This window comes from Corynebacterium sp. HMSC062A03 (genome assembly GCF_001811145.1).
GTDB classification, from domain to species: domain Bacteria; phylum Actinomycetota; class Actinomycetes; order Mycobacteriales; family Mycobacteriaceae; genus Corynebacterium; species Corynebacterium aurimucosum.
Genome location: NZ_KV803707.1, coordinates 56,394 through 146,493 on the forward strand (window position 1 = coordinate 56,394; position 90,100 = coordinate 146,493).

At 60.1% G+C, this 90,100-nt stretch carries 80 protein-coding genes and 1 CRISPR repeat array (1 of these 81 running past the window's edge); of the genes, 43 read left to right on the forward strand and 37 right to left on the reverse strand.

Annotated elements, in window-relative coordinates; translation table 11 throughout:
* Positions 1-71, reverse strand: the beginning of a protein-coding gene (locus tag HMPREF2781_RS11425) for an SAF domain-containing protein (protein WP_070646122.1). Its footprint begins 574 nt before the window's first position; the window shows 71 of its 645 coding nt (coding positions 1-71); it begins with the start codon at positions 69-71; its stop codon lies off the left edge, out of view.
* A 91-nt stretch (positions 72-162) separates the two neighbouring features.
* Positions 163-729: a 5-formyltetrahydrofolate cyclo-ligase gene (locus HMPREF2781_RS11430; RefSeq protein ID WP_070447226.1), complete on the reverse strand. Its 567-nt coding sequence runs from the start codon at positions 727-729 to the stop codon at positions 163-165.
* A 70-nt stretch (positions 730-799) separates the two neighbouring features.
* On the opposite strand from HMPREF2781_RS11430, the gene HMPREF2781_RS11435 reads away from it, so the two are divergent.
* The 4 genes from HMPREF2781_RS11435 to glpR all read left to right on the forward strand — a co-directional run bounded on the left by HMPREF2781_RS11435 (position 800) and on the right by glpR (position 5,249).
* The gene (locus HMPREF2781_RS11435) at positions 800-1,729 is read left to right on the forward strand and encodes a UTP--glucose-1-phosphate uridylyltransferase (protein ID WP_070447224.1); all 930 of its coding nucleotides are present in this window, start codon (positions 800-802) and stop codon (positions 1,727-1,729) included.
* Positions 1,730-1,817: 88 nt separating this feature from the next.
* Positions 1,818-3,110 (forward strand): molybdotransferase-like divisome protein Glp, encoded by a 1,293-nt coding sequence (gene glp / locus HMPREF2781_RS11440; protein WP_070646125.1) that lies wholly within the window; start codon positions 1,818-1,820, stop codon positions 3,108-3,110.
* A gap of 18 nt (positions 3,111-3,128) precedes the next feature.
* Entirely contained in the window at positions 3,129-3,845 is a 717-nt protein-coding gene (locus HMPREF2781_RS11445) for a GNAT family N-acetyltransferase (RefSeq protein WP_070447220.1), read from the forward strand.
* 171 nt (positions 3,846-4,016) lie between these two features.
* On the forward strand, positions 4,017-5,249 hold the full coding sequence (gene glpR / locus HMPREF2781_RS11450) for a divisome protein SepX/GlpR (RefSeq protein ID WP_371441047.1): 1,233 nt from the start codon (positions 4,017-4,019) through the stop codon (positions 5,247-5,249).
* 40 nt (positions 5,250-5,289) lie between these two features.
* On the opposite strand, the gene HMPREF2781_RS11455 is transcribed toward glpR, so the two are convergent.
* Both HMPREF2781_RS11455 and HMPREF2781_RS11460 read right to left on the reverse strand, forming a co-directional pair.
* Positions 5,290-5,907, reverse strand: coding sequence for a DNA-3-methyladenine glycosylase I (locus tag HMPREF2781_RS11455; protein WP_083276489.1), 618 nt, complete (start codon positions 5,905-5,907; stop codon positions 5,290-5,292).
* A gap of 24 nt (positions 5,908-5,931) precedes the next feature.
* Positions 5,932-6,435 (reverse strand): methylated-DNA--[protein]-cysteine S-methyltransferase, encoded by a 504-nt coding sequence (locus tag HMPREF2781_RS11460; RefSeq protein ID WP_070646131.1) that lies wholly within the window; start codon positions 6,433-6,435, stop codon positions 5,932-5,934.
* Positions 6,436-6,489: 54 nt separating this feature from the next.
* On the opposite strand from HMPREF2781_RS11460, the gene HMPREF2781_RS11465 reads away from it, so the two are divergent.
* On the forward strand, positions 6,490-6,903 hold the full coding sequence (locus tag HMPREF2781_RS11465) for a DoxX family protein (RefSeq protein WP_070646135.1): 414 nt from the start codon (positions 6,490-6,492) through the stop codon (positions 6,901-6,903).
* Positions 6,890-7,579 (forward strand): zf-HC2 domain-containing protein, encoded by a 690-nt coding sequence (locus tag HMPREF2781_RS11470; protein WP_070646138.1) that lies wholly within the window; start codon positions 6,890-6,892, stop codon positions 7,577-7,579. Before HMPREF2781_RS11465 ends, HMPREF2781_RS11470 begins: the two co-directional genes overlap by 14 nt.
* Here the strand turns inward: HMPREF2781_RS11470 and HMPREF2781_RS11475 are convergent.
* Complete coding sequence (locus tag HMPREF2781_RS11475; protein ID WP_070447210.1) at positions 7,576-9,189, reverse strand: dolichyl-phosphate-mannose--protein mannosyltransferase; 1,614 nt, start codon at positions 9,187-9,189, stop codon at positions 7,576-7,578. The genes HMPREF2781_RS11470 and HMPREF2781_RS11475 overlap by 4 nt on opposite strands.
* Before the next feature lie 38 nt (positions 9,190-9,227).
* Here HMPREF2781_RS11475 and rsmI point away from each other — a divergent pair, with 38 nt between their 5' ends.
* From rsmI to HMPREF2781_RS11505, 6 genes are all read left to right on the forward strand, one after another.
* A complete protein-coding gene (gene rsmI / locus HMPREF2781_RS11480; protein ID WP_070447208.1) occupies positions 9,228-10,076 on the forward strand; it encodes a 16S rRNA (cytidine(1402)-2'-O)-methyltransferase in 849 nt (282 codons plus the stop codon).
* Positions 10,077-10,381: 305 nt separating this feature from the next.
* The gene (locus HMPREF2781_RS11485) at positions 10,382-12,226 is read left to right on the forward strand and encodes a BCCT family transporter (RefSeq protein ID WP_070646141.1); all 1,845 of its coding nucleotides are present in this window, start codon (positions 10,382-10,384) and stop codon (positions 12,224-12,226) included.
* A gap of 75 nt (positions 12,227-12,301) precedes the next feature.
* The gene (gene metG, locus HMPREF2781_RS11490; protein WP_070646144.1) at positions 12,302-14,134 is read left to right on the forward strand and encodes a methionine--tRNA ligase; all 1,833 of its coding nucleotides are present in this window, start codon (positions 12,302-12,304) and stop codon (positions 14,132-14,134) included.
* Between the two features lie 4 nt (positions 14,135-14,138).
* Positions 14,139-15,332 (forward strand): MFS transporter, encoded by a 1,194-nt coding sequence (locus tag HMPREF2781_RS11495; protein WP_070646147.1) that lies wholly within the window; start codon positions 14,139-14,141, stop codon positions 15,330-15,332.
* 101 nt (positions 15,333-15,433) lie between these two features.
* Positions 15,434-15,715, forward strand: a complete 282-nt coding sequence (locus HMPREF2781_RS11500; RefSeq protein ID WP_070565735.1) for a type II toxin-antitoxin system RelE/ParE family toxin — start codon at positions 15,434-15,436, stop codon at positions 15,713-15,715.
* Between the two features lie 34 nt (positions 15,716-15,749).
* The gene (locus tag HMPREF2781_RS11505) at positions 15,750-16,010 is read left to right on the forward strand and encodes a HigA family addiction module antitoxin (protein WP_070447199.1); all 261 of its coding nucleotides are present in this window, start codon (positions 15,750-15,752) and stop codon (positions 16,008-16,010) included.
* A gap of 177 nt (positions 16,011-16,187) precedes the next feature.
* Here HMPREF2781_RS11505 and HMPREF2781_RS11510 read toward each other — a convergent pair whose 3' ends face one another.
* A complete protein-coding gene (locus tag HMPREF2781_RS11510; RefSeq protein WP_070646150.1) occupies positions 16,188-16,691 on the reverse strand; it encodes a GNAT family N-acetyltransferase in 504 nt (167 codons plus the stop codon).
* 163 nt (positions 16,692-16,854) lie between these two features.
* Here HMPREF2781_RS11510 and HMPREF2781_RS11515 point away from each other — a divergent pair, with 163 nt between their 5' ends.
* The 5 genes from HMPREF2781_RS11515 to HMPREF2781_RS11535 all read left to right on the forward strand — a co-directional run bounded on the left by HMPREF2781_RS11515 (position 16,855) and on the right by HMPREF2781_RS11535 (position 22,776).
* A complete protein-coding gene (locus tag HMPREF2781_RS11515; RefSeq protein ID WP_070447195.1) occupies positions 16,855-17,679 on the forward strand; it encodes a TatD family hydrolase in 825 nt (274 codons plus the stop codon).
* A 244-nt stretch (positions 17,680-17,923) separates the two neighbouring features.
* Positions 17,924-19,072, forward strand: a complete 1,149-nt coding sequence (locus tag HMPREF2781_RS11520) for a resuscitation-promoting factor (RefSeq protein ID WP_070646153.1) — start codon at positions 17,924-17,926, stop codon at positions 19,070-19,072.
* Positions 19,073-19,105: 33 nt separating this feature from the next.
* Positions 19,106-19,948 (forward strand): 16S rRNA (adenine(1518)-N(6)/adenine(1519)-N(6))-dimethyltransferase RsmA, encoded by an 843-nt coding sequence (rsmA, locus tag HMPREF2781_RS11525; protein ID WP_070646156.1) that lies wholly within the window; start codon positions 19,106-19,108, stop codon positions 19,946-19,948.
* Positions 19,945-20,883, forward strand: a complete 939-nt coding sequence (locus tag HMPREF2781_RS11530; protein ID WP_070447189.1) for a 4-(cytidine 5'-diphospho)-2-C-methyl-D-erythritol kinase — start codon at positions 19,945-19,947, stop codon at positions 20,881-20,883. Before rsmA ends, HMPREF2781_RS11530 begins: the two co-directional genes overlap by 4 nt.
* 57 nt (positions 20,884-20,940) lie before the next feature.
* Positions 20,941-22,776 (forward strand): ABC-F family ATP-binding cassette domain-containing protein, encoded by a 1,836-nt coding sequence (locus tag HMPREF2781_RS11535; RefSeq protein WP_070447187.1) that lies wholly within the window; start codon positions 20,941-20,943, stop codon positions 22,774-22,776.
* A 22-nt stretch (positions 22,777-22,798) separates the two neighbouring features.
* Here the strand turns inward: HMPREF2781_RS11535 and HMPREF2781_RS11540 are convergent, their stop codons facing one another.
* Positions 22,799-23,713 (reverse strand): AEC family transporter, encoded by a 915-nt coding sequence (locus HMPREF2781_RS11540; RefSeq protein ID WP_070447185.1) that lies wholly within the window; start codon positions 23,711-23,713, stop codon positions 22,799-22,801.
* A 158-nt stretch (positions 23,714-23,871) separates the two neighbouring features.
* On the opposite strand from HMPREF2781_RS11540, the gene HMPREF2781_RS11545 reads away from it, so the two are divergent.
* On the forward strand, positions 23,872-24,459 hold the full coding sequence (locus tag HMPREF2781_RS11545; RefSeq protein WP_236659297.1) for a hypothetical protein: 588 nt from the start codon (positions 23,872-23,874) through the stop codon (positions 24,457-24,459).
* 98 nt (positions 24,460-24,557) lie between these two features.
* Positions 24,558-24,878 carry a putative quinol monooxygenase gene (locus HMPREF2781_RS11550; RefSeq protein WP_070447180.1) on the forward strand — a complete coding sequence of 107 codons (321 nt, stop codon included), beginning with the start codon at positions 24,558-24,560 and terminating at the stop codon, positions 24,876-24,878.
* A gap of 72 nt (positions 24,879-24,950) precedes the next feature.
* Here the strand turns inward: HMPREF2781_RS11550 and HMPREF2781_RS12670 are convergent, their stop codons facing one another.
* Entirely contained in the window at positions 24,951-27,533 is a 2,583-nt protein-coding gene (locus HMPREF2781_RS12670; RefSeq protein WP_246821863.1) for an acyltransferase family protein, read from the reverse strand.
* Between the two features lie 148 nt (positions 27,534-27,681).
* On the opposite strand from HMPREF2781_RS12670, the gene HMPREF2781_RS12675 reads away from it, so the two are divergent.
* The gene (locus tag HMPREF2781_RS12675; protein ID WP_210386037.1) at positions 27,682-27,963 is read left to right on the forward strand and encodes a hypothetical protein; all 282 of its coding nucleotides are present in this window, start codon (positions 27,682-27,684) and stop codon (positions 27,961-27,963) included.
* A 60-nt stretch (positions 27,964-28,023) separates the two neighbouring features.
* Here HMPREF2781_RS12675 and HMPREF2781_RS11560 read toward each other — a convergent pair whose 3' ends face one another.
* Positions 28,024-28,821 (reverse strand): HAD family hydrolase, encoded by a 798-nt coding sequence (locus HMPREF2781_RS11560; RefSeq protein WP_256375099.1) that lies wholly within the window; start codon positions 28,819-28,821, stop codon positions 28,024-28,026.
* Positions 28,822-28,918: 97 nt separating this feature from the next.
* Here HMPREF2781_RS11560 and HMPREF2781_RS11565 point away from each other — a divergent pair, with 97 nt between their 5' ends.
* The gene (locus tag HMPREF2781_RS11565; RefSeq protein WP_070646166.1) at positions 28,919-29,953 is read left to right on the forward strand and encodes an enoyl-CoA hydratase/isomerase family protein; all 1,035 of its coding nucleotides are present in this window, start codon (positions 28,919-28,921) and stop codon (positions 29,951-29,953) included.
* Positions 29,954-29,960: 7 nt separating this feature from the next.
* On the opposite strand, the gene HMPREF2781_RS11570 is transcribed toward HMPREF2781_RS11565, so the two are convergent.
* The 3 genes from HMPREF2781_RS11570 to HMPREF2781_RS11580 are packed head-to-tail and all read right to left on the reverse strand — an operon-like array spanning position 29,961 to position 33,489.
* The gene (locus HMPREF2781_RS11570) at positions 29,961-31,121 is read right to left on the reverse strand and encodes a DUF6882 domain-containing protein (protein ID WP_070447173.1); all 1,161 of its coding nucleotides are present in this window, start codon (positions 31,119-31,121) and stop codon (positions 29,961-29,963) included.
* Positions 31,121-32,284, reverse strand: a complete 1,164-nt coding sequence (locus HMPREF2781_RS11575) for a glycosyltransferase family 4 protein (protein ID WP_070646169.1) — start codon at positions 32,282-32,284, stop codon at positions 31,121-31,123. Before HMPREF2781_RS11575 ends, HMPREF2781_RS11570 begins: the two co-directional genes overlap by 1 nt.
* A gap of 8 nt (positions 32,285-32,292) precedes the next feature.
* Positions 32,293-33,489: an NAD-dependent epimerase/dehydratase family protein gene (locus HMPREF2781_RS11580; RefSeq protein ID WP_070646172.1), complete on the reverse strand. Its 1,197-nt coding sequence runs from the start codon at positions 33,487-33,489 to the stop codon at positions 32,293-32,295.
* Positions 33,490-33,735: 246 nt separating this feature from the next.
* Here HMPREF2781_RS11580 and HMPREF2781_RS11585 point away from each other — a divergent pair, with 246 nt between their 5' ends.
* Complete coding sequence (locus HMPREF2781_RS11585) at positions 33,736-34,392, forward strand: sulfite exporter TauE/SafE family protein (protein WP_070646174.1); 657 nt, start codon at positions 33,736-33,738, stop codon at positions 34,390-34,392.
* Positions 34,393-34,540: 148 nt separating this feature from the next.
* Here the strand turns inward: HMPREF2781_RS11585 and HMPREF2781_RS11590 are convergent, their stop codons facing one another.
* Both HMPREF2781_RS11590 and HMPREF2781_RS11595 read right to left on the reverse strand, forming a co-directional pair.
* Positions 34,541-35,086 carry a gamma carbonic anhydrase family protein gene (locus HMPREF2781_RS11590; RefSeq protein ID WP_070646178.1) on the reverse strand — a complete coding sequence of 182 codons (546 nt, stop codon included), beginning with the start codon at positions 35,084-35,086 and terminating at the stop codon, positions 34,541-34,543.
* Positions 35,087-35,092: 6 nt separating this feature from the next.
* On the reverse strand, positions 35,093-35,500 hold the full coding sequence (locus HMPREF2781_RS11595) for a hypothetical protein (RefSeq protein WP_070646181.1): 408 nt from the start codon (positions 35,498-35,500) through the stop codon (positions 35,093-35,095).
* A gap of 35 nt (positions 35,501-35,535) precedes the next feature.
* On the opposite strand from HMPREF2781_RS11595, the gene HMPREF2781_RS11600 reads away from it, so the two are divergent.
* From HMPREF2781_RS11600 to HMPREF2781_RS11620, 5 genes are all read left to right on the forward strand, one after another.
* A complete protein-coding gene (locus HMPREF2781_RS11600) occupies positions 35,536-36,405 on the forward strand; it encodes a patatin-like phospholipase family protein (protein ID WP_070646186.1) in 870 nt (289 codons plus the stop codon).
* A 125-nt stretch (positions 36,406-36,530) separates the two neighbouring features.
* A complete protein-coding gene (locus HMPREF2781_RS11605) occupies positions 36,531-38,096 on the forward strand; it encodes an aspartate-alanine antiporter-like transporter (protein ID WP_070646189.1) in 1,566 nt (521 codons plus the stop codon).
* Positions 38,097-38,294: 198 nt separating this feature from the next.
* A complete protein-coding gene (locus tag HMPREF2781_RS11610) occupies positions 38,295-39,473 on the forward strand; it encodes an acetyl-CoA C-acyltransferase (RefSeq protein WP_070646192.1) in 1,179 nt (392 codons plus the stop codon).
* Positions 39,474-39,513: 40 nt separating this feature from the next.
* On the forward strand, positions 39,514-40,575 hold the full coding sequence (locus HMPREF2781_RS11615) for an enoyl-CoA hydratase/isomerase family protein (RefSeq protein ID WP_070646195.1): 1,062 nt from the start codon (positions 39,514-39,516) through the stop codon (positions 40,573-40,575).
* Positions 40,576-40,641: 66 nt separating this feature from the next.
* Positions 40,642-41,406, forward strand: coding sequence for an enoyl-CoA hydratase (locus tag HMPREF2781_RS11620; RefSeq protein ID WP_070646198.1), 765 nt, complete (start codon positions 40,642-40,644; stop codon positions 41,404-41,406).
* Between the two features lie 11 nt (positions 41,407-41,417).
* Here the strand turns inward: HMPREF2781_RS11620 and HMPREF2781_RS11625 are convergent, their stop codons facing one another.
* The 3 genes from HMPREF2781_RS11625 to HMPREF2781_RS11635 all read right to left on the reverse strand — a co-directional run bounded on the left by HMPREF2781_RS11625 (position 41,418) and on the right by HMPREF2781_RS11635 (position 44,509).
* Entirely contained in the window at positions 41,418-41,918 is a 501-nt protein-coding gene (locus tag HMPREF2781_RS11625; protein WP_070646202.1) for a MarR family winged helix-turn-helix transcriptional regulator, read from the reverse strand.
* A 142-nt stretch (positions 41,919-42,060) separates the two neighbouring features.
* Positions 42,061-43,791, reverse strand: coding sequence for an AMP-binding protein (locus HMPREF2781_RS11630; RefSeq protein WP_070646205.1), 1,731 nt, complete (start codon positions 43,789-43,791; stop codon positions 42,061-42,063).
* 157 nt (positions 43,792-43,948) lie between these two features.
* The gene (locus HMPREF2781_RS11635) at positions 43,949-44,509 is read right to left on the reverse strand and encodes a TetR/AcrR family transcriptional regulator (protein ID WP_070646208.1); all 561 of its coding nucleotides are present in this window, start codon (positions 44,507-44,509) and stop codon (positions 43,949-43,951) included.
* Positions 44,510-44,741: 232 nt separating this feature from the next.
* On the opposite strand from HMPREF2781_RS11635, the gene HMPREF2781_RS11640 reads away from it, so the two are divergent.
* Positions 44,742-45,950, forward strand: coding sequence for an acyl-CoA dehydrogenase family protein (locus HMPREF2781_RS11640; RefSeq protein ID WP_070646211.1), 1,209 nt, complete (start codon positions 44,742-44,744; stop codon positions 45,948-45,950).
* Between the two features lie 82 nt (positions 45,951-46,032).
* Positions 46,033-46,782, forward strand: a complete 750-nt coding sequence (locus tag HMPREF2781_RS11645) for an SDR family NAD(P)-dependent oxidoreductase (RefSeq protein ID WP_070646214.1) — start codon at positions 46,033-46,035, stop codon at positions 46,780-46,782.
* A 41-nt stretch (positions 46,783-46,823) separates the two neighbouring features.
* Here the strand turns inward: HMPREF2781_RS11645 and HMPREF2781_RS11650 are convergent, their stop codons facing one another.
* Both HMPREF2781_RS11650 and HMPREF2781_RS11655 read right to left on the reverse strand, forming a co-directional pair.
* Positions 46,824-47,957 carry an acetoin utilization protein AcuC gene (locus HMPREF2781_RS11650; protein ID WP_070646217.1) on the reverse strand — a complete coding sequence of 378 codons (1,134 nt, stop codon included), beginning with the start codon at positions 47,955-47,957 and terminating at the stop codon, positions 46,824-46,826.
* Complete coding sequence (locus HMPREF2781_RS11655; RefSeq protein WP_070646220.1) at positions 47,954-50,593, reverse strand: GNAT family N-acetyltransferase; 2,640 nt, start codon at positions 50,591-50,593, stop codon at positions 47,954-47,956. Before HMPREF2781_RS11655 ends, HMPREF2781_RS11650 begins: the two co-directional genes overlap by 4 nt.
* 232 nt (positions 50,594-50,825) lie before the next feature.
* Here HMPREF2781_RS11655 and HMPREF2781_RS11660 point away from each other — a divergent pair, with 232 nt between their 5' ends.
* A complete protein-coding gene (locus HMPREF2781_RS11660; protein ID WP_070646223.1) occupies positions 50,826-52,340 on the forward strand; it encodes a CoA-acylating methylmalonate-semialdehyde dehydrogenase in 1,515 nt (504 codons plus the stop codon).
* 12 nt (positions 52,341-52,352) lie between these two features.
* Entirely contained in the window at positions 52,353-53,240 is an 888-nt protein-coding gene (gene mmsB / locus HMPREF2781_RS11665) for a 3-hydroxyisobutyrate dehydrogenase (protein ID WP_070646226.1), read from the forward strand.
* 52 nt (positions 53,241-53,292) lie between these two features.
* Here mmsB and HMPREF2781_RS11670 read toward each other — a convergent pair whose 3' ends face one another.
* Entirely contained in the window at positions 53,293-53,874 is a 582-nt protein-coding gene (locus tag HMPREF2781_RS11670) for a TetR/AcrR family transcriptional regulator (protein WP_070447129.1), read from the reverse strand.
* A 75-nt stretch (positions 53,875-53,949) separates the two neighbouring features.
* Here HMPREF2781_RS11670 and HMPREF2781_RS11675 point away from each other — a divergent pair, with 75 nt between their 5' ends.
* Positions 53,950-55,449, forward strand: a complete 1,500-nt coding sequence (locus HMPREF2781_RS11675; RefSeq protein ID WP_070646229.1) for a GntP family permease — start codon at positions 53,950-53,952, stop codon at positions 55,447-55,449.
* A gap of 9 nt (positions 55,450-55,458) precedes the next feature.
* Here HMPREF2781_RS11675 and HMPREF2781_RS11680 read toward each other — a convergent pair whose 3' ends face one another.
* From HMPREF2781_RS11680 to pth (HMPREF2781_RS11695), 4 genes are all read right to left on the reverse strand, one after another.
* On the reverse strand, positions 55,459-56,469 hold the full coding sequence (locus HMPREF2781_RS11680; protein WP_070646232.1) for a CaiB/BaiF CoA transferase family protein: 1,011 nt from the start codon (positions 56,467-56,469) through the stop codon (positions 55,459-55,461).
* Positions 56,470-56,544: 75 nt separating this feature from the next.
* Entirely contained in the window at positions 56,545-58,176 is a 1,632-nt protein-coding gene (locus tag HMPREF2781_RS11685; RefSeq protein WP_070646236.1) for a peptide chain release factor 3, read from the reverse strand.
* Positions 58,177-58,200: 24 nt separating this feature from the next.
* Complete coding sequence (locus HMPREF2781_RS11690) at positions 58,201-59,058, reverse strand: SDR family NAD(P)-dependent oxidoreductase (RefSeq protein WP_070646239.1); 858 nt, start codon at positions 59,056-59,058, stop codon at positions 58,201-58,203.
* A gap of 41 nt (positions 59,059-59,099) precedes the next feature.
* A complete protein-coding gene (gene pth / locus HMPREF2781_RS11695; RefSeq protein ID WP_070447120.1) occupies positions 59,100-59,780 on the reverse strand; it encodes an aminoacyl-tRNA hydrolase in 681 nt (226 codons plus the stop codon).
* A gap of 38 nt (positions 59,781-59,818) precedes the next feature.
* On the opposite strand from pth (HMPREF2781_RS11695), the gene HMPREF2781_RS11700 reads away from it, so the two are divergent.
* Both HMPREF2781_RS11700 and HMPREF2781_RS11705 read left to right on the forward strand, forming a co-directional pair.
* Entirely contained in the window at positions 59,819-60,802 is a 984-nt protein-coding gene (locus HMPREF2781_RS11700; protein ID WP_070646242.1) for a nitronate monooxygenase, read from the forward strand.
* 64 nt (positions 60,803-60,866) lie between these two features.
* A complete protein-coding gene (locus HMPREF2781_RS11705) occupies positions 60,867-62,321 on the forward strand; it encodes a glyceraldehyde-3-phosphate dehydrogenase (RefSeq protein WP_070646245.1) in 1,455 nt (484 codons plus the stop codon).
* Positions 62,322-62,493: 172 nt separating this feature from the next.
* Here the strand turns inward: HMPREF2781_RS11705 and HMPREF2781_RS12365 are convergent, their stop codons facing one another.
* From HMPREF2781_RS12365 to HMPREF2781_RS11770, 12 genes are all read right to left on the reverse strand, one after another.
* On the reverse strand, positions 62,494-63,831 hold the full coding sequence (locus tag HMPREF2781_RS12365; protein ID WP_246817253.1) for an ABC-2 family transporter permease: 1,338 nt from the start codon (positions 63,829-63,831) through the stop codon (positions 62,494-62,496).
* 187 nt (positions 63,832-64,018) lie between these two features.
* Complete coding sequence (locus HMPREF2781_RS11720) at positions 64,019-64,762, reverse strand: ATP-binding cassette domain-containing protein (protein WP_070646251.1); 744 nt, start codon at positions 64,760-64,762, stop codon at positions 64,019-64,021.
* Between the two features lie 86 nt (positions 64,763-64,848).
* Positions 64,849-65,520, reverse strand: a complete 672-nt coding sequence (locus HMPREF2781_RS11725) for a response regulator (RefSeq protein ID WP_070520856.1) — start codon at positions 65,518-65,520, stop codon at positions 64,849-64,851.
* Complete coding sequence (locus tag HMPREF2781_RS11730) at positions 65,501-66,706, reverse strand: sensor histidine kinase (protein WP_070646254.1); 1,206 nt, start codon at positions 66,704-66,706, stop codon at positions 65,501-65,503. Before HMPREF2781_RS11730 ends, HMPREF2781_RS11725 begins: the two co-directional genes overlap by 20 nt.
* 30 nt (positions 66,707-66,736) lie before the next feature.
* Complete coding sequence (gene ppk2, locus HMPREF2781_RS11735; RefSeq protein WP_070646257.1) at positions 66,737-67,636, reverse strand: polyphosphate kinase 2; 900 nt, start codon at positions 67,634-67,636, stop codon at positions 66,737-66,739.
* A 76-nt stretch (positions 67,637-67,712) separates the two neighbouring features.
* A complete protein-coding gene (locus HMPREF2781_RS11740) occupies positions 67,713-68,156 on the reverse strand; it encodes a PepSY domain-containing protein (RefSeq protein ID WP_246817254.1) in 444 nt (147 codons plus the stop codon).
* 96 nt (positions 68,157-68,252) lie between these two features.
* Positions 68,253-69,131 carry a fumarylacetoacetate hydrolase family protein gene (locus tag HMPREF2781_RS11745; RefSeq protein ID WP_070646260.1) on the reverse strand — a complete coding sequence of 293 codons (879 nt, stop codon included), beginning with the start codon at positions 69,129-69,131 and terminating at the stop codon, positions 68,253-68,255.
* Positions 69,132-69,136: 5 nt separating this feature from the next.
* The gene (gene pth, locus HMPREF2781_RS11750; RefSeq protein WP_070646261.1) at positions 69,137-69,685 is read right to left on the reverse strand and encodes an aminoacyl-tRNA hydrolase; all 549 of its coding nucleotides are present in this window, start codon (positions 69,683-69,685) and stop codon (positions 69,137-69,139) included.
* Positions 69,686-69,778: 93 nt separating this feature from the next.
* Positions 69,779-70,435 carry a 50S ribosomal protein L25/general stress protein Ctc gene (locus HMPREF2781_RS11755; protein WP_070646264.1) on the reverse strand — a complete coding sequence of 219 codons (657 nt, stop codon included), beginning with the start codon at positions 70,433-70,435 and terminating at the stop codon, positions 69,779-69,781.
* Positions 70,436-70,646: 211 nt separating this feature from the next.
* Positions 70,647-71,621 (reverse strand): ribose-phosphate diphosphokinase, encoded by a 975-nt coding sequence (locus tag HMPREF2781_RS11760; RefSeq protein WP_070529220.1) that lies wholly within the window; start codon positions 71,619-71,621, stop codon positions 70,647-70,649.
* Positions 71,622-71,645: 24 nt separating this feature from the next.
* Positions 71,646-73,109 carry a bifunctional UDP-N-acetylglucosamine diphosphorylase/glucosamine-1-phosphate N-acetyltransferase GlmU gene (glmU, locus tag HMPREF2781_RS11765; RefSeq protein WP_070646267.1) on the reverse strand — a complete coding sequence of 488 codons (1,464 nt, stop codon included), beginning with the start codon at positions 73,107-73,109 and terminating at the stop codon, positions 71,646-71,648.
* 65 nt (positions 73,110-73,174) lie between these two features.
* Complete coding sequence (locus tag HMPREF2781_RS11770; RefSeq protein ID WP_049154283.1) at positions 73,175-74,434, reverse strand: MFS transporter; 1,260 nt, start codon at positions 74,432-74,434, stop codon at positions 73,175-73,177.
* Between the two features lie 70 nt (positions 74,435-74,504).
* Here HMPREF2781_RS11770 and HMPREF2781_RS11775 point away from each other — a divergent pair, with 70 nt between their 5' ends.
* Positions 74,505-76,139, forward strand: a complete 1,635-nt coding sequence (locus HMPREF2781_RS11775) for a multicopper oxidase family protein (protein WP_049154285.1) — start codon at positions 74,505-74,507, stop codon at positions 76,137-76,139.
* Here HMPREF2781_RS11775 and HMPREF2781_RS12750 read toward each other — a convergent pair.
* On the reverse strand, positions 76,136-77,299 hold the full coding sequence (locus HMPREF2781_RS12750; protein ID WP_239663574.1) for a GIY-YIG nuclease family protein: 1,164 nt from the start codon (positions 77,297-77,299) through the stop codon (positions 76,136-76,138). The two genes, HMPREF2781_RS11775 and HMPREF2781_RS12750, sit on opposite strands and share 4 nt — an antisense overlap.
* Positions 77,300-77,404: 105 nt before the next feature.
* Between HMPREF2781_RS12750 and HMPREF2781_RS11790 the strand changes: the two genes are divergently transcribed.
* From HMPREF2781_RS11790 to cas2e, 8 genes are all read left to right on the forward strand, one after another.
* Positions 77,405-80,215 carry a CRISPR-associated helicase/endonuclease Cas3 gene (locus HMPREF2781_RS11790; protein ID WP_049154286.1) on the forward strand — a complete coding sequence of 937 codons (2,811 nt, stop codon included), beginning with the start codon at positions 77,405-77,407 and terminating at the stop codon, positions 80,213-80,215.
* 100 nt (positions 80,216-80,315) lie between these two features.
* Entirely contained in the window at positions 80,316-82,061 is a 1,746-nt protein-coding gene (gene casA / locus HMPREF2781_RS11795; protein WP_070646270.1) for a type I-E CRISPR-associated protein Cse1/CasA, read from the forward strand.
* Positions 82,054-82,722, forward strand: a complete 669-nt coding sequence (gene casB / locus HMPREF2781_RS12370) for a type I-E CRISPR-associated protein Cse2/CasB (RefSeq protein WP_080975047.1) — start codon at positions 82,054-82,056, stop codon at positions 82,720-82,722. The genes casA and casB overlap by 8 nt, the downstream gene beginning before the upstream one ends.
* A gap of 32 nt (positions 82,723-82,754) precedes the next feature.
* Positions 82,755-83,909 carry a type I-E CRISPR-associated protein Cas7/Cse4/CasC gene (gene cas7e, locus HMPREF2781_RS11800; RefSeq protein WP_049154290.1) on the forward strand — a complete coding sequence of 385 codons (1,155 nt, stop codon included), beginning with the start codon at positions 82,755-82,757 and terminating at the stop codon, positions 83,907-83,909.
* A gap of 16 nt (positions 83,910-83,925) precedes the next feature.
* The gene (cas5e, locus tag HMPREF2781_RS11805) at positions 83,926-84,642 is read left to right on the forward strand and encodes a type I-E CRISPR-associated protein Cas5/CasD (protein WP_049154291.1); all 717 of its coding nucleotides are present in this window, start codon (positions 83,926-83,928) and stop codon (positions 84,640-84,642) included.
* Positions 84,639-85,331: a type I-E CRISPR-associated protein Cas6/Cse3/CasE gene (gene cas6e / locus HMPREF2781_RS11810; RefSeq protein ID WP_070646273.1), complete on the forward strand. Its 693-nt coding sequence runs from the start codon at positions 84,639-84,641 to the stop codon at positions 85,329-85,331. Before cas5e ends, cas6e begins: the two co-directional genes overlap by 4 nt.
* Positions 85,331-86,269, forward strand: a complete 939-nt coding sequence (gene cas1e / locus HMPREF2781_RS11815) for a type I-E CRISPR-associated endonuclease Cas1e (RefSeq protein ID WP_049154295.1) — start codon at positions 85,331-85,333, stop codon at positions 86,267-86,269. The genes cas6e and cas1e overlap by 1 nt, the downstream gene beginning before the upstream one ends.
* Positions 86,266-86,622, forward strand: coding sequence for a type I-E CRISPR-associated endoribonuclease Cas2e (gene cas2e / locus HMPREF2781_RS12375; RefSeq protein ID WP_080975048.1), 357 nt, complete (start codon positions 86,266-86,268; stop codon positions 86,620-86,622). The genes cas1e and cas2e overlap by 4 nt, the downstream gene beginning before the upstream one ends.
* Before the next feature lie 87 nt (positions 86,623-86,709).
* A CRISPR array of direct repeats spans positions 86,710-90,094; the repeat unit is 28 nt; unit sequence GTGCTCCCCGCGTAAGCGGGGATGAGCC.
* Positions 90,095-90,100: the final 6 nt, after the last annotated feature.

The following is a 90,100-nucleotide window of genomic DNA, read 5'->3' on the forward strand; positions in this document are numbered from 1 at the left end:
GTGGCTGCTATGCGGCGAAGGATAACGCTACGTTGATGCCCCGGAGTGCGCAGAACGTGAAGAAAACCCATGCCTTTTTAGACTGCACGCGGCGCCGTATGGTTCCCGAAAAATCGATGGAAAGCGCACAAGCCAACGAAGCGTGCGAGACAAGGGTGCTGGCTACAGCCAGCGCATTCCGCGCTCGGTGAGGATGCCATCGACTGGCCGGTCGTGCTCCTCGAAAGGAACCTCGCGGACCTCGGTGGAGTGAACTAGCGCGACGACGGGCGGGTGCCCAGTGGGTAGCGGGGTGAGCGCGCGGTCGTAGTAGCCGGCGCCTTTTCCGAGGCGCATGCCTGACTCGCTCACCGCCATCGCGGGCGCCAAGATGAGGTCGAGGTGCGCCAAGATATCGCTACTGTGGCGCTGCCCGACGGGCTCTGCAATCCCTAATGCCCCCGGGCACATGGCCTCCGGCCCGCCATACAGCGTCCATAAAAGCTCACCGTCTTTGCCGGAAATGGGCAGGTAAACCTCCTTGCAGAGTGTTGCCACAGTCTCTACGAAGTTGGGCCCGCCGGGCTCTGTGCCCAGTGGGTGGTAGGCGGCAACTCGCATCGCGGGAGTGAGCAACTCACCCACGCCGGTGCACCACGCGGCATTGTCATCAGCGCGCTGCTCGGCGCTGCGCTCGCGCCGGGCGTTAAGGAGTAAGGATCTTAAGGCGTCCTTGTGGGAGGTCGTCATGGGCTTTAATCATAGCGGGATGGCGTAGCGCAGCACGGGGGCGCGGGGGCTGCATTGTAAAGTGGAAATTATGGCTATTGCACACGAGGATTCCCATACCGGGATCACTACGGTCGTTGTCCCCGCTGCTGGCATGGGCACTCGCTTTTTGCCCGCCACCAAGACCGTGCCGAAGGAGCTGCTCCCCGTCGTTGATACGCCGGGCATTGAACTCATCGCGGAAGAGGCCGCGTCCGTGGGCGCCCAGCGCCTTGCGGTGATTACCGCGCCGAACAAACAGGAAGTGATGCGGCACTTCGAGGAGTTCCCCGATCTCGTCGAGACTCTCGACGCCCGCGGCAAAGATGAGCAGGTAGCCAAGGTCAAGCGCGCTGCTCAGTTGATCCACCCGATTTCCGTGGAACAGGAAAAGCCGCTGGGCCTGGGCCATGCGGTGGGCTTGGCGGAATCTGTGCTGGAGGATGACGAAGAATTCTTCGCCGTCATGCTCCCGGATGACATTGTCCTGCCGGCCACCGTCATGGGGGAGATGGCCCGCGTTCGTGCAGCGCTGGGCGGCAGCGTGCTGTGCGCCTTCGAGGTGTCGCGCGAAGAGACCTATAACTACGGCGTCTTCGACGTCGAGGACACGAACGCGCCGGGAGTGAAGAAGGTCGTGGGCATGGTGGAAAAACCGGACCCGGCTGATGCGCCCTCGAATCTCGTGGCTACTGGGCGCTACCTGCTCGATAGGAAGATTTTTGATGCCCTTCGCCGTATCGAGCCAGGTAAGGGTGGGGAGCTGCAGCTGACTGACGCCATCGAGCTCCTTATTAAGGAGGGGCACCCCGTTCACGTCGTAGTCCACCAGGGTAAGCGCCACGACTTGGGCAACCCGGGCGGCTACATCCCGGCCAACGTTGACTTTGGTCTGCGTGATGAGAAGTACGGTCCTGCGCTCTACAAGGCAATCAAGAAGATTGTGGAGGACTACGAAGAAGAAAAGGGGTTGAAGGGCTAAGCCTTCATACGTCCAGCGCGCTAAGCTCTACTCCAGTAACTTCCATCCCTTTAGGCCCCACATACCCCAGAGTAAAGGCAGGCGGTACATGCGTTCGGTCGATGACCAGATGGCGTTCATTCTTGATGCAGCGATGACACCTGAACCGGTACGCATCGCCATCGCGAATGCCCTAGGTCTCAAGTGTGCGGAGGAGGTGCAGGCAAACCAGCCGCTTCCGGGCTTTCCGCAAGCAGCCATTGATGGCTACGCCGTGCGTGCCGTAGACGTCGGGGGAGAAAAAGCCCTCAAAGCGCGCTCGCGCCACGACTCCGAGGACGCGGATGCTCCCGTCACGGAGACGGAGGTTGAACGTTCTCTGCCTGTAGTGGGGGAGGTTCCCGCAGGTTCGCGCCAGCCTCTGCGTTTGCAGCCCAAGCAAGCGGTGCGCGTCTACACGGGTGCGCCGTTGCCGACGCTTGCCGACGCCGTCCTTCCCCTCGAATGGACGGACCGCGGCCGTAAGCGCGTGACCTCCCACCGCCCGGTACGCTCGGGTGACTTCGTGCGCCGCGTGGGCGATGACATTCAGCCCGGGGATGTTGCCGTGTCTTCCGGAACCATCCTGGGCCCAGCGCAGATTGGCTTGCTCGCGGCTGTGGGGCGCTCAAAGGTCTTGGCGTATCCGCGTCCACGCGTGACCATCGTGTCCTATGGCAAGGAGCTTGTCGACGTCGACCGCGAACCCGGCCTGGGTCAAGTCTTCGACGTGAACTCTTATTCGCTTGCAGCGGCCGCGAAGGAAGCCGGAGCGGATGTGCATCGCGTCGGCATTGCGGCCGGTGAGCCGCGCCGCGTGCGCGAGGCCTTGGAAACCTACCTGGCGCGCAGCGAGGTACTGGTGATCTCCGGCGCCGTGGGCGGTGCGGGTTCGGAAGAAATCCGCGAGGTCCTCGATGAGTTGGGAGACGTGGATACCTCACGCGTAGCCATGCACCCAGGCTCGGTCCAGGGCTTCGGGTTGTTGGGTGAGGAGCGCATCCCGACCTTCCTGTTGCCCTCGAACCCGGTATCCGCGCTGGTGATCTTCGAGGTCTTTGTGCGCCCGCTGATCCGGCTCTCCCTGGGCAAGCGCAGCGGCCAACGCCGCATGGTGCGCGCACGCGTGCTTAATCACATGGAATCCCGCCCGGGGCGCCGCGGCTATATTCGTGCCCGGCTCATGCGAGATGCAGACACCTCCGACTACCTGGTGGAAGGGCTGGGCGGCGCGGCTGGCGCGCCGGCGCATTTGCTGGCTGGACTATCGGAGGCCAACGCGATGATCCGCATCCCGGAGGAAGTTACAGAGATTCGCCCCGGGGACGTGGTGGACGTCCTGTTCCTGACCCAACGCAGCTAGCTGGTCACCGCCGACATCATGCTTGATCCTTTCGGTACCGCCGCGGGGCGCTTTTCCACCCCAGCCAGCGGTGAGGCAAACCCCGACCATCCGGGGTGGCCAGAAGCTACGCCTGCGGTCCGATTGCGAGAATCTCGTGTCTTCCCGCGCGGCGCGACAGTGCGCCTGCGCCCCCTGCTGCGCCGGGACGGTGAGTCTTGGCGGTGGCAGCGCATCGAGGATAGGGATTTTCTTAAACCGGTGGAGCCGACTCTGCCGACGTCATGGGATGCGGCACATTCGCAGTCGGCATGGTGGAATCACTTGATGTTTCTGCGTGATTCGGCTCGCGCCGGAACGGTGGTGCCGCTCGTCATTGATGTCGACGGGCAGTTCCGGGGTCAGTTGACCTTAGGCAATATCCAGCACGGAGGGGTCAGCGAGTGCTGGATTGGCTATTGGGTTCATTCCGCGGTACACGGCGCGGGGGTGGCTACTGCCGCCTGCGCTCTCGGAGTGGACCATGCCTTTTACCGTGTGGGGCTGCATCGTGTGACGGCCACCTATCTGCCGGAGAATCCTGCTTCCGGCAAGGTACTGCACAGCAACGGGTTTCGGGATGAGGGCTTCCTGCGCCGGAACCTGCATATCGACGGTGCGTGGAGGGATCACCACTTCTTGGCACTGAACCGTGAGGATTTTGCGTCCGGGGCGGTCGAGCGCTTGCGCGCGACGGGCCGCCTCAGCGGTGCTTAGCCAATGCTGAACCGGTCGATATTTTGGTCAACTACCTCTGCTTTCACTTAAGTAACAACCTTGTAATTTATGGGCTCGTTGATGCCCACAGGCCAGGGCTGGGCGGCTAGAGTAGGGGCCTAGTTATATTCCCTTTTTCGTCGACCCCTGAAAGTGGGACACAGCCGCATGATGACTGCCGTGCCGATCATTCTCGTAATCGTGTTGTGGCTCTTCATCCTCGCCCCGTTGCTTTTGCGTTCGCAACGCCCGATGAGCCATACAGGTGAGGCCTTTGAAGAGACCCGCGTGCTCTTCGAAGGCGATTCCGGCTCCGTGCCGGGCCGCCGTAAGCCGCGCTTGGGTAAGAAAGATATCCGCATGAGTTCCCAGGCAGAGGCGCAGGCTGGTGCTGAGGAGGCAGACTACGAGCTGGTCGAGGCCGAAGGAGTCAGCGAGGATTCTCAATCCGGCCGTGTTGAGACCGCTGCGACTGATGCTGCCGCGCAGCCAGATGTCGCCGACACGATTGACGGCGAAGTTGTTGAGGCTGAAGATGCGGAAGAGGATTTCGAGCTAGCAGCGGAACCTGAGCATGATGCCGAAAAAGAGCACGACCTCGATAATGACATCGAGAGCGTTGAATCGAACGCTGCCGAGGTTTTCACGGTTCCAGCCAACGCTAGTGTCGCAGAGGATGCCTACGGCTTGGATGACTCCTATACCTCTCCGGTCGATTTGATGTACCCGGGAGCTATTGACTCTCTGGGCCAGACGCCGGAGGACTCTAACGCCGAGGAAACAGACGGCGCTGATGATGCTCCGGAGCCGGAAGAGACCACAGCGGTTGACGGCGAGCGCATTGATGTCGCAGAAACGAACTCTGCGGACGCTGAAACCAATGGCAGCGATACCGAGCTCTCCGCGGAAGAGCTTGCCTTTGCGCAGCGCCGTCTTGGCCGCGGCGGCTGGGATCCTGTGAAGGAGAAGGAGGCTTCGGCCACGCGGTACCAGCGCCGCCAGCGCACGCTCATTGGCCTAGCCGTGGCAGTGGTCGCAACGGTTTGCCTGGGCATCGTCGTGGGCGGTTGGACGTGGTGGTTGGCGGGCATCGCTGGTGTTGCGACCGCGGTCTACCTGGTGGCGCTGCGCGCCCAAGTACGCCGCGAGCAGGAGCTACTTCGTCGTCGCGTCTACCACCTGCGCCGTGCGCGCCTGGGTGTGCGCAACGCGGAGAATCCTGCTGAGTCGCTGCCACCGAACCTGCGCCGCCCGGGCGCCCTCATCTTGGAAATCGATGATGAAAGCCCGGACTTTGATTACCTTCCGGTGTACTCGGAGGATGATTCCGACGGTGGTTTCGACGGCCCCCATCCTTCCCCGCGCCAGCGGCGTGATGATCTCGCGGCACGGCGAGTCGGTTAAGTGGCACGCGAGTGTGTCTTGTGCCTAAGCGCGCTGAGCGCTAGGCCGACCACACTCCCGAGCTCCCGCGGCGATGTGAGCCCAGAAGGTGGGCATCCACCATCCCGATGGCCGTCATGAGGGAAAAGCAGGTCACTGGGCCGACGAACTTGAACCCGGCCTTCTTCAAAGCCTTGGACATGTCCAAGGCTTCTTTTGTGTATTTCGGGATATCTTCTTCGCTTTCCGGCGCGATGGTTTCTTCAGGCAAGAAGCTCCATATGAATTCGTCCAACCCGCCCTGCTCGCGCAAGGCCACCGTGGCTCGCGCGTTAGCGAGCACCGCGTTGATTTTGAGACGGTTGCGAATAATTCCTGGATTGTTCATCAAACGCTCGACTTCCTCCTCACCAAAGCTGGCCAGAAGGTCCGCATCAAACCCCACGAAAGCAGCGCGGAAAGCATCACGCTTGCGCAGTACTAGCTCCCAGCTCAGCCCTGCCTGGAAGCCTTCCAGACAGAGGCGTTCCAGCAGCGCGGATTCTTCGTGGACAGGCATGCCCCATTCAGTGTCGTAATACTCCTTGAGCAGTGGGGAAGTCATTGCCCACGCGGGGCGGCCAAGCCCTGCCGCGTCATAAACAAGTCTCGTATCATTTGCCATTTGTGTACTAGTCATGCCTTTTTAGACTGTAATACTTACTCATTGGTTCCCCGCTTCGTGCTCCAGCAGTAGCCGCTTTGCGGCAACGCCCCCGCGGTAAGACCCCAAGCCGCCGCTTGCTGGTACGACGCGGTGGCAGGGCACCACGATAGGCAGAGGGTTGCTGGCGCAGGCGCTGCCTGCGGCGCGGGCAGCTTGGGCGCTCCCAGCCGCGGAGGCAAGGCGTGAATAGGTCCAGCGCTCACCGAAGGGAATATCACGAAGCGCGCGTTGTGCTCGGGCGCGGAAGGTGTCAGGAGATGCAGGGACGTCGAGTAGCAGCTCGAAGTCTCGCCGCGTGCCGGCGAAGTATTCGGTGATCTGTTGGGTGGCCGCGACGAGAACCTTAACGCTCGACCAGGCGCTATCTGAGCGATCGGTGAGGCGCCGCTGGCCGTTGAGATTTGGGGCCTCGTCAGGGAAATACACCTGCGATAAGCCTCGCGCGGACCCTACGAGGGTGAGGCGGCCGAGGGGAGTGTCCAGTGAAGTCCACAAGTGCATGCTGGGAGGGAGTCCTTTCGGAGAGAGGTGGCCATCCAGGGTAGTCTATGAACCATGAATAGACCCGCCGTACGCGATGCCGCGCTCCTGATCTTCCGCGCGGTACTGGGAGTCATCTTCGTGGCGCACGGTGTAGACAAGATGTTTTTTAGCGGAATGGATGAAATAACCGGGCAGTTTTCCGCACTTGGTGTCCCGCAGCCGCATACTTCCGCGTACTTGGCTGCCTTCGCAGAAATGCTGGGAGGCGTGGCGCTGGTCGTAGGCCTGCTCACCACCTTTGTGGCGGGGGCTTTGGCTCTCCTCATGGCCTGTGCTTTGTATTTTGTGCACATGGGCAATGGCCTTTTTGCAGCCCATGGTGGCGTCGAGTATCCGCTGGTTCTCATCGTGTCGCTGCTCATGATTGTCGTTTTTGGCTCTGGCCGGGCCAGCGTGGATGGGGTGCTGAGCCGTGCTGACGCATGAGCAGGTGCAGGCGGCCATTTCCGCACAGCTGGACGGGGAAGCCCCGCAGCTCTCACCGGATGTTATTGAAGCGCACGTATCGGGATGCCCCGAGTGCGCGGCTTTCCGGGATAAGGCGGCAGCCCTAACACATTCCTTGAGCCTCGTGGAACCGGCAGGCGTTCCGCCGCACGATTTGTCTGAGGTGATCCTCGCCGGCGTGGAGCCGGAATGGCAGCGCGCTTCCAGCACGCGGCAGGCGTCGCTGACGTTGGCGCGAGTATCCCTCGGAGTGTTGTCCCTGGCGTTTTTGGTGTGGGCGGTCGTGGTCGTTGTTAGTGCCTCAGGTTTGACCACCTTATCGAGCGAAGGAACCCTCGCGGAAGGGGCTGACCCAGGGCGCGCGCACCTGCTGATGGAGGCTGCGGCGCTGCGTTTCGGCCTTGCAAGTGGCTTGGCTTTTGCGGCATGGCGCCCCGCTTCGGCACCTGGATTGTTGCCGGTAGCGTGCACGATGTTCGCATTCCTGTGCGGTTTTACCATGCGCGATTTTGCCCTGGGCAGCGTCGCCGCGGGGCAGGTTTATATCCTCATCGGCACGGGCTTGGCCACCGCCAGCTTGGGCTGGGCCTGGGCGGCGGACCGGGGATTCCTGCTGCGGGATATTTACCGGACGTTGTCCGCTAGCCCGCGTTAGGACCAGGATGGCAGCCACATCATGGAGCTGTACCACGAATCCGGTATGAGGTATCCATAAAGAATCGGGGAGAAGTAGGCGAACATCGCCACCACGAGCGCGGCGTAACACACCGTGAGGAAGGTACCCAAGGGCATCGCGGTACCAAAGAGTCCTGTGAGCCAGCGCCACTGCACAACACGGCCGCGCCCAATCATTTGTCCCAAGGCCAGAGATATCAGCACGATGACAAATGGGATGAACGCCGTGGCGTAAAAGAAATACATTTGACGGTCGAAAACGGCCAGCCAGGGCAGGAATCCCGCCGCGGCACCCACGAGCGGGATGAGGAAGGCGCGGTTGCGGCGAACGAGCAGGGACCACAGGCCCCACAGCACAGCTGGGATGACCAGCCACCAGATGGCGGGAGTGCCAAAGAGATACAGCATCTTGCGGCAGGAGTTGCCGTCCCCGCAGGAGATGTCCGTGGCGGAGTAGTAGAGGATAGGGCGTGCAGCCACCAACCAAGCCCACGGCTTGGAATCCCAGGGGTGGCTGTGCCCACCGGAGGTTGTCAAAGAGGCATGAAACTCCAACACGGAAGAGTGGTAGTAAAACCAGCCGGCGAGTGGCTCGGGGAGATGGAGCAACCAAGAGCCCTCTTCAATAGTGCCGTCTACTTTGGCGTGGCGGTAAACAGCGGTTTCATCAGCGAACCACGCACGCCAAGACCAGGTGTACAGTGCCACAGGAACCGCGACGATCGAGGCGAGGGCCGCTGGCGTATCGCGTACCAGCGTGCCCACGATGTAGCGGCGCACGCCGTAGAGGCGGCGCAGCGCGAGGTCCGAGAAAACGCTCATCAGACCGAAGAACATGATGTAGTACAGGCCGGACCACTTGACCGACAACGTCAGCCCCAGGAAAACGCCGGCCGTAAAACGCCACCACCGGAACCCAAAACGGGGCCCGAAGTCGGAGTCACCCATGGTCCCCGACACGAAGGCGGCGTGGAGGCGCTCACGCATCTGCTGGTGATCCCGCGCCAAAGCCCACGCGGCGGCAACCACAAAGAAGACTTGGAAGATGTCGAGCATTCCGAATTTGGAGGCTACGAGCAGTACGCCATCGCACACGGCGAGCAGGCCAGCCAGGAATCCCACCTGCCACGAACCAGACAAGCGGCGAGCCAGCGCCATGGTGAGCATTACTGTGCCCACTCCGAAAAGCGCGGCCATGGCCCGCCATCCCAGTGGGGTATAGCCGAAAAGCGCTTCTGATATCGCGATGATCTGCTTGGCCAGCGGCGGATGCACAACCAAGCCGTAGCCCGGGTTAGATTCAATACCGCCGAGGAAGAGGTTGTGCCAGCTGGTGACCATGTCCCAGGCCTGCGGAACGTAGTGCTTTTCGTCGAAGACGGGTGTGCCTTCAGAAACCGGAGCAGCCAGACCAATGAATCGTGTGAGAAAAGCCAAGACACCAATGATCGCAGTGCTGATCGAGTCGGCCCGGGTCCAGGTGTAGGGCCGAGGGGCAGGCGGTGCCGGCCGGGTATGGGCGCCACGCGTGGCGGAGGGGCGCGTGCGCTTGCGGCGGCCAGATCGATCTGTAGGGGTTGCGGTACTCACCCGGAAGAGTCTAGCTTGCATGTGCAATGCTGGGGAGTATGAGTCTTCAGCTTGAACCCCTGCCCCGCGGTGTCATCCTCGCCGCCACCCCGCTGGGAAATCCCGGTGATGCTTCCGCCCGTCTCATGCACGCTTTGGGCCACGCAGATGTGATTGCCGCGGAGGATACTCGCCGTGTCCGCAACTTGGCCCAGGCGTTAGGAGTAGAAATCCGCGGCAAGGTGGTCTCCAACTTCGACCACAACGAGGAGGAGCGCTCACGCACGTTGGTCGCCGCTGCCCAGACGGGAACCGTACTTGTCGTGTCGGATGCCGGCATGCCGGTAGTTTCTGATCCGGGGCACTCCATCGTGACCGCCGCCGTGGAGGCGGGCGTGCCCGTGACGTGTTTCCCCGGGCCCTCTGCGGTGCCGACTGCCCTCGCCCTGTCGGGCTTAGGGGTAGGCCACTTTCTCTTCGATGCTTTCCCGCCGCGCAAGCCCGGCCCGCGTAAGGCGTGGCTCGAGTCCTTGGTGGGGGAGCAGCGCGCTATTGCTTTCTTCGAGTCCCCACACCGTTTGGCGCAGACGCTTGGCGACGCCTCAGAGATCCTCGGCGCCGACCGTCGCGCTGCAGTGTGCCGCGAGCTGACGAAGACATATGAGGAGATTAAGCGTGGTTGCTTGGGCGAGCTTGCCGAATGGGCGCAAGAGAATGCGCGGGGTGAGATCACCGTAGTGATCGAGGGCGGTGATGCCGCACCCGTGTCGTTGGAGACCCTCGTGGAGCAGGTTCGCGCAGAGGTTGAACGCGGCGTGCGGGCCAAGGATGCCTGCAAGCAAGCCGCCGCGGGAACGGCGTGGTCCAATCGTGAGCTTTATGATGCCTACCTTGCGGCCCGTGGCTGAGCTGCACGAATAAGAACAAGTGATGGCCGTCTCTTTCGCGGGAATCGTTATGGCATCGTTATGTCGCCCGGCGTGGCCGCGGCATGCGTGGTAGGGGTGTCATATCTCCGAAATGCCTTCGAACAAGCTGGCAAGCTGCACAGTTGCGGTACAGAACCGGCAGTTGCAGTGGAATAACGGTCGCGTAAAGAAGCTCGTGACAGATGCTTGAGGAACGCTATATGCCCGAAATGCATGTGGCGAATAGTCTTTTTGTTTCTGATTTAGTTTGACTAGTTGATGAGACAGCACCAAGGTCGGTAGTTATGACAGACTCGACCAATTCAGACAATGTGAAGGACACGGGGGTGTCTTCGGCTGCCTCCCAAGAACAGAGCTCGCCGGCGGCGGTGGAGGAATACCGCACTGTCGACGAGCGCCTCGAGGCATCCTCAGCCACGAGCCAGCTCCAGGATATGCTCACCAACAAGGCGTTCGATCCTGCGGCTGCAGCTACCCCAGTAGAAGAACAAGAAGAAACCGACGAGTTTGGGCCCGGCGGTATCGATTCACCGATTGACTGGACCATTGTGGGGTTCGCCGGTCTGCTCATCGCTGCCATCGTGGCATGGGGCTTGGCAGCGCCGGAGAGCTTTGCTTCCTTCTCTGGTAACGCGCTGAGCTTTGTTGTGAATAACTTTGGATGGGCCTATGTGCTCTTCGGGACCATCTTCGTTATTTTTGTTATTTGCATTGCTGCTTCTAAGTTCGGCACCATTCGCTTGGGCAAGATCAACGAAGAGCCGGAATTCTCCACGGTCTCTTGGATTGCGATGATGTTCGCGGCCGGCATGGGCATCGGCTTGATGTTCTACGGCGCATCCGAGCCACTTAATTACTTTAAGAACGGTGTCCCAGGCCATAGCGAGCACGAGGTAGGAACTTCGATGGCCACGGCCATGTTCCACTGGACCCTGCACCCGTGGGCTGTATATGCCATCGTGGGTCTCGCCATTGCCTATTCCACCTTCCGTATCGGCCGTAAGCAGCTGTTAAGTCAAGCCTTCGTGCCACTGATCGGTCAGCGCGCGGCCGATGGCTTCGTTGGCAAGATCATTGATATCTTGGCCATCTTTGCCACAGTCTTCGGTACCGCATGTTCACTGGGACTGGGCGCTATGCAGATTCAGGCCGGGTTGGAAGCCTCCGGAATCATTGAGAACCCGACTCAGAAGGTCGTCATCGGCATCGTTCTCGTTTTGACCTTGGCCTTCCTTCTATCTGCCATGTCCGGCGTGGGTAAGGGCATTCAGTACCTGTCCAACACCAACATGGTTCTGGCGGCTCTGCTGGCCATTTTCGTGTTCATTTTTGGCCCCACGGTGTCGATCCTGAACCAGATTCCGGGTTCCATTGGTAACTATCTGGCGAACTTCACTGAGATGATCGCTCGTACCGCCGAGTCTGACAACGGAACTGCTGGTGAGTGGCTGTCGACGTGGACCATCTTCTACTGGGCTTGGTGGGTTTCCTGGTCGCCGTTCGTGGGTATGTTCCTCGCCCGCATTTCCCGTGGTCGTTCCGTCCGCGAGTTCTGCGTTGGCGTGCTTCTCGTCCCGGCTGGTGTCTCCACTGTGTGGTTTGCCATCTTCGGTGGTACCGCTATTCACATGGAGCAGAAGGGCAACTCTATCTCCGGTGAATCTGCCGAGCAGGAGCTGTTCAACCTTTTGCAGAACCTGCCTGGTGGTTTCATTGCAGGCATCGTTGCCGCTCTGCTGCTGGCTACGTTCTTTATTACGTCGGCCGACTCGGCGTCGACAGTCATGGGCTCGATGTCCCAGTCCGGTGCAACCACCGCTAAGCCGTGGCTATCCGCAGCGTGGGGTGTGCTCACTGCAGCCGTCGGCCTGACCCTGCTGCTGTCGAGCGAGGATTCCCTATCGAACCTGCAGAACGTCACCATCGTGGCAGCACTGCCATTCCTCTTTATCCTCGTTGGACTCATGTTCGCTATTTTCAAGGACTTGAGTAACGACGTGATTTACCGCGAGTACCGCGAGTCCCAGGCCTTCCAGCGCAAGCTGGCGCGTGAGCGTCGCCTGCACCGCGAGTTCCAGCGCGAACAGGCCTTCAAGGCCCGCCGCCGCCAGCACAGCAACAAGAGCTAGTTCTGGCGCGAGCATTTCTCTGATACACCCCCTCACTGCATTGCCGGTGAGGGGGTGTTCGATAGAGTAGAGGCCATGACTGAGACAGTTGTCGTTAATGTTGCTTGGCCCTATGCCAACGGACCCCGCCACATCGGACACGTGGCGGGTTTCGGCGTTCCTTCCGACGTGTTCGCCCGCTTCCAGCGAATGCGTGGCAACGACGTCCTCATGGTTTCCGGTACCGACGAGCACGGCACCCCGCTGCTCGTGCAAGCGGATAAGGAAGGCGTGACGGTTCGTGAACTGGCGGATCGCTACAACCGTCAGATTGTCACTGATCTGGCTGGGCTCGGCCTGTCTTATGATCTCTTTACCCGCACCACCACCCGCAACCACTACGCCGTGGTGCAGGAGCTGTTCAAGGGGCTGTACGAGAACGGCTACATGCTTAAGGAGACCACCCAAGGCGCTATTTCGCCGTCCACGGGCCGTACCTTGCCCGACCGTTATATCGAGGGCACCTGCCCGCTGTGTGGCGCCGAAGGCGCGCGCGGTGACCAGTGCGATAACTGCGGCAACCAGCTCGATCCGGTAGATCTCATCAACCCGGTGTCCAAGATCAACGGTGAAACCCCAGAGTTCATCGATACCGAGCATTTCCTGCTGGACCTGCCTGCGGTCAAGGACGTCCTCGAAGAGTGGCTGAAGACCCGTGAGGATTGGCGCCCGAACGTCCTCAAGTTCTCCCTTAACCTGCTGGAGGATATGCGCCCGCGCACCATGACCCGCGATATCGACTGGGGTATTCCCATCCCGGTGGAAGGCTGGGAGGACAACGGCGCGAAGAAGCTCTATGTGTGGTTCGACGCGGTGATTGGTTACCTGTCTTCTTCCATCGAGTGGGCCCACCGTACCGGTAACCCGGAGGCCTGGAAGGACTACTGGCAGAACCCGCAGGCGCGTCACTACTACTTCCAGGGCAAGGACAACATCACCTTCCACTCCCAAATCTGGCCAGCGGAACTCTTGGGTTACGCGGGCAAGGGCTCCAAGGGCGGTGAGCTGCACACCTATGGTGAGCTCAACCTGCCGACGGAGATTGTGTCTTCGGAATACCTGACCATGTCTGGTTCTAAGTTCTCCTCCTCCAAGGGCGTCGTTATCTACGTCAAGGACTTCCTGGAGGAGTTCGGCCCGGATGCGCTGCGCTACTTCATTGCCGTGGCTGGCCCGGAAAACAACGACACCGACTTCACCTGGGATGAGTTCGTGCGCCGCATCAACAACGAGCTTGCGAACGGCTGGGGCAACCTGGTCAACCGCACGGTGTCGATGGCCCACAAGAACTTCGGCGAGGTCCCGGCTCCTGCGGCGCTGGAGCCGGCAGACAAGGACATACTGGCGCTGGCGGAGGAGACCTTCACCACCGCCGCGGAATTCCTCGAGCAGTCCAAGTTCAAGCAGGCCATGACCGCCATCATGCACGTCGTCGGCGAGGCCAATGCCTACGTTGCTGCGATGGAGCCGTGGAAGCTGGCCAAGGATGAGACTCAGCGGGAGCGTCTGGCCACCGTGTTGTGGACCGCACTGCAGGTGGTCTCCGACTGCAACGTGATGCTGACTCCGTTCCTACCCTTCACCGCACAGAAAGTGCACGAGACCCTGGGGCGTGAGGGCGTCTGGGCCGCACAGCCGCGCATTGAGGACGTGGTCGATGATATGCCGGTCGAGCTCGTTGGCGTAGACCTCCCGCCGGAGAACCATCCCTACCCGATCATCACCGGTGACTACTCGGCGCAGCAGGCTGCGTGGAAGCGTGTCGACATTACTCCGGGTACTGCGCTGCAGAAGCCGAAGCCGTTGGTGGCTAAGCTCGATCCGGAGCTCGGTGAGACCGGCCCAGAGTGGGCCCCGGTTCAGAAGTAAAGGCGTGGGCTCGGCGTTTCGGCGCTCCCTGGCGCCCGTCCTACTCTTTGTCGTTGTCTGTCTGACCGCGCTAAACCTGCGTTCGGGCATTGCCTCCGTGGCACCGGTGCTGGGGCAGATCCAGGACTTCTTCGGGATTAGCTCCGGCCAGGCGGGTTTGCTTACCGCACTTCCGGGGCTGTGCTTCGCGGCCATGGGTTTGGCAGCGGTTCCCCTCGCGCGCCGCGTGGGGCTAAGCCGTACCTTGGCCGGCGGCACGCTGGCCTTGGTCGTGGGGCTTGGCCTGCGTCCATGGGTAAGTAGCTTTTCGCTTTTCGTAGCGCTTACCCTATGCGTTGTTGCCGGCATCGCGCTGGCAAATGTGCTGCTTCCCGCATGGATCAAGCAGCATGGGTCGGGCCGCACGCTGGTGGCGCTGATGACCACCTACACGACGATGTTGGGCGTTTCCAGCGCCTTCGGCCCGCTGTCCGCGGTGACACAAAAATCGTGGCAAGGTGCGTTGTGGATCTGGTGTCTTCCCGCCATTGCCCAGTTAGTGGCTTGGATAGTGGTCCTTCCGCAGGCTGGAAGGGACGTCGCCCACGGAACGGTTGATGGCGCGGGCGCGCAACGTCCCATGTTCACCTCGCCCACAGCGGTGGCCATGCTCTTTTTCTTTGGATTGCAGTCCACCATGGCCTATGTCCAGATGGGCTGGCTACCGCGCATGCTGGTGGAAAAAGGCGTGGGTGAGAACACCGCCAGTGTGGCACTTGCCGTCATCGGTGTCTTCAACATTGCCGGCGGCGTTGTCATGCCGTGGCTCATTTCTCGCTTGGACCGCCTCACACCCGTACCTATTGTGCTGGCGCTATGCACATGCGCTGGGTGGGGTGGGGTTCTCGTGGCTGCGGACGCCGCCCCGCTGGCCTGGGCCAGCCTCATGGGGATCGGCGGCATGTGTTTCCCGCTGGCGCTGGCGCTGCTCACCGCCCGCACGCGGAGCGCGCTGACGACCGCGCGGTTGTCCGGCTTCGTTCAGCCGGGCGGCTACATCCTAGCGGGCCTGGTACCGCTGTCCGTGGGAGTGGTGCGCGGGGCCACCGGCGATTGGACCGCTGTGCTTATTGGACTCATGGTGCTCAGCTTGTGCATGCTAGTCGCGGGCCTGCGTGCGACGACGCATGTCTACATCGACGACGAGCTCGCCGCCTAGCCGGTTCTCGACAGTTGGGGTAGCTTTTGTGTTACAACGTTAGATAGAGTTAACGTCTCGCGTTATTGACGTGTTGCGTTATAGGGGGGTATGGTGCGTTTATGATTCAGTCGTTCGCGGATAGGGCCACTGAGCGTCTATGGAATCGAGAGAGGGTGCTCTCGATTGATTCACGTATTCACTCGGTAGCTCTTCGCAAGCTGAGGCAATTGGGCTACGTTCAGAGGCTCGATGAGCTTCGGATTCCTCCAGGAAATAGGCTCGAAGCTTTGAAGGGCGATCGGCGGGGTCAATATAGTATTCGTATCAATGACCAATGGCGGATCTGCTTCCGGTGGACCGCTTTAGGGCCAGAGGAGGTTGAGATCGTTGACTACCACTAACAAGCTCCCCCCGGTGCACCCAGGTGAAATCCTTATGGAGGACTTTCTCAAGGGCATGGGGATTACCCAACACAAACTCGCTGTTTCGATAGGGGTCCCGCCTCGACGTATTAACGAAATCGTCCACGGAAAGCGGGCTATTACCGCCGATACGGCTCTTCGCCTTGCCAAGTACTTTGGAATGTCCCCACAATTTTGGCTCGGGCTGCAGACTCACTACGACTTGGATGTCGCAGAAGACAAAATTCTTGCTGAGTTGGACGATATTGTGCCGCTTCAGGCAGCGTCGGCTTAACACGTTTGCCGTCTGTGACCGCGTAGCGCAGGATAAGTTGTTTAAGCCGAAGTCGCCGTTGTTGCCAAAGTTTCCCGCTTTGCCTCAAGATCTGGCCAGATCTTTGGCAACAATGGCAGTGCCGTCACTGAGGCGGGGCGTAAGACAGTGCCGTCGCTGGGGTGGGGCGTCAATCCTTTAGGGGCGGTCGAAGTCGTGCTGTAGGTGCACCAGACCGAGGCGGACACCATCCTTGGTGTGGATATTGGGCATGCGGCCGGTCTCCACGAAGCCAAACTTCTTATGCAGAGCAATGGAGGACTCGTTGGTGTCCACGATGTAGGTAATCATCGTCTCCACGTAGTCATTTTCCTTCGCGTGATCCATGAGCGTGTCCATGAGCTCGCTGCCCACGCCCTTGCCGCGCGCAGACTCCGCAATATAGATAGAGTCCTCCGCCGTGCCGTAGTAGATAGCCGGGGTGACAAACTGGAAGTAGGCGGCCCAGCCAACGATTTCGTCGTCGTCCACGGCCACATAGACGGGAAAACCTTCCTCCTCCATCTGCGCGAGCCACTTTTCGCGGTCCTCTACGGACTCCTGCCAGGTGACGAGGTTAGTGGCCGGCTTCGCAGCGGAGGCGGCATTGTAGATGGCGGAGATTGCGGGGGCGTCGGCAAGCTCTGCGGGACGAACGTGCATGATGTTCCTTAAACCATGAGTTGCAAGTGGGTGAGGTCTATCCAGCGCCCAGCTTTGCGGCTGACTTCTTTTAACGTTCCTACAGTGGCAAAGCCGAACTTCTCATGCAACTTGATAGCTCAGCGTTAGGGGCTGGCCTAAGTCGGTGACTACACTCGCAGCCATGTCTAAGAAGAAGCCACGCCCCACGCCCGTGCCCGCCGAAGGTATGAGCCAGCTTATCGACGCCCATACGCACCTCGCCTCCTGCCGCGACGCCGACGCTGACCTTGTTGCCCGCGCTCATGCTGCTGGAGTTGAGCGCATCGTCACCGTGGGTGATGGTTTGGCCGAGGCGGAGAAGGCTTTGGCCGCAGCACACGAGTTCGACAACGTGTATGCGGCCTGCGCGATTCACCCGACGAAGGCTCAAGAACTCGATGAGGCCGCCCGCGCGCGCCTGATCGAGATGGCAGCGGACCCACGCTGCGTGGCCATTGGGGAAACGGGGTTGGATACCTACTGGATTCACCACGAGCCGGAGCGCACCGCACCCCTTGAGGTCCAAGAGGAAGCGCTGCGCTGGCACGCCGAGTTGGCGGCGAAGGTGGGCAAGACACTGATGATCCACAATCGTGAGGCTGATGAAGATCTTATGCGCGTACTGGGGGAGTGCGCCCAGGCGCCGAAGGTGATGCTGCACTGTTTCTCTTCACCGTTGGAGGTAGCCAAAGAAGCCCTTGAGCGCGGTTATGTTCTTTCCTTCGCTGGCAATGTGACTTTCAAGCGCAACGAAGAAATGCGCCAGGCCGCAGCGCTTGCCCCAGCCGGCCAACTGCTCATTGAGACGGATGCGCCGTATATGACACCGGAGCCTTTCCGCGGTGCGCGCAACGAACCATCCTTGATCGGGCACACCTATCGCTGCGTGGCCGAAGCGCGCGGTCAAAAGGTGGAGGATTTGGCTGCCGAGGTGACTGATACCTTCGCGCAGGTCTTCGGAGTGTGACGATTCTCACCCAACGCAAAAGTGCTGCTCATAGGTGGCGTGCGTGCTTGTTGTGGCAAGTGTGTTGCTAGTGGTCCTGGCGTGTAAATACGTCTCGATCGTTGAGTTCTGTTACCGTATCGTTATTCAAAGTTAGTCCGGCCTTGATGTTGCCGGCCGGCGCGCCCAGAGTGCGCCATGACAGGTGCCAAAGGTAGGAAGCTGCCTTTCGTGCACACAGCATCGCAGAGACGAGTAAAGGTTTATGTCCCCGAAGAAGCAGATCAAGCGAATCAATAACTCCCGCTCCTTGCCGCTGCGCATGGCCACCGGCGGTGTGCTCGGCACCCTTGCCGTGGGTGGTGTTGTTGCCGTTGGTGCCCAGAAGGACATCACGCTCGACGTCAATGGTGAGACCACCGAGCTGGCTACCTTCGCTGGCGATGTCAACGCCGCTCTCGAAGCTGCGGGCGTCAACGTCGGGGGAGAAGACGTTGTTTATCCCGCGCTGTCAGAGCAGGTTTCCGACGGTGATTCGATCACCGTTCGTACCGCTAAGCCGGTTGCGGTGACCATCGATGGTGTTGAAAAGCAGCTTTCCTCCACTGAACTCACGGTCTCTGACCTATTGGGCGGCCTCGATGGTATCGCCCCGGGAGCTGCCATCACTTCCGGCTCCAAGACCGTGAAGGAGGATGAAACGGTGACTGAGGGCATGAACCTTGAGGTTACGTCCCCGAAGATCATCAAGATTTCTGACGGCGGTTCCGTCTCCTACGCCAGCGTTGCCGCTAAAACCGTGGAAGACGTGCTGGAAGCCCGTGGAATTTCCGTGGGCAAGGATGACCGAGTATCCCCAGCGTTGGATACCCCGGTTAAGGCCGGCACGGCCATCACTGTGGACCGCGTCGAGATTTCCGAGGAAGAAAAGACCGAAGACTTCGATGCCCCCGCCGACTTTGTCGACGATCCTGAGTTGGAAGAGGGAACCGAGGAAGTCCGCGAGGAAGGCACCCCTGGTTCCCGTACCGTGACCCGCAAGATTGTGAAGGTCAACGGTAAGGAAGAGTCCAACGAGATCATCAAGGAAGACGTCCGCAATGAGGCCGTCGCCGCCGTGATCGCGCGCGGCACCAAGCCCAAGTCCACCGCCCCGGCCGTTGCCGAGGGCTCCGTGTGGGATGCCCTGGCGCAGTGTGAAGCTACCGGCAACTGGTCCATCAACACCGGCAACGGTTTCTCCGGTGGTCTGCAGTTCACCCCGTCGACCTGGGCTGCTTTTGGCGGAACCGAGTACGCCCCGCAGGCATGGCAGGCCTCCCGCGAGCAGCAGATTGCTGTGGCCCAGAAGGTTCAGGCCGCACAGGGCTGGGGTGCATGGCCCGCCTGCACCTCGAAGCTTGGTCTGCGCTAAAGCTTCCGAGCCGCGCGTATTAGTCTGGATGACATGACACAACCCCACCTGCTAGGCCCGGTGGAAATCCGCGAGCTCGCCGCTGAGCTCGATGTGACGCCGACGAAGAAGCTGGGCCAGAACTTTCTCCATGACCCCAACACCATCCGGCGCATTGTTGCCGCTGCGGACCTGAGTTCGGAGGATCGCGTGGTGGAAGTCGGCCCTGGTCTGGGTTCGCTGACCTTGGGGCTGTTGGGAGAGGTGGAGCACGTCACGGCAGTCGAGATTGACCCGCGTCTGGCAGGCAAGCTCCCAGACACTGTGGCCGCGCGGGCGGGCGACTTTGCGGAGCGCCTCACCGTGGTGGAGAAGGATGCACTCACCGTTGAGGCGGGGGAGCTGGGGGAGCCGACCGCCTTGGTGGCCAACCTGCCCTATAACGTGGCGGTGCCGGTGCTGCTCCACCTGTTGGAGGTCTACCCATCGATTCGCCGTGTTCTGGTCATGGTGCAGCTGGAGGTAGCTGAACGCCTCGCCGCCGCGCCGGGCAGCAAGGTCTATGGCATACCTAGTGTGAAAGCATCTTTTTATGGCCCCGTCCGCCAAGCCGGCACGATTGGCAAGAACGTGTTTTGGCCGGCACCCAAGATCGAGTCAGGACTGGTGCGTATCGACTGCACCCGCCCTTTCGACGAGGAGCTGCGACCACGGCTCTTTGCGCTGATCGACGCCGCCTTTGCCCAACGCCGCAAAACGCTTCGCGCCGCCTTAGCGGGCTTTTATGGTTCCGCCGCGGCAGCAGAGGAAGCGTTACGCGCGGCGGAAATCGATCCGCGCCTGCGCGGTGAGAAGCTGGGCGTGGAGGACTTCGTTCGATTGGCGGAAGTCTCATGAGCAAGACGGTAAACGAGTCCCCGCAGCTTTGGCAGGCGCGCGCCCACGCCAAGGTCAACCTACACTTGGGCGTCGGTGAGGCCCGCGCGGATGGTTTCCACGAGCTAGCTACCGTCTTCCAGTCTCTCGACGTGCACGATCGCGTGAGCTACCGCTGGAGCGAGGGAAGCACCGTGGAAGTCACCGGCAACCATGCGAAGGGCGTTCCGGCAACGACCGAGAATCTGGCATGGCGCGCGGTGGAATTGGTGGCACAGAGCCTCATGCTGCCGGCTGCTGGAACGCTCACGATGGAAAAGAGTATCCCGGCCGCCGGCGGCATGGCTGGCGGTTCTGCCGATGCCGCCGCAGCCCTGCTTCTGGCTAATCAGGCGTTGGGTACCGAGTTTGGCCGCGAGCCGCTCAGTATGGAGAAGCTCTACGAGCTTGCCGCGGATCTGGGTTCCGACGTTCCTTTTACCCTCATGGGTGGCACGGCCTTGGGGCGCGGGCGCGGCGAGCTCTTGACGCCGATGCTCTCGCGTGGGCGTTATATCTGGGCAATCATCACCAATGTGGAGGGCTTGTCAACGCCCTCTGTCTTCCGCAAGCTGGACGAATTGCGCGCTGCCGGCCGCGGAAGCACACCGCACCTCGACACTGAAGCCGTGGGGCAAGCCCTCGTGGGCGGCAACCCTCGCGAGCTCGCCGCGGTGATGCACAACGACCTCCAACCGGCAGCCCTTTCGCTACGCCCAGACCTGCGCAAGATTCTTGATACTGGTGAGGCCGCCGGCGCCCTCAAAGGGATTGTCTCCGGCTCTGGGCCAACCTGTGCCTTCCTCTGTGAAGATGAGGAGACCGCGCAGGAAGTAGTGGCCCAGGTCTGCGCCGATAACCGCGGCACCAATGGCCTAGTAACCACGGGACCGGCGTCAGGCGCCACCCTGTTGTAGGGGCAGCGGCTGCGTTCTTCGTTCAGCCACGCTGAGACACTAAGATGAACTCTCGATATGGCGAACCTCATTAACCTTGAAAATGTAACCAAGTCCTTTGGTCTCAAGACCCTGCTGGACGGGGTCTCCCTCGGCGTGCAAACCGGTGATCGTATCGGCATCGTCGGCGTCAACGGCGGCGGCAAAACCACGCTGCTGGAGGTCCTCACCGGCATCGAATCCCCGGACTCGGGCCGTGTGTCCCACAATTCGGATTTGCGCATGGCGGTGGTAACCCAGCGCTTTGAGCTGGAGGAGTCCCTCACCATCGCCCAGGTCATCATCGAGCCGCTTGGGTTGGAGACATTCGAATGGGCGTCTAATGCCAAGGTGCGCGATGTCCTCGGTGGCCTCGGCATCGTTGACCTAGGGCTAGACACCCCTGTGGGCTCGCTCTCTGGTGGTGAGCGCCGCCGCGTCAACCTGGCCGCCGCACTTGTTCAAGACCTCGATATTGTGGTGCTCGATGAGCCGACCAACCACCTTGACGTCGAAGGCGTGCAATGGTTGGCCAGCCACTTACTTTCGCGCAAGCTGGCGGTCGTCGTCGTCACGCACGATCGCTGGTTCCTCGACACCGTCGCCACCACGACCTGGGAGGTGCACGATGGTGTCGTCGATGCTTACGAGGGTGGCTATAACGACTGGACCTTTGCCCGCGCCGAGCGTGCCCGCCAAGCTGATGCTATCGAGCAGCGCCGGCAGAACTTGGCGCGCAAAGAGCTGGCGTGGCTGCGCCGCGGGGCACCGGCCCGTACCTCGAAGCCGCGCTACCGCATTGAGGCGGCTGAGGCACTCATCGCGGATGTTCCTGCGCCGCGTGACAAGGTTGAGCTCATGGCCTTCTCTAAGCAGCGCCAGGGGCGCGTCGTCATTGAGCTTGAGGATGCCAAGGTCACAACCCCGGATGGCCGCACGCTGGTGGATCACCTCACCTGGCGGCTGGCGCCGGGCGAGCGCATCGGCCTCGTCGGTGTTAACGGTTCGGGCAAGACCACGCTGCTGCGCGCCCTTGCGGGTGAAGTAGGGCTCGCCGCCGGCAAGCGCATCGAGGGCAAGACCGTGCGGCTGGGCTGGCTTCGCCAAGAACTCGATGACTTGGATCCGCAGCGCCGGCTTCTCGACGCCGTCGAGGACGTCGCCACCTACGTCCACCTGGGAAAGAAGGAGCTCTCCGCCTCTCAGCTGGCTGAACGTCTGGGCTTTTCCGCCAAGCGCCAGCGCACGCCGGTCGGCGATCTTTCCGGTGGTGAGCGCCGCCGCCTGCAGCTGACCCGCGTGCTCATGGCAGAGCCGAATGTGCTGCTTCTCGACGAGCCCACGAACGATCTCGACATCGATACTCTTCAGGAGCTGGAGTCTCTTCTAGATTCGTGGCCCGGCACCCTGGTGGTGATTTCCCACGATCGTTACCTCATCGAGCGCATCGCCGATAACACGTATGCGCTGTTTGGGGATGGCAAGCTCACCAACCTGCCGGGAGGCATTGAGGAATACTTGCGTCGCCGCCAAGAAATGGAAGCTGCCACCGCCCGCGGCGTTCTCGACTTGGGGGAGAGCTCCAAGAACACCGACGAACAAAGCGCGGAAGCCGCCCCGACCAAGCGTTTGAGCTCTCAGGAAGAGCGCGAGCTGACCAAGAAAATGAATGCGCTGGAACGCAAGATGAGCAAGCTCGACGACAAGACCGCGAAGCTGAATGAAAAGATGGCACAAGCCGCGGAGAAGATGTCCTCTGGTGAGGGGGACAGTGGTGAGCTAGCGAAGCTCGACACCGAGCTCAAAGCCGTTGCCGCCGAGCGCGAAGAACTCGAGATGGAGTGGCTGGAGCTGGGGGAGAAGCTCGAAGGCTAGTGCTTGACGGTTTGGCCTAGCCCTACCCAAAGAACCCGGCGATAGCCAGCATGGCCGGCAGGGAGAGGAAGGTGGTGAGGAAGACCGTATCGCGCGCCACCGTTTCTCCCGATTGGTAGGTCGCGGCATAGTTGTAGACGTTCTGCGCGGTCGGAAGCGCGGCCAAGATGAGCGCTGCGTAAAGCTCGTTGCCGCTCAGCCCCAAGGCTAGGCCTGCCGCTAAGGCGATGGCTGGCATGGCAATGAGCTTAAGAACCGTGGCGGTAATCGTCGGCAGGCGGTCGTTGGTCAGCAACCCTTTACCTGTAAGGGAGGCTCCGAAACTCATGAGGATCATCGGAATGGAAGCACCACCGAGGATCTCGAGGGGTGCCATGATGACATCGGGGACCTGCCAGCCAGCTGCAGAAACGATGAAGCCGGCGATGGCCGCGATGACGACAGGTGCCGTAAGTCCGGAAACCACGGAGCTGGCGATCGAACGCAGGCTTGTCCCCTGAGCGTTGAGGCCGGCGATGATGAAGGGGGAGAGTACCGCCATCTGGAGTACGAGTGCTGGCACCACAAAGGTGGCATCACCGATGACATAGGTCGCGATGGGCAGTCCAATGTTGACGGAGTTGTAATAGCTTGCCGCTGCCGCACCGGCCATCGTTTCTGCTCCGCTTCGCCGGAAGAACAGTGCGCTGAGCAACCCATACAGTGCCATCGTGGTGACTGAAGCAATCGCAATGACAGCGACAACGGGAGAGGTGAAGGCAGAGGTATCTGAGGTGGCCACGCTGGAAAAAATCAGCGCCGGGGTGGCTGCCCAGAACGCTGTGCGGTTGAACTGCAGGCGCGCCTCGCCCTCGCCAATAACGCCTCGGTGAGCCAAGAAGAAGCCCACCCCGATAACCACAAAAATGATGGCGAAGCCGGTTAAGACGTCCAGCAACAGTGATCAACCTTTCGAATAATTGTGAAAGCTAGCCTTCGGTCATTCTTTCACGTCGTGGCGCTGACGCCGGCAGGGGATAACAAAGTGGTATCGAAAATCCCCTAGAGCCGAGCAGACCTTCACTGCGCTCGCAGTTGTATGGCACGGTAGAAGGCATGAATTCCTTCCGTCGTGTTTCCCGTCTGTCCGCTACTGCCGCCGTGGCAGCATCCCTTAGCGCCGCTTTGTCGGTCTCCGCGGCCCAGGCCGCCCCGGTCAACTTTTCCTCCGCACAGCCGCAGGAACTGAACCAGCTGTCCTCCCAGGCCGTTGAGCAGGTCAACTCTTTAGAGATCGAGCTGCCTGCGCAGGCTTATGACCTGGCCAAGCAGTACAACGTCGAGCTGCCAGGCTTCATTAAGAAGCCGACCCCGGCCGTGGCAAATGAGCTCGTTGGTGCAACCCACGCCCACCTGCTGAAGCAGGGCCACCACGAGGATGCCAACGCCAAGAACATTGCCCAGGAGTGGGCAAACCAGGCCGCGGCTGGCAAGGTCACCTTCCAAGACAATGTTGGCGATGGCCTGACCCACCTGGAAGAGGGCAGCGGCAACATCTACAAGCTCACTGAGTCGGAAGCGAAGGACCGCGTGAACTGGCTCAACCGCGACGTGCCCGTGACCAAGACCGATGGCACCGGTTTCGGCGTAGCCCAGGCCTTTGATGGCACCCACGTCTACGTAGCGGAGTACTTCTTCAACTAAGCCGCCGCGCGGTTTATGAAAGCCGCCCTAGCAGAAGGCCCTGCCGCCTCAGGCAGGGCCTTCTGCACGTTTTCGTGGAGAGCGTTACAGTGGGGCACATGATTTTGATCAACGTACAGTTCCACGTTAAGCCCGAGTACGCGGATACCTTCCTGGACGAGATTGACTGGTACACCAAAGCATGCCAGGCAGAGCCCGGCTGCATCGACTTCAAGTGGTTCCGCGATCCGGAAGACAAGCAGCGCTTCCTGCTGCTTGAGTCCTACAAGGATGGCACTGACGTCGACCACGTCAACACCGAGCACTTCAAGCGCTCCTGCGAGGAGTTCCCGAAGTACCTGGTGGAGACCCCGGACATCATCAATACTTCCATTCCAGGTAAGACGGAGTGGGATAAGATGGCTGAATTCTCGGTCTAAACCGCATGCTTAAACAAAAGCCGCCCAGCTGTGAAGCTGGGCGGCTTTTCGTGATTCTTAGGTCTTTGTCGCTTAGCTGGAGCACACTGTAGTGAGGTTCTTCTCCCCGTCTGCGTACTGTTCGAGGGCGGCGTACAGAGCATCCGCGTACAGGTGCGCGCCTTCGGGTAGCGGGTGTACACCGTCGTCGTAAAGCATGGCAGGATTCTCCTGCGCTACTCCGCACCAGTCTGCGATATAGACGTTGTCGTGCGTCGTTGCGGCCTCGATGATTTCGGCGCGCGCCGGCCCCATCCAATCGCGCTCACCGTAAGGCAACACGAGGACCAGTGTGCGCTCGGAGCCAACGATGTCGATGAGCTCGTCCATTTGGCCCTCAAACGTAGCTCCGTTGGTGCCCAAGCCCATAAATACGGTGGAGCGCAACTGCCCGGAATCCTTCAGCCCCTGAACCACGGGCAGGGCTGCCGAATAGTGGCGGGAGATAGCAGCGTCGATACTGATACCCGGGAAACGCTCACTAAGTGCTTCGGAAGCAGCAAGCATGACAGAATCACCGATCGCACTGATTTCGTTGCCAGTGGGTATCGCGCGCTTCTCCTTCGGCTTTGCAGTTTCCGAGGGCTGTGCCGGAGCGGAGCTAGCAGCCTGCTCGTTGGACTGCGCCATGCGCTCGAGCTCGCGCTCTAGTTCGCTCTTATCCTCCGAGGTCACCAGGGCATAGCCCACACCGAGCAGAGATAGCACGACGATGACGGGGACTGCAGGCCACAGGGCCTTGCCAAAGCCATCCTTAATCTCCTCCATGCTGGGGCGTGCCGACCAATAGGCATGCCACGTGGGGCGGAATCCGGCGCGGCGGAAGGGGTTTTCTACAAACTGGTAGGTCACCTCTGCCAGCAAGCAGCTCAGCGGAAGGCAAAGGAGACCCAGGAGCCACGAAGGGGCATCGGACAGCGCGTGGACAATCATGACTACCGGCCAGTGCCAGAGGTACAAAGAGAAGGAACGCTGTCCCAGCCAGCGCATCACGCGGGTGCGGAAGATCCAGGTGAGGGGGCCGGTTTCCCGCACCACTCCCCAAATCATCGCCGCGCCGAGCACACTGGTGAGGACCAAACCACCGCGGTAGGTGAATTCGCGGTCCGCGCCCATCCATACCAGTTGGGCAAGGTAAGCAACTAGTGCGAGAGTTCCAACGGCACCGGCAAGAGTGCCCTTGTTTGCTGCCGGCCAAGAGTCGGCGTCGACGTCCTTGTCGGTGGAGGTCAAAAGCAGGGACAACATTGCGCCAATGAGGAGACCGAAGGCATGGGTATCGGTTCCGTAGTACACACGGGTGGGATCCTCGCCCGGGGTGAAGATGAGCGCCATCGCGACGGCCGAAGCAATCGTGAGGATCAGCGATACCGCGATGGGCAGACGCTTGGGCTTGCGGCGGGAAATGGCAAAGATGCCAAACATCAGCAGGGGCCAAATCAGATAGAACTGTTCCTCGACGGCCAAGGACCAATAGTGCGCGAAGACCTGCACTTCATTTGGCGCAAAGTAGGTTTGGCTGGTGGCGATTTGGGTCCAGTTGTTGACAAAGAAAAAGGTGCCCAAGAATTGCTGGCGGATGCCTACTGCTAGGTCGCCGCCGATGAGGGCCACAATCGCAGTACATATCGAGAGGACCACGAGGGCGGCGGGGAGAATGCGCCGGAAACGGCGGATCCAAAAATCCTTGAGGCTGATGCGCCCAGTCGCGTTGAATTCACGGACCAGCAGCGAGGTAATGAGGAAGCCGGAAAGGACAAAGAACATGTCCACGCCGAGGTAACCGCCGGGGAGGATATCCCCGAAGAAGTGATAGATCACTACGGCGAGCACCGCGAGACCACGCAGACCATCCAAGCCCGGTACTTGACGCAGCCGGGCGCGTCGACGGCGTGGTTTGGTTGCAGGTGAAGTTGTAGACGGGGCGGCTGTGCTGCGGGCGGATGCACTGGCAGCGGCAGGAGCCGTGGCGGGGGCCGTAGCCGCAGTGGCGGACGTCGCGCTTGCCGTTGCGGCGCCTACCGCTGCCGCGGTTGCAGTTGCCGGAGCCGCGGCAGCAGCAGTGGATTCTTTCGCTACTGGCCGCTTTGCTGAACGGCGCTTTTCTTGTTTTGTGCTCAGTACCCCGACGGACTGTGAGCGACGAGCCAGAGCCCGCGAAATCTCATTCTCGGGCCCGGCGGTTTCTTTTTTCTTTTTTCCCTTTCCCTTTCCCGGTTCTTTGGCCTGTTCAGGTGCCTCGGCCTTGATGGCCTCAGTGCGCTGGGCTTTTTGGCGCTCTTCGCCCTGTGCAGGATTCTTAGTAGGTTTGGGAGTCTTTTCTTTGTGTGCAGCCGGTGCCGGAGTCGAGGCCGGCTTCTGTGTTGTGGCAGCTGTAGGGGACTTTGCCGCAGCGGGCTGGGAACCTGGTGTGGCGGCCGGAGTCTTGCTGGCACGGCTGGTCTCCGAGACCTTGTTTCCCGGAACAGAAGTCTTGTTCTGCTGCTCAGAACCTGTTTTCTGCGGGGCAGGGCTCTGCGTGATCGGGCGGCGAGGGACGGTGCGTCGTGGGCCGCGGCGGCCAGTCGAGACTACGTCAGCCTCCTCGCGGGCTTTGACGAGTTTGGCCTTCTTCACCGCCGCAGCTTTGGGAAGGGCGCTCGGCGACAAGTCCAGGGTGAAGTCTTCCGCTGGCCGTGGGCGCACGCGGCCAGGCCGCGCGGCTGGGCGCTGAGTGCTGGGCCGCTGAGCTCTGGGCGTAGCGCTTTTATCCGAGGTGGTGGGCTTGGCGGGTGAGGTCGACTTTCCAGGCTTCGTGGTGTCAGTAGGTGCGGTGGATGGAGAAGCCGATGAGGGCTTGACAGCCGTAGTGGACTTAGTAGACGCGGCTGAGACTTTAGATGCAGTAGTCGACGTTGAAGAAGGCTTCTGTGAAGCGGAAGGGGAGTCCGGAGTGGAACTCGATGTGGATGATTCGCCTTTTGCCAAGCGTGACACCATCGACCGCAAAAACTTCTTCACTTCACACTCCGCAGGTAGACACCGTGGTTCGGATACTGAGGCTTAGTAACCCGAGTAATCCTACTCTGTGCGCGTGGCTAGTCGGTCAAGGAGTCAGGGGAGCGTGTTAGGTGCGCAAAAGCTGGCGAAGCACGGTGCTGACGCCGTTGTCAGTATTGGGAGGAGCAATGATGTCCGCTAGGTCTTTCAGCTGCGGATGTGCGTTCTCCATCGCGACGGCTGTCCCGGCAGCGCGCAGCATTTCGAGATCATTGAGGTAGTCACCGAAGGCCACGGTGGCGGTGATGGGTACGTTGGCGAGTTCAGCGAGCTTGACTAAGGCTGCACCTTTATCCACGCCGCGAGCCATGACATCGAGCCAGACTTTGCCCGATACCGCCACGTTGTCTTCCGGGACAGCGTGGACAATGGGTTTGTAGATGTGTGCCTCTGAACCGGATTCGCAGAAGATGGCGATCTTGATGATGTTGCTATCGGGGACGGCGTCTAGGTCATCGACCCACGTGACCGCCTTGTAGTACTTGGAGATCTCTGCGCGGGCTGCATCGGATGCATCCCGCCCGACATAGGCGGTTTTAGGTGAGCACAGCACCACGGTGTGCTCCACATCCATGGCTGCTGAGGCCTCGCGTGCTGAGTGCACGGTCGCTTCTGGGAGCGGGAATGTCGCAATGATGTCGCCACCACGCATGACTACTGAGCCATTTTCAGCGATGAAGGTTTCGCCTTGCGGGAACATCTGCTTGAGTGTTGCCAGTTGGCGCCCTGAGGCCGGAACTAGCTCGCATCCACGGTGCGCGGCAAGCTCCTGCAGCTCCGCGAAGTCCGCTGGTAGTTGGCCGTGGGCATCGAGGAGCGTGCCGTCCATGTCAAGAGCAACAAGTTGTGGGAGCAAGAAAGTCACACCAATCTAAACGGGTTGGGCTAAAAGCAGAAACCATGTCCAAGGTAGCGCCAAAAATAGGTGGCTGAAACATTTGTGATATGGAACACTGGTGCGCATGACTATGACTGATCCAGTACTCGTTTCTGTCCGCAACCGTACCGGAGTCCTTGAACTCAATCGCCCGAAGGCTCTGAATTCTTTGAACCCGGAGATGATTGACATCATCCGCCGCTCCCTCGAAGCGTGGGCGCAGGATGACGAGATTGAGCAAGTCCTGATTCATTCCAACAGCCCCAAAGCTTTTTGCGCCGGTGGCGATGTGCGCCACGCACGGGAGGGAATCGCGGAAGGACAGTTGGAGGAAGTCGATGCCTTCTTCGCCAGCGAGTACCTCACTAACGGTGATATCGCCGAGTTCCCGAAGCCCTATATTGCCGTCATCGACGGGGTTGTGATGGGTGGTGGATTGGGTATCTCCATGCATGGTTCGCACCGCGTGGTAACTGAGAAGGCCTTCGCGTCGATGCCGGAGATGAATATCGGCTACGTCACGGACGTGGGAGTGGCCTATGCAGCGCAGCGCATGGTGGGCACACGCGGAGTAGCTTCGCCGGGCTTGGCAAAATTCTGGGGGCTCAGCGGCTACCGCATGTATGCTGCGGACATGCTGTGGACGGGTGTCGCAACCCACGTGGTTAAGGATGCCGCTGAGTTGATTGAGGCAGCTATCGAGCGGGGCATCGACGCCGCACTGGAGGATCTAGCTTTGCCAGCACCACAACAGCCGGCGCCGTTGGAGCAGGTAGCCAAAGACTTGGAGGAGACCTTCGCGCTGCCGACGTGGGAGGAGATTTCCGCGGAGCTCGACAAGCGCCCAACCATTGCCGGCGAAGTACGCCGCCTCATGGCCGCCGCCTGTCCAGCCGCCATCGTTGCGGCCAATGAGCTTTATGAGGCGGAGGCTGCTGTCGACGATATCCGCGAGGCCCTCCTACTGGAGCTCAAGCTGGGCATGCACATGTACCGCCGCCCCGATTTTTCCGAAGGCGTGCGCGCGGTGCTGGTGGACAAGACCCAGGATGCTGCGTTTAACCCAGCGACCACCGAGGAGGTTGACGCCGAAGAATTCCGCGCAGTGTTGAACTCCTAGTTAGGACTTATAGGCCACGTGCCTGCTGATAGGCGGCGCGCGCCCGGTGTTCATCCACTCCTTCAGGCACGGCAACGTTAAGGGTGGCCTGCGTGGCGGCCGGGGTCGGTGCGGGCAGATGGAAGGCAGGGGCATCGGTCAGCGCCAGCCCCTGGCGACCATCGGGCAGCTGCACAGGCAATAGGGTCCACAGTCCCAAGACCGGCATGGCTAACTGCGGCAGGCGCACCGAGCGCGCTTCGGGGATCGACACACGGGCGCGAATCAGCTCGGGGAGAGCATTGTCATAGCCGAAGCGGCGCAGGTTCGCCGCTGCTTGGGCGGACATGGAACTAGATAGCTCGTCCGCCCATGCCCAGGTGAACGTGTCCGTGGATGCGTCGAGAGTAGCAATGAGGTGGGCGGGAACCGTGAGCGAACCATAATCAGAGTTGACCACGGTGCGAGACGTGCCAGGGGCGAGGTCCGCAGACAGGTTGGGGAAGCGGGCCTCCAAGAAGAAATTATGCTCGGTGGCAAGAAAGTGGGCGTCAGCCAATACATCGCGTGCGCTAAGCCCGGCCTGGCCTGAGGGGTGGGGAAGGGCCGCGATCCGAGTGCCGTGGAAGCGCGCGAGGCCTTCTGCTGCCACCGGTGCCACGCCTAGATAGGAGGCGAGCTCAGAGGTAGCAAGGCGCTCGTCGACGCCCCCTTCGACATCCCCCGAGCGTTCGAGCCCGGCCAGGATGCTAACACGGGGATCCGGGGGGAGCTCCGTGAAATCGACGGCGACGAGTGCTTCGCCCTCACCCTGTGGGACGCGGAGAACGGGCCGGTCACCCACCAACCGCCGTGCTAAGCCGCGAAGCAGGGCGGAATCGGGCTGTGGTCCGTGGAACTGAGGTTGGGGCGCTTGTTCCGTCAAACCCGTGGCCCAGTGCAGCTGTCCATCCTGGATGGTGGCTAGACGCAGTCCATCGAAGTCATAGCTCCCTGAATCAGTACTAAAGCGCACCACCGCGCGCTGGTCTTGGTCTGGCTGCGCTGCTTGTCGGGCTTCGGGGGCTGGGGCAGCGGGCGTGAAGTTCACTTCGACGTCGCGCACGTCGCCCAAGCGGGACGTAAACGTGGCGTCGATGCCGGCTTGGATAAAAGCGCCTGCGGAGTACAGGTTCTGGGCGGAATCCATTAGTGCTCCTTGACTTCGATTTCTTCCCTGCGGAAGGGGTGTTCGATAGCCTCCTCGTAGGCGTGGAGGAGGGCTTGGGTGGATTCTACCCAGGAATACTTTTCAGCCTCGCGGCGGGCGGCAGCGCCCATCGTCTCCCGGCGGGCAGGGTCTTCGAGGAGTCCGACCGTGGCGCGGGCCCAGGCCTCATCATTGGCGTCGGGAGCGATGAGGTGCCCGGTCACGCCTTCTTCAATGACGAAGGGGATACCACCAGCATTCGTGCCGACGACCGGCACGCCCGAGGCGAAGGACTCGAGTGCTACCAGCCCCAAAGTCTCCGTGGCGGAGGGGAAGAGGAAGACATCCCCCACGGCGAATGCAGCGGCGAGCTCCTCGCCAGACAGGTAGCCGGTGAACACTGTGTGCACAGGATCGAAGCTAGCCTTGAGCTCCTCCAAAGCGGGACCATCGCCAACGATGGCCAGGCGGGCGTCGCTAAGCTGTGCCCGCACTAACTGCATCACGTGGTCGAGGCGCTCCAAGTCCTTCTCTTTGGACACTCGGCCGATATAGGTCACCAGCGGGGCATCCGGGTTACCACCGGCGAGGCGCTCGCGCATCTGTGCTGTGGCGCGATCGGAGTGATAGGTCTGCGTATCCACCGCCTTGGGCCACAACTGCACGTTGCGGATCCCCATCGTCCGAGCCTTATCCACCATGGGGCCAGAGGTGCACAGGTTCACCGCCGCCTGGTTGTGCAGGTACTTCAGAGCGGCCTCAGTCAGCGGGCGGGTCCATCCGATGCCCAGCGCATCGACGTATTCAGGCACGTTGGTGTGGAAGCTCGCCACCAGCGGCACGGCATCGCGCTGCGCGGCGAAGACGCCGAGGGCTGCAGTCCAAATGGGGTTGACCGCGTGGATGACATCGGGATCGAAATCTCGGATCTCCTTGAAGAATTTCCACGAAGGCAGGCCAAACTTGATCTCCGGGTAGACCCACAGCGACAGACTGGGGATGCGGGTGACCTCGAAGCCGGCATAGGAGTCAGGAGCCTTGCCCGTGGCAAAAATCCGGACCTCGTGGCCCATCGCGGCTAACTGGTCCAGCGTGCGCGTCAGGCGCGTGACCACGCCGTCGATCTTGGGCAGGAAGACCTCAGTAACGATTGCGATGCGCACGGTGGGACTTAAGCCTCCGTGGAAGGAACGCCGGCGTGCTGCTGGCGTGTCCATAGTGACTGCGCCGGAATCTTGGAGCGGTCCGCGCGGTCGGCGTACTTACGCGCAACCTCCTCGACCTCATGGAGCAACCCCTCCGACAAGGTGGTCGGCTTCAGCCCTAGTTCGAGGAAAGTGTCGTTGGTGACGTGGAGTTCATTCTCCGCGGATTCCTTGCGCGGGTTCGGCACATAAGCCACTTCCGCACCAGAAATCTTCGCCAGCAACTCTGCCAGGTCACGCACGCGGTGGGTTTCGGTCATCTGGTTGATGATCTTCACGCGCTCACCGCGTGCCGGCGGGTTCTGCAGCGCTAGCTCGATGCAGCGCACCATGTCACGGATGTGGATAAAAGCGCGGGTTTGTCCGCCGGTGCCGTGCACGGTCAGCGGATAACCAATACCGGCCTGAATGAGGAAGCGGTTGAGCACCGTTCCGTAGTCACCGTCATAATCAAAGCGGTTGATCAGGCGCTCATCCTTCTGGGTCTGCTCAGTGTGCGTGCCCCAGATGATGCCCTGGTGTAGGTCGGTGATGCGCAGCTCATCATTTTTGGCGTAGTAGGCAAACAGGTGCTGGTCCAGCACCTTCGTCATGTGGTAGACCGAGCCCGGATTGGAGGGGTAGAGGATTTGCTGCTTGACGACGCCATTCTCCCCCGCATCCACCTGTACATCCAGGTAGCCCTCCGGGATCTTCATGCCGGCGGTGCCGTAACCGTAGACACCCATGGTGCCCAAGTGGGCGACGTGGATATCTTGCTCAGACTCGACAATGGCGGCGAGCAAGTTGTGGGTGGCGTTGATGTTGTTATCCACCGTGTAGCGCTTGGTGCGCGAGTTCTTCATGGAATAGGGGGCGGCACGTTGCTCAGCAAAGTGCACCACAGCATCTGGGCGCTCGGTATTCAGGAAATCCAACAAGCCGTCGTAGTCCTGGGCCACGTCGAGGTTGCGGAAGCCGATGGTCTTGCCGGAGACCTCGGTCCACGCAGCCAGGCGCTCCTCAATGGAGGCGATGGGTGTTAAGGATTCCGCGCCCAACTCCTCATCGATGGCGCGCCGGGAGAGGTTATCCACGATGATGACATCGTGGCCTTGGTCGGAGAGATAGAGGGAAGCGGGCCAACCGCAGAAGCCGTCTCCGCCGAGAATCGCTACCTTCATTTGTTATCTCTCCACATCACTGTCGGGGGCATGAGTTAGGGCGCCGCCGACGATGGGGGAGAAACCCGTCGCGGCGGCAAGCACTTTTCAATACCTTACCGTTGACAGCCCTCACATGAGGGCCCTTAACGGTAAACAGTGAGTGAATGTTTCCTCAGGCTGTACCGCTAGGGTGAGGCTCGGTGCAGGAGCTGAAGGCTCGGAGTCCGTATTAGCTCCGACACGACGCCCTGTACACTGGCCCGCATGCTCGAAGCCGTGCTCAATGCCTTTGCCGATTCCGTCAATGCTCTACTGATCGGAATCCTGGTAGCTATCGGCATCATGCTTCCGCGGGGCAGCTACCGCAAGATCGCGGCCCTAGTCATCGTCGGTGATTGGTTCGGTGTGCTCACCGCAGCCGCCGTGGTGATGTTTGTGTTCGTCGGTATCCAGGACAAGGTGGCTGCCGCACTCGAATCACCACTGCTTGGCTGGGGACTGGTGGTCATCGGCCTGGGACTGGGCCTTCTGGCCTGGCGCTCCAAGGGCGAACCTAATGACATGGTGCAGAAACTCCTCGGCCCGCTGCGCACGCCTTCAGCCAAGACTGTCGCGGTGGGTTATGCCATGGGGGTTATCCAGTCCTTGACCTCCGTGCCCTTCTTCTATGGCCTGATGCACCTTGCGGCAGGGGACTTTAGCAACACCGTTAAATACGGCGGCCTTTTCTTCTATGCCACTTTCGCGCTCTCACTGCCTACGGTGTGCGGGCTTTTCATCGCTGTGGTCCGGGCGAAACCGCACTCCTGGGCCGGTCGCGCCTTCGCGTGGGCGCGGGAGAACTCCGCAACCGTTGCGCTGTGGAGTGGCTATGGCGTGGCTGCCTTCCTAGTGATCATGGGGCTTGTTTCCCTGCTCTAGGGCTTCAGCACTGAGAGCAATCGATGGGTGGCTTAGCTCGTGGCCTTAGCTTGCGGAGCAGAACTGCCCTAGTTGCCAAAGTTCAGGTCAGATCCCGCGGCGAGTTCAAGAGTTTTGGCAACAACGGCAGTGTGAAAGAGTCGTGGCGCTAGTCGTAGAGGACTTCGTCGAGAGGGAGGGCTTCGCCAAGCAGCGCCTGCTTCTGAGCAATCTCGACGTAGCGCGCGGCGTGCGGGATGAAGGCGGCGGATTCCTCAGGGCTCAACTCGCGGCGCACCTTGGCGGGCACCCCTGCGGCCAAGGCGCCGGCAGGAATGTCCTGGTTTTCGAGCACCACCGCGCCGGCGGCGATGAGAGAACCTGGGCCCACGGTGGAGCCGGAGAGTAAAGAAGACTTCATCCCAATCAGCGTGCCTGCGCCCACGTGCGTGCCATGGAGCATGGCCATGTGTCCTACGGTGACGTCATCCTCCAGCACACAAGGCTTACTGGCTTCAACGTGGATGACGCAGTTGTCCTGGATATTGACGCGCGCCCCAAGGTGGATGGAACCGACGTCCCCGCGCAGCACGCTTCCATAGAACACAGAAGAATCTGGCCTGATGGTGACGTCACCGATGATGGTGGCATTCGGGGCAATCCAGGCGCTCCGGTGGATGCGGGGAGTCCGGCCTTGGAAGGGGAGGATGAGCATGGTGGACTAGCTTTCTTCAGGGGTGGTTTCGATCGATACGGCGAGGGACTCGGAAATTTCATAATCGCCGGGCTCGGCGCTGATCCGGGACAGCGTCTCTCTTTCCGCAGACGACAACGGGATGGCCCAGCCCCGCTTGGGATCGTGGACAGGGCGCTGTGTCTTCGCAGTGGGGGAGAGGTGCACTGTGGATTGCGGTCCGCGCAACTGTGCGGGCTCGCCGGAATGGGCCACCTCACTGAGCACCTGCGCGCCGGCGGGGGAGGTAGCCAGGATGATGAGACCGCTCGCCGTGTGCACGGACAGGTGATCTAAAGAGACCTCGACGGCGTGGGGATCCGGGGAAGCCAAACGGACAGTGCTGGAGCCGCCGAGTTTGTCGATGACATCCTTAACCGCAGAAAACAAACCCATGGCGCGATCCTAGCGCGGGGGTACCATCGAGCACTGTGATTGACGCGAAAGATACAGCACTCGTCATTGAAGGCGGCGGCATGCGCAATTCCTATACCGCCGCGTGCATCGTCAAGCTTCTGCAGGAGGAGGTGGAATTCGGCTGGGTTGGAGGCGTTTCCGCGGGCTCCTCGCACACCGTGAACTTCCTCTCCCGCGATGTGAGTCGCTCGGAGGAATCCTTCGTAGACTTTGCCAAGAACCCCAGCTTCGGTGGCCTAGGTTCGCTGCTGCGCGGTAGCGGCTACTTCAACGCGGAGTTCATCTACGAGAAAGCCGCGGACCAAGACATGCCTTTTGACTGGGAAACATTTCAGGCCCACCCGTCACAGATGTGCATTTCCGCCGCCCGTGCCGATACCGGGGAGAGCGTGTACTGGGGGCGCGAAGACATAAAGACCCAAGACGACCTGATGGTGCGTGTTCGCGCCTCTTCAACGTTGCCGCTGATCATGCCGATGCGCGTCATCGATGGCGTGCCTTATGTCGACGGTGCGATGGGCGAGTCCGGTGGCATCCTCATCGAGCAAGCGGAGAAGGCCGGGTTCGAGAAGTTTCTTTTCCTCGGTTCGAAACCGCGTGGGTACGTGCGCCCGGAAGTGGGGCGGCCGGCGGCGCTGCGGCGGGTCTTCCGGAAGTACCCGGCTGTGGCGGAGGCGATGATTGCGCGCCCACCACGCTATAACGCCTCCAAGGAGCTACTCCTGGAACTGGAGAAAAAGGGGCGCGCTCAGCTTTTCTTTCCGGAGGATATGCAGGTGGCTTCGACCGAGCGCTCGGTGACTAAGCTGCGTGCGAACTATGAAGCCGGGCGCGCTCAGACCTATGCGGAGTGGCCGGCGTGGAAGGAATTCCTCGGCAGCTAACTGGCCAAGCTGAGGCGCCATTTTTAGATCTCCTTTCTGCTTCAGACGTGAGACGGAGCACCCTTAGCGCAGAAAAGCGTCTTTGAACGTGGTCTTTTGCTCTCGCTTTCCTACAATGGCCTTTCGTGTTGGCTCTATTTGATGGAAATATTTGGCTGAGCATATTCTTTGTTGCCTTGCTCGGCACGTTGTTTGGCATGATCCCCTTCGGCCCGCTGCGCTTCGGCGCAGCCGGTACTTTGTTTGTGGGCTTGGCCATCGGTGCCTTTATCGAACTCGACGGAACGATTTTAAGCAGCCTGCAAGAGATGGGGCTTGGCCTCTTTATCTATATGCAGGGCTTGTCTGCCGGCGAACGCTTCTTCAAGGGGTTCTCTGAGCAGCTGAAACACATGATCACTGCTGCCATCGCGGTGGTGGGGGCTGCTGCCGTAGCGCTTCTCGCGGGCGGATGGTTGGGCCTGTCACCCTTGCTCTCCGTGGGCGTATTCTCCGGTGCGACGACCTCGACGGCGTCGCTTGCTGTTGCCCAACAACAGACCGGCGAGGAGCTGCCCGCCGTGGGCTATTCCTTGGGCTACCCGGTGGGCGTAGCCGTTGCCATTCTGCTCGTGGCATTCCTGCTCAAGCAGTCCTGGCCGGGTTCTAAAGACAAAGACAATTCTGCGGAGGAGGTTTTCCGCTCCCGCACCATTCGGGTGACCAAGGACATCACCTATGAGGAGCTCGTGGACCGCTTCGAGGATCAATTTGTCATCGCCACGATTCGCCGCGGCAATACCCGCACCGTGGCGGGGGACCATCCAGAGATTCGCAAAGGCGATATCCTGCGCGTGCTCGTGACGAAGGCGAAGAGGCGCGAGCTTACCGCCGCCTTGGGTAAACGTCAGCCCCAAGTACCCTTCGTGGACAAGCGCTTGGTCATTGAAAACGTGGTGGTCTCGAACACCGATATTGCGGGACGAACCGTGGAGGAGCTCAATCTTTTCCGGCGCTATGGTGGCCGCATCGTCCACGTGGAGCGCGGCGATGAGGAGTTCCTCGCCAGCTTCGATACGCACCTTGATGCCGGTGACCGCGTGACGGTGATCGTGGATCAGGACCGTATGGGCGATATTCGCGATTATTTCGGTGACTCGGTTCAGGGCTACTCGCAGCTGAACTGGATCGCCGTGGGAGGTGGCCTGTTCTTGGGCTACCTCATTGCGCTCATCGTGGTGCCATTGCCGGGTGGCACGTCCTTTGAGCTGGGCTTCGCGCTGGGGCCGCTGATTACCGGCCTTGTTCTTGGCGCTCTCCACCGCACGCGTCGTGTGCCGTGGAAGGTCCCGGCCTCTATCAATATGGCTCTTCAACAGTGGGGTCTAGTCATCTTCTTGGCGTCGGTGGGCCTCGCTTCGAGTGAGGCTTTCCAGTCCACGGCCTTCTCCTGGATGGGGTTGAAGTCCATGGTTCTGGCCGCCATCATTACCGTGGTTGCCGTCGCCATCTTCGCTGTTGTCAATAGGTTCCTCGGCCAGTCGGAGACCCGCACCGCCGGCGGTATCTCCGGCATCTTCGGTCAGCCTGCCGTGGTCAACTACGCCACGGGTATGAGCACGGATTCCCGCATCATGACCGGCTACGCGGCCACCATTGTGGTGGCGCAGATAGTCAAGATCGTGGTCATTCCGTTGATGCTCACGTTCTAATCTTTCAGGAATGCAGCTGGGTAGAGCCTCGACGGCTCTCTCATGTGGCTGGTTCTAGTGAGCCTTAATTGCTCTTCAAACTGTTTCGTATGGCGCTGCTCCAGAATCATGCGAGCATAGAATGCCTCAAAAGGGTGGCGCAGCACACAATCCAGCGGTACGATTTGAGTTAACTTCGTACAGTTTGGAGAGCGATATATGGACATCGTCATTGTGGGTGCCGCCCGAACGCCCTTCGGCAAATTACTTGGTTCCCTTTCCACCGTGACAGCGACGGAGCTCGGTTCTCACGCCATCGCCGCCGCACTCACACAAGCACGGATTAAGCCGGATGATGTTGATGCCGTCATCTGTGGACAGGTCTTGCAGGCGGGTGTGGGGCAGAATCCTACAAAACAGGCGGCGCTGGGGGCAGGGATATCTGCGAGGGCACATACCGCCACGGTCAACAAGGTTTGTCTGTCAGGTCTGACCGCGATTATCGACGCCTCTCGGCTCCTGCGCTCCGGTGAGGCTACTGTCGTGGTGGCTGGGGGAATGGAGTCGATGTCACAGGCTCCCCACCTGCTTCCGCAATCACGCAGGGGGAAGAAATTTGGTCCTGTTGAACTTCTCGATCACATGGAGCACGATGGCCTGCGCGCAGCTGACCTCGGAATTTCCATGGGCTCGCTGTCGGAGAAATATGCCGAACGCTATCCGGCCACCCGTCAGGAACAAGACCGCTGTGCGGCACTGTCCCACCAGCGCGCGCTTCAGGCGAGTGAGGAGGGAACCTTCGACAAGGAAATCGCTCCCATCACGGTGAACCGCCGGCGCGATGAGGTCACCGTCTCGCACGATGAAGGCATCCGGGAAGGAGTCACGGAAGAAACTTTGACTGCACTGCGTCCGGCCTTCGAGAGCACGGGAAGCATTACGGCCGGAAATTCCTCACCTATCACGGATGGAGCAGCCTCCGTCGTCCTCACCACCCGCGAGCATGCGGAGAGGGAAGGACTGCCCGTCATGGCAGTCCTTCGGGCGCCCGGACAAGTAGCCGGTCCGGATTCTTCGCTGCAGGAACAGCCTGCTCGTGCTCTTCTTAAAGCCTTAGAACGCGAAGGTTGGGGCGTGGACGACCTCGACCACATCGAGATCAACGAGGCTTTCGCCGCGGTGGTGGTGCACTCCGCGAAGATCCTAGGGATCAACCCCGATGATGTTAATCCGCAAGGCGGAGCCATCGCCCTAGGCCACCCCATCGGGGCTTCCGGCGCACGGCTCGTGGTGCATGCGGCGCACCAATTGGCGCAATCCCATGCTCGCCGCGCCGGGGTCACTTTGTGCGGGGGCGGCGGTCAAGGCGAAGCCCTGTTGCTTGAGGCTGTGAACTAACTCCAGCTCAGTAGCTAGTAGGAGAGATAAGGAGAAGACCATGACGAACGAAATACTTAGCGAAATTCGTGGACATGCCGGCGTGCTTACACTCAACCGCCCCAAGGCCATTAATGCGCTCAACCAGACGATGATCGACGAGATGACGGCGGTGCTCAGGCAGTGGCAGGATGATGACCGCGTCAAGCTCGTCATCCTCCGCGGTGCTGGGGATCGAGGACTGTGCGCGGGCGGTGACGTCGCGGCTTTGTATCACGATGCCCTGGAAGGCGGAACCGCCGGTGCCCATTTCTGGAAGACGGAGTACGAGCTGAACTATCTGATTTCCACCTATTCCAAGCCTTATGTGGCCCTCATGGAAGGCATCGTGCTGGGCGGCGGAATCGGCGTTTCAGCGCACGCCTCGCACCGTATTGTGAGCGAAGATTCCCGCATCGGAATGCCGGAAGTAGGAATTGGGTATTCGCCCGATGCCGGCGGCTCCTACCTGCTTTCCCAGGCCGCAGATCGTCTTGGCCGCCACTTGGCATATACCGCGATCCACGTGGGCGCTGCCGAAGCGATCGACACCGGTTTTGCGGACTATTTTGTGCCCAAGGACAAGCTCGACGCGTTGGTTGAACGGCTGGTGGAGTCGGGTGACCCCGCAGACATCGAGAAATTCACCGAGGAGGTGGGGCGCGGCTTCGGGGAGGAGCGCGCCGAAATGGTAGAGGTCTACGCTGCAGAGACTGCTGAGGAAACCTTGGCCCGGCTGCAGGAACTCGCCGCCACGCGCGGTGACGGGCACTGGGCCGCGAAGGCCGCCAAGCGGATGAGTCTCAACTCCCCACTGGGAATCCGCGTTACCGAGGAATCCCTTAACCGCACTGCGTCGATGAGCTTCGCAGAAACCTTGACACAAGAATTCTGGATGTCCGTGAACATGCAAAAGCACAAGGAATTCGTGGAAGGAATACGCGCGCAGATCATCGATAAGGACCGCAACCCTTCCTGGGAGTACGAGTCCATCGGTGCCGTCCCAGCAGACGTGGTGGCGTCTATCCTCGAACCCGGCGAAGGCAGCGTGGAAGCCCCCGCATTTGATGCCTCCGAAGATTAAACACGCTCACCACTCATCACGAGTTATTACAGCACTATCCGAAAGCACAGAAAGGACACTAGATCCATGGCAATTCTTACTGAAAAGCGCGGCCGCGTCGCCCTCATTACCCTCAACCGCCCAGAGGCGCTCAACGCGCTGAACAACGACACCATGCTGGAAGTCACCCAAGCGGTGCAGAAATTCGATGCCGATGCCGAGGTAGGAGCAATCGTTATCACTGGCTCCGATAAAGCCTTTGCTGCGGGCGCGGATATTAAGGAGATGTCGTCGAAGACCGCGACAGAAATGTACAACGCGGATTGGTTTGCGGGCTGGGACGTACTTACCCGCGCCCGCACGCCGATCATCGCCGCGGTCAACGGATATGCCTTAGGTGGCGGCTGTGAGCTAGCTATGATGTGTGACTTCATTATCGCCGGCGACAAGGCCAAGTTCGGTCAGCCGGAGGTCAACCTCGGCGTTACCCCGGGTATGGGAGGCTCCCAACGCCTGACCCGCGCTATTGGGAAGGCAAAGGCCATGGAGATGTGCCTGACCGGCCGCATGATGGCAGCAGAAGAAGCGGAGCGCTCCGGCCTCGTGGCCCGTGTGGTCCCCGCCGATGAGCTCCTCGATTCTGCACTGGAAACCGCAGAGCTCATTGCCTCGAAGTCCTTCGTAGCAACGTCCCAGATCAAGGAACAGGTCAATGCCGTGGACGAGCTCTCCCTGTCCCAGGGCATCCAGTTTGAGCGCCGTACCTTTCACGCACTCTTCTCATCTCACGACCAGAAGGAAGGAATGACGGCCTTCGTGGAGAAGCGTGATCCAGACTTCAAGCATGCTTAAGCTTCGCCGCTCTACTGGGCTTCGGGCCCCTCGACGTCCTCACCGGCGGCGCGGCGAACGCGGTTCGCAGCAGCGATGACGCGATCCTGTTCGCGGGCGGGTAGCGCAATGGACTCGAAATAGCGGTCGAGGGCAGGCCCCGCCGCAGAGGCCAACACGATTCCTTGGTCGGTAACCATCACCAAGGTCGAGCGCTTATCTTTAGGGTCGCTCACCCGCGTGATGAGCCCGTCCTTCTCCAGTTTGCGTACCGTGTGGGTAAGAGATGCCGGCGGGACTTGAAGGCGGGAACTGATCTTCGACATGGGCATGCTTCCCGCGCGCGACCACATAAGCACAGCGAGGACTTCAAACTGGCTATAGCTCACCCCGAAGGGAGTGAGAACCTCTTCGGCACCGTTTCTTAAAATGTGGGCGGCGCGCTCGAAGGAGGAGACCGTGGCCAGGCCACGCGCGGAGTGCGTGGAATAGCGCTTGGCCCACTGGCGGCGTGCTTCGGCAATGATGTCCATGAGCGGGAAAGAGACCTCCTTGTAGCGCGCTCAGAGCGCGAGACAACTATAAATGACCGCCTCATTGTTCTGAGAACCGGGATAGGAGAAGCAAAGGCCCCAGTTGGAAACTGGGGCCTGTATCGTCGAGAGATTAGTGGGGCTAGCCCTTCAGTGACGGAAAGTCGGAATCAGCGAACTCTGTCGACGCAGTGGTCTCACCGCCATCAGCTGAGTGAATCTCGGTTTCGCGCTTGCGCAGATCGACGCGGCGAATCTTGCCGGAGACCGTCTTTGGTAGCTCGTAGAACTCGAGGCGGCGGATACGCTTATAGGGTGCCAAGCCATCACGGCAGTGTTTGAGGATGGCTTCGGCCGTTTCGGCATTCGGCTCGTAACCGTTGGCCAGCGCCACATAAGCCTTCGGCACAGCGAGGCGGATGGGGTCGGGGGAGGGAACTACCGCTACTTCGGCGACAGCTGGGTGCTCGATGACGACGGACTCGAGCTCGAAGGGGGACAGGCGGTAATCGGAGGCTTTGAAGACATCATCGGCACGACCAATGTAGAAGATGTAGCCATCTTCATCGCGCTCCGCTGTATCGCCCGTGTGGTAGTAACCATCGCGAAAGACTTCCGCGTTCTTGTCGGGGTCGTTGAAGTAACCCACCGTTAGACCGACCGGGCGGGGATCAATCTTCAAACAGATTTCGCCGGTATCTCCAATCTCATCCGTAGCGGGATCCTTGAGCACGACTTCCCACCCCGGCAGTGGGCGACCCATTGAGCCTGGCTTGACCTTTTGTTCTGGGGTGTTGGCAATCTGCAGGGTAGTTTCCGTCTGTCCGAAACCATCGCGAACATCGGTGTTCCAGGCCTTGCTGATGGTGCTGATGAGCTCGGGGTTTAGTGGCTCACCCGCAGCGACTAGCTTCTTCGGTGGGGTCTTCATACGTCCCAAGTCTGCTTGGACAAGCATGCGCCAGACGGTCGGTGGAGCACAGAAGCTGGTTACTCCTTCTTCTTCCATCTTGTCCATGAGGGCTGCGGCATCGAAGCGGGCATAGTTGTACAGGAAGATGGTGGCCCCGGCGATCCAGGGGGCGAAGAAGTTCGACCATGCATGCTTAGCCCAGCCAGGGGCAGCGACGTTGAGGTGGACATCGCCAGGCGCCAAGCCAATCCAGTACATCGTGGTCAGGTGGCCGACCGGATAAGAGGTATGGGTGTGTTCGACGAGCTTCGCCTTCGATGTGGTTCCGGAAGTGAAGTAGAGCAGGAGAGTTTCGTCAGCCTTGGTGTCTTGCTTTGGCGTGTAGACCTCTGGGCCGGTGAAAGAATCCGAGTAGCGCAGGGTGGGGTGTGCCGACTGTGCATTTGGTTCATCACCCACCTGAATAATGGTGAAATCACCGGTGACGTCTTGGAACTTCTCGGCATCCTCAGCGTTAGCCACAACCCAGGAAATGTTGGCGCGGTCGGTGCGGTCCTGCAAATCCGCTGCACCGAGCATGGCAGTTGCTGGATTAAGGACGAAGCCTGCTTTGATGCAGGCCAGCATGCACTCCCACAGCTCTACTTGGTTGTTGAGCATGAGCATGACGCGGTCACCGCGCTGGACGCCTTGAGCCTCGAGCCAATTAGCCAACTGCGCAGAGCGAGCCGACATTTCAGCGAAGGTACGGCGGGTGCTGCTGCCATCGGTCTCACAAATGACGAGTGCCTCGCGGTCTTTAGAGTCTTCTGCAGTGGCAAGGTGATCGAACCAATCGAGTGCGAAATTGAAGTGTTCGAAGCGCGGCCACTTGAAGTTGCTTCGGGCCTCTTCATAGTCAGTCTGAAAAGAAACCAGCAGGTCGCGGGCTGCTTGAAATTGTTCGGTCACCGTGGTCATTGGTTCTCCTCTAGCTTGTGCTCATGGGGAAGGACGCGGCAATGTCTATGGTCCGTATCCCAAACCGTGCGTCTATGTGACGTGGGTCGCACACTACTTTACTTCGAGTTCGAAGTAATTTCTAGAGATTTTGGGTAACGCGTACCGAAGTCGCAGGCTAGCGCAATGAAATTCCGTGAAGGATGAGCTGTCCAAGGGTGTGATAGGCCTCGGCTGGAGCTAAAGTATCCGAGTAAAAGCCCTGCTGGATGTCGGTCATGGAGCGCTGGATCAGGTGAGAGACAAAATCTGTGTATTCCGCAGTGAATTCTCCCGCTGCGACGCCCTGCTTGAGTAGCTCGTGGATAGTTTCGGTAGCCCTGCGCGTGTTGAGGCTAAAAACCTCCTGGGCAGCGGGTTCGGAGGCGAGATCGCGCATAAACTCCGGGCTGGCAGGTTCTAGGGCGGTGGTCATGGAGGAAAAGTAGTTCTCAAGCGCCTGCGTGTAGGTGGGTGTCTTGCTCACGGCGGTACGGCGTGCAATTTCTTTAAAGAAGCTGACCAGGACGCGCCGAATGATGGCATCTCTCGATGGCCCTAGTGCGTAAATGGTGGATTTGGAGCATTGGTAGCGCTTGGTTGCACCGTCGATGGTGAAGGACTCGAAACCCTCGACTAGAAAGTCCTGCAAAAGGGCGTTAAAGAGCTCTCGCTGCCGCGGTGTGAGTGGTTTGGTCATGTGTCGCTCCGTCTGTGTTGATTCCGGCCTTCGGGCACCCATTTCTCGTGGGGCTTGACGTATGGCGGTGTGCCAATCGATCATAGAACACGCCGTGTGCGGTACGAAACGGTGTATTATCGTACTCACTCAATGCGTAGTTCCCATTGATTTCCCGTCCCACAGATCGCCGCATTGCTTTAAGAAAATCCATGTGGCCACCACAAACTCTCAGCTAGAAAGGTAGAAAACTATGCCCCCAATCCTTGGACCACAACATCCCAGTGGGAAACACTTGGAGAAGATTAAGTACCCTCACGCTGATATCTTCGCAGTCGCTGACCGCCTAGTTCCCGAGGAGCAAGCGCGCCTGGCAGAGATCCACGAGTTTCTGCAGACGGAGATTCGCCCGGTCGTGGGGGAATACTGGGACCGTGAAGAGCTGCCTTTCGACCTTCTTCCTCGCATGGCGGAGATGGGTTTAGGGGAAGTCGAGCTCACGGATACCTCACGCCTCTACCGCGGGTTGGTGTACGCGGAGGTTACCCGCGCAGATGTGTCACTATCGGCGTTGGTGGGTATTCACAATGAGCTTGTTCTCGGACTCATCGACAAGCTTGGTTCCCCGGAACAAAAAGACACCTGGTTGGCAGGCTTGCGCCAGTTCACCAAAGTGGGGTGCTTCGCGCTGACCGAGCCGGACCACGGATCCGACATCGCTGGCGGACTAGCCACAACGGCGGAGCGCACCGCCGAGGGCTGGGTTATCAATGGATCGAAGCGTTGGATCGGCGCCGGTACTTTTGCTGATTTCGCCATCACCTTCGCCCGCGATACGGCGGATAATGAGATTAAAGCCTTCATCGTTGAGCTCGACCGCGACGGCGTGACGCGTAACAAGATCTCGCGCAAAATGGGTTTGCGCATCATGCAGAATGCAGATCTGCACTTCGACGACGTTCTTATCCCCCATGAGAACCTGATCCCTGGTGCCGAATCCTTCGCCAACGTCAACGACTTCTTGTGCTATTCCCGTGCTTGGGTGGGCTGGCAGGGCGCTGGGCTGCAGCTGGGCATTTTCGACAAGGCCCGCGAGTACGCGATTAAGCGCGAGCAGTTCGGCCGGCCCATTGCTAAATTCCAGCTCGTCCAGGAGCAGCTCTCCCGTATCCTGGGCAACGCTACTGCGTCGCTTGCCATGATGGCCCAGCTGGCGGAGGTCCAGGAACAGGGCAAGCTGGAAATGCCGTTTGCCGCCCTGGCGAAGGCAACCACCACACGCCTAGCGCGCGAATCCGCCGCAGCGGGCCGCAACATTGGCGGTGGAAACGGCATCCTCACAGAGTATGACCTGTCGAAGATGATGGATGATGCCGAGATTCTCTTCACTTATGAGGGCACCTACGACATCAACTCGCTCATCGTCGGCCGTGCTGTGACTGGCGTATCTGCCTTCGTTTAAGTAGCTCTGTCCTCGTACTCACCGCCACAGATTCACAGCACCAGGGAACCCACCCCCTCGCTCTTCTCAAAAGGAGAAAACCATGAACCTACACGAAGTATCAGCCGTCGTGACCGGCGGTGCATCCGGCCTTGGAGCGGCGACGGCCGCAGCACTCGCGGAAAACGGAGCCGCGGTCACTGTGCTCGACTTGTCCGTCCCAGGGGAACAGCACAGCGACATCAACTACATAGCCGTCGACGTCACCGATGCCGCCGCAGTCCGGGAGGCGGTCCTCGGTGCAGCAACGAAAGCGCCCATGCGCGTGGCCGTGAACTGCGCGGGAATCTGCCCCTCGGCACGCATCTTCGGACGCAAAGGACCACACGATCCGGAGCTGTTTTCCAAGACCATCAACGTCAACCTCATAGGTACCTTCCACGTCATGACTGCTGCCGCTGAGGCAATGGCTCAGACAGAACCATTCGATGGGGACGGCCAGCGCGGCGTTATCATCAACACTGCCTCCGTCGCAGCCTTTGAAGGACAAGTCGGGCAGGCAGCTTACGCGGCGTCGAAAGGTGCGGTGGCCGCCCTGTCGATTACCGGGGCTCGAGATTTGGCCTCGCTGGGCATTCGCGTCAATGCCATCGCCCCGGGCGTGGTATCCACCCCGATGATGGAGCAGATCACCCCGGAGTTCCGTGAGCAGTTGGAAGCCACTGTGCCTTTCCCCGCCAGGCTTGCTAAGCCGGAGGAATTCGCTGGCCTGGCCCTGTCGATTGCTGACAACCCCTATATCAATGGCGAGACGATTCGCTTGGATGGTGCGCTGCGTATGCCGCCGCGTTAAGGCGAATGCCGCGTATTCAGTGCTAAGGCCCCACGCGGGGCCTAACCATAAGCAGGTAAACCCCAGTAGGGGAAGATGGCGCGCGTGGTCTGCACCAGCGCTGCGTGCGGCCTCTCTGCCATGACCTTGGTGGGGTCGAAGTCCTCGATGGTGGCGCCCGAGCCCTCATCGCCCAGAGTAGGGGAGCCTTCCCAGCCGCCTGGCATCCGGGAGGAGGCAGTGAGCTCCACATTGGCGGCCGCGGCGAGTACATGCGTCCACGCGCGTGCGACGGCATCGACTTGGTATCCGCCGCCACCAAGGGCGACCCACCGCCCAGCCACAAACTGCTGCGCCCACACCGCCACCGAACGGTACGCCCGCGCCATCGCATCGATGGTGAGCTCTAGGTCAGCGAGGGGATCCGAACGGTGCGGATCCGCGCCGTGTTGGGAAATGATGAAATCGGGGCGGAACTTCTTGAGCAGTGGCGGGACGATAGCGTGGACCACCTGCAGCCATTCCTCATCCGTAACCCCACGGGGCAGGGCCACGTTGACGGCGGTACCTTCCGCGCCCTGTCCGCCAATCTCGTGCGCATAGCCCGTGCCAGGGAAAAGATAGAGTCCCGATTCATGCACTGAAATCGTGAGCACGTTGGGATCGTCCCAAAAGATCTTCTCCACGCCGTCGCCGTGGTGAGCGTCTAAATCAAGGTAGACCACGCGCTGGGCACCGTGAGCCAGCAGCCACCGGATGGCAATCGCGGCATCGTTGTACATACAGAACCCCGACATGGAATCGGCAAACGCGTGGTGCAGCCCGCCGGATAGGTTGACTGCGCGTGGTGCGCGACCTTCCCACACAGCCCGTGCGGCCGCTAGGGTACCGCCGGCGATGCGCGCGGCGACCGTCGACAAGCCATGGCTAATCGGGTTGTCCTCGGTGCCCAGCCCAAAACGTTTGGAGGGCACTTCGGCGCGGGTGGCGGCGATGTAGTCGGGGCTATGCACGAGCTGCAAGTGTGAGGTATTCAGCGGGTCGGGGCACTCGATATCGAATTCCTCGAGCACGCCGAAGTGCTGAGCCAGTGACATCGCCGCGGCGACCCGGTCCGGCCCCATCGGATGCTCTGGACCAAGCGAGTAGCGGTACATTTCCTCCGAAGCGAAAAGCAGCGGTTTTGACTGACTCATGACAAGGACCTCGCGAGGGGATCGCGGACATCACCCAGCGGGGCGATGCGCATGCGGGCCCCCACCACATCAGTCTGTGTCACCCCGGCGATGACAGGGGAGAGCTCGATGTCAACGAGTGCGGCAATGTCGTCTTTGAGCTGTGCCAGCTGCATCATGACCTCTTCGACGCGATGTAGCTTGGCGGCCTTGGTACCGCGATAGCCGGTCAACAGGGGAGAGGCCTTCAAGCAGCTGAGCATGTCCAGGGCATCCGTTCGGCGTAGCGGAGGCACGCGCCACTCGACGTCCCCCAACAGATCCGAGGGCAGTCCGGAGAAACCTGCAGAAACCATCGGGCCCACAACGGGATCTTCGATGGCCCGCAGAGTAAGGGAGGCGCCCGCCGTGACCATGCGCTGTACCACCGGTATCAAGATGGCAGGATCCTCGCCTAAGTGGAGATCACGCGTGAGTTGAGTGATGGTGCTCCACGCGCGCTTCATGGACTCCTCGTCATGGATGTTGCGCACGACAGTGGGAAGTTCCGAGCGGCCCCGCACTATCTGCGAGGTGCACTTGAGGACCACATTCCATCCATACTCGTGCCCAGCCGCAATGGCCTCCTCAAGGGTGCTGACCGGATTCCAAGGAACAATGTCGATGCCATAGGCGCTCAGAATTCGCGCGCACTCCTCATCGGTTGCCCACCTCCCGGTGGGCGAATCCAGAAGCACCTCCGCAACGACCCCGCGTGCTTCAGCCAGACCCTCGCTGGTGGCGAATTCATCGGCAGGGTTGGGGCGGGCGAGGGCGCGTCGGCGTTCGTTATCGATGATGGTCGCTAATGCTTCGATGGCGTCAGCATAGGTGTCAAACACCGGCAGCTGGCCGGGTTTCTCTGGGCCCGGAGCGGTGCGGAAATCGGGGACGTCGAAGCCAACAAAGCTGGCGATAAGCGGGGTATCCGTCGTCGTGGATGCCAGCTGCGACAAACTTGAATAAGCATCCTTGAGGATAAACTCGCCGACTTCTACGACGGCACACAACACCGCGTCAATATTCGGGTCCGCTACAGCTGCCCGGGCCTGTTCCGTGATGGCGGGAGCGGGATCGTCGACGACGGTGGTAGCGCGGGGGCGCAGTCCGAAGCGCCAGGCTGCCTGCTCCATCTGCGCGGTCAGTCCAGAGGAATTCGACATCACGGCAATTCGACGGCCTTGCGGCACGGGTTGGCGCGCGAGGAGCTGGGCGATGTCAAGCATGGCATCGCGGCGGGTGACCACCATAGCTCCGGTGTAGCGGATGATCTCATCCAGTGCGGCCGGACTGGCCGCAGACAGTCCATCGACTGCGTAGTGCCGGGCGGATTTCAGCGCGCGCGAAGGAAGAAACACCACGACGTGCTTGTCCAGCGCTAGGCGGCGCAGAACGCGGAAAAATTTGCGCGGGTTACCAATCGAGTCGAGGGAAAGCAGGCAGATGCGTGTGTTTTCATCTTGGCTCCAGAATTGCATGACGTCATTGCCGGTGACATCGGCGAAGGAACCAGCGGCGATGAAGTTACTTAAACCGCAGCCAAGTTGCAGCGCATGGGATAGAGCCAGTGTCGCCACGCCAGCCGATTGGGTAAAGAGCCCTACTTGGCCGGCCCGTGGCATGGGCGCGGGGCTTGCGTTGAGGCGAACCGAGTCATCGGTGTTGATGAGGCCCAAGGCAGCGGGGCCGAGGGCGCGCAGACCGTAGTCCCTAGCCGCGAGTACGATGTCGCGGGCTTCCTCGCGCGAAAGGTTAGGGTTCTGGCTGCGAGAGATGACGATGACCCCTTTAGCGCCTGCGGCGGCAGCCGCCTCCATGACATTGGCGCCGCCACGCCCTTGAAATTCGATGACAACGAGGTCTACCGGTTCAGCAAGGTCATGGAGTTCATCGACGCTGTGCAGGTGATGCAGTGAACCAGTGAAGCCGGCGCTGCCCAGTTGCTGGCTGGAGAGCGTGCCAACCACCGCCACGGAGCTTGGGGTGAGCAAACGGTGAATTGAGTTGGCTTCGGCGCGCAGCTCGCGGCGTTCCATAACATCGCGGGAATTCTCATTCGGAGCGATGTGGAAATCCACTCGAATGAATCCATCCTCAAGCTCCGGCTTCGCGGAGTAGCCTGCACGCACGAAGACCTGCACCATCCTGCGGTTTTGGGTGAGCATCTCTGCGAAAAAGCGCTCCACTTTTCCTTCGCGTCCGATCTCCGCCAGGTGTTCAAGAAGGATGTTGGCTACGCCTTTGCCGTGGTGGGAATCCTGGACTAGGAAGGAGACATCGCCCACGCGCGCCGGCAAGAACTGTTCGACAATGGAGTATCCGGCCACCGCCACGATACTGCCGCGCTCCACCATGACGAGCGTGACCTTGTCATAGCCGTCTGTGTGGAGCCAGCGGTCTAGGTCATCGTCGGTCAGCGTGGGGTGCGTGCCGAAGAAGCGCAGATACTTCGACTGATCCGAGACGCGATCATAGAAAGCGCGAATGGCATCGCGGTCGCCCGGCGTGATGGGACGCAGGGTAGCGATATCGCCATCGTTGAGGATGACATCGGCTTCCCAGCTCGTTAGTCCGGGCCCGTCGGGGGTGGTGGTCGCAGGCTGCTCCGTGTGGTCCATGTCATCACCTTAGCCCGCGCTTTCTCGGGCACAGGCCAGGTGAATGGCATTCACCCCACTACTTCGAGGGGAGGCGTATGGGGAAAGTGCAGGACAAAGCGTGTATGTCAACTCACTCTAGGGGGTGAATAGTGTTTTATGTCTCATAATCCATGGCGTGTGGCTGTGGACTGCGGTTAGTGTGTGACCCAAGCCATAGAAGGAGCCGGAGGTTCCAGGAAGGAGACGCGACATGCGCACTGTGTATCACTATGTCAATGGAGAAACGTTCGAGGGGACGTCGGGCAACACCCAGCCCGTCCTGAACCCTTCGACCGGCAAGGAGCAGGCCGCCGTCGCTCTGGCGAACAAGGCCGATGTGGACAGCGTCATCGCGGAATCCGCGAAGGCTCAGCCAGGCTGGGCAGCACTAAACCCACAGAAGCGTATCCGCATCATCATGGAATGGATCCGTCTCATCCACGAGAACATGGATGAACTGGCCACGCAGCTCTCCTTGGAGCACGGTAAGACTTTCCCGGATGCTAAGGGAGACGTGCTGCGCGGCGTCGACGTGCTGGAGTTCGCGCTTGGCGCCCCGCACCAGCTCAAGGGTGAGTATTCTTCGGAGGTTGGCACCGGTATCGATACCTACTCGATGCGCCAGCCACTTGGTGTGGTCGCCGGTATTACCCCGTTCAATTTCCCGGCCATGATTCCGCTGTGGAAGGCCGGCCCGGCACTGGCAGCGGGCAACGCCTTCGTGCTCAAGCCTTCTGAGCGCGACCCCTCCGTACCGGTACGCCTAGCGGAGCTTTTCATTGAGGCAGGCGGCCCGGCCGGCGTTCTCAACGTGGTGCACGGAGGCAAGGAGGCAGTCGATGCCATCCTCGATTCCGACACCATCAAGGCCGTGGGCTTCGTCGGATCCACGCCGATTGCGCAGTACATCTACGAGCGCTGCGCGGCCACAGGCAAGCGCGCTCAGTGCTTCGGCGGTGCGAAGAACCACGCCATCGTGCTTCCCGACGCCGACATTGACGCCACCGCCGACGCCATCGTGGGCGCTGCCTTCGGCTCCGCGGGTGAGCGCTGCATGGCCCTGTCCGTGGTAGTCCCCGTGGGACAGGACACGGCAGACCGTTTGCGCGATGCCATCCTGGCCAAGATTCCAGAACTTAAGGTAGGCCACTGCCTCGATCCTGAGGCCGACTATGGCCCCTTGGTCACGGCAGAGGCACGCGATCGCGTACACCGGCTCATCGCCGAGGGCGTGGAGGCAGGAGCCACGTTGCTTGCCGACGGCCGCGAGTTGGACATGTCTGACAAGACCTATAACGAGGATTCCCTCGCGGACGGCTTCTACTCCGGCCCGAGCTTCTTCGACAACGTTACCGCCGACATGTCCGTCTACAGCGAGGAAATCTTCGGCCCGGTGCTGGTCATGGTCCGCGCCGAAACCCTGGAAGAGGCCGTGTCTTACCCCAACGACCACGTCTACGGCAACGGTGTCGCCATCTTTACCCAGAACGGCGGCGCGGCCCGCGACTTCTGCAAGAACGTCCAGGTCGGCATGGTGGGCGTCAACGTTCCGATTCCGGTGCCGATTGCCTACCACACCTTCGGCGGCTGGAAGGCCTCCGGTTTCGGCGACCTCAACCAGCACGGTCCGGACTCCTTCCGCTTCTACACCAAGACTAAAACCATCACCTCGCGCTGGCCTAGTGATGAGTCCGCAGGTCCCCAGTTCACCATGCCGGTCATGTAAGGAGAGAACACAATGACGACTATCGCGTTTATCGGATTGGGCAACATGGGCGGCCCTATGGCCGTCAACTTGGCGAAGGCCGGGCACGAGGTCCGCGGATTCGACGTCGTGGAAGAGGCTCGGGAGCGCGCCGCCGAGCAAGGTGTCACCATCATCGAGACCGCGGAGGAAGCCGCGCAGGGCGCCGAGGTAGTCTTTACCAGTTTGCCTAATGGTGGGCTGGTCAAGCAGGTCATCGAGTCGGTCCTCGCAGCCAACGAGGATGCAAAGACCTACGTTGATGTCTCCACCATCGCGGTCGCGGAAGCACGTGAGCTTTCGGAGACGGTGGGCAAGGCTGGCTCCGCCTTTCTTGATGCGCCGGTCTCCGGCGGCATCGCCGGGGCTGCCGCGGGAACGCTCGCCTTCATGGTCGGCGGCACAGCCGAAGACTTTGCGAAGGTCAAACCGCTGCTCGACATCATGGGCAAGTCTGTTACCCACTGCGGTGACATCGGCAACGGCCAAGCGGTCAAGGCATGCAACAACATGATCCTCGCGGTCCAACAAATTGTCCTAGCTGAAGCTCTGGTCCTCGGCGAGCGCTTGGGGTTGGATCACCAAGCCTTCTACGACGTCGTCTCCAACGCCACCGGCAATTCGTGGTCGCTGTCCGTCAACGCCCCGGTTCCGGATATCGTGCCGAGCTCACCGGCGAACAACGATTTCAAGCCAGGTTTCGCCGCCGCTCTCATGCTCAAGGACCTCAAACTGGCCATGGCCGCGGCGGAAGACACCAAGACCGACACTGTCCTGGGCCGGATTGCGGAGGAGCAGTACTCCTCCTTTGTGGACGAAGGCCACGGCGGCCTCGACTTCTCCGCCATCATTTCCGAAGTTCGTTCCAAAGGAACAGCCTAAGCGCTCCTAAGTGCTTCTAAGGCCTCCTAGGCGCTTTAGCCTGCTGAGAGCGCTAGGGCGCTTGGCCACCGTCGAGGATGCCCTGGAGCAGCGGGGCATAGTACTCGATGAGTTCCTCGGTAGGAAAGGCCGCAAACTCGGTATCACCAAAACGCCGCATGAACGACAGTCCCATGAGAAGGGCCAGCGCGGATTGGGCCCGCAGCTCCGGCGAAGGCGAGTGCTTCCCGGACTCTTCACGAATCCGAGAAGCCAAGACCTCCAGCAAGTCGGATTTAATTCTCTTACCAATGGCTCCGAGCGTCTGATAGTCACCGCTCGCCACGGAAATAGTCCGGGCCATGGAGTAGGGCGCGTTGTGTGGAGCAGTAAGGGTTTCAACCACCGCGGTGCGGCCTAATTCGCTGAAGGGACCGGCAAAGAGCGCTGCCGAGGAAGCAGTGAAATCCACCGTGGCCTCAAAGAGCCCTTCCTTGTTGTGGAAGTGCTTCACAATCAGCGCGACAGAAACATTCGCTTCCTCCGCGATGTCTTTCATTGAGACCTGTGAGAAGCTCCGCTCACTGAAAAGCTCGCGTGAGCATTCGAGAATTCTCTCCCGCGTCGAAGCTGTTTTCTCCTCCATAGAGGACATGGTACCGGCGACGCATGCGCAGGAAGGGTGATTCGCCCTCTTGCCTCAGATGACCAAGACAGTGAGGTAGAAATTATGGTTATCTCATTCATCGGGGTGGTTCTTTCCCTGATTTTCCTCGTCGTGATGGCCTACCGCGGGCACTCCGTGGTGGTCGTCGCCCCCTTCGCGGCCTTGATCGCGGTGGTTTTCTCTGGGGAGCCGATCCTGGCTACCTATACCCAGATCTTTATGCCGGCAGCCGGAAACTTCGTGACCAAGTATTTCCCGCTCTTCCTCTTCGGCGCGATTTTCGGCTTCCTCATGACTTCCACGGGGCTTGCCCGGTACCTAGCTCGCGGGATTACCGCGTTATTCGGGCCAAAGCGCGCGATGTTCTCGACGGTCGTCGCCACAGCCTTGCTCACCTATGGCGGTGTATCTGCGTGGGTTGTGGCTTTTACCATCGTGCCCATCGCGACCGCCCTGTTTAAGGAATCTGGGATCCCCAAACGGCTCATGCCCGGAGCGATTGCGCTGGGAACCATCTCCTTCGCACTGGCCGGGCTTCCCGGTTCGCCGCAGATCCATAACGCAATCCCCACCAGTTACTTCGGTACCAACGTCTACGCGGCACCCCTCTTCGGTCTCATCTCTTCTGCGATCATGCTGGCGGTGGGAACCGCGTGGCTGGAGTACCGCGTGCGCACCCTGCGCGCGGGTGGGGAAACATTTGAGCCGCTCGATGCTGACGGCAAGGTCATCGAAACACCCGAGGGAATCGGCGACAGCGGGGAAGAAGCCAGCGTAGAAATCGGTGGAGAATCCTTCGACACCAACTCCGGTGGCCGCGTTTCTACTCATGCTCGGGCAGAAACTGAACCCTCCGTCCACGTGCAGGGATTGTTGGGCCTAGTTCCCATCGCCGTTGTCATCGCGGTGAACTTCGCCATGGTCTACGGCGTGTCCAAGGTTCTGGATACGTCTTATCTTGGCGAAGAGAAATACGGCGAGACCGATCTCGATTCGTTGTTGGGTATTTGGTCGCCGACGGTCGCTTTAGCTTGCGCGGTCTTCGTCATCGTGGCGATGTTCCCCAAGCGGGCTGCAGAGTCCGTCAAGGAATTCTCCGATGGCGCCAAGAACGCTATTCTGCCGTGCCTGACCACGGCCTCGGAGGTGGGCTATGGCGCAGTGATTGCCGCCCTGGCGGTCTTTAGCGTGGTTAAAAGCAACATGATGGGGATCTCCGATAATGCCTTGGTGGTCTCCACGGTGTCTACCGCCGTCATTTCCGGTATTACCGGCTCCTCCTCGGGTGGTCTATCCATCACGATGCAGACCCTGGGTGATCAACTCGCCCAGCTAGCGACGGAACAGGGCATTAGCCTCGAGCTGATGCACCGCGTGACTGCGATGGCCTCGGTGTCCTTCGATTCCATGCCGCACAATGGTGCGGTACTCACCATGTTGATTGTGTGCGGTATGACGCACCGTCTGTCCTATAAGGATGTTGCCGTGGTGACCATCGTTATCCCGCTGGCAACGCTGGCGTTGATGCTCGGCATCAACGCGCTCATCCCGGGCCTTAGTTAGAAAACTGAGCTAGAGAAAGCGTGGCGCCGCGGCCGGCTCCGTGTAGTCCTCGGCGTCCACATAAGTGTCGCGCGCGGCAAGGTGCGGGTGTTCCAGAACGTGTTCGGGGGAGACAACCTCGGTGACACAGGCATCGCTGCCGCGGAAGATTTCGATCCATTCCGCTTGGGTCTTTTTCGCAAAACGCCGCGCGATGATCTCCTTCATGGCTGGCCACGCGTCGCGGTCGTTCTGCTCGTAGCGGCCTAGTTCCTCTTCAAGGCCGAGTCCTTTCACCATGAGCGCATAAAACTGCGGCTCAATGGCACCGGCGGCCATCCACTGATCATCAGCCGTGCGGTACACGCTATAAAACGGAGCGCCTCCGTCTAGAAGGTTTGTCCCGCGTTCCTGCCACTGGTCTTCGGCGCGGAAGGCATGCAGCATGGCGGTGAGGTTGGCGGCACCATCGACAATAGCGGCATCCACCACGCAGCCCCGGCCGGTATTCTTTGCCTGCAGCACGCCCGCCAGAAGGCCTGTTACCAGGTACATCGCGCCGCCGCCGAAGTCTCCGAGGAAGTTGACCGGTGGAACAGGAGTACCGTCGCTTGCTGCGATGGGGTGCAGCGCACCGGAGACCGCGATGTAGTTGATGTCGTGGCCGGCAGTGTGGGCGAGCGGGCCGGATTGGCCCCAGCCGGTGATACGCCCGTAGACCAGCGCCGGGTTGATCGCCTGCACCTCCTCTGGGCCTAGACCAAGGCGCTCAGTGACACCGGGGCGGAAACCTTCGATGAGGATATCGGTCGTGGCTAGGCGCTCACGCAGCTTGTCGACGTCTGCTGGATCCTTGAGGTCTGCCTCTAGAACTTCTTGCCCGCGGTAGAGGATGCTGTGCGGGACCACAGCGGGAGGATTTCCTGGGCGGACCACGCGGGTAACGCTAGCGCCCATATCCGCAAGCATCATCGCGGCAAAGGGGCCGGGGCCGATGCCGCCGAGGAAGAGGACGGATAGTCCGGTGAGTGGAGAGCTCATGGTGACCTACCTATTGGTGTACGAATTTCTATCCAATCGTACCGTCGGGTGGGTCACCCAACAAGGGCGTGAAAGTTAATCCGCCACGAGTGTTTCGATGGTGAGCTCTGGGTGCTCCTTCTCAATGAAGGCCAGCTTCCACTTATCACCAAAGAGTGCGATGAGCTCGCCGTCGCTGCGGGTGAAGATCTCCACGCCGCGCTGACGGCCCAGCTCGGGCGCGGACTCGGCATCGGTGCGGCGCGCCACCGAGTAGGGGATGGGCTCGGTGATGGTCTCCACGTTGTATTCGATCTCCATGCGGGCCTGCATGACCTCGAACTGCATGGGGCCCACCGCGGCCATGACTGGGGCGGCATCGCCGCGCGTATCGTTGCGCAGAATCTGGACCACGCCTTCTGCCGCCAGCTGGTCCAGGCCCTTGCGGAAGGCCTTGTAATCGCCCAAGGATTTTGCACGCAAAATCTGGAAAGCCTCTGGAGCGAACTGCGGCATGGGCTTGAACTGCACCTTCTTGCCGGTGTAAATCGTGTCACCTGGTGCCAAGGAACCGGCGTTGACCAAGCCCACGATGTCACCCGGGTAGGCCGTATCCACGGTGTCACGCGTGCGGCCAAAGACCGTCAGCGCATACTTGGTGGAGAAGCTGCGGCCGGATTGGGCATGGTTGACCTGCATACCGCGCTCAAATTCACCGGAAACCACGCGCATGAAGGCCAAGTTATCGCGGTGCTTGCGGTCCATGCCTGCCTGCACCTTGAAGATGACGCCCGAGAACTCATCGGTGACCTCACGGACCTCATCGATGGCGGAGGTAGCGGCCTCGATGGCCTGCGGATCCGAATCGCGAGAGCGCGGAGCCGGGGCAATCGCGCACAGCGTATCCAGAATCTGGTGCACGCCAAAGTTCAGCATCGCGGAAGCGAAGATGAGCGGGGAGGTCACACACTGCTCAAAGAGCTCCTGGTCATGCAGGGCGCCGTCCGCGGCCAGTAGCTCCGCTTCCTCCACAGCGGTCTCCCAAGCATCCTCTTCCTTCGCGGCGGCTTCCGCAGGCTCGTAGTGCTCCTCCGGGGCGATGGTGGAACCACCAGCGGTGCGCAGGAAGTGCACGTACTCGTCAGCCTCACCATCATCATTAATGTGGGCTAGACCGCGGAAGTCGCCGGCGATACCCACCGGCCAGTACAGCGGGGTGGGCTGCAGCTGGATTTCGTTGAGGATTTCGTCGACAAGCTCCAGCGGTTCCCGTCCCACGCGGTCCCACTTGTTGATCACCGTGATGATCGGCAGGCCGCGGGCCTTACACACGCGGAAGAGCTTGAGGGTCTGGGGCTCGAGGCCCTTGGCGGCGTCGATAAGCATGACAGCAGCATCCACCGCCGTGAGCACGCGGTAGGTATCCTCCGAGAAGTCCGCGTGGCCCGGGGTATCCACCAGGTTGATCATGTAGGGCTCGCCCTCATGACCCTCGGGCGCGTACTCGAACTGCAGCGCGGAGGAGGCCACGGAAATACCGCGTTCCTTCTCCATCTCCATCCAGTCAGAGACCGTGGACTTGCGGTTGCCCTTGCCGTGCACCGCGCCGGCCTCGTTGATGACGTGCGCGTGCAGCGCCAGCGCCTCCGTTAGCGTGGACTTACCAGCATCCGGGTGGGCGATGACGGCGAATGTGCGGCGGCGGGAAGCTTCGGAGGCAATACTCATGCGGGCTAGTTTAGCCGCTGGCTGCTACCACTCCACATTGAGCTGGCGGCCCAGATCATCAAAGATGCGCCGGGCCACGGAGAGCTTCTTCGCAATCGGCCGCTGCAGGCCTGGCTTGCGCTTCTGGTTGTAGTACTCGCCGGAGTTGAAATGGATGCCTGGTGTGCCGCTGAGGAAGTAGGCCAAGTTCTCCCCACCCTTGTCCGCCTTGCCCAAGACGTATTTCGCCGCAGTGGTCGAATACAGCTTGCTCGTCCTGCTCGTTGAGTTATGCCCGAAGCCAGTATTCAAAATGCCCGGGTGGAAGGCCACGGAGGTAAGCCCGTGGGAGTCGAGGTAACGGGTCAACAGAATATCGCCTAACTTGGCGTTGCCATAGGCGCGCTCGGCGCTGAACTTTTCAAAGGTATTCGGGTCACCGGGGTCGAAAGAGGAATACAGCATGTTGGCCAACGAGGCGGTCTGCACCACGGTGGCGTTGCTGGCACGCAGCGTATCGCGCAGCAAGGAGGTCAGCAGAAACGGGGCCACGACGTTGATCTGCCACGTGCGCTCGAAGCCATCGGCGGTGGCAAAAGGGCCGTCGAACATGCCGCCGGCGTTATTGCCCAAGGCATCGATCTGCGGGTATTGGCTCAGCTCCTCGGCGAGCCGGCGCACCTGGCCCAAAGACTCATAATCGGCCACATGAAAGTCAGCGCCGATCTCCTCGGCCACAGCCTGCGTCTTCTCCGGATTGCGGCCTACCAGAACCAGCGAATCCTGCGGGCGGCGCTGGTGAAGGATACGGGCAGCGGCCGCGCCCACGCCGTCCGAGGCGCCGGTGATGACGATAGTTCGAGGGGCGTTATGCGATGGCAGGCTGTGGCTCGTGCGGCTCATACTTGGACAGTGTAGGACGTTGAGCCAAGGCGCGCCGGGGTTTATTTCGACCGGGAGTGGATTTCCTGCTGGGCCTTGGTGAGGCCCTCAGTCACGATGAGGCGTGCAGCCTCAGCGGCAGTGGCGATGGTGGAATCGAGCTCAGCGCTGGCATCGACAGGCGCGAGCACCCAGTCCGGGATGGAACCACCCTTCGGCGGGCGCCCGATACCGATGCGCACGCGCAGGTAATCGCGCGTGCCCAGGCGCTCGCTCAGCGACTTCAGACCGTTGTGGCCGTTCTCGTTACCGCCCTTTTTAATGCGCACCTTGCCGACGGGCAGGTCGAGCTCATCGTGGATGACGATGATGTTCTCGGCCGCAACCCCCAGCTGCGTGGCCAGCGGGGCGATCGGATCGCCAGAGAGGTTCATGTAGGTGTGCGAGCGCAGCACCACGACCTTCGTGCCACCGAGCTCAAGCTGTGCAGCGCTGAGCTGGTGCCCTGTGACAGGCTCAAGCATGTCACCAGATTCGGCGAGGAGATCATCTACCGCCATGTACCCCACGTTGTGGCGGGTTGCGGCATATTTCGCGCCGGGATTGCCCAAGCCCACGATGAGCCACTCGGCGCTTAAATCCGCCGGGTTTAATCCGGAGGTCGCGGCCTTCTGTGTTTTCTTATTCGGTGCTTCGCCGGCGCGGCCAAAGAGGCGGGTGAAAAAGTCACGGATGGCAGACACAACTACTCCCTTGATGGCTTTCTTTAGGCTGGGTAACCATGAGTCAACTTCTTGAGACTATCACTTGCCCCGTCCTACCTGCCCCGATGGCGGGCGGGCCCACCACACCTGAACTGGTTACCGCCGCTGCGGTGGCTGGTTCCTTTGGGGCACTGGGCCTGGGGAGCTCTTCGGTAGACGCCGCGCGGGAGGCCATCGCTGCGTGCGCCGGCACGCGCTTCGGCGTCAACCTCTTTTATCCGCAGAGGGAGCTGACAGAATCGGAGCTCGCGGCTGCGCAGTCCCTTGCCGCCGAAGAGAACGCCGTGCTTGGCGACGTCTCCTTAAACTTCGGCTGGCAGGACAAGCTCGAGGCCGCGCTGGAGGGCGGGGCAGCGGTGCTGTGGTCGATGTTCGGCGTCTTTAGTGAGGAAGAGATCGCACGCATCCATGCCGCTGGGGCAGAGGCGTGGACCACGGTCACCACCCCCGAGGAGGCGCAAGCCGCGGGTGCCCGCGGCGTCGATGTTGTGTGCGTGCAGGGGCCTGAAGCGGGCGGGCACCGCGGCGTGTGGGACCCGGGTGCGGAACCGGATCAGCGCCCACTTAAAGAACTTGTCGCGGCGGTCCACCAGGTCACGGACCTTCCACTCATTGCCGCGGGTGGTCTGCGCACCGCAGAGGATGTTGCCACGGCCCTGGCCTGGCCGGGGGTAAAAGCAGTCAGCTGTGGTTCCGCCTTCCTGCTCTCCGAGGAGGCCGGGACGAGTGAGCACAACCGGGGACTTCTGCGCCGCGGTGGAAAGACCGTCTCCACCCGGGCGTTCTCTGGGCGCTATGCCCGCGGGCTGGAGACCGCCTACACACGGGCACACCCGAACCTGCCTTTGGTCTACCCCTATCTCAACGCGCTACTGAAACCTCGCCGTGCCCAGCTCGACGCAGACGTGGACTATTGCCTCGTCGGTGTTGATGTAATGAAACTTCGCGGGGGTAGTGTGGCGGAGATCCTCGCTCAACTACACCCAAACGGGCATGAATAAGGGTTAATATTTACGGATGGACAGAGTTTTACACCCTTTTTGACGAGTAAAGGATACAAAGCACGTGACTTCGAACGCGCACATTGGGCACGAGGATTGGAACGAGCGCCTGGAGCTGGCCCAAGAGATGATCCCGCTCATCCACCAGCTGCACCGCAACAATAACGTTGTCACCTCTATCTACGGCCGTCTGCTCATCGGCGTGACCGACATCGACATCATCAAGGCGCACCGCTACGCCCGCCGCATCGCTGAGCGCGAGCTTTCCACCGCAGAGACCCTGCCTATTCTCAAGGAACTGTGCTCGATGAACCTGGGCACCGCTTCCATTGACCTGGGCCGCCTGGCCACTGGCTTCGAGGAATCCGGCTCCGATAACCTGCGCAACTACCTCGAGGAGACCCTCGTCGATCTCGTCGGTGCCGGTGTGGATAAGGAATCCACCGACGTCGTTCTCTACGGCTTCGGTCGCATCGGCCGCCTGCTGGCTCGCATCCTCATCGCCCGCGAGGCTGCCTACGGCGGCGTGCGCCTGCGCGCTATCGTCGTGCGCAAGAAGGGCGACATTGACATCTTCAAGCGCGCCTCCCTCCTGCGCCGTGACTCCGTCCACGGTGCCTTCAACGGCACCATCGCTGTTGACGAGGAGAACGAGGTCATCTGGGCCAACGGCACCAAGATTCAGATGATTTATGCCAATGACCCGGCGGACATTGACTACACCAAGTACGGCATCGACAACGCCATCGTCGTCGACAACACCGGTGTGTGGCGCGACCGTGAGGGACTGTCCCAGCACCTGCAGTCCAAGGGTGTGGCTCGCGTGCTGCTCACCGCTCCGGGCAAGGGCGATCTGAAGAACATTGTCTACGGCATCAACCACGGCGACATCGAGGACTCCGACCAGATCCTCTCCGCCGCATCCTGCACCACCAACGGCATCACCCCAGTGCTCAAGGTCATCAACGACCGCTACGGCGTGGTTCATGGCCATGTGGAGACCGCACACTCCTTCACCAACGACCAGAACCTCATCGATAACTTCCACAAGGGTGACCGCCGCGGTCGCGCAGCTGGCCTGAACATGGTGCTCACAGAAACCGGTGCAGCCAAGGCCGTGTCCAAGGCTCTGCCGGAGTTCGAGGGCAAGCTCACCGGTAACGCTATCCGCGTTCCCACCCCGGATGTGTCCATGGCTGTGCTCAACCTCGAGCTGGAGAAGGAAGCTGACCGCGACGAGGTCAATGACTTCCTGCGCAACGTGTCCTTGCACTCTGACTTGCGCCAGCAGATCTCCTACATCGCTTCTCCGGAAGTTGTGTCTTCTGACTTCGTGGGCTCTACCCACGCCGGTGTGGTCGATGGTCTCGCCACCATCTCCTCCGGCAAGCACCTCGTGCTTTACGTGTGGTACGACAATGAGTTCGGCTACTCCAACCAGGTCATCCGCATCGTCGAGGACATGGCCGGTGCCCGCCCGGTGGTCTACCCGAAGCGCGTCGATGTTTCTGAGCTCTAAGAGCTAGATAGCTAACACCGCTCTCGCCACATGGCGCGGGCGGTGTTTCGTTGTTTTGGGGTCGTTATCGATTCATCCCTAAGCTTGCCAGGATGCTTCACACGCACAACTGCCCGATCTGCCAAAAGTAGGGGCCGAAAAATCTAGACTGTTTTCGACAGATTGGTCAGTTTTAGCGGGAAGACAGCGCTCGAGTATGGAGTAAATGCCGTGCGCGCAATGTTGCGGCCACACCAAGCACTGCGGCCAACAGCACAGCGACGGCATAGCGCAAAGGTGAGTGCGCAACCAAAGGCCAGGCGGGGAAGGCGAGTACCCACAGACCGGTATCTGCCAAGACATCGCCGCCCAAGGTGACGGAGACAATCGTCCCTACGATTGTGAGAGCGATAGCGCTCACAGTGCCGAAGCGAATCACCAGAATGAGTGATACAGCTGCGATGACATAGCCCACCCCAACCGCAAGGGGCAAAGCGGAAAACTGTGCAGCGCCATCACCACCTGCGAGCGCGCTGGCCAGGTATGCGGCAGCGCAAACCGCCACGATGACGGACAAAAACCACATGAGGATTCCGGGTGTACCGAACCGTGTTTCCATATACACCAGCGGCCACGAATCTGACATGCGCGGCCATACGAGGACAGGCAAAATACCTGCGCCGACCGGCAGCAGAAAGAAGTAAAAGAAACCTTCGACGTAGTTAGCAGGATATTGCAGGGCGACAAAGCCTAGCGCCAGAGTGCTGAGCATCAGGCAAGAGAAAACCGCTGGGCTAAAAGCTGCACGGTGGAGTCCTAGCAGCGTAGACCACAGCGAGGACTGTGCCGCCGCACGTGGGTGGTTCGTTGGCTGCCATACTTGGGCTTTTTCCACGGTGGTATCAGCCACGTCGGCGTCAGCCTGGGCCGTTGTAAAACGCGCGAAACGGTGTCGCAGCGAGAACATTGGCCGGTATCGTCGCGGCGTGTAGACCGCGGCTAATGCTCCGAGCACGGCGAGGATGACGCACAATATGAAAGCCGGTAGTGGACTGCTGTTTAGAAGTGGGTCGTGTGGTTCAAGCGGCACCGAGTTCTGGTGAATACGCAATGCGCGTAAAAGCAGTCGTTGTGGCCATGCTGGGGGAAAGGCCCACCACTTGCCTGATTCAACAGTGTTCGGAAGGATGCTGAGTATTTGCCACAGGGCCGCAGCAACCAGTGTAAAGGCGAAGCCCAGTCGGCGGGCACAGGCAGCGGAAAGCCCGGCAATGCCAAGTGCACCAAGGAAAGAATAAAGCCCGGCTACGAGGATAAGCTCGTGGTTCTCGCGCCCCTGAATGGCGACAGCGAGCCAGGAACCACCAAAGTTCAGCATGTGGAAGAGCGCAATGCTGGCAATGACGACGAGAAGCCGGACAGCGTTCTCCCGACGCGGGTTGAGGTTTCTCCACTGCGTCCCGCCGCTGCGGGTAACGGCTTCACGGTGTTCTGGGATCGCAGCGAATAGCGCAACAAGTGGGGCGTACATGCCAGTAACAAATAAGGATTGCCAAGTCAAGACGCCTGTGGCATCACTGTGCACCGATGCCATAGATGAGAAGATCACCGTCATGATGACCAGCGGTAGAGCAAGTAAAGGCAACCACTGTAAGGTGCTTCCACGGCTGCGCAGTAGTTCTGCTGAAAGGTAACTCGGGCGAGGAGCAGTAGTGTGCTTAGGCACGTGACTCTCCTTCCCGGTTGGTAGGCGCTTGGGAGGGGTGGCCAGGTGAGGTAAGTCGGAAGAATTCCTCCTCCAACTGACCACGTGGAGCTAGCTCGTGCAGGGAACCGGAATAGCGAATCGTGCCCTCGGCCAAGACGGTGATGTCATGGGCAAGGTGCAGGACCTCTCCAAGCTGGTGGGAGCTGACGATAACGGTGTGCCCAGCCGCGGCTAGTTGTTGTAGTAGCTCTCGCAATTCCATGATGCCTTGGGGATCGAGGCCATTCTGGGGCTCATCAAGAACAAGTACCTCTGGATCGCCGAGGAGAGCTTGCGCTAACGCCAGGCGGGCCTTCATACCAGTGGAAAAGGATTTCGCCTTCTTGGAGCCAACGCCGTTGAGCCCAGCGATGGAGAGAACCCGGTCAAACTCGGAATCAGGAAGGCCCAGAAGTCGAGCGTGAACGCGAAGATTCGCCGAGGCAGACAGATGGCCATAAAAGGCTGGCCCGTTCACTGAGGCACCAATGCGGCGAAGCACATTGCGGTTCCAAGGTTGGCCCGCCACGTTGATGGAGCCTGAGTCAGGCGGCAGGAGACCTAAGAGGATGGAAAAGAGCGTCGATTTTCCTGCCCCGTTGCGCCCGAGGAGCGCATGCACGCGGCCCGGGGAGATGCGGAAGGAAACATCATCGAGGACTCGTTGCAGACCAAAAGACTTCGAGATGTGCTCAAAAGAGATATCGCAATTCATAAAATGCAGTATCGCCGGGGCTCATCATAAAGGAATCCGCCTGCATGATGGTCTTCAGCGAGCAGACCTCCTACCGTGGTAGGAGCTTAGGCAACCCCAGCACGCTGCGCTAAGAGAACGAGGGCCACTCGGTCACGTGCGGCGAGTTTAGACATGAGCGCGGAGACGTGAGTTTTCACCGTGGTTTCTGCGATGACCATGTCGGCGGCTATCTCCGCATTTGTAGCACCACGCGCGATGAGCGAAAGCACTTCCATCTCGCGGCGTGTTACAAGACTGAGTCCTTGGCGTTCCTGGGCGCTGAGGTTTTCGCGCGTCAGCGCCGAGCGATAAGCCTCCAGCACTGGGCCGGTTACCCCGGCGGCCAGCACCGATTCTCCTTGCGCCACGTTGCGAACGGCGGTCACAAGAACCTCTGGGTCGGCATCCTTCAGCAGGAAGCCGTGGGCGCCAGCGGAGATGGACCGCGCCACGAGTTCTTCATCATTGAATGTGGTGAGCATGATGATGCGGCACTCGGGCTTGCGCTCGAGTATGGCTTGAGCCGCTCCGATGCCGTCCATGCCGGGCATGCGAATGTCGAGGATAGCCACATCAATGTGGTGGCTTAGTGCTGCTGCCACGGCATCCGCCCCCGTGGCCGCGGTGGCCGCGACCTCGATGTCTTCTTGCGCAGTGAGGATGGTAGACAACGCTGAGAGCAGCATTGCTTGATCATCGGCCAATAAGACGCGGATTCTAGATCTGCTGTGTGGCATCCTTGGTCTCCTTCATCGGTATCTGTGCGTGCAAGGAAAAGGAATGAGCATCGCCGGAATAGTCGAGGCGACCGCCGAGCGAACGGGCTCGTTCCGCCACTCCGACTAAGCCCACGCCGCTGCCCGCGACGTTGCTTGGCGTGGGATGAAGATTGGTGGAGGTGAGGGTGAGCGCGGCGGCGTCATCAAGTACAAGCTCAACCACGACATGCGTGCCGACGCCCTGATGGCGCAGAGCATTCGTCAAGCCCTCCGTGGTAATGCGCACCAATGCCATCTGCACCAACGACGGCACGGCGTATTCAGCTGGGAGGTTTGCGTCGACTTTCAGCCCAGCAGCGCGGAAGCCTTCGAGGATTCCTTCGATGTGCTCAAGTTGTTGAGCAGGCTCCAGAGCCGTGGGTCGGGGTGAGCGCAAGGCAGCGACGATTCCGCGAACCTCGCGCAGGGCGGTATCCGCATTATCGCGGATCGAAAGAAGTGCTTCTTCAGCCGCGCCGGAGTCCGCAGTCGCTGCAATGATGCCTGCATTAGCCTGAACCTTAATCAGGGTGAGGGAATGGGCAAGGACATCGTGAAGTTCCCGTGCAATGAGGAGGCGTTCTTCTTCTTGTGCTTGGTGGAAGCGCTCGCGCGCTAGTATCTCCCGTTGGCGATCACGGTCAAAATACCGGGCAGCGATGAAATACGTGCTTCCCAGCACCGCCCAGTGAGCCACCACCATGGCAAGGAAGGGTGTGTCGACCTCATAGCGCAGAAGGTAGGTCTCAGTGTCGATGCGCCACATGAAGGGGGAGATAAAGGTACCGATCACGGTGATGAACAGAACCACCCGCGGAATCAGCCTCTGGGTGATGTACCGCGAGGTGGTGTACACGGCCATGGGGGCGGTCAACGCCCATGGGGTGAGGCCGCTATTGGTGGGGAGCTGGTTCATCCATATGACAGCCCAGGCCAGGAGCAGAACTAGGAATCCTGTTGCGCTCACGACAGGCTTCGAGCGCCAGACTAAGAAAAGCGGTATGAACAGTAGCGACAAGAGAGCCTCGACAACTTCCACCGTTCCGGGGGAGGAAAATGCCAAGGCACAATAAAAGGCCGCTACGAGCCCCGCGACTCCTGCGAGTAGCGCGTCCCCCAAATGCACCGAGGACAGAAAGGTACGCGCGGTGCGGGAAGAGCTCATAGTCGGCCATGGTAGTACATGTCGAAAGTACTACTTCTTCTTTTTGTCCTTCTTGGCCTTCTTTTTCTTGCCCTGCTTCTTGCCGTTGCCATTGACCTTGGCACGCTCCAAGTCGGCTGCGACATCCGGGACGTAGGCAAAGTCGTTGCGCGGCGGGCGGACGTATTCGGCCTCGAGATCGGGGCGGCTCGGAATTTCCGGTACGTCTTGCTCCACGTGCTGGTAGGGAACCATCTTGAGGATGTGGTTGATCACGTTGATGCGTGAGCGCTTCTTATCCTCGGATTCGACCGTGTACCAGGGGGCGGAGGGGGTGTCCGTGTGGACGAACATTTCGTCCTTGGCACGCGAGTAGTCTTCCCAGCGAGTGATGGACTGCAGGTCCATGGGGGAGAGCTTCCAGCGGCGCAGCGGATCGTTGCGGCGGGATTTAAAGCGCGCGAGCTGCTCCTCGTCAGAGACGGAGAACCAGTACTTAAGCAGAATGATGCCATCTTCGATGAGCATGTGCTCTAGCTGCGGGGCCTGGTGGAGGAAGCGCACGTACTCCTGCTGGGAGCAAAAGCCCATGACGCGTTCCACGCCGGCGCGGTTGTACCAGGAACGGTCGAAGATGACGATCTCACCAGCGGTAGGCAGCTTCTCAACGTAGCGCTGGAAGTACCACTGGCCCGCCTCGCGGTCGGTGGGCTTGGGCAGCGCTTCGATGCGGCACGTACGCGGGTTCAAGTATTGCGTAATGCGCTTGATGGCCGAACCCTTGCCGGCGGCGTCGCGGCCTTCCATGATGATGACCACGCGGGCACCGGTCTCAACGACCCACTGCTGCATCTCGACGAGCTCGGCTTGGAGGCGCTTAAGCTCGTCCTCATAGGCTTGCTTGTCAAGCTTCGGCGGCTTGGTGGCAGACTTCTTAGACTGTGAACTCATACCTTTAAATTTACCCCTTAGCTGGGAAAATGACTAACCGCGGGGGTTAGAAATGTGGGTCTGATGGAGCTTGTGATCAGTCAACCTCGTGTTGCGTTACCGCTCCGCTGGCGGCGTCGACATCCAGCTCGTGTTCCTGGCCGTTGGCCTTGAATTCAATCTCCCAGTGCGGGCCCTTGCCGTCGTCGCCATCGTCGTAGTCGACTTCCTTTTCCGTGACGGCCTGGGCATCAACGCCGGCGTGGGCTAAGGCTTTCTTGAATGCTTCGTCGCCGCTGAGCATCCCGGAGTTTTCTGTGTTTCCAGTGGCCCCAGCGCCAGCCGTGTCCGCAGGCTGCTGAGCATCGGCATCGTCGTCCGCATCCGTGTCTGTCGCTGCGGCTGTTTCCGTCACGGTTTCCACAGGCGCGGGAGTCGGCGTCGGGGCGGGATCGGCCTCTTTATTTGAAGAGCACGCAACCAGCGCGGTGCTCACGAAGAGCGCGATGCCGGCGGCGGTAAAGCGGGAACGAAGAGTCACTAAGGCTCATCCTTCTCAGTTAATCGGGGGAAATGTGGGCTCCACCGTATCGAAATCAGGCCGTGTTCGCTGAAGATCCTGTATGTGGCCTGAATGTTAACGGCCGTGACAAGAGCAGTCGTCGCCGCAGCCACCAGCAGCGGGTGGCTCACCGAAGCGCGTGATGTTTTCGATTTCCCCAAGACCTTCGATGCTGATGCGGGTGCGGGAGTCGTCGCCCAGCAGCGCCTGGTCACCGCGCGCGAAGCCCACGCCTTCCGGGGTTCCGGTGGCAATGACATCGCCCGGATTAAGAGGGTAGAGGGAGGAACAGAAGGCGATGAGCTCGGCCACGGAGAAGATGAGATCATCAGTGTTGTCATCTTGGCGCACGTCGCCGTCGACGCTCGTCCTAAGCCGTGCGGCTTTGCCCGGGGCCCATTCATCAGCCGTGGTCAACCATGGTCCAAATCCAGCGGTGCGGTAGAAGGATTTGCCGGCGTGGAACTGCGTAGTTGCGCGCTGATAATCCCGCAGAGTGTAGTCGTTCATAATGGCATAGCCAGCCACGTAATCCAGCGCATCTTTCACGCTCACCCGGTGCGCGCGGCGGCCCATGACTACGGCGAGCTCTCCTTCGTAGTCCAGTTTCTTCGTGGCATAGTCCGGAATATAGACATCGTCGAAGGGGCCGGTCAGAGCCTCCGGGAACTTGATGAAGAGCGTGGGCTGTGTGGGAAGTTCTCTCCCCATCTCCCGCGCATGCTTGGCGTAGTTGACGCCAACGCAGATAATCTTGCCCGGGTTCGGGAGGACGGGGGCGAGGTCGGCGTTGTCAAAAACCACCGGCTCGCCGGAGAGCTGCGCGGCTTTACGCCAGTCTGGACTGGCCAGCAATTCGCCGACATCCTCATAATCCAGTTCGGTGCCCACGTTGGGGCCGTCAATACGGATAGCGCAGGTGCCAAAACTGGTGCGGAGAGTAGCGAGCTTCATGCCGGCTAGTCTAACGCGCGAAGAATCTCATCTACCGCATCAGCACAGACGATGGGAATCTCTTGGGCTTCCTGTTTGCTCCACGGCTTGAGAACAAACGCGGCTGGGTCCATGCGGCCAGGTGGTCGGCCTATACCCACTGAAAGTCGCTGATAGTCCTTAGTACCCAAAGACTTCGTGGTGGAACGCAGGCCATTGTGGCCGTGGTCTCCGCCGCCGAGGCGTCGCTTGATGGCGGCGAAGTCAAGCTCCAGCTCATCGTGGACAACGATGATGTGATCATGCGGAACGTTGAAGTACTGGGCAAGGGCCTTGGTGGGGCCGCCGGACAAGTTCATAAAGCTGCGCGGCTTGGCGACGATCACCTTGGCGTCCCCACGCCGCGCTTCGGCGACATCCGTGTTTGTCTTCTTATGAACGGAAAAGGAAGTCAGCAGCTCGTGGGCTAGTTCATCAGCCACGTCAAAGCCAATGTTGTGGCGGGTACCGGCGTACTTCGGTCCGGGGTTTCCTAGACCAACGACGAGAAAGGGAGAAGAATTCACGCTGCCCATTCTAAACAGCGCGAGGGCTAAAACGGCGAACCGCGCCCGCCCCAGAAAGTAGGGGAACAGGCGCGGTGCGCTAAATAGGTGAGGGGGGAGGATTTACTCCTCGTCCTTCTTCTCCTCGGAAGCTCCCTCATCTACGGACTCGGCGCCAGCCTCAGCGCCGCCTTCCTCGGCAGCCTCAGCAGCAGCCTCGACGTCCTCATCAACCTCCGGCTCGGAGATGGAGACGATGACGGTGTCTTCCTCGGCCACGAGGGTGGTGCCCTCCGGCAGGGTGATGTCGCCAGCGGTGACCACGGTGCCATCCTCGAGACCCTCGATGGACACGGCGATCTCTTCCGGAATGTTGAGTACGTCGGACTCGACCAGCAGCACGTCGGCATCCTGGATGAACATGAGGCCCGGAGCCGGCTCGCCCTCGATGGCGAGCGGCACCTCAACCTCAACCTTCTCGCCACGCTTAATGGAGAGCAGGTCGATGTGGTCGATGTTGAAGGTCAGGACGTTCTGGTCGATGTGCTTGACCATGACGAGGTGCTGCTCGCCCTCGAGCTCCAGCTCGAACACGGCGTTAACACCTTGGTTACGGACGACTGCGGTCATTTCCAGACGGTCAACGGCGAAGTGCAGAACGTCGACGGCGTGGCCGTAGACAACGCCCGGGACCTTGCCGGCAGCGCGCAGACGGCGAGCGAAGCCCTTGCCAAACTCAGAACGGACTTCAGCCTTCACTACGGGGCGCTCAGAAGCCATAAGTAAATCTCCTTAAAAGTATCGTTGTGCGGCAAGGGCTGTTGAAGGACCGTGTAGATACGACAAAAGCCTGCCGATGGACGTCTTGGACGAGTCATCGCAGGCTTAAATACAAGATTCACTGCTTAACTTGTGCTATCGCGTCGATAACGGATTTCTCCCTCGCCGAGACGCACAAGATTTTAGCAGCAGCGTTGTCGCAGAACCAAATCTAGTGAGTCTCAAACAGCGTGGTCACAGAACCGTTCTCGAAAATCTCGTGGATGGTGCGGGCCAGCAGCGGGGCGATGGACAGCACCGTAAGGTTGTCCCAGCCCTCGGTGGACTGCGGCAGGGTATCGGTGGTGATGACCTCGACAGCGCCGCACTCGGACAGGCGCTCGCGAGCCGGGTCGGAGAAGACACCGTGGGTACAGGCAATAACCACGGACTTGGCGCCGGCTTCCTTGAGCACGCGGACTGCGCCCGCGATGGTGCCGCCGGTATCAATCATGTCATCGAGCAGGATGCAGTCCTTGCCCTCCACGTCACCGACGACGCGGTTAGACACAGTCTTGTTGGCTTCGGTGGTAGAGCGGGTCTTGTGAACGAAGGAGAGTGGAGCGTCACCAAGCTCGTGTGCCCACTTCTCCGCCACCTTCACGCGGCCGGCGTCGGGGGAGACCACGGCCAGGTTGTCCATGGGGTACTTGGACTTGATGTAGTCGGTCAGGATCGGCATCGCGTGCATGTGATCAACCGGGCCATCGAAGAAACCCTGAATCTGGTCGGTGTGCAGGTCCACGGACACGATGCGGTCGGCACCGGCAGCGGCCAGCAAGTCTGCCACTAGGCGGGCGGAGATAGGCTCGCGGCCCAGGTGCTTCTTGTCCTGGCGTGCGTACGGGTAGAAGGGCAGGATGGCGGTGATGCGCTTGGCGGAGCCGCGCTTGAGCGCGTCAATCATGATGAGCTGCTCTACCAGCCACTTGTTGAGCGGCTGGGTGTGGGACTGCATCACGAAGCAGTCTGCACCACGGACGGACTCCTCGAAGCGAATGAAGATCTCACCGTTGGCGAAATCGCGGGCGGTGGTCGGAACCAGATCGGTCTTGAGCTCCTTGGCCACAGCCTCAGCCAACGCCGGGTGAGCGCGCCCGGTGAAGAGCATCATGTTCTTGCTGCTGCCGGTAACCTTGCCAGTCATCAGTAGATATCCCTTTACTTGTCGTTAGTTAGTGGTCTGGTCGTCAGCCTTGGCGTCCTGTGCCTTGTCGGCTGCTTCCGCTGCCGGCGTGCCCGGGCGCTTCTTTTGTACCCAACCTTCGATGTTGCGCTGCTTGCCGCCGGAGACCGCGAGCGCTCCCGGGGGAACGTCGTCCTTAATTACTGTACCCGCACCGGAGTAGGCGCCATCACCGACGGTAACGGGAGCAATGAACATGGTGTCCGAACCAGTGCGCACGTGGCTGCCGATGGTGGTGTGGTGCTTGTTGACGCCGTCGTAGTTGACGAAGACGGAGGAGGCACCAATGTTGGAGTAGTCACCCACGGTTGCATCGCCGATATAGGTCAGGTGGGGAACCTTGGTACCGCGGCCAATCTGGGCCTTCTTCGCCTCGACGAAGCCGCCCAGCTTGCCTTCTTCACCCACGATGACGCCGGGGCGGATGTAGGTGAACGGGCCAATCTGCGCATTGCTGCCAATGACGGAGTCGAAGCCGTGCGTGCGCACCACGCTGGCACCTGCTCCGACCTGCATATTGGTCAGGGTGGTGTCGGGGCCAATCTCGGCGCCATCGGCGATGGTCGTCGCACCCCACAGCTGGGTATTGGGGTGAATGACAACGTCCTGGCCAATGGTCACGTTGACGCCGATCCAAGTGGTATCGGGATCAACGATGGTGGCGCCGCCACGCATGGCTTCCTCGACCACACGGCGGTTGAGAAGGCGGCCGGCCGCGGCCAACTGCACGCGGTCGTTGACACCGGAGAGCTCCTCCGGATCAGCAGCAACGTGCGCGCCGACGCGGTGGCCGGCCTCGCGGGCGATCTCCAGCACATCGGTGATGTAGAGCTCACCCTGGGCGTTATCGGAGTTGAGCTTCGTCAGGGCGTCGCGAAGCACGGCCCCATCGAATGCGAAGACGCCGGAGTTGACCTCGCGCACCGCGCGCTGCTCTTCGGAGGCATCCTTCTGCTCCACGATGGCGGTGACAGAACCATCCTCGGCGCGCAGCACGCGGCCGTAACCGGTGGGATCCTCCAGAGTCATGGACAGCACGGTCACGGCGTTAGCTTCGCCGGTGTGGGCCTCATGCAGCTGACGCAGGGTCTCCGGGCGTAGCAGGGGAACGTCACCGTTAGTCACGATGACGGTGCCATCGAAATCAGGCAATGCACTCAGGCCGCACTGCACGGCGTGGCCGGTACCGTTCTGCTCTTCCTGGATGGCCTGGGAGACCGCGCAGTCCAGCTCCTCGGAGATGGCATCGACGGCAGGGGAGACCTGGTCGCGCTGGTGGCCCACGACGACCACGAGGTGCTCTGGGTGCAGGCCAGCGGCTGCGTGGAGGGCGTGGCCGAGAAGTGACCTCCCGCCAATCTCATGCAACGTCTTCTGGGTTGAGGATTTCATGCGGGTACCTGCGCCTGCTGCAAGGACGATGGCGGCGCAGTTAGTTACTTCAGCCACGAGTGTGTGCTTCTCCTGTGATTGGGGATGTCAGGACTTACTTTTTTCATCATAACGTGTACGTCCTATTTTCCGCGTGATACCTCCGGAAGTGCACGGGCACGCCATGCTCCAAGTAGTCCGATGCTGGCCAGGAATAAAATGGCCGCCGAGGGGCCAGCCAAAGCGATCACGGCGGAGATACCGCCGATTACGAGGAGGATGACACCCATCATGGTGTTTGCGGCCCCGACGTAGCGGGTGCGTTTATCCTCGCCCGCCATATCCACCACATAGGTCTTGCGCGCTACGCGAATGGCAGCGTGCGCCAGGTTGACCAGGAAAAATCCGAGGGGAAGCGCCCACATGCTTACCGCTGTCGGTGCCCACGCCGCACAGGCCACGATGGCCAGCAAGATGATCGCCGCGGCACCTGCGGCCCAGGACATGACCAAGCGCGACGACTTATCAGAGAGCACACCGGATACACGGCCGCCCACGAGGCTGGCCAAGCCCGAGGCCAAGACGAAGCCACCGAGCCCACTCAAAGCCTGCGAGCCGATGCTCTGTGAAAGCACCACGATGAAGGAGGTGGATAGGGCAGACACCAGCAGCAGGGCGCGAACGTTGACGAAGCTGCGGAAGCGCGCATCCTGGGTGTATAGCTGCCAGGTATCCTTCCACCAGCTGCGGTTCATACCTTCCCGGCCGGAGTTTTCTGGCACCGGCTCCTCGATGCCGCGAAAGACCGCTGCCGCCAGGAACCACGTGGCTGCGCCGATGGCCAGCAACGCCGCCAAACCCCAGCGCGGGAGCTCACCTAGTACAGCGAGGATGACGCCAGTAATAAGGGTGACTGCGCCGCCGAGCTGTGTAGCGTGACCGGTCACCACTCCGCGGTGCCCCTTGGAGATGGTGCGGCCTTGCACGTCCTTGCCGGTCAGCGAACACAGCGCGCGGAGTACGGCAAGCGCCGCAAGGGCGAGGCAGACGATGAGGCCGAGGAGGGGGCCTTCGACAAGCACGGCAGCCGCCGCGATGATCGCCGCGCACAGACCCTGGCCCACCGAGCCCAGCACCCACAGGCGCTTGCGAGCTGGGTGGGTGAGCACCCACGGAGTCCAGGCGGCTTGGGGGAGCATGGAACCGGACTCGCGCAAGGGCACCAGCAGGCCGGTGAAGAAGCCTGGGACCCCGGCCACACTGAACAGCCAGGGCAGGACTGTCTTTCCAGAGAGCAATTGATCGCCCACGCCCTGCAGGCCGTTCGACCAGACGAAGCGGCGGGCATTGGCGGACTCGTTGGAGGGTGAGGAGCCGTGGGGAGATGCAGAACGCGAAGCCATGACTGTGATCTTAAGCCCGGCTCGGCCTTATCTGGGTCCTAAGGTTCACCTGATCTCTATCCTGGGAGGCATGTCTATCTCCGCTCGCCCTACAGTATCCCGCCGTATGTTCGTCCAGGGTTCCGTGCTCACTGTCGCCGGTGCCGCCGTGATGGGGCTGAGCGCCTGTTCCACCTCGGGATCGAAGAATCAGCCGGAGCCGCTGGGCTACGACGGCGAGCCGCGCGCTCTGCCCATCCCGCCCGTGGAGGAAGGAGAGGTTGTCGACGGCACACGCGTATTCAAGCTCACCGCCCAAGATGGCTACTCGGAGATCCTCCTCGGCAACGACCGCACGCGGACGTGGGGCTTCAACGGCGCCTTCCTGGGGCCCACGCTGCGCGCCCGTCGCGGTGAAAAAGTCCGCGCGGAGATCACCAACGACCTTATTGAAATGACCACGGTGCACTGGCATGGCATGAAGCTGCCAGCCTACTCGGATGGCGGCCCGCACTCGCCGATTGAGGTGGGCAAGACCTGGAAGCCCGAGTGGGAGATCATCCAACCCGCGGCCACGCTGTGGTACCACCCGCACCCGCACATGGCCACGGCCACGCATGCCTACCGCGGGTTGGCGGGCATGTTCCTTATCGACGATGATGTTGCCGATGACCTCGACATTCCACAGGACTACGGTGTCGATGACATCCCGGTAGTCATCATGGATGCCAAGTTCACCGATGACGGCCAGATTGATGAAAAGAGCGATAACACCCTGGGCCTTCTGGGTACCACGCCTCTGGTCAACGGCATCACCAATGCGCGCTTCGACGCCACCACGCGCCGGGTCCGCCTGCGCCTGCTCAACGGCGCTTCGATGCGCTTCTACACACTGGAGCTTACAAACGGCCCCTTCCACATCATCGCCACGGACACGGGGCTTCTCGACGCCCCCGTGGAAGTCGATTCCCTCTTCCTCGGCCCCGGCGAGCGCGCCGAAATTATCGTGGACCTGGAGCCCAGCAAAGAAGTGCAGCTGCGCTCGGTGCCGCGCAAGGATAACTTCGGGGTGCCCAAAGACAAGGATGCGGCTGACTTCGGCTTCCAAGATTCCTTCGACCTGCTCACCATTTCCGGGCCGGAAGAGTCCGCGCCCGAAGCCCCCGCCCTGCCGGCAACGCTTGACCCCGCTGCGGCGAAGACCCCGTCCACGCAGGGCCTTGAAGAGCGTGAGTTCGTGCTCAACACCTTCATGATCAACGGTGAGCAGATGGACATGGCACGCGTGGATACCGTCATCGACCACGATGCCCCGGAGATCTGGACCGTGACCAATGAGAACTCTGATTGGCCGCACAACTTCCACATCCACAACGCCCGCTTCAAGGTTCTGGACTGGGACGGCGATGAGAAGATGGATGTCTTCAATTCTGGGTGGAAAGACATTGTCAACCTTCCGCCGAAGGTGACCGCACGCCTGCTGGTGGAGTTTGGCCATTTCCCGGATAAGACCATCCCGTACATGTACCACTGCCACATGCTGTTGCATGAGGACGAGGGAATGATGGGGCAGTACGTCATGGTCAACAAAGGCGAAAAGCCCGACGTGCGCGTGAAGCCCGCCGCCTTAGTTTTCGACCAAACCGCCACCGCGCACTCCGCCCACGCCGGCCAGGTGGTGGACTCCTCTCGTAGTCCCTATGCGACGCCTGAGGCGAAGGCCTAACCGTTTACGATTTTCTCGTAGGCACGGCCCGTTAGCGCCGAGCTGTGCCAGCGGCGGAAGAGGTTGGATGGGCGGTTGCGCATCATGGTGACCGCGAATTTGCGAGCGTCAGAGATGACCTCTGGTCCAAGGGCGTTAAAGGTTTCTTCTAGTTGGCCGATGGGGTAGTAATAGGCCTCTGTTGGCGTGACGTTGTAAAAATGGGAAGCAACGAAGTGGTAGGGGGATTTGCTAAACCAAATAGTGCCGGATTCTGCTTTCCAATCGCCGCCCTCGCGTGGAAGAAGGTTAAAGAATCCAGTGCCGAGGGTGTAGCCGTCAAGAAAACCTGGGTCTAAGTCAGTTGGGTCAGTGACGACGCTGTTACGCGGGAAGACAAGGAACTCAAGTATTCCGGTGTTGAGGGTGGCGTAGCGGCCACCTGCGGTTGAAGGATAGTCCGACAGCGTCCAATAGGTTCTCTCAGTTTCTGGAGCGACGGGGATGATGTGCTCGAGAGCGAAGGCGATGTCCTTGATTACTGCTTGGACGACCTCAGGGGGTGAGTTCTTTTCCAACTTTGTAGGGGCCGAAGCTTCGACGGCCCGGACAAAAGCTGCGCGATCAGATGGTGAGGGTTCCCAATCTCCAAGGATCCAGTGCTTTTGATCTGTGACGGTTATGACTAAGTCCAGTGGGCTGGGGCCTTCGGAAGCTAATACACCGCTGCGATTCCGGAGTAAGACGCCGGCATCGAGTTGGTACTGGATCATTTGTTTTTCAAGGATGTCCAGCTCCAAAGGCGGTGCGGGCGCAAAGGATAGTGCTACGACATCGCCCCAGGCACTATGGTGGTTGGAACCATGCGTATGGTCCCAGAACCGCTTGACGACGTCGATGGATTGGCCCACGTATTTGGTGCCATCGTCGAACTCAATGACGTAGATCCCACACCGTTCATCTGCAGGGAAAATGGGGCCGATGGGGGTATTAGAGTCGAGCTCGACGCGTTTGAAGTCAAGGGAAGAGGCCATGATGACAACGTAGACGATGCCTGGGCCCAGCGCCCGCAGATTGGGTGTTCCCGATAAAAGAAAGCCCCGCTGACGCGGGGAGGTGATGGTGTTAAGCATCAGCAAGGGCTCATCCCAGCAGCGCAGGGAAGTTAAATGGCCCGTCATGAAGCCTACATTGTGATTGCTAAACAACAGTTTTCAGAAAACAATGAACTTGCTAATGCTAAGAATGCTATGCTTGTTTTAAACCACTTCTTGTGAAGGATGATCATGGAAAAGACCGCTGGACAGGGGTCGAACTCAAGTTTAATTTCGGACCGGACACATGATTTTTGTCTTAGGGCTGATGGCTGGGCGCGCGAGCGTAGTCCGCAAGCTCAAAGCCTGTGGGCGAAGTCCGGTAACGGCACGGATTTTTTGACGCTGCCGCAGCATATGGTGGACTCGGCATGTGCTGCCTCATTCCTGTTTAACTCCTGGTTGGCTGCTTCTGTGAAGCGCTATCTTTCAGAAGAGCTGGGAGTCGATGAGTCTGGGGTTGAGGCACTGTATGTGTGGCTTGCGGGGGTCCACGATGTGGGAAAGGCAATACGCACGTTCCAGCGCCTACTACTGGAAAGTGATAAAGCGTATCTTGTTCATGCCGTCTCTGATGCAGGTTTAAATATCGAGCTCAGTGTTGATGAGGCAAACTTCGACAAGCTTCCGCATGGCGTTGCATCGGGTGAAATCCTCTCGCAATGGTTATGCGCGCGAGGTGTTCGCCTCCCAAAAGCTAACGCATTGGCGGCAGTGGTTAACGCCCATCACGGCATTGCGAATAAACCTTCTGCACAGGTGCGCGCCCTTATTGAGGATTACCCCGAGCCGTGGAAGAACGTACATATAGAGCTACTTGACGCGATGACGGAGCTTTGCGGTGCTGATTCAGTACTTGAGAACGTCAGTCGGGGTAGAAAGTTGCATCAGGGCGCTGCGGAAATCCTCACTGGGCTCGTGGTGATGGCGGACTGGGTAGCTTCCAACGAAAGTGCGTTCACTCTGTATGTGAGCGGAACGCAGTTGGAACGAGTTGAAGCAGCTGCTGCAGTCATCGACGTAACGATGCCTTGGGAACCTGAAAAAGTGGATTGGCAGGATATCGACGATCACTTTAGGCGGTCGTTTGACTGGCCAGAGGAGTACCGCGCTCGGCCGGTGCAACGTGCTGTCGTAGAAGCAGTGCAACAGCTGAAGGGGCCAATGCTTGTTGTTATTGAGGCCGAAACTGGAGTTGGAAAGACTGAGGCGGCCCTGGCCACCGCCGAGATCCTAGGTGCTGGCAGCGGAGCACAAGGGATCTTCTTTGCTGCGCCGACAATGGCAACGGCCAATGGGTTGTTGGAGCGCACAATCGAATGGGCCTCGAACAACAGCATTGACTCGGTAAGGAGCATGTACCTTGCTCACTCCAAAAACGTGCTCTCGGAGCCGTACCGGCAGCTGAAATTCTCGCAAATTGGCAAGGATTCCGGCGAAGGCGGCGGAGTTATTGCGTCACAATGGATGTCTGGACGCCGTCTGGGGCTGTTGTCCAATTTTGTGGTTGGTACCGTGGACCAAGTTTTGATGATGGCGCTTCAGCAACGCTTCCACATGCTGCGGCACGTGGGGCTGGCGGGAAAGGTCATCATCTTTGACGAGGTGCATTCCTTCGACGTCTACACCAGTGACTACCTCCAAAGAACTATCGAGTGGCTCGGCTACTACGGTGCCAGCGTCATTCTCATGTCAGCGACTCTTCCGCCAGACAAGCGACGTTCACTGGTACAGGCATACTCCTGTGCTTCCTGGTCGGATGAGGAACCTATTGGGTATCCACTGCTAACACTCGCAACTCGGGATTCCGTGGAGTTTCACTCGGTTCCGCCAATGCCAACGAACTTAGAAGCGCGTATCGAGTACCTAGACGATGATGTGGAAAAGCTCGTTACATTTGCGGAGCGGTACCTCGACAAAGGCGGCTGCGCGCTCATTATTTGCAATACGATTGCCCGCGCACAAGAGGCATACCGAGTACTGGAAGATGTTTATGGCAATGATGTCCAGCTACATCATGCTGGTTTCGTTGCGTGGGAGCGCGTAGCGAAGGAAGATGCACTGCGCGAGGAACTCGGACCTGATTCTCACCGGGAGAGTGGACGTCCGTGGCGCAAGATAGTGGTCGCAACCCAAGTTGCCGAGCAAAGTCTCGATATTGATGCTGATGTCCTTGTCACGGATATCGCCCCGATGGATCTCATTATTCAGCGCATTGGACGCTTACATCGCCACACGCGCCCATCAACCGATCGGCCGGAAAAGCTACAACAGCCGCAGGTGATGATTAGGGGAGTTCTCGAGCGCGAGCCAGTTCCCGAGTTCGATTCGGGGGCTGAGTTTATCTACGGCGAAACCTTGCTTCTTTCGACCTACGCGACGCTTCCGGAAGTCTTTCGACGCCCCGATGATATTGAAGGGCTTGTCCGAGCAGCATATGACAAGAACTTCACTCCACCGGTGGAGTGGGAAGAGGCGTGGGAGAAGGCTCGGGAGCAGAACCTGTTTGATGAAGATAGCGCGCACTCGAAATCGTCGACTTTTCGACTGCCTAGCCCTCGGCGACGAACCAGCTATGATGCGCTGTTTTCGCAGCTCGTCAGTGATGACGCAGCATCGGGAGATGAACGCGGTGCTGCTCAAGTCCGAGACGCCGAACCGTCGGTGGAAGTCATTCCTATCAGGAGTACCGAGTACGGGTATCAACCGTGGGGGCTAGAGGAAGAAGCACTCGATGGAGCTGAGTTGTCCTACGATGCCGCGTTCCATTTGGCTTCGAGCACGGTTCGCCTCCCAACCCGTATGACGAGGTGGGAATCTGATTTCGAGGCGGTTATCAGCACTTTGGAAGAAGCTACGCCGGCACAATGGCGTTCTCATTTCCTATTGAGGGGACAACTGGCGTTGCCGTTGGACGAATCTGACACCGCACAACTTGGCCGCTTTACCGTGTCCTATTCCTCCAAGCTGGGAATCGAAATTCTTAGCGACGGGAGAAAGTGAATGTCCGTCGACCTTTGTACTCTGAGGGCACCTCCTCTCAGAGGCTCCTCTACGACAATCAACAACCCACAACAAGACAAAGAAAGGAGGCGAAAGAAGAATGACTGAAATCTCAACGTTTAACCTTCTCAATGAGCCATGGATCAAGTGCATGGATGGTACCAACCAGCCTGTAAATTTGAGCATCCGCGATATCTTTTCTGGCCGCGGTGACGCTTACAAAGTCGTTGGTGACTCACCAACCCAGGATTACGCGGTGCTCCGTGTGCTATTGGCCATTTTTTGGCGGGCGCATGCTCTAGAACTTGTAGAAAGCTACGCGGGCAATAATTGGGAAGACTTTGATTGGCCGGAATGGTTCGATGAACTGCGTGATCAGCTTGTAAACGAGAAGCGCGATGACGCGGTCCTTGACTACCTTGATGGCTTTGAAGATCGGTTTGATCTTCTTTCACCAATTGCTCCCTTCATGCAAGTCGCGGACTTGCATACGAAGTCAGGAGCCACAAAACCTGTATCCTTCATTGTTCCGGAAGCTGCTGACGATTTTTTCACCATGCGTACAGCGGAAGGGCGAGAATCTCTCGCTCTCGATGAGGCCGCTAGATGGCTGATTCATGCGCAGGCATTCGATTACTCGGGAATCAAGTCGGGCGCGGAAGGAGATCCCCGCGTTAAAGGCGGGCGAGGCTACCCCATCGGAACTGGTTGGACCGGACGCACTGGCGGCACGATTGTCCTAGGGGCAGGTGGGATTCTCGAAACCCTGATTCTCAATACTCCTCCATCGGCAGTCTTGGATTCCCAGGAAGGAGGAGCGGTAAGAGCGGATACTCCAGTTTGGGAACGCGAACCTGATACTGCGATGCAGCGGCCGGGATCAAGCGATGACATAGGAGCCGTCCCACACGGTGCGGTTGATCTCGCAACCTGGCAGGCACGGCGTATTCGCCTGTTCTTTGAAGGCGACCGTGCAGTCCAAGTACTGGTATCCAACGGTGACCGTATTCCAGATGCGGGGAAGAACGTCATGGGTGATCCCATGACTCCCTACCGCTACAGCCCGAATCAGTCGAAGAAGGGCATTGACGCTTACTACGCGCGTCCATACGACCCGACGCGGACAATGTGGAGAGCACTTGATGCATTGATCGCATTGGAAGATGATCCCGGATTCGATAACGGCAAGAACAAAGCCCCTAAGCGGCCGAGGAATCTCTCCAACTTGGCAGATCTTGAGGCGGACGGGTACTTGGACAAGAGCCTTCTCGACCTTGCTTTAGTGTCGATGGAGTATGGCCCACAGGAATCGTCTGTAGCCTCGACATTCACCGCTACGATTGGCTTGCCACTCGTCGTTCTGCGTGCTGATGATACGGGCCGGAAGGTGCGCAATGCAGTTCGCACCTCTGCTGAGAAAACCGGAAAAGCAGCTATCAGCCTCGGCTGGTTTGCAGGTCAACTGCTCGTCGCCGCTGGCGGTGACTATGAATTCGGAAGCAATACCGCAGACCGTTTCTATGCTCGCCTTGAGCCGCTCTTCTTGGCGTGGATGGCAGGATTGAACTCCGGCAACGCTGAAACGGAACAGATTGATTGGCAAAAGCAGCTCCGCGAGCAAGTGCTTCGTGACGCTCGCGAACTTCTTCGTGGTGCTGGGACAAAGGCCATCGTGGGCAGGGAAGTCGACGCTGGAGACAGCGGCAAAGGACGAATAGTGTCAGCCGGCTCGCTTTACCGTCAACTGCATCGAAGGCTGGACAAGGACCTTCCATTGACGGTATCTCGCACTACCCCAGGCACAGATACCTCTGAAAAATCACACGAGGATGATTCCGATGACTAACACTCCAACTAGCACTGACTATCCGACCAGGTCGACAGGGCCAACCTTGCGCCCAGCAGTAGCTCGGACTGCGAACGCCCTCCAGTTCGCCATCTTGCGTTCACCAAACCACGCGCAGAGCGCGCAAGCGCGTGCAACTCTTGCGAACCTTCGCAGGTATGCTTCTGTTCCCCTCAAGGACCAACCTCTAGCGCTAGAAGAAGTCTTGTTGAGCCTTTACCCGCCTCTCGGTGAAACGGAGCTTGGCAGAGGAAATGCCCCTTCAGCGTCTGAGTTGGCTGCATTTCATGCGCTCGTCATGTTTGGCATACACATGCAAAGTGCGACGACTGACGCCCACGTTGAAGGTCAAAGCTTTGCTCGTGCATGCGGTCGTTTCTTCGCCCAGAGCGAATCGCAGTCCACAAAACCCCGCTTCGATGCCATGCTCGTTTCACGCGATGAAGCCTCCCGATTGATCCATATCCGCTCGCTCATCACTCTGCTCCGCGGCGCAAAAATTGGCTTTGACTATGGGCAGTTTGCGCAAGACCTCAGAATTCTCAGCGCTCATACTTCTACTCAATCTGATCAGAATCGTCGCCAGGGAGTTCTTTTGAGATGGGGTCGTGATTTTGCCACTGGTGCTTTTACTAAAAGCACGAAATCCACTGAATCGTAAATAACACTCTTGAACTGAAAGGAAAGTTCACCATGTCTCTTGTCATTGATATCCACGCTCTGCAAACGCTGCCGCCATCCTTGATTAACCGCGACGATACGGGTGCACCTAAATCCGCGATCTTTGGTGGAGTCCCGCGCCAGCGCGTGTCCTCCCAGTCTTGGAAGCGTGCAATCCGTAATTACTTTGAAAAGAATGTTGATCCTAAGTCTGTGGGGGCCCGCTCGAAGCGCCTGCCAGAGAAGATTGCCAAGCTGGTTGAGGAACACGAAGGCTGGGATGCCGAGCGCGCAATCAAACAGGTTAGTGACCTCTTCAAGGTTGCAGGAATTTCGACCGAAGTTGATAACAAGCGAATCAAGGAACTAGAAAAGTCCGAAGCCGAGGATAAAGAGGAGCTCCTCAAGGAAGCCCGCTATCCGCGCACCAAATACCTCATTTTCTTGAGCCCGCAGCAGATTGACCGCGCGGTCCAGGCAATCGTCGCTGCAGACGGAGAGAAGATCAAAAAGGCTGAGGCGAAGGAAATTCTCGATACTCAGCACTCGGTTGATATGGCGATGTTTGGTCGCATGATTGCTGATGATGCTGCCTTTAACGTCGATGCCGCAGTGCAGGTTGCTCATGCTCTGGGTATTCACGATAGCGCTCCGGAATTCGACTACTTCACTGCTGTCGATGATCTTGCAGAAGACGGTGAAGAGACAGGTGCTGGGATGATTGGCACGGTACAAATGATGTCTTCCACCCTGTACCGGTTTGCCACGGTAAACGTAGCGGGCCTTAAGGAGAATCTCGACTCCGAGGAGAACGCGAAGCAAGCTGCGGTTCAGTTTGTCGACGCTTTCATCAAGTCCATGCCCACCGGAAAAATCAACACTTTTGCCAACCACACGCTGCCTGAGCTGGTTTATGTCACGGTGCGTGATACACGCCCGGTCAGCCTCGTGACTGCGTTCGAGGAGCCGGTCCAAGCCACCAACGACAAGAATTTGCGCATCGCTGGTGCCGAAGCTCTGGCAAACGAAGAAAGGGAATTTGAGGAGAACTACGGATTGAAGCCACTGGCTGCATTCGTGGTTGGCGTAAGTGAAGCGCGTGTACCGTTCGCTGACATTGCTGAGACCATCACTCTGCCTGAGCTTTCGGAAAGTCTCACCGCAGCGTTGGATTCCTCCCAGTCCTAGTGAAGGGAGCCATCTCATGACATCGAGCTTATTACTGCTACTCAAAGCCCCCTTGCAGTCGTGGGGCAACGAATCACGCTACGCCACGCGAACAACGTCTCAGATTCCATCGAAATCCGGAGTGCTCGGCATGCTCGCCGCCGCCGATGGTCGCCGGCGGACTGACGGCATTGAGGATCTTGCCCGTCTGACCTTCGCTGTGCGAGTCGACCAGTCTGGAAGTCTGCTGCGCGATTACCAGACGGCGCAGGATTGGCAGCGCAATCCCAATGCATCTGCAAAATTAATTACCCGGTATTTCTTGTCCGATGCTGCGTTTGTTGCTGCGATCGAATCTGAAGACCGTGGAATGCTCGAAGGTTTGGCGGAAGCACTACACAAGCCGGCATTTCCGATTTTCTTGGGACGACGGTCATGTCCGGCTCCGCCGAATGTAGTACAGGGTATCGTGGATGATCCTGTGGTTGAGGCGCTCCAAGCGCACTCTACGTGGCATGCCACAAAGGAGTATATGAAGACCTGCGGGGAGAAGGTTGCCTTGCCGATCTATCGCGACGCAAAGCCAGGTGAACTAGGCGAGTCGTTGCAGGATGTTCCCGTCTCCTTCGACCCGAAGCACCGTAAATACTCGTGGCGCACAGTAGTTCAGCGTGAAAGCGCTACGGTGAACAATCCCCTGGATGCTTCGCAGTTGCGACCGGACCCGTTTATGGAAGCGGTGATGAACGCGTGACTACGCTTACTAAGATCTTGATCAACCCACAGTTGCGTCAAGGGCGGAAGCTGCTGACGAACCCACACGCTATGCATGCGGCAGTTAGCGCAGCCTTTCCACCGGATATCGATATCGATGAAGCTCGGTTGCTATGGCGGATTGATCGCAATAGATACGAGAATATTCTTTACATTGTTGGCCCCGAGAAACCGACGGCGTCTGGAATCGTAGAGCAGGCTGGCTTCGACACGCGGCCCGCCCAGTCTCTCGACTACACCCGCCTGTTGGGCTCCTTGCAGAAGGGGCAACGGTGGAGGTTTGAGTTACTTGCAAACCCGACTTATTCGCAGTCCAACAACGGAAAACGCGGCAAAGTTAAAGCTCATGTTTCAGTGGAACACCAGCTTGAGTGGCTTTACACCCGGGCAGAAAAGGCTGGCTTTGCGTTGGCTCCGCGCGACGATGACACGGCGCTTGCCGAAGAACGTGCTCGTTGGTCTGTAGAGGATGAAACCGCCATCGTGGAGAGGCGTACCCTCAATTTCCGTAAAGGTACAAACCGACGCCACATCCGCATCGTAACGGCTCGCTATCGGGGAACCCTAGAGGTCACCGAGCCTCAGTTGCTCCGCTCCACACTCACCCAAGGTATCGGACGTGCTCGTGGTTATGGTTGTGGACTGATGACGTTGGCGGCAGTGTCTTAATGGCTACGCCACATGAGGTCCCTATCGCACGCCAGGCCTTGGCGCGCGTAGGGGACCGTATCAGTTTTCTTTACGCTGAACGCTGTGTCGTGAATCGTGATGGCAATTCGCTCACGATAATGGACCAACGGGGGATTGCTCATCTTCCAGCTACGCAGATTGCGGCACTTCTGTTAGGACCCGGAACAAAAATTACTTACGCCGCGATGTCCCTGCTTGGTGACGCCGGCGTTAGCACCGTCTGGGTAGGAGAGCGCGGTGTCCGGTACTACGCGCATGGTCGTCCGCCAGCAAAATCAAGCCGCATGGCAGAAATTCAAGCGGAGGTAGTCACTCACCAACGTAAGCGATTGGATTGTGCGCGCCGCATGTATTCTATGCGTTTTCCAGGCGAGGATGTGTCGGGTTTGACCATGGCACAGCTACGAGGCCGGGAAGGCGCGAGGATGAAGAAAGTTTACGAAGCGGAATCGAAACGGACCGGCGTTTATTGGAATCGCCGATCCTATGATCCAAATGATTTTGATTCATCGGATCCGATAAACCAGGCGCTTACCGCCGCGAGCGCAGCGCTTTATGGAGTAGCCCATGCTGTAATCGCCGCATTAGGTTTCATTCCAGCCTTAGGCATTATTCATACCGGAACTGATCGTTCTTTTGTTTATGACATCGCAGATCTATATAAGGCAGAAATTTCAATTCCGGCTGCATTCGACACTGTCGCTGCTGCCAAGGGAAAACCATCGGCGGAAGTCCGTCGGCATGTTCGCGATTATGTTGTTTCGCACAGGCTGATGCCTCGCATGGTGAAAGACTTGAAATCGTTGTTCGATATCCCTGATGACGAACTCGTGAGTGATGTTGAACTTATGTTGTGGAGTGAGCTCGAGGTTATTGCTTCAGGCGTGAACTGGTCTGAAGAGGAGACACTTTCATGATCGTTCTCGTCGTTACAGCGTGCCCCGCTGGGCTCCGAGGTGATCTTTCCAAATGGTTGATTGAATTAACTCCTGGAGTGTTTGTAGGTCGCCCTTCAGCAAGAATTCGTGATCTGTTGTGGGAGCGAACAGTAGAACTATGTAAGGACGGAAGAGCACTATTGGTTTATTCAGCAGCCAATGAACAAGGTCTCGAGTTTAGGACTCACCGGCACCATTGGCAGCCAACAGACTTCGATGGAGTCACACTCATGGTTCGTCCCTCTCCTGAACGGAAGATTGTGCAGAGCAGAACTGGATGGTCGCGAGCACGGCAGGTCCGGTCTGCCTATCGCAAACAGAAAGGGAAGTAGAAAGAACTGGGGCACAGCCTATCCCTTGCCTCTGAGAAGTTGTATGTAAACTGAGCTTACGGCTCGATAATGCACTGTTCAGCAAGGGTGCTCCCCGCGTAAGCGGGGATGAGCCCTCTACCCCACGGCGCGGCACCCCTGCCCGCCTGTGCTCCCCGCGTAAGCGGGGATGAGCCCCCGGCCGTATCCGCTCCCCAGTGGCTCGGCCAGTGCTCCCCGCGTAAGCGGGGATGAGCCCGGACGCGCAGTAGCGGACGCAACTGAGGGCTAGTGCTCCCCGCGTAAGCGGGGATGAGCCCAATTGGACCCCGTGGCAGGCTCAGAACTCCCAGTGCTCCCCGCGTAAGCGGGGATGAGCCCTGAACGTGCGCATAAAACGGCGCAGCTGGCTAGTGCTCCCCGCGTAAGCGGGGATGAGCCCGCGCCTCATCCGCCGTGAGCGACGTCCGCTTCGTGCTCCCCGCGTAAGCGGGGATGAGCCGCAGGAGAGAAGTAAATCATGGGTGAGGAAATCGTGCTCCCCGCGTAAGCGGGGATGAGCCCTAGGCTGGCGAGTCTTCTTCAAGAAGGCCGACGTGCTCCCCGCGTAAGCGGGGATGAGCCCCCCTGCTGCGACCTTCCGGGCTGCTTCTTAGAGTGCTCCCCGCGTAAGCGGGGATGAGCCCACCCCAGTATCGCCTCACGGAAACGCAGAGCGGTGCTCCCCGCGTAAGCGGGGATGAGCCCCTGAACGGCGGGGAAATCTCCGTCTGCTATGAGTGCTCCCCGCGTAAGCGGGGATGAGCCGACGACGCTGGAGACTGGGGCGTGCTTGGTGGCGTGCTCCCCGCGTAAGCGGGGATGAGCCCCTATGGGAATCTCGACGCCCATTAGAGACCGAGTGCTCCCCGCGTAAGCGGGGATGAGCCCCGGGGATGTAAACACGCGCACATCCGCGGTTTGTGCTCCCCGCGTAAGCGGGGATGAGCCCTCGTCGGGTTCGCCAGGCCACTGGTGGGTGGGGTGCTCCCCGCGTAAGCGGGGATGAGCCGGCGGGGTTTTGGAGGTCAGCCAGGTGCTTGCCGTGCTCCCCGCGTAAGCGGGGATGAGCCCACGCCCCCACAGAAGACGAGTTAGGCGGCACCGGTGCTCCCCGCGTAAGCGGGGATGAGCCCCCCTTTAAAGGCGACTATCGCACTAATCGAAAGTGCTCCCCGCGTAAGCGGGGATGAGCCGTCGGGCTATTGGATTCGGTAGGTGTGTTTTTCGTGCTCCCCGCGTAAGCGGGGATGAGCCCCAATCGCCATTCCGTAGACTGTGGAGTCGCAGGTGCTCCCCGCGTAAGCGGGGATGAGCCCACCCCATTGCCCAGCGTAAACACGGCTTCTAAGTGCTCCCCGCGTAAGCGGGGATGAGCCCTCAACGCCCTCCTGCTTGGCCCTGACGCAGCTGTGCTCCCCGCGTAAGCGGGGATGAGCCCAGAAAGGGGAATGATGGGTGAGGAGCAGATACGTGCTCCCCGCGTAAGCGGGGATGAGCCGCGACGAGGGCCAGGCCCACGGCGGCGACGATGGTGCTCCCCGCGTAAGCGGGGATGAGCCTTAGAAACTCGCGGCCCGGAGTGGGAAGCGTTCGTGCTCCCCGCGTAAGCGGGGATGAGCCCTCGTCTCCGCCCACGTCACCCTGGAGGAGGCCGTGCTCCCCGCGTAAGCGGGGATGAGCCCCCAAACCCAGGCCCGTTCACCGTGAGCGTGGCGTGCTCCCCGCGTAAGCGGGGATGAGCCGAAAGAGGAGGATTTTCTCATGGCACTTTCCGCGTGCTCCCCGCGTAAGCGGGGATGAGCCGCGGGCTGGGCGGATATTGTTCTCGGCCTTCCAGTGCTCCCCGCGTAAGCGGGGATGAGCCCCCACCACGCATCTGAAAGGACAATCCGATGAAGTGCTCCCCGCGTAAGCGGGGATGAGCCGTAATATCCCCGCCCGGCGTCTCAATGGCGTACGTGCTCCCCGCGTAAGCGGGGATGAGCCCATTGGTGGTGTCACCGGAGTTGCCCATCTGTGGTGCTCCCCGCGTAAGCGGGGATGAGCCGCACAACCCTACTCAACACTGTCACACCATGCAAGTGCTCCCCGCGTAAGCGGGGATGAGCCGACTCCCAGGACGATTAGACGACCCTGAGGGGTGTGCTCCCCGCGTAAGCGGGGATGAGCCCAAACCAGCTCACCCAGGCCACGGTACGAGTGCGTGCTCCCCGCGTAAGCGGGGATGAGCCGGGCCTAACCGACGCCCAAAAAATGCTCCTAGTGTGCTCCCAGCGTAAGCGGGGATGAGCCCACGACGGTCTGGTGGTGCCCTGGGGTGAGGCTGTGCTCCCCGCGTAAGCGGGGATGAGCCACCCATAGGGTGCACCTGGCCTAGAGTTGTCCAGTGCTCCCCGCGTAAGCGGGGATGAGCCCTCATTGTGCGTGGCCCCGCTGGTACCGGTATCGTGCTCCCCGCGTAAGCGGGGATGAGCCCGTTCATAATCATGTGGCCGTGATTGTTGAACTGTGCTCCCCGCGTAAGCGGGGATGAGCCGGTGCGCGAGCGCCCACACGTAAGGTTCAGCACGTGCTCCCCGCGTAAGCGGGGATGAGCCCTGGAAGAGCTGGGCCTAGAGGTCAAGCGCCTAGTGCTCCCCGCGTAAGCGGGGATGAGCCCGCTGGCGTGATTCTAGGGGCTTACCTCTGGTGGTGCTCCCCGCGTAAGCGGGGATGAGCCCAATGAGCGCGGTCGCCAGGCCCGCCAGTACTTGTGCTCCCCGCGTAAGCGGGGATGAGCCCCGTCGCTGGGGGTGAGCGTCGTGGCGCTTAGGGTGCTCCCCGCGTAAGCGGGGATGAGCCCACGGCTGACCGCTCGTTCTATTTGCCACGCACGTGCTCCCCGCGTAAGCGGGGATGAGCCTCGCCTGTCTGAAAGCTTAGACGAACTGATTAAGTGCTCCCCGCGTAAGCGGGGATGAGCCGCGGTCGCGAGCTTAGTACCGGGGGCTAGCTCGGTGCTCCCCGCGTAAGCGGGGATGAGCCGTCAGCGGCGCGTAAAGCTTCCGCTGCCGCCTGGTGCTCCCCGCGTAAGCGGGGATGAGCCCACCATCACGCCACCCCCACCGTGGTTAGATTGGTGCTCCCCGCGTAAGCGGGGATGAGCCCCCGGCTTTCCGCGCTGCTTCAATAAGTGGCCAGTGCTCCCCGCGTAAGCGGGGATGAGCCCGGGTCCCCAACCTGAGCCGAGTGGACTATAAGGTGCTCCCCGCGTAAGCGGGGATGAGCCCCAGTGCCGGTACTCTGTCTCGACACCGAGGAAGTGCTCCCCGCGTAAGCGGGGATGAGCCCGGCCAGGTTGAGGTGAAGTTCCCAGAGGGGCAGTGCTCCCCGCGTAAGTGGGGATGAGCCCGGCACCGTATTACCCCTATGGACACCGCGTGGGTGCTCCCCGCGTAAGCGGGGATGAGCCCCCCGA

Excerpts from the sequence above, each read along its gene's own strand:
- HMPREF2781_RS11435 (WP_070447224.1), top strand. The coding sequence starts at position 800 with ATGGCTATTGCACACGAGGATTCCCATACCGGGATCACTACGGTCGTT.
- HMPREF2781_RS11615 (WP_070646195.1), top strand. The coding sequence starts at position 39,514 with ATGACGAACGAAATACTTAGCGAAATTCGTGGACATGCCGGCGTGCTT.
- HMPREF2781_RS11485 (WP_070646141.1), top strand. The coding sequence starts at position 10,382 with ATGACAGACTCGACCAATTCAGACAATGTGAAGGACACGGGGGTGTCT.
- HMPREF2781_RS11460 (WP_070646131.1), bottom strand. The coding sequence starts at position 6,435 with ATGCACTTGTGGACTTCACTGGACACTCCCCTCGGCCGCCTCACCCTC.
- HMPREF2781_RS12365 (WP_246817253.1), bottom strand. The coding sequence starts at position 63,831 with ATGTACGCCCCACTTGTTGCGCTATTCGCTGCGATCCCAGAACACCGT.
- HMPREF2781_RS11720 (WP_070646251.1), bottom strand. The coding sequence starts at position 64,762 with ATGAATTGCGATATCTCTTTTGAGCACATCTCGAAGTCTTTTGGTCTG.
- HMPREF2781_RS11565 (WP_070646166.1), top strand. The coding sequence starts at position 28,919 with ATGACTATGACTGATCCAGTACTCGTTTCTGTCCGCAACCGTACCGGA.
- casA (WP_070646270.1), top strand. The coding sequence starts at position 80,316 with ATGACTGAAATCTCAACGTTTAACCTTCTCAATGAGCCATGGATCAAG.
- HMPREF2781_RS11645 (WP_070646214.1), top strand. The coding sequence starts at position 46,033 with ATGAACCTACACGAAGTATCAGCCGTCGTGACCGGCGGTGCATCCGGC.
- rsmI (WP_070447208.1), top strand. The coding sequence starts at position 9,228 with ATGAGTCTTCAGCTTGAACCCCTGCCCCGCGGTGTCATCCTCGCCGCC.
- HMPREF2781_RS11755 (WP_070646264.1), bottom strand. The coding sequence starts at position 70,435 with ATGGCTTCTGAGCGCCCCGTAGTGAAGGCTGAAGTCCGTTCTGAGTTT.
- ppk2 (WP_070646257.1), bottom strand. The coding sequence starts at position 67,636 with ATGAGTTCACAGTCTAAGAAGTCTGCCACCAAGCCGCCGAAGCTTGAC.
- HMPREF2781_RS12750 (WP_239663574.1), bottom strand. The coding sequence starts at position 77,299 with ATGACGGGCCATTTAACTTCCCTGCGCTGCTGGGATGAGCCCTTGCTG.
- pth (WP_070646261.1), bottom strand. The coding sequence starts at position 69,685 with ATGGGCAGCGTGAATTCTTCTCCCTTTCTCGTCGTTGGTCTAGGAAAC.
- HMPREF2781_RS11455 (WP_083276489.1), bottom strand. The coding sequence starts at position 5,907 with ATGACTAGTACACAAATGGCAAATGATACGAGACTTGTTTATGACGCG.
- HMPREF2781_RS11430 (WP_070447226.1), bottom strand. The coding sequence starts at position 729 with ATGACGACCTCCCACAAGGACGCCTTAAGATCCTTACTCCTTAACGCC.
- HMPREF2781_RS11570 (WP_070447173.1), bottom strand. The coding sequence starts at position 31,121 with ATGGATTCCGCCCAGAACCTGTACTCCGCAGGCGCTTTTATCCAAGCC.
- HMPREF2781_RS11515 (WP_070447195.1), top strand. The coding sequence starts at position 16,855 with ATGTCTAAGAAGAAGCCACGCCCCACGCCCGTGCCCGCCGAAGGTATG.
- HMPREF2781_RS11500 (WP_070565735.1), top strand. The coding sequence starts at position 15,434 with ATGATTCAGTCGTTCGCGGATAGGGCCACTGAGCGTCTATGGAATCGA.
- metG (WP_070646144.1), top strand. The coding sequence starts at position 12,302 with ATGACTGAGACAGTTGTCGTTAATGTTGCTTGGCCCTATGCCAACGGA.
- HMPREF2781_RS11655 (WP_070646220.1), bottom strand. The coding sequence starts at position 50,593 with ATGGACCACACGGAGCAGCCTGCGACCACCACCCCCGACGGGCCCGGA.
- HMPREF2781_RS11700 (WP_070646242.1), top strand. The coding sequence starts at position 59,819 with ATGAGTCAACTTCTTGAGACTATCACTTGCCCCGTCCTACCTGCCCCG.
- HMPREF2781_RS11730 (WP_070646254.1), bottom strand. The coding sequence starts at position 66,706 with ATGAGCTCTTCCCGCACCGCGCGTACCTTTCTGTCCTCGGTGCATTTG.
- HMPREF2781_RS11585 (WP_070646174.1), top strand. The coding sequence starts at position 33,736 with ATGCTCGAAGCCGTGCTCAATGCCTTTGCCGATTCCGTCAATGCTCTA.
- HMPREF2781_RS11745 (WP_070646260.1), bottom strand. The coding sequence starts at position 69,131 with ATGAAGCTCGCTACTCTCCGCACCAGTTTTGGCACCTGCGCTATCCGT.
- cas2e (WP_080975048.1), top strand. The coding sequence starts at position 86,266 with ATGATCGTTCTCGTCGTTACAGCGTGCCCCGCTGGGCTCCGAGGTGAT.
- HMPREF2781_RS11650 (WP_070646217.1), bottom strand. The coding sequence starts at position 47,957 with ATGAGTCAGTCAAAACCGCTGCTTTTCGCTTCGGAGGAAATGTACCGC.
- HMPREF2781_RS11725 (WP_070520856.1), bottom strand. The coding sequence starts at position 65,520 with ATGCCACACAGCAGATCTAGAATCCGCGTCTTATTGGCCGATGATCAA.
- HMPREF2781_RS11535 (WP_070447187.1), top strand. The coding sequence starts at position 20,941 with ATGGCGAACCTCATTAACCTTGAAAATGTAACCAAGTCCTTTGGTCTC.
- cas1e (WP_049154295.1), top strand. The coding sequence starts at position 85,331 with ATGGCTACGCCACATGAGGTCCCTATCGCACGCCAGGCCTTGGCGCGC.
- HMPREF2781_RS11670 (WP_070447129.1), bottom strand. The coding sequence starts at position 53,874 with ATGTCCTCTATGGAGGAGAAAACAGCTTCGACGCGGGAGAGAATTCTC.
- HMPREF2781_RS11635 (WP_070646208.1), bottom strand. The coding sequence starts at position 44,509 with ATGACCAAACCACTCACACCGCGGCAGCGAGAGCTCTTTAACGCCCTT.
- HMPREF2781_RS11620 (WP_070646198.1), top strand. The coding sequence starts at position 40,642 with ATGGCAATTCTTACTGAAAAGCGCGGCCGCGTCGCCCTCATTACCCTC.
- HMPREF2781_RS11610 (WP_070646192.1), top strand. The coding sequence starts at position 38,295 with ATGGACATCGTCATTGTGGGTGCCGCCCGAACGCCCTTCGGCAAATTA.
- HMPREF2781_RS11625 (WP_070646202.1), bottom strand. The coding sequence starts at position 41,918 with ATGGACATCATTGCCGAAGCACGCCGCCAGTGGGCCAAGCGCTATTCC.
- casB (WP_080975047.1), top strand. The coding sequence starts at position 82,054 with ATGACTAACACTCCAACTAGCACTGACTATCCGACCAGGTCGACAGGG.
- HMPREF2781_RS11770 (WP_049154283.1), bottom strand. The coding sequence starts at position 74,434 with ATGGCTTCGCGTTCTGCATCTCCCCACGGCTCCTCACCCTCCAACGAG.
- HMPREF2781_RS11465 (WP_070646135.1), top strand. The coding sequence starts at position 6,490 with ATGAATAGACCCGCCGTACGCGATGCCGCGCTCCTGATCTTCCGCGCG.
- HMPREF2781_RS11640 (WP_070646211.1), top strand. The coding sequence starts at position 44,742 with ATGCCCCCAATCCTTGGACCACAACATCCCAGTGGGAAACACTTGGAG.
- HMPREF2781_RS11445 (WP_070447220.1), top strand. The coding sequence starts at position 3,129 with ATGCTTGATCCTTTCGGTACCGCCGCGGGGCGCTTTTCCACCCCAGCC.
- rsmA (WP_070646156.1), top strand. The coding sequence starts at position 19,106 with ATGACACAACCCCACCTGCTAGGCCCGGTGGAAATCCGCGAGCTCGCC.
- HMPREF2781_RS11660 (WP_070646223.1), top strand. The coding sequence starts at position 50,826 with ATGCGCACTGTGTATCACTATGTCAATGGAGAAACGTTCGAGGGGACG.
- HMPREF2781_RS11630 (WP_070646205.1), bottom strand. The coding sequence starts at position 43,791 with ATGACCACGGTGACCGAACAATTTCAAGCAGCCCGCGACCTGCTGGTT.
- glpR (WP_371441047.1), top strand. The coding sequence starts at position 4,017 with ATGACTGCCGTGCCGATCATTCTCGTAATCGTGTTGTGGCTCTTCATC.
- HMPREF2781_RS11685 (WP_070646236.1), bottom strand. The coding sequence starts at position 58,176 with ATGAGTATTGCCTCCGAAGCTTCCCGCCGCCGCACATTCGCCGTCATC.
- HMPREF2781_RS11690 (WP_070646239.1), bottom strand. The coding sequence starts at position 59,058 with ATGAGCCGCACGAGCCACAGCCTGCCATCGCATAACGCCCCTCGAACT.
- HMPREF2781_RS11580 (WP_070646172.1), bottom strand. The coding sequence starts at position 33,489 with ATGAAGGTAGCGATTCTCGGCGGAGACGGCTTCTGCGGTTGGCCCGCT.
- HMPREF2781_RS11760 (WP_070529220.1), bottom strand. The coding sequence starts at position 71,621 with ATGACTGGCAAGGTTACCGGCAGCAGCAAGAACATGATGCTCTTCACC.
- cas5e (WP_049154291.1), top strand. The coding sequence starts at position 83,926 with ATGACATCGAGCTTATTACTGCTACTCAAAGCCCCCTTGCAGTCGTGG.
- HMPREF2781_RS11530 (WP_070447189.1), top strand. The coding sequence starts at position 19,945 with ATGAGCAAGACGGTAAACGAGTCCCCGCAGCTTTGGCAGGCGCGCGCC.
- HMPREF2781_RS11510 (WP_070646150.1), bottom strand. The coding sequence starts at position 16,691 with ATGCACGTTCGTCCCGCAGAGCTTGCCGACGCCCCCGCAATCTCCGCC.
- HMPREF2781_RS11790 (WP_049154286.1), top strand. The coding sequence starts at position 77,405 with ATGGAAAAGACCGCTGGACAGGGGTCGAACTCAAGTTTAATTTCGGAC.
- mmsB (WP_070646226.1), top strand. The coding sequence starts at position 52,353 with ATGACGACTATCGCGTTTATCGGATTGGGCAACATGGGCGGCCCTATG.
- glp (WP_070646125.1), top strand. The coding sequence starts at position 1,818 with ATGCGTTCGGTCGATGACCAGATGGCGTTCATTCTTGATGCAGCGATG.
- HMPREF2781_RS11505 (WP_070447199.1), top strand. The coding sequence starts at position 15,750 with ATGGAGGACTTTCTCAAGGGCATGGGGATTACCCAACACAAACTCGCT.
- HMPREF2781_RS11520 (WP_070646153.1), top strand. The coding sequence starts at position 17,924 with ATGTCCCCGAAGAAGCAGATCAAGCGAATCAATAACTCCCGCTCCTTG.
- HMPREF2781_RS11590 (WP_070646178.1), bottom strand. The coding sequence starts at position 35,086 with ATGCTCATCCTCCCCTTCCAAGGCCGGACTCCCCGCATCCACCGGAGC.
- HMPREF2781_RS11675 (WP_070646229.1), top strand. The coding sequence starts at position 53,950 with ATGGTTATCTCATTCATCGGGGTGGTTCTTTCCCTGATTTTCCTCGTC.
- HMPREF2781_RS11550 (WP_070447180.1), top strand. The coding sequence starts at position 24,558 with ATGATTTTGATCAACGTACAGTTCCACGTTAAGCCCGAGTACGCGGAT.
- HMPREF2781_RS11680 (WP_070646232.1), bottom strand. The coding sequence starts at position 56,469 with ATGAGCTCTCCACTCACCGGACTATCCGTCCTCTTCCTCGGCGGCATC.
- HMPREF2781_RS11595 (WP_070646181.1), bottom strand. The coding sequence starts at position 35,500 with ATGGGTTTGTTTTCTGCGGTTAAGGATGTCATCGACAAACTCGGCGGC.
- HMPREF2781_RS11545 (WP_236659297.1), top strand. The coding sequence starts at position 23,872 with ATGAATTCCTTCCGTCGTGTTTCCCGTCTGTCCGCTACTGCCGCCGTG.
- HMPREF2781_RS11775 (WP_049154285.1), top strand. The coding sequence starts at position 74,505 with ATGTCTATCTCCGCTCGCCCTACAGTATCCCGCCGTATGTTCGTCCAG.
- cas7e (WP_049154290.1), top strand. The coding sequence starts at position 82,755 with ATGTCTCTTGTCATTGATATCCACGCTCTGCAAACGCTGCCGCCATCC.